Source organism: Pseudomonas sp. SDO52101_S400 (genome assembly GCF_054071635.1).
In genome coordinates, this window is record NZ_JBSVWF010000007.1 from 1 (window position 1) to 115,343 (window position 115,343).

Consider the following 115,343-nt stretch of genomic DNA (forward strand, 5'->3'; position numbering starts at 1 on the left):
GCGAATTCTACAGCGTTACACGCTGCTGTCAACACCTCTTTTTCTCCGCTTTCGACCGAGACGATCGAACCGTTGAAAGCGCCAGCAAAACCGGCATTCCCAACTCCTTCCAGGCTTCGATGATCTGAAGCAAGCCGCTGTCGAAAACTGCATAACTCGTTGAATCTCAAGGAGTTTTCCGTTTCAACTGCGCCGGAAGTGGGGCGAATTATAGGCCTCCAGAATCTGCCGTCAACCCCTAATTTCAACCTTACTCGGATTTCAGCGTAATCCGTGCAAAAGCCTTCTTGCCAGCCTGGCAAACATGAGTCGCACCCAGCACGCATATAAAGGAGCGATCAACAACCTCACCATCTACACGCACACCACCAGAAGCCAGCAGATCACGAGCAGCCGCCGAGTTCTTCACCAGGCCAGCCTTATTAAGGACGGCAGCAATCGGCATGTCTTCGGCAGCAGTCAGCTCGACTTCCGGCAAATCATCCGGCAACTCGCCATCCTTCATACGGTTACCCGCACCACGGTGAGCATTTGCAGCTGCCTCTTCACCATGAAAACGCGCAACAATTTCTTCAGCCAGCTTGATCTTGATATCGCGAGGATTGGCACCCGCCTCTACATCAGCACGGAAAGCATTGATCTCATCCATCGAACGGAAGCTGAGCAGCTCGAAGTAACGCCACATCAATGCATCCGGAATCGAAACCAGCTTGCTATACATGACACCCGGCGCTTCCTGGATACCGACGTAGTTGCCCAACGACTTGGACATCTTCTTCACACCATCCAACCCCTCGAGCAGCGGCATCGTCAGAATGCACTGAGCTTCCTGACCATAACCACGCTGCAGCTCGCGCCCCATCAGCAGGTTGAACTTCTGATCGGTACCACCCAGCTCAACATCCGCACGCAATGCAACCGAGTCATACCCCTGAACCAGCGGATAGAGGAACTCATGAATGGCGATTGGCTGATTGGTGGTGTAGCGCTTGTCGAAGTCATCACGCTCGAGCATACGAGCAACGGTGTATTGCGAAGTCAGACGAATAAAGTCTGCAGGCCCCATCTGATCCATCCAGGTGGAGTTGAACGCGACTTCTGTTTTCGCCGGATCAAGAATCTTGAAGACCTGAGTCTTGTAGGTCTCGGCGTTTTCCAGAACCTGCTCACGGGTCAGCGGCGGACGAGTTGCACTCTTGCCACTCGGATCACCGATCATCCCGGTGAAGTCACCAATCAGGAAGATCACCTGATGCCCCAGCTCCTGGAACTGACGCAGCTTATTAATAAGCACAGTGTGACCAAGGTGCAGATCCGGCGCCGTTGGATCGAAGCCGGCCTTGATTCGCAGCGGCTGGCCACGCTTGAGCTTTTCGATCAGCTCGGACTCGACCAACAATTCTTCCGCACCACGTTTAATCAGCGCTAGCTGCTCTTCAACCGACTTCATAACAGACCCGCAAGGCTCAGATTCAAAGGGAACCAACCATACAAGATCGCGCACCAATTACAAGTTTTGCCCGGCGCACGGACACCAATCCGCAGACGAGATGCCTGCGGACTTGCCTCAGCGATGATTTGGTTATATTTTATACAGTTATTTCATCTTCATCATGTCATTCATCTTTTCCAATTCATCTTTTCAAAGTCAAAACTACTTATGACCACTGAACCGTCTAAAGCGCCACCGCTTTACCCGAAGACTCACCTGCTTGCCGCAAGTGGGATTGCCGCCCTTCTCAGCCTGGCGCTCCTGGTATTTCCTTCCAGTGATGTTGAAGCCAAAAAGACAACCCTGAGCCTTGAACTGGAAAGTCCTGCCGAACAACTGACACAAGATCAAGACGCAGCTGACGCGGCTCAAGCCACAAATGAGCCAGTAGCTTCGCCCTTCGCGCAGATCGAAAACAGCGCAGAAGACGCACCTCAAACCGCCCAGGCCGCGCCAGCGCCAGCACCGGTTGCTCCTGAAAAGAAGGCTCCGGGCCACAGGGAAGTGATCGTCTCCAAGGGCGATACCCTTTCGACATTGTTCGAGAAGGTTGGCCTTCCCGCCGCTGCCGTGCACGAAGTTCTGGCCAGCGACAAACAGGCGAAGCAGTTCAGCCAGCTCAAACACGGCCAGAAACTCGAATTCGAACTCAACCCACAAGGTCAACTGACCAATCTGCACAGCAAGGTCAGCGACGTTGAAACCATCACCCTGACCAAGAACGACAAGGGTTACGTCTTCAACCGCGTAACCACAAAACCTACCGTTCGCACCGCCTATGTCCACGGCGTGATCAACAGCTCACTGTCACAGTCCGCCGCCCGCGCCGGCCTGTCCCATAGCCTGACCATGGATATGGCTAGCGTCTTCGGCTACGACGTCGACTTCGCCCAGGATATCCGCCAGGGTGACGAGTTCGACGTGATCTACGAACAGAAAGTGGTCAATGGAAAAGCCGTCGGTAATGGCCCGATCCTTTCCGCCCGGTTCACCAACCGCGGCAAGACCTACACCGCAGTGCGTTACACCAACAAGCAGGGCAACAGCAGCTACTACACCGCCGATGGCAACAGCATGCGCAAGGCGTTCATCCGCACGCCGGTGGACTTCGCCCGCATCAGCTCCAAGTTTTCCATGGGCCGCAAACACCCGATCCTCAACAAGATCCGCGCCCACAAAGGTGTCGACTACGCCGCCCCACGCGGCACGCCAATCAAGGCTGCCGGTGACGGCAAAGTATTGCTGGCCGGTCGTCGTGGCGGTTACGGCAACACGGTGATCATTCAGCACGGCAATACCTACCGCACGCTGTATGGCCATATGCAAGGTTTCGCCAAAGGCGTGAAAACCGGCGGTACCGTCAAGCAGGGCCAGGTGATCGGCTACATCGGCACCACCGGCCTGTCCACCGGCCCACACCTGCACTATGAGTTCCAGGTCAACGGCGTTCATGTCGATCCATTGGGCCAGAAACTGCCAATGGCCGATCCTATCGCCAAGTCCGAGCGAGCCCGCTTCCTGGCGCAGAGCCAGCCGCTGATGGCGCGCATGGATCAAGAGAAGGCCACCATGCTGGCTTCGAGCAAGCGTTAAGCAATGGCTCTCTATATCGGCGTGATGTCCGGGACCAGCCTCGACGGTCTGGACATCGCCCTGATCGAGCAGACTTCGGCGATCAATCTGATCGCCACGCACTACATTCCCATGCCTGACTCCCTGCGCGCCGAGCTGCTTGGCTTGTGCGCCAGCGGCCCCGACGAGATCGCCCGCTCGGCCATTGCCCAGCAGAACTGGGTGAGACTTGCAGCCGAAGGCATCCATACCCTGCTCGAGCAGCAACAGCTCAACCCGGGCGCCATTCGCGCGATCGGCAGCCACGGCCAGACCATTCGCCATGAGCCGGCACGCGGTTTCACCGTACAGATCGGCAACCCTGCCCTGCTGACCGAGCTGACCGGCATCACGGTCGTCAGCGACTTCCGCAGTCGCGATGTAGCCGCCGGCGGCCAAGGTGCCCCTCTGGTTCCAGCCTTCCATGAAGCGTTGTTCGAAGAGCGTACCGGTAACCGCGCAGTCCTGAATGTCGGCGGTTTCAGCAATCTCAGCCTGATTGAGCCGAACAAGCCTGTAGCCGGTTTCGACTGTGGGCCTGGGAATGTGCTGATGGATGCCTGGATTCACCAACAGCGTGGCGAAAACTATGATCGCAATGGCCAATGGGCAGCCAGCGGCAAGGTTGAGCCAATCCTGCTCAAGGCATTGCTGAGCGATACCTTCTTCTCGACCAAAGGCCCAAAGAGTACCGGTCGGGAAGTGTTCAACCTGCGCTGGCTTGAACAGCAACTGTCGCGTCTGCCGGATTTCGCTCCCGAAAACGTACAGGCAACGCTGCTCGAACTGACGGCACTGACCATCATCGAATCACTGCAAAGCGCTCAAACGAATACTGAAGAACTCCTGGTCTGCGGCGGCGGCGCCCACAACGCTACGCTGATGAAGCGCCTGGCCGACCTGCTGCCCAACACGAAAGTCGCCAGCACCGCGACCTATGGCGTCGACCCAGACTGGGTCGAAGCCATGGCCTTTGCCTGGCTGGCCCATTGCTGCCTGGAGGGCATCACCGCCAATCGCCCCAGCGTCACCGGTGCAAAAGGCTTGCGCGTACTCGGCGCCATCTACCCCAACTAAGACAAAACGCAGATAACAAAACGCCGCAGAACTGTGAAGTTCTGCGGCGTTTCATTGTGCACAGTGAAGCGAGATCAGATCGAGAACGAGGAGCCGCAACCACAAGTCGTGGTGGCATTCGGGTTCTTGATCACGAACCGCGAACCTTCCAGACCTTCCTGGTAGTCCACCTCGGCACCTGCGAGATACTGGAAGCTCATCGGGTCAACCACCAGACTGACGCCCTCGCGCTCGACGATGGTGTCGTCCTCGGCCACATCTTCATCGAAGGTGAAGCCGTATTGAAACCCTGAACAACCGCCGCCCGTAACGAATACGCGCAGCTTCAAGCGATCATTCCCCTCTTCATCGACCAGGCTCTTCACCTTGTGCGCGGCACCCTGGGTGAATTGCAAAGCCGTGGGGGTGAAGGATTCGACGCTCATGCTGACTTTCTCCCGGCGTTACGCCGCCATAATGCGTGATGACGCGCATTATCCGCTTGTCCTAGAAAATCGGTCAACTATTGTTACGGTATATCAATAAAAGCGATCAGCGACCCAGAATGCAAAAAGGCCCGTCAAACGGGCCTTTTTACCAAGCAAGATCAGTCGTTACGGCAGCATGCCAGCGTGGGACAGACCAAAGCGCTCATCCAGACCGAACAGAATGTTCATGTTCTGCACCGCCTGACCGGACGCGCCCTTGACCAGGTTGTCGATCACCGACAGCACCACCACCAGATCACCATCCTGCGGACGGTGAACGGCGATACGGCAGACATTGGCGCCACGCACGCTACGGGTTTCCGGATGGCTGCCGGCCGGCATCACGTCGACGAACGGTTCATTGGCATAACGCTTCTCGAACAGCGCCTGCAGATCGACCGAGCGATCAACCACGGTCGCATAGAGCGTGGAGTGAATGCCACGGATCATCGGCGTCAGGTGCGGCACGAAAGTCAGGCCAACATCCTTGCCCGCCGCACGACGCAGCCCCTGACGGATTTCCGGCAAATGACGGTGACCTTTCACCGCATAAGCCTTCATGCTTTCCGACGTCTCGGAGTACAGCGAGCCTACGGCAGCACCACGACCGGCACCGCTGACGCCGGACTTGCAGTCAGCGATCAGCAGCGAAGTATCGGCCAGACCTGCTTCAAGCAACGGCAGGAAACCCAGCTGCGTTGCGGTCGGATAGCAACCCGGCACCGCGATCAAGCGCGCTTTCTTGATTTGCTCACGGTTGACTTCCGGCAAGCCGTAAACCGCTTCGTCCAGAAGCTCCGGTGCACCGTGCGGCTGGCCGTACCACTTGGCCCATTCATCCGCGTCCTGCAGACGGAAGTCCGCCGACAGATCGATGACCTTGGTGCCCGCCGCCAGCAATTCACCAGCCAATGCGTGGGCAACGCCGTGCGGAGTGGCGAAGAACACCACGTCGCAGGCGCCCAGGGTCTTGATGTCCGGCACGCTGAATGCCAGACCGTCGTAATGGCCGCGCAGGTTCGGATACATATCAGCCACGGCCAGACCGGCCTCGGATCGGGAAGTGATCACAACCACTTCTGCCTGCGGATGCTGTGCCAACAGACGCAGCAGTTCGACACCTGTGTAACCCGTGCCGCCGACGATACCGACCTTGACCATAAACCTGCCCTCAACGAACCCACTGGAAAGCCGTCGATAATAGGGGCCGCGCGCCCCTGCGACAACCGTCAAGGTGACGTGCGGACGCTCAAGCCTCTACTATCCGGCCTACCGTGAATGAGGGAAAAACCAAAAATGCTCTATCTATGGATCAAAGCGCTTCATATCGTCAGCATCGTGTGCTGGTTTGCCGGCCTGTTCTACCTGCCGCGACTGTTCGTTTATCACGCGCAAAGTGAAGACACGATCAGCAAGGAACGCTTCAGCATCATGGAGCGCAAACTGTATCGCGGCATCATGGGTCCGGCGATGGTCGCCACGCTGATCTTCGGCGGCTGGCTGATTTACCTGAACCCGGGCATCTTCAGCACCGGTGGCTGGATCCACGCCAAACTGACCCTGGTCGTGCTGCTGATCGGTTATCACCACATGTGCGGGGCACAGGTAAAACGTTTCGCTCGTGGCGAGAACACCCGCAGCCATGTCTTTTATCGCTGGTTCAATGAAGTGCCGGTTCTGATATTGCTGGCTATCGTAATTCTGGTCGTGGTCAAGCCGTTCTAACTTCAACTGGTTCAACTTTCCGGGGTACTTCCGATGTCGCTGCCCACACTGCTCGAACAACGTCTGCGCTTGCCCGTAGTGGCCGCGCCGATGTTCCTGATTTCCAATCCAGAACTGGTGCTCGCGTGCTGTCGCAATGGCGTGGTGGGCAGCTTTCCGGCGCTCAACCAACGCGAGAGCAGCGGGTTCAAGGCCTGGCTGGAACAGATCGAAGCGGGACTGGCGACACTGGATAACCCGGCGCCTTATGCCGTGAACCTGATTGTTCACAAGAGCAATCCGCGTCTGGAGGCGGATCTGAACATTTGCGTCGAGCACAAGGTACCTATCGTCATCACCAGCCTCGGCGCGGTAAAAGAGCTGGTAGATGCGGTGCACCGCTACGGCGGTCTGGTATTCCACGATGTGACGACTCGCCGTCATGCGGAAAAAGCCGCCGAGGCTGGCGTCGATGGTTTGATCGCCGTGGCGGCCGGTGCCGGTGGACATGCCGGCACTTGGAGCCCATTCTCGCTGATCGCCGAGATTCGGCAGTTCTTCGACAAGACGCTGTTGCTCGCAGGATGTTTGAACCACGGCCATGAGATTCTCGCCGCGCAACTGCTCGGTGCGGATTTGGCCTACTTCGGTACGCGATTCATCGGTACGACTGAAAGCCATGCGCCCGACGCCTACAAGGAGATGCTCCTGACGGCCAAGGCAGCGGACATCATTCATACTCCTGCCGTGTCTGGAGTACCGGCCAGCTTCATGCGTCAAAGCCTGGAAGCCGCAGGTTTCGACATGGCTGCGCTGCAAGGCAAGGGTGAAGTGAACTTCGGCGACAAGCTCAAGCCAATCAATGATGAAGCCAAAGCCTGGAAAACCGTGTGGTCCGCTGGCCAGGGCGTAGGCGAAATCGAGGATCTGCCGAGCGTTGACCAACTGGTGGCGCGCCTCGATGCCGAGTATCGCCAAGCCCTGGAGCACGCAGCGCAACTTCCGAAACGCTGGCCGCGCTGAGAAAATTCCGGCCAGTCGCCCTCCGACTGGCCTTACACTTGGCGAGTGCAACACGTTTCAATTCAATTTCTTTCGCGACAAGGATGCCTCGGTCATGAGCGAACCGCGTTACAAGATCGTATTCGACGGAGCTCTACAGCCCGGCGTCGATATCACCACGGCCAAACTCAACCTGGCCGATCTGTTCAAAAGTGACGTGGCCGCCATTGAGCGCCTGTTCAATGGGCGCGCCGTTGCCCTCAAACGCGATCTGTCACACAGTGACGCCCAGGCTTATCTGCAAGCCTTGGGCAAGACAGGGATCGATGCCCGGATCGAGACGGAAACAGCCATTGAACTGAATCTGTCCGATGTACAGGAACACTCCGCCAGCCTCGCAGAACCTGATTCCCCCTATGCCCCACCCCGAGCCAGTGTCGGTGAACAACTGCCGGAATTCGCCGCCCTCAAGCCATTGAGCGTCGAAGGACGGATCGGACGCCTGCGCTACCTGGCATGGTCAATGGTACTGAGTCTGGTGACCCTGCCGATCATCGGCGTTTTCGCGCTGATCGGTCTGGGCCTGGTGAGCGCCGATTCGACCTCCGGCCTGATCATTGGCGGTATCTTCGCCTTCTTCCTGTTCCTGGCCTTCGCGATCGTCGGCATCCTGTTCAGCATTCAGCGTCTGCACGATATTGGCTGGTCAGGCTGGCTCTGGCTGCTGACCCTGGTACCGTTCGTGGGCAGCTTCTTCCCGCTGGTGATCATGGTCATGCCGGGCAATACCGGCGCCAATCGCTACGGCCCACCGCCACCACCGAACAGCACCGCCGTCAAAGTGCTGTGCTCGCTGTGGATCGTGTTTATCGGGCTGTTCTTCGTCGGCGGAATGCTGGGCGGGATCTCCGCAATCCAGCAGGAGTACGAAACCAGCCTCGAAAGCAGTTATGAAAGCGGCTCGGTGACCGCCGATGAAGTCGATGTCGAAGCCGAGCCCGTGCCGAATTCGGTGGACGATGCAGCCGAAGCCGCACCGGCCCCTGTAGACTCTGCGAAAGAATGAACAGCGCTCCCCGCCGTGACACCTGCGTCCACGGCGCGGAGCTGTTGCGATGGAGAACTGCATGACCCGTTACGCTCTGATCACTGGCGCCTCCAGCGGTATCGGCCTGGCCATGGCCGAAGCCCTGGCCCGCCGTGGCCGCAGCCTGATTCTGGTGGCCCGACAGCGTGATCAGCTGGAAAGCATTGCGATTGAACTGACCCAGCGCTTCGGCGTGGAGGTGCTGTTCCGTGCCTGCGACCTGGGTGAGCCGTTGCGCCTGTCCGGGTTCCTGCTGGAACTGGAAGAAGGTGACCGGCAGATCGATCTGCTGGTGAACTGCGCCGGTATCGGCACGTGCGGTCCGTTCCTGGCCCAGGACTGGATGACCGAGCAGGATCTGATCGAAGTGAACATCCTCGCCCTCACCCGCCTGTGCCACGCGATCGGCAACAGCATGGCCCTGCAGGGTGGCGGGCAGATTCTCAATGTGGCATCGGTGGCGGCATTCAATCCCGGTCCGTGGATGAGCACTTACTACGCCAGCAAAGCCTACGTTCTGCACTTTTCCGAAGCACTGCGGGTGGAACTGAAAAAGTGCGCCGTGAAAGTTTCGGTGCTCTGCCCAGGGCCGACGCGCACGGCGTTCTTTCGCACCGCGCAACTGAACAACGACAAACTCAACGCCAGCAAACTGCTGATGAGCCCCGAAGAGGTCGCGCTGTATACCGTGCGCGCGCTGGAGAAAAACCGCGCGATCATCATTCCCGGGCGCAGAAACCGCTGGTTCGCCTTTCTGCCACGACTGGGTTCGCGCTGGCTAAACCGCACCATCGTCGGCATGGTTAACAAAGCTTACTGCCCTCGCTGAATCGTCCTACGGTAAAACACTGGGCGGACTTATACCTCATGAGTACACTCAGGCCAGCTCACACAACGGAGAAAACAGCTGTGGATACTCTGTTCACCAAGATCATCAACCGGGAGATACCGGCGAAGATCATCTACGAGGACGACCAGGTTCTGGCGTTCCACGACATCGCCCCGCAGGCACCGGTGCATTTTCTGGTGATCCCGAAGAAACCGGTGCGCACCCTCAACGACCTGACCGAAGACGACAAGGCACTGGCCGGACACATCCTGTTCACTGCCCAGCGTCTGGCACTGGAACTGGGTTGCGAAGAAGGCTTCCGGGTGGTGATGAACTGTAATGAAAAGGGTGGGCAGACGGTCTACCACATTCATATGCACGTACTCGGTCAGCGTCAGATGAACTGGCCACCGGGCTGATCGACCTCAAGATCTGTGGGAGCGCCCTGCTCCCACATGACCCAGCGCAAACCTTCCCCGGCCGATTCGGTTAAACTGGCCGCCGAGATTCTTCCCGGAGGTCAGCATGACTACCCAACGTCACTATTCGCCAATTGACCGTCTTCTGCTGCAAGCCGATGCCGCGATGCGAACCCTGCTGCCCTTCAGCGGCCAGCCGTACCGCCCGTCGCCGGCCATCGTGCAGCCCGACGTGCAGATGAGCGACGAAGACACCCGCCACGTCGCCGGCCTGATGCGCATCAACCATACCGGCGAAGTCTGTGCCCAGGCGCTGTATCAGGGCCAGGCCCTGACCGCCAAGCTGCCGCAGGTGCGCGAGGCCATGGAGCATGCGGCCGAAGAGGAAATTGATCATCTGGTCTGGTGCGAACAGCGCATTCATCAGTTGGGCAGCCACACCAGCGTGCTCAATCCACTGTTCTATGGCATGTCGTTCGGGATCGGCGCAGTCGCCGGGCTGATCAGCGACAAAGTCAGCCTCGGCTTTGTCGCGGCGACCGAGCATCAGGTGTGCAAGCACTTGAACGAACATCTGGAACAACTGCCGGCCGAGGATGAGAAATCCCGGGCGATTCTGGAACAGATGCGTATAGATGAAGAACATCACGCGGAAAGCGCATTGGAAGCCGGCGGATTCCGCTTCCCGGCACCGGTGAAGTTCGGGATGAGTCTGCTGGCCAAAGTGATGACCAAGAGCACTTATCGAATCTGAAAAACGCCCATAAAAAAGGCGACTGCCGCAAAGCAGTCGCCTTTTTTGTGCCTGGACTTCTTAGCTCGGCATATTGCGTGCGTAGAAGATTTCCAGCATTTCGTGCTTCACACGCTCGGTCACCTGAGCGCGTTGCTCAGAGGACAGATTGCTGGTGGCATCGCCGAACAGGTAGTTATCCAGTTCGAAGTTCTTCAGCAGCATTTTGGTGTGGAACAGGTTTTCCTGGTACACGTTCACGTCGGTCATCTGGTACGCGTCGCGGGTGTCTTCGGAAAGGTAGTTCTGGATCGAGTTGATCTCGTGGTCGATGAAGTGCTTGTTGCCTTCAACGTCACGGGTGAAGCCGCGCACACGGTAATCCACGGTCACGATGTCCGAATCGAACTGGTGAATCAGGAAGTTGAGCGCTTTGAGCGGTGAAATGACTCCACAGGTCGAAACGTCGATGTCCACACGGAAAGTCGCAATACCGGCGTCCGGATGAATTTCCGGGTAGGTATGCACCGTGATATGACTCTTGTCGAGGTGGGCCAGGATGATTTCCGGCAGCGGACCCGGCGACTCTTCGATCTGGCTTTCGGTCGGGGTGACCGGTTCTTCCGAGATCAGAATCGTGACGCTGGCACCCTGAGGCTCATAGTTCTGACTGGCAATGTTCAGAATGTTGGCACCAATGATTTCGACAACTTCCGTGAGGATCTGCGTCAGGCGTTCCGCGTTGTACTCTTGATTGATGTACTCGACGTAAGCCTGCTGGTCTTGCGGGGTTTCCGCGTAGCAGATGTCATAGATGTTGAAGCTCAAGGTCTTTGTCAGGTTATTGAACCCGTGGAGCTTGAGTTTGCTTTTCACCGTTAAAAACTCTCTATGTATGCGGCCCGGCCGCGTGATCAAGCATGCCCGTCAAGTGCGAACAACGCACCTGCGTAGGACGGTTAACACCTCTTCGCGATGGCGATTTTGGTTATCTGTTCAGGCGGACGACCCGTCGTTTGACCGATCACTGCCCTGAAAAAAGTGGCGCATTATGCAGACGTCAGCGGGGGATCGCCAGAGTCTGCACTGCTTTTATGATAGTTGAATGTCGGCTCAGCCGAGTTCGACGATTTCATAGTCGTGGGTGATTGCCACGCCGGCCGCGCCGAGCATGATCGAGGCCGAGCAATACTTCTCCGCCGACAACTCGATGGCGCGTTTGACCTGGGCTTCTTTCAGGCCACGGCCCTTGACCACGAAGTGCATGTGGATCTTGGTGAATACCTTCGGATCTTCGGTCGCGCGCTCGGCTTCCAGGAACGCTTCGCAGCTTTCAACCGCCTGACGGGACTTCTTCAGAATGCTGACCACGTCGAAGTTGCTGCAACCGCCCACGCCCAGCAGGAGCATTTCCATCGGGCGAACACCCAGATTACGACCACCGGCGTCCGGCGGACCGTCCATGACCACGACATGACCGCTGCCGGATTCGCCGAGGAACATGGCTTCGCCAGCCCATTGGATGCGTGCCTTCATCGCCAAGACTCCACTGTAGAAAAAAGGGTCGCCAGCTTAGCACAGGGCCCCGGTTTGACTGCGAGCGGTGATCCTAGGACCGATGCCTCTACTGCGTAGGTAATTTCTCGAATTTTCGACGAAGTGTCTGGTAAGCTGGCGCCAATTCACTGGCGCCCAGTCAGTATTTGTAGCGATCGCCCCAGCGCCTCATATAAAAACCAAATATAACCGTGCAGTCTTTTCGGGATACAACCATGGTTGGTATTACCCCCACACCCAAAATCAAAAACCTCGACAAGCTGCTGATGCATTGCCAGCGGCGGCGCCATGCGGCCAAGAGCAACATCATCTGCGCCGGGGATCGCTCGGACACGCTGTACTTCATCATCCGCGGTTCGGTCACGATCCTGATCGAGGATGACGACGGCCGCGAGATGATCATCGCTTACCTGAATGCCGGGGACTTCTTCGGCGAGCTGGGCCTGTTCGAACAGGCCGGCCAGGAACAGGAGCGCAGCGCCTGGGTGCGGGCCAAGGTCGAGTGCGAAGTCGCGGAAATCAGCTACGCCAAATTCCGTGAGTTGTCGCAGCAGGATCCAGACATTCTTTACGTGCTCAGCGGACAAATCGCACAACGATTGCGCAACACCACGCGCAAGGTCGGCGATCTGGCGTTCTTCGACGTCACCGGCCGCGTAGCCCGCTGCCTGTTGGAGCTGTGCAAACAGCCTGATGCGATGACTCACCCGGACGGCATGCAGATCAAGGTAACCCGCCAGGAAATCGGGCGGATTGTCGGGTGCTCACGGGAGATGGTCGGCCGCGTGCTCAAGGACCTTGAGGAGCGCAACCTGGTGGATGTCAAAGGCAAGACCATGGTGGTCTTCGGCACACGCTGAGTTCGAAAGCTCAGCTCGCGTAGATCTGCGCCAGCATCAAACGAAAGAGCTCATCGAGTCGCGCCAGCGCATCCGGCGCCGGAAATTTTTCATGCAGCGCGATGTGGCTGGCAGCGCGTACCCGTTGCTCCAGGCCGCACGCCTCGTTGAAGCGGTTGACCGCCGCGACCATCGATTCGCGCTCGTCATCCAGCAACATCGCACCGTGCACCAATCCCACCGGGCGCTGACCGCCCTGACTCTGGCGCCAGCGCTGGGCGGTGCCAACCATCTTGCGACCGTCAAGGTTGACGTTGAAACGACCGTCGCAGAACGCGCCGTCGATTTCACCCAGCGAAGACGTGCCGCCCAACTCATCCAGCAACTGACAGATCGGATCACACAGACGCCGGTAACCGGTTTCGATGCGATTCAGATCGCCTTCGCTGCGAGGCGGTGCGTAAACCAGTGCAATGTTGAGGGTCGAAGCCGATTGCGGGACCGGTTCGCCGCCGGTTTCACGCAGCAATACCGGCCAACCGGCATCATCGGAGACTTTACAGGCGTGATCGAAGCCGGGGAGGCGGTTCAAGCGGCGGGGCATGACCAGAGCGTGATCGCTCGGCTGCCAGAACAGCAGACCGAATTCGGCATCACCGGCGCAGACCGAGGCCAGCAGATCCTGTTCGGCTTGCAGGCCGGCTTCGATGGGCAGGGAAACTGGAGTCATAAAGAAGTCCGTTAGACGATCAGTCTGTGGTGAATCTTATGGCCTCTTCGCGAGCAAGCCCGCTCCCACAGGAGAAATGCATTCCTAATATGGGAGCGGGCTTGCTCGAGAATGAGTCGACTCGGTCTGAATGAATCAGTCGAGGGTCGAACCGCTCACCGGAACACCACGCTCCGGGAAGAACAGACGTTGAAGCTCAATGCCCGGGCTTTCCGCACGCATGAACGCTTCGCCCACCAGGAACGCATAAACGTCGCTGATTTCCATCAGCTCTACGTCGGCACGGTTGAGGATCCCGCTCTCGGTGATCACCAGGCGATCGCGCGGAATGCGTGGCAACAAGTCGAGGGTGGTTTCCAGACTCACGTCGAAGGTGTGCAGGTTGCGGTTGTTGACCCCGACCAACGGCGTGTCGAGGGTTTTCAGTGCGCGCTCCAGCTCATCGCCGTCGTGGACTTCCACCAGCACATCAAGACCGACGCCTTTGGCCACCGAAGCCAGCTCGGCCATTTTCACGTCATCCAGTGCGGAAACGATCAGCAACACACAATCGGCGCCCAGGGCACGGGCTTCGACGATCTGGTACGGATCAATCATGAAGTCCTTGCGGATCACCGGCAGCGAGCACGCGGCACGAGCCTGTTGCAGGTAAGCATCGGCGCCCTGGAAGTAGTCGATGTCGGTCAGCACCGACAGGCAGGTCGCCCCGCCCTTCTCGTAGCTTTTGGCGATGTCGGCAGGAACGAAGTTCTCACGGATCACGCCTTTGCTCGGCGAAGCCTTCTTGATTTCGGCAATCACGGCCGGTTGTTTTTTCTTGGCCTGGGCCAGCAAGGCACGGGCAAAACCGCGGGGTGCATCGGCCGCCTTGGCCAGACTTTCCAGCTCGCTCAGGCTCACACGGGCGCTACGCTCGGCGACTTCCTGAACCTTGCGGGCCAGAATGTTTTCCAGAACCGTCGGTACACTCATCCCTCATTCTCCACTTTGAATACCGCGGTAAAGGCACCCAACTCCTCGAGTTTTTCCCGAGCAAGACCGGTGTGCAGAGCGTCGTGGGCAAGTGCCACGCCTTCTTTCAGACTTGTTGCAAGATCGGCGGCGTACAGCGCCGCACCGGCATTGAGCACGATCATTTCGGCAGCCTTCTGGCCGTTCTCGGTCTTGCGCTTGCCCAATGCATCGCGGATCAGCGCCAGCGAAGCTTCCGGGCCTTCGACCGACAGACCGTGCAGGCTCTGGCTCTTCATGCCCAGATCTTCCGGCTCGACCCAATATTCGGTGATCTCGTTGTTCTTCAGCTCGGCCACATAAGTCGGCGCGGCGAGACTGAATTCGTCCAGACCGTCCTTCGAATGCACCACCAGCACATGCTTGCTGCCCAGACGTTGCAAGACTTCGGCCAACGGCCGGCACAGCGCCTGAGTGAATACGCCGACTACCTGATGTTTGACGCCGGCCGGATTCGTAAGCGGGCCGAGCATGTTGAACAGGGTACGCAGGCCAAGATCGCGGCGCGGGCCGGCGGCGTACTTCATGGCTTTGTGATGAGTCTGGGCGAACATGAAACCGATGCCGACGTTGTCGATGCAACGCGCCACCTGAACCGGCGTCAGGTTGAGGTAGATCCCTGCTGCTTCGAGCAGGTCGGCGCTGCCGCTCTTGCCCGATACCGCACGGTTGCCATGCTTGGCCACGGTGCAGCCGGCGGCAGCAACGACAAAGGATGAAGCCGTGGATACGTTGAAAATGTTCGCGCCGTCCCCGCCGGTGCCGACCACATCGACCACGCCGTCGAGGGTCTTGAGTTCGACCTGGTCGGCCAACTCGCGCATTACCGATACCGCGCCGACGATTTCGTCGATGCTCTCGCTCTTCATGCGCATCGCCATCATGAACGCGCCGATCTGCGCGTCCGTGCATTGGCCGGTCATGATTTCGCGCATCACATCGCGCATTTCATCGGTGCTGAGGTCGAGGTGATCGACGATACGGCTCAGGGCTGTCTTGATATTCATGGAGAGTCCTTAGCGCGTGCCGCCGGTTTGTTTGAGGAAGTTGGCGAACAGTTCATGGCCCTGCTCGGTGAGGATCGATTCCGGGTGGAACTGTACACCCTCGATGTTCAGGGTCTTGTGACGCAGGCCCATGATTTCATCGACCGAGCCGTCATCGTGCTGAGTCCAAGCGGTGAGCTCCAGGCAATCGGGCAAGGTCTCGTGCTTGACGATCAGGGAATGATAGCGGGTGACGGTCAGCGGGCGATTCAGACCTTCAAATACGCCCTTGTCCTCGTGGAATACCGGGCTAGTCTTACCGTGCATCACCTGCCGGGCACGTACCACGTCACCGCCGAAGGCTTGGCCGATGGACTGATGGCCGAGGCAGACGCCGAGGATCGGCAGTTTGCCGGCAAAGTGCTTGATGGCTTCGATGGAGATACCGGCTTCGGTCGGTGTGCACGGACCGGGGGACACCACAATTCGCTCCGGGTTGAGCGCTTCGATTTCGGCGATGGTCAGCTCGTCGTTGCGCACGACCTTGACCTCGGCACCCAGCTCGCCGAGGTATTGCACAACGTTGTAAGTAAAGGAGTCGTAGTTGTCGATCATCAGCAACATGGCGTTTCGAACCTCTTGAATTCTGACTTGGAAACAGCCTTCGGATGACTTGCCAGGACGCTGCACGATGTCGGACGCGCAAGTGGCGACGGCAAAGCGGCATTTCAAACGGGCAAGGAAGGCAAAGCGATACAGATCCGGCGGAGCCGGCAGAAAAGATTCAGGCGCGCCAACGCCAGCGGGCGTGTGCCTTGATGACTTGATCCAGGAGTTTGCTGGTGATCAACACGGGGAAGGTCTCGTTCATACGTTCCCGCACAGTAACTTAGCTGGGCAGAGCGTGCAATATGGCCGGGCCTGACGGGGGGAAAACTATGGGAGGGCTGACGACCGATGGCAAAACGCCGGAAGTTTTTGGTACTGTCGTTTCGTTCCATACAACAATAAATAAACGGACTTGCTCATGATCAAACAGACGTTGTTTGTACCGCTCGCCGGATGCCTGCTCGCGATGGCCTGCGCCCAGGCGAATGCCGCACCCAACCCTTATTCGAACTTCGTAGTGTTCGGCGACAGCCTCAGTGATGCCGGGACGTTCTCCGACAGCGGCGGCCCGGCAGGATCGGTCAAACGGTTCACCAACCGCACCGGCCCGAACTACCAGGACGGCAGCGGAGAGTTCTACTCGCTGAACGCCACCCAATTGATCGGCGGCCGATTGGGTTTCACGCCGAACCAGACTGCCTCTTCCGACTCGGCGGTACGCGCCGGCCAGGGTTTGCCGGATGGCAACAACTGGGCCGTCGGCGGCTATCGCACCGACCAGATTCTCGATTCGATCACCACTACATCCGCCAGCGGTGAACGCACCCGTGCCGGTTACTTACCGTCGAACGGCTTTCGCGCCGACCCGAATGCGCTGTATTACCTGACCGGAGGGGGTAACGATTTCCTGCAGGGCCGCGTCACCAGTCTGCCTCAGGCCAATGCCGCCGCCGACCGCCTGGTCGACAGCGTGCGCACCCTGCAAGGAGCGGGCGCCCGCTACATCATGGTCTGGCTGCTGCCGGACATCGGCCTGACACCGGCTATCAACGGTTCGCCGCTGCAAAGCTTCACGTCGCAACTCAGCGCCCAGTTCAACACCGAGCTGGTGAGTCAACTGCAGACGGTCAATGCCAACGTCATTCCGCTGAACATTCCGGTGCTGCTCAAGGAGGCGTTTGCCAATCCGGCGCAGTTCGGTCTGGCCACCGATCAGAATCTGGTCGCCACCTGCTTCAGCGGTGATGGCTGCACCGAGAATGCCCGGTACGGGATCAACAGCGCCACACCGGATCCGACCAAGCTGATCTACAACGACTCGGTGCACCCGACCGAAGCCGGGCAACGCTTGATTGCCGACTACGCCTATTCGTTGCTGGCGGCCCCGTGGGAGCTGACCCTGCTGCCGGAAATGGCCCAGGGCACATTGCGCGCGCACCAGGACGAACTGCGCAATCAATGGCTGGCCGACTGGGAAAACTGGCAAGGCGTCGGTCAATGGCGAGCGATTGTCTCCGCCGGCGGCCAGCATCAGGACTTCGACGACCAGCACGCCGGGGCTAGTGCCGACGGCAATGGTTACAACCTGAACATCGGTGGCAGCTACCGCCTCGACGACGCCTGGCGTGTCGGTGTGGCGGCAGGTTTCTATCATCAGAAAATCGAAGCCGGCGACAACGACTCCGAGTACAAGCTCAACTCCTACATGGGCACCGCGTTCGCCCAGTACCAGCAAAACCGCTGGTGGGGTGACCTGGCCGTTACTGCGGGGCATCTGGACTACGACAGCCTGAAGCGCAAGTTCCAACTCGGGGTCAACGAACGTGGCGAGAAAGGCGACACCGACGGCTACGTCCTGGCCATCGGTGGCCGCGTCGGCTACGACATCGCGCCAGAGGCCAGCAGCCCATGGCACCTGTCGCCATTCGTCAGCGCGGACTTCGGCAAGGTGGAAGTCGATGGTTACTCGGAGAAAGGCGCGGACGCCACTGCGCTGACTTTCGATGACCAATCGCGCAACTCCCGCCGTCTCGGCCTCGGTATCCAGGGCAAATACCAGATCACCGCACAGACCCAGGTCTTCGGCGAATTCGCCCACGAGCGCGAGTACAACGACGACGCCCAGGATCTGACGATGAACCTCAACAGCCTGCCGAACAACCGCTACACCCTGGAAGGCTACACGCCGCAAACCAACCTGAACCGCCTGAACCTGGGCGTCAGCCACAACCTCACCAAGGAAGTGGCCCTTCGCGCCAGCTACAACATTCGCAAGGATGACGACTTTACCCAGCAAGGGGTCAATGTTGGCGTAAGTCTCGACTTCTGATCAGAAGGCAATAAAAAACGCGGCGCCCTCACAGGCGCCGCGTTTTTTTATGGCTGAATCATCAATCACTCAGTCCGGGGTTTGCTCGGCCAGCGCAACGGCACGGAACATTGCCCGACGTTTGTTGATGGTTTCTTCCCATTCCAGCGCCGGCACCGAGTCGGCGACGATTCCGCCACCGGCCTGCACGTGCAACTCGCCGTTCTTGATCACTGCAGTGCGGATCGCAATTGCCGTGTCCATGTTGCCGTTCCAGGCGAAGTAACCGACTGCGCCGCCATACACGCCACGCTTGACCGGTTCCAGCTCGTCGATGATTTCCATCGCGCGGATCTTCGGCGCCCCGGACAAGGTGCCCGCCGGCAGAATCGCCCGCAGTGCATCCATCGCCGTCAGGCCGGATTTCAGCTGGCCAGTAACGTTGGACACAATGTGCATCACGTTGGAATAACGCTCGATGACCATCTTCTCGGTGAGCTTCACCGAACCGATTTCCGAAACACGCCCGGTGTCGTTGCGACCGAGGTCGATCAGCATCAAGTGCTCGGCGATCTCTTTGTCGTCCGACAGCAGGTCTTCTTCCAGCGCCACGTCCGCCTCTTCGGTGGCACCGCGAGGACGGGTGCCGGCAATCGGGCGCACAGTGATCAGGTTGTCTTCGACCCGTACCAGCACCTCCGGAGAACTGCCGACGACGTGGAAATCGCCGAAGTTGAAGAAGTACATGTACGGCGTCGGGTTGAAGCAACGCAGCGCGCGGTACAGATCGATCGGCGCAGCCTTGAAGTCGATCGACATGCGCTGTGACGGCACGACCTGCATGCAGTCGCCGGCGAGGATGTATTCCTTGATGGTGTCGACGGCTTTTTCGTAGTCATCCTGAGTGAAGCTGGAACGGAACACCGGCTCGGCGGCCTGCTGCTTGCTGAAATCCAGGCCACGACGCGGGGTGATCGGCTGACGCAGTTTTTCCAGCAGTTGCTGCAACTGCGCCTGGCCCTGCTCGTAGGCATCGGCCTGCGCCGGGTCGGCCAGCACGATCGCGTGCATCTTGCCGGCGAGGTTGTCGAACACCACCACCGCATCGGAAACCATCAGCAGAATGTCCGGCACGCCCAGCGGATCCGGGTTCGGGCATTTGCCGAGGCGCTTCTCTACGTAGCGCACACAGTCGTAACCGAAGTAACCCACCAGGCCGCCATTGAAGCGTGGCAGACCAGCGATAGTCGGAACGTTGTAGCGGGCCTTGAAGGTTTCGACGAAGGCCAGCGGGTCTTCGACGTCATGGCTTTCGGTTTCGACGCCATCGACGGTGATGCTGACGTGATGATCATGCACCCGCAGCACGGTGCGGCACGGCAGGCCGATGATCGAGTAACGGCCCCATTTCTCGCCACCCTGCACCGATTCGAGCAGGTAGGAGTTGGGCTGGTCGGCCAGTTTCAGGTAGATCGACAGCGGGGTGTCGAAGTCGGCCAGGGTTTCGCAGGCCAGCGGGATGCGGTTGTAGCCGTCAGCGGCCAGACGCAGGAATTCTTCGCGGATCATAGGGTGCCTCGTGGTGTGAGGTGCAAATCAGTCAGGTGTGCAAACGCGCCGGCAGGCCGGCCAGGAACAAGTCAGGCGCGCCAACGCCAGCGGGCCAGGGCCTTGATGACTTTCATCCAGAGTTTGCGGGTGACCACCACGATGGCGTTTCCAGAAGGGGATTGAGAAGCGTCGGGCAACGTTATCTCAGCGGCCGTATCCAGGCAACCGGGAATTAGCTTGCGCAGATCGTCGATCACCAGTGCCGGGGATTCCTCGGCAATCGGCCGGCCATGGTTGTAGCCATAACTCAGCGCAACGCACTTGACCCCTGCCGCTTTCGCCGCCAGCACGTCGCTGCGCGAATCACCGACGAACAGCGACTGCGAGGCCGGAATGCCGGACATTTTCATGACGAAGAACAGTGCCGCCGGATCAGGCTTCTTCTGTGGCAGGGTATCGCCGCCGATGATCCACTTGAAGTAGCGGCCGATCTTCATCTGATCCAGCAGCGGCGCGACGAAGCGCTCCGGCTTGTTGGTGATCAGCGCCATGGCCACGCCCTGCTTGTGCAGCCATTTCAGGGTGTCGCGTACGCCGGGATAGACCACGGTCAGTTCATGGCTGGCGCCGTAGGCTTCCATGAACACCTCCAGCGCATGCTCGGCTTCGACGTCGTCCACGGAAGAATGATCAATGCCGCCTGCCAGCGCCCGACGCACCAGCACCGGCGCGCCATTGCCGACCCACTCGCGCACCGACTCGATACCGGCAGGCTTGCGCCCAAGGGAGAGCAGCATGTGATCCACAGCCGCCGCCAGGTCTGGTACCGAATCGATCAGCGTGCCATCCAGATCGAACATCACCAACCGCGGCAGTTGCCCCGGGAACAGCTGCTCAAATCCGCTCATGGGCGGGCCAGCGCCAGTTCGGAACGCATCTTGTCGATGACTTCCTGATAGTTCGGCGCATTGAAGATCGCCGAGCCGGCCACGAAGGTGTCGGCGCCGGCAGCGGCGATTTCACGGATGTTGTTGACGTTGACGCCGCCGTCGATTTCCAGACGGATGTCACGGCCCGAGGCATCGATGATCGCCCGCGCTTCACGCAGCTTGTCGAGGGTGCCAGGAATGAATTTCTGCCCGCCGAAACCCGGGTTGACGCTCATCAGCAAGACCATGTCGACCTTGTCGATCACGTACTTGAGCACGTCCAGCGGAGTCGCCGGGTTGAACACCAGGCCGGATTTGCAGCCGCCTTCACGGATCAGTTGCAGCGAACGATCGACGTGCAGCGTGGCTTCCGGGTGGAAGGTGATGTAGGTGGCGCCGGCCTCGATGAAGTCGCCGACGATGCGATCCACCGGGCTGACCATCAGGTGCGCGTCGATCGGCGCGGTCACGCCGTACTTGCGCAACGCGGCGCAGACCATCGGGCCGATGGTCAGGTTCGGTACGTAGTGGTTGTCCATGACATCGAAGTGGACGAAGTCGGCACCGGCGGCCAGAACATTGTCCACTTCCTCGCCCAGGCGGGCGAAGTCGGCGGAGAGAATCGACGGAGCAATAACGAAGGGCTGCATGACGCACCTTTTCTGAGCTAAATCACGATGGCGCGCATTGTATACCTCAAGTTTCCGCGCGCGCACCGTGACCGCGATGATTGGGTTGTGCCATGACCGATGACCGGCGGGTTCTCAGTACGCGGCCCGGTAGATCTTCTCGATGTCGGCGGCGCTGAGCTTGCGTGGGTTGTTGCGCATCAGGCGCTCGATGCCTGCCGCCTCCACGGCCATGGCCGGAATCGCGTCTTCGGGCACGCCGAAACTGCGCAGACCCTGCGGAATTTCCACCGCTGCGCACAGTTCGGTCATCGCCGTGACGGCGCTTTCCGCCGCCTCATTGAGACTCAGATGAGCGGTCTTCACCCCCATGGCTTCGGCGATATCCTGCATCCGTTCGACGCAGGCCATCTTGTTCCAGGTCATGACATACGGCAGCAACAGCGCATTACTGACGCCATGGGCAATGTTGAAACGCCCGCCCAGCGGATACGCCAGCGCATGCACCGCGCCGACCCCGGCATTGCCGAACGCCATGCCGGCCATCAGGCTGGCGGTGGCCATGTCTTCCCGGGCTTGCAGGTTGGACGGATTGGCGTAGGCCTTGGGCAACGAGCGGGCGATCAGCTTGATTGCGCCGATAGCCAGCGAATCGGTGATCGGCGAGGCATTCAGCGACAGATAGGACTCAATGGCATGCACCAGGGCATCGACGCCACTGGCGGCGGTGACGCTGCGTGGACAGGTCAGGGTCATCTGCGGACTCACCAGCGCCACGTCCGGCAACAGATAGTCGCTGACAATGCCCTTCTTCAATTGAGCGACCTTGTCCGAAAGAATGGCGACGTTGGTCACTTCAGAACCGGTGCCGGCCGTGGTCGGGATGGCGATCAGTGGCGGGCCTTTGCGCGGCACCTGATCGACGCCGAACAGATCTTCCAGCGCGCCGTGATAACCGGCATACGCGGCGACGCTCTTGGCGATGTCGATGGCACTGCCGCCACCGAGACCAATCAGCCCGTCATGCCCGCCCTCGCGGTAGACGCGCATGCAGTCCTCGACGATGGCGATTTCCGGATCCGGCAACACGCGATCGAAGATTTCGTACTCGCGCTCGCCGATCTGCGCCAGCGCCAACTGCACCGTGCCGGACTTGACCAGCGCGGCATCGGTGACGATCAGGGGGTTGTCGATGTCCAGCCGCGTGAGCTCGGCCGCCAGTTGCTCGATGGCCCCGGCGCCGGTGATCAGTTTGTGAGCGATCTTGAACGAGGAAAGACTCATCGTGCGCAGCCTCTTATAGATGTGGGAGCTGAGCACAAGCGTAGCTGGGGAATTGGGGTTGTCTGGTATTCAGGGTGTGAATGGTCTATCAAGAGCAAGAGCAAAAGAGCCCCTCACCCTAACCCTCTCCCGGAGGGAGAGGGAACTGACCGAGGTGAACTTTCGAGTTACGCCGACCTGAGCGATCACGTCGAACTCCGGTTTTGAAAAGCATGAAGATCGGCTCCCTTTCCCCCTCTCCCCTCTGGGGAGAGGGTTGGGGTGAGGGGTGGTTCTTGAGCCAAGCACTAAACCTGAGCAGTACGCAGTTTTTCACTCCGCCCGCGCAACCATTCCAACGTCAGCAACAGAATCACCGAGAAGGCAATCAGCAGAGTCGCAGCCGCCGCAATCGTCGGGCTCAGGTTCTCGCGAATCCCGCTGAACATCTGCCGTGGCAACGTCGCCTGCTCGGGACCTGCGAGAAACAGCGTCACCACCACTTCATCGAACGACGTCGCAAAGGCAAACAGCGCACCGGAAATCACCCCCGGCGCAATCAGCGGCAAGGTCACCCGGCGAAACGTGGTCAGTGGCGAAGCGCCGAGGCTGGCAGCCGCCCGCACCAGGTTGTGGTTAAACCCTTGCAGGGTCGCCGACACCGTGATGATCACGAACGGCACACCCAAAACCGCGTGCACCACGATCAGCGAGAAGAAACTGTTGCCCAGCCCCAACGGCGCGAAGAACAGATAACTCGCCACACCGATGATCACCACCGGCACCACCATCGGCGAAATCACCAGCGCCATCACCAGCGCCTTGCCGGGGAAGTCGCCACGGGTCAGGCCGATAGCCGCCAGCGTGCCGAACACCATCGCCAGCACCGTCGCCGCCGGGGCGACGATGATGCTGTTCTTCAGTGAGCGCATCCATTCCGCCGAGGCGAAGAAGTCCTGATACCAGTGCAGCGAAAAGCCCTGCAGCGGGTACACCAGGAAACTGCCCGAGTTGAACGACAGCGGCACGATCACCAGCACCGGCAGGATCAGGAACAACAGGATCAAGCCGCAGAGAATCCGCAAGCTGTAGAACCACACCCGCTCGACGGGCGACATATAAGGACTCAGCATTTCAAATTCCCCTTAGCTCAGGCGCAGGCGACTGGCGCCCACCAGCCAGCTGTAGATCAGATAAAGCACCACGGTCGCCAGCAGCAACAAGCCGCCGAGTGCAGTGGCCATGCCCCAGTTGATGCTGGTGTTGGTGTAGAACGCGACGAAGTAGCTGACCATCTGATCGTTCGGGCTGCCCAGCAGCGCCGGGGTGATGTAGTAGCCGATGGCGAGGATGAACACGAGCAGGCAACCGGCGCCGACACCGGCGTAGGTCTGCGGGAAGTACACCCGCCAGAAACTGGCGAACGGATGGCAACCCAGGGAAATCGCGGCACGCATATAGGTCGGCGAGATGCCTTTCATCACGCTGTAGATCGGCAGGATCATGAACGGCAGCAGAATGTGCACCATCGAGATGTAGACCCCGGTGCGGTTGAACACCAGCTCCAGCGGTTTATCGATGATCCCCATCGCCATCAACGCGCTGTTGATCAACCCGCCTGATTGCAGCAATACGATCCACGCGGCGACTCGCACCAGGATCGAAGTCCAGAACGGCAACAGCACCAGAATCATCAGCAGGTTGCTCTGACGCGACGGCAGGTTGGCCAGCAGGTACGCCAGCGGATAGGCCAGCACCAGGCAGATCACGGTGATGATCAGGCCCATCCAGAAAGTCCGGGCGAAGATGTCGAGGTAGATCGCCTGATCCGGGGTGGCCGGGGCCAGTTCGCCGAGGTCGTCGATGCGATGATCCACCGCCGCCAGCAGGTAGAACGGGGTGATGCTGCTGGTGTTGCGCTTCACGGCCTGCCAATAGGCCGGATCGCCCCAGCGTTCGTCGAGACCTTCCAGTGCTTCTTTATAAGAGGCCGGCTCGCTGGCGAATGGCAGCGAACGGGCGGTTTTGGTCAGCAGGCTGCGATAGCCGGCCAACTCCATGTTCAAGCGCTTGGACAGATCGCCCAATGTCTGGTTTTTGCGGGCTTCGGCGAGGTCTTCGCCGGCGGCTTTATAGACCGGTTCAGCGGGCAGTCCGCGACCGTCCCAACTGGCAATGGCTGCCACAGTGCGTGGCATGCCGCCGACCACTTCCGGGTTGCCGACACTTTTATAGAGCAGCGCCACGATCGGCACCAGGAACACCAGCAACAGAAACAGCACCAGCGGCGCGATCAGCGCCTGGGCCTTCCAGCGGTTGACCCGCTCGGCGTGCTTGAGCCGCTGCTTCAAGGTGGGGCTGTTGCCCTCGTTCAGGGGAACGGCGATAGCCATGACGTACTCCGCAAATCTTTGATCGTTACAGAGGTGGCGAACCACCTCGATCGATTGATGCATACAGATCCAAATGTGGGAGCGGGCTTGCTCGCGAAAGCGGCGTGTCAGTCGACATCGATGTTGAATGTACTGACGCTTTCGCGAGCAAGCCCGCTCCCACAGGAGGGCGAGCCCTCTGGTTACTTCGCAGCCCAGGAATTGAAGCGCTGTTCCAGTTGCTCGCCGTTGTCAGCCCAGAAGCTGACGTCGATCTGCACCTGGTTGGCGATGTTTTCCGGGGTGGTCGGCATGTCTTTCAGGATCGCCTTGTCCAGCAAAGGCACTGCCTGGGAGTTGGCCGGCCCGTAGGCGATGTTTTCCGAGTAGGTCTTCTGCTGTTGCGGCTGCACCGAGAACGCGATGAATTTCTTCGCCGCTTCAGCACGCGCCTTGTCCAGGCCTTTCGGGATGGCCCATGCGTCGAAGTCGTAGATGCCGCCGTTCCACACCACTTTAAGGTTGGATTCTTTCTGCACCGCAGCGATACGACCGTTGTAGGCCGAGCTCATGACCACGTCACCGGAAGCGAGGTATTGCGGCGGCTGGGCGCCGGCTTCCCACCACTGGATGTTCGGTTTCAGCTCATCCAGTTTCTTGAACGCGCGGTCCTGGCCGTTCTTGCTGGCCAGTTCCTTGTAGACGTCTTTCGGCGCAACGCCATCAGCCATCAAAGCGAATTCGAGGGTGTACTTGGCCCCTTTGCGCAGGCCGCGCTTGCCCGGGAATTTCTTGGTATCCCAGAAATCCGCCCAACTGGTCGGTGCGGTTTTCAACTTGTCGGCGTTATAGGCCAGCACGGTCGACCATACGAAGAAGCCCACGCCGCAAGGCTGGATCGCGCCTTTGACGTAGTCTTCGGTCTTGCCGAACAGCGCAGGATCAAGTTGCTCGAACATGTCTTCGTCGCAACCACGGGACAGTTCCGGCGATTCAACTTCCACCAGATCCCAGGACACGCTCTTGGTGTCGACCATGGCTTTGACCTTGGCCATTTCACCGTTGTACTCGCCGGCGACGATCTTGCCGTTGCCCGCTGCTTCCCACGGTGCGTAGAAGGCTTTGACTTGCGCCGCCTTGTTCGCCCCGCCAAACGACACCACGGTCAGATCCGGGCCGGCGGCCATTGCGCTTGCCGCACCCATCAGGCCCAGGGTCAGGGCTGTGAACTTCAGGGATCTCAACATTTATTGTTCTCTCCACGTGCAGGGTTGGTGTTGGTATTGCCGGGGCGCTTAGTGCGCCTCTAGAAGAGGATCAAGCGCGCGAACGTGCTCGACCTGCCAGCCAAGCGGAACCACGTCACCGACCGCGAGCGCTGGATCGAGCTCGGCAATCGGTTGTTTCACGAAGAAGTCGGTCTTGCCGCAGACTTCCAGGCGCACCCGGACGTGGTCGCCCAGATAGATGAATTCGGCCACCCGCCCGGAGAAGCGGTTGACGCATTGGTCGCTCGAACCGTTGAGGCTGACGCGCTCCGGACGGATCGACAGGGTGACGGGCTCGCCGGTCTGGCCGATGTTGACCGCCAGCGCCTCGACCTTTTCCCCACGCCCCAACTCCACCACGCAACGCTCGCCGTTCTGGCTGAGCAGGCGACCGTTGAGGCGGTTGTTCTCGCCGATGAAGTTGGCGACGAAGGTGTTTTTCGGTTCTTCGTAGAGGGTGCGCGGCGGGGCGATCTGCTGGATCTCACCTTGATGGAAAACGGCGACACGATCGGACATGGTCAGGGCTTCGCCCTGGTCGTGGGTCACATAGACCACGGTCACGCCGAGACGCTGGTGCAGGTGTTTGATTTCCATCTGCATGTGTTCGCGCAGCTGTTTGTCGAGGGCACCGAGGGGTTCGTCCATCAGCACCAGTTGCGGCTCGAACACCAGCGCGCGGGCCAGCGCCACACGCTGTTGCTGACCGCCGGACAGTTGCGCCGGATATCGCGATGCGAACGCGTCGAGCTGGACCATGCTCAGGACTTTCTTGACCTTGTCGCTGACGTCGCTCTTGTTCAGGCCACGCACGGTCAGCGGGAACGCCAGGTTTTCAGCCACGGTCATGTGCGGAAACAGCGCGTAGTTCTGGAACACCATGCCGATGTCACGCTTGTGCGGCGGCACGTTGTTGATCGCCCGCCCGGCCAGGAGGATTTCGCCGGCGGTCGGCGTTTCGAAACCGGCGAGCATCATCAGGCTGGTGGTCTTGCCGGAGCCGGACGGCCCGAGCAGGGTCAGGAACTCGCCCTTGCGGATGTCCAGGTTGAGGTCTTTGACGATCAGGTTCTCGCCGTCGTAGCTCTTCTGCACTCCACGAAAGCTGACCAGCACATCACTGGCCCCTGCGTTTGATTCGACCTGGCTCATACCCACACCTTTGTTATTGATGACTGCTGTGGGATTAAGCCTAGTGGCTGCTTGCAGTCACGCAAATCGGGGCGCAGGAGAGAATCGCCTCAGCCGGATGGAAGGCCGGGGGTAGGGATTGCCCTACAAGGATGGCGCTAATAGACAAAGCCGTGGCGAGTGGCAAGCTGCGAGCCGCAAGTCACTGCAAACGCGCCTGTCGCTATTGGATATGCGAATTACAGGAGCTTGTGTTCCATCGCGTACTTCACCAGCTCGGCGAGTGAGGTGATGTTGAGTTTCTGCATCAGCCGCGCCTTGTGGGTGCTGATGGTCTTGCTGCTCAAGGCCAGTTGCTGGGCGATGTCGTTGACGTTGGCGCCCTGTGCCAGGCGTTCGAAAACCGAGAACTCGCGCTCCGACAGCAACGAATGCAATGGTCGCGCATCGGTCAGGCCGACTTCGAAGACCATCCGGTCGGCCAGTTCCGGGTCGATGTAGCGCCCGCCCGCCGCGACTTTGCGGATCGCCGTCAGCAGCAGCGCCGGATCGCTGTCCTTGGTCGCATATCCGGCGGCGCCGACTTTCAGCGCCCGGGCGGCCATCTGCGCTTCGTCGTGCATCGACAGCACCAGAATCGCCGGCGGATTGCTCAGTGCGCGGATGCGTGGGATCGCTTCCAGGCCGTTGACCCCAGGCATGGAAATATCCAGCAGCACCACCTCGCACGGCACGTTGCGCAGGGTTTCGAGCAACTGCTCGCCATTGCTCGCCTCCCCCACCACTTGCAGATCCTTGGCCAGGCCGATCAATTGCTTGATGCCTTCGCGAACGATGGTGTGGTCTTCGGCTACCAGTACACGGATCACTTACTTCTCCTCATCCAGTGGCACCCGCACGCTCAGTGTGGTGCCCTCGCCCGGCGCGCTGTCGAGTGACAACTGACCGCCCATGATCAACACCCGCTCGCGCATCCCTACAAGTCCAAAGGATGTCGGCCTGCCGGCAGCGGCGACAAATCCTACGCCATCATCGCTGACTGTCAGACACAATTCGTCGCCTTCTAGCGCCAGCGTCAGTTCCACAGTATGCGCCTGGGCATGGCGCATGACGTTGGTCAGCGCCTCCTGAAGGATGCGGAACAGGCCGATGGCCTTGGCGTCGCTCAGCGGCGGCAGATTGTCCGGCACCTGCACCAGACACGGAATCTGCGTGCGCGCCTCGAAGCGCCGGGCCTGCCACTCGATCGCCGAGGCAATACCGGCATCGAGAATCGGCGGGCGCAAGGCCGTCGCCACATCGCGCACCAACTGGAACAGCTGGGCGATCAGGCGTTTCATGCTGTTCAGGCGTTCGTTCAGACCGGGATCGAGTTGCGCGTAGGCCAGTTCGCACATCGATGTCTCCAGTTTCAACACCGTCAACATCTGCCCCAGTTCATCGTGAACCTCGCGTGCGATGCGCGCCTTTTCCTCTTCTCGCACGCTTTCGAGATGCGCCGACAGCTCGCGCAGTTGTTCCCGCGATGCTGCCAGTTCCAGCTCAATGCGTTTGCTTTCGGTGATGTCCCAGACGATGCCGTCCCAGACGTAAGCGCCATCTTCCAGTTGCCGGGTGATGGCCTTGATTTCGGCCCAGCGCTGTTCGCCCTGTCGCGTAAGAATCCGCCCCTGCCACGACCAGTCGCTGTCGGTATCCAGCGCCCGGTCCTGAGTCTGGTGATACCCGGCCTTGTCGTCCGGGTGCACCAGGCTGCGCAAACCCATGTCGCGATGGGCGATGGCGGCCGGCGCGTAGCCGACCAGACTCTCGCTGCCTTCACTGATGTAAGCAAAGTCGATCTGCCCGGTCACCGGCGCCCGCTCCAGGCGGAACACCAGCCCCGGCACGTTGGCCGCGATGCCTTGCAGGCGCGCCTCGCTTTCCTGCAACGCGGCCAGGGCCCGCCGGCGTTCGGTGACGTCCGTGAGATAAACCACCAGATATTCACTATCGCGAAAGCGCAGAAAACTCAGCGACACATCCGCCGGCAAAACACTGCCATCGGCCCGCACACAACTGGTTTCAAAACTGAGCGGCCCCTCTTCGCTGGCCCGGGCGCGCTTCCACAAATTGAGCCAGCGATCCATATGCAGGCCGGGCTCAAAATCGATCAACGGTCGCTCGATCAATGCGCCCTGTGGATAACCGAGCATGTATTCCGCCGCGCGGTTGGCGTAGCGCACATGACTGTCCCAGTTGACCCAAAGGATGCCGACGGTGCTCTGGTCGATGGAAAACTGGGTCAGGCGCAGGGCTTCTTCGCTGGCTGCGCGCAGGGCGATATCTTCCCGGGCGGCGAGCAGGCGTTGCTCGAGGTTGTGTTGCTGGCGCCGCTGCCAGAAGACGATCGCCGCACAACTGATCAGCAACACGGCAAACAACAGGCTCAGGTTCTGCCAGAACCCCGGCGACTCCGAGAGCCGCGGGTATTTGGGTTGCAGCCATTGGGTGTGCAGGCGCTCCAGATCCTTCGCCGGGATCGCCCGCAAGGCGCTTTCGACGATCCCGGCCAGCTCCGGCCAGTCACGACGGCTGGCGACTCGCAACAGTTGCGGCAGACCGATGTCGCCGACCACCACCAGCCCGGCGAACTCCGGCTCCGTCGACAATCGTCCCAACTGCGCTTCATCCACCACCGCGTAAGCAGCCTGCTGACTCAACAACAACTGCAACGCCTGGCGTTCCAGCGGCACGCCTTGCAGATTCAGATGGGGATAGTTGCCCCGCAGGTAATCGGCGGTGACGCTGGGCATGCGCACGGCCACCCGGACCTGGCTGTCGAGTTTTTCCAGCTCGACCGAACTGCTGGTTTTCTGATCGCTGACCACCAGTTGCGGCACGCGCATGTAGGGATCGGAAAACTGCCAGAGACGCAGCGCGCCCGGCGTCTGGGTCAGGCCCGGGGCCATATCGATCTCGCCGTCCCGGGCGGCGGCTTCAAGCTGTTCAAGATCGGGGAAGTTGCGCCAGCTGAGTTCGATACCGAGGGCCTTGGCCATCCACTTCATCAATTCGACATTCGCCCCGGACAGCCGCTGCAAGCGCCGGTCGTATTGCGCGTACGGTGCCTGCAATACCAGACCAACGCGCAATTCATTGTGTTGGGCCAGCCACTGTTGCTGGCTCGTCGACAACTGCGCAACATGGCTCGGCGGCGCAGGCGCGGCCCACCCCATCAAGGGAAACGCCAGACAGCCGATAACCCACAGGCAGCAAAAACGCATCATTGAAATCTCATACACTGACAAATTCTGACCAACCCATTAGGCTGCCGGGATACTTTCTGGCCTGGAATAACCGATGCCCCCTGTCTCTCGCCTGGCAATGCCAGCATTGTGCCTGTCGCTGATCCTGCCTTGTGCGTTTTCCGTCGAAGCCGCCGATCCGGCGCCCGCCTCTGCTGCGGGAAAACCCGCCGAAGAAAAACCGGTCGAACGCCAGCCATTGCTTGAGCGTAGTCAGGAAGAAGCCTCAGCACTCGAACGCAAAGTCCCGGCCCAGGAACAACAACAGTTGCAGGCCGGCAGCGACACCTTCCTCGCCCTGTGGAAACCGGCCAACACAGCCGACCCCAAAGGTGTGGTGATCCTCATCCCCGGTGCCGGCGAAACCGCCGACTGGCCCCAGGTGATCGGCCCGCTGCGGCGTAAATTGCCGGACTTCGAGTGGAACAGCCTGAGTATCACCCTGCCCGACCTGCAAAGCGATGCCATCGCACCGCGTGTGATCGAAGCGCCCGCAGCGCCGAAAACCGCCGATGCAGGCAGCAAGGATTCGACCACTGCCGAACCGATCGAGCAAGCCGCCGGCGGTGAAGCGGATGTGGCTGACAAAGTCGTCGCCGAGACCAACGAAGAACAGGCAAAGGCCGACGCCGAGCGAATCTTCGCCCGCATCGACGCGGCGATTGCCTACGCCGAACAGCAAGGCGCGCACAGCATCGTGGTGCTGGGTCACGGCACCGGCGCCTATTGGGCCGCACGCTTCCTGAACGAAAAGCAGACGGCACAAGTGGAAAAACTGGTGATGGTCGCCGCACAAGTACCGCCCAAGGCCAAGCCTGAACTGGCTGAGCTGACGCCACTGCTGAAGCTGCCGACCGCCGATATCTTCTATATGGACAAGCCGCTGGATCGCAACGCCGCACTGGAGCGTCTGCAGGCCAGCAAGCGCTTGAAGACGTCAGCGTTCAGCCAGGTCGCGCTCAAGGCATTGCCCGACAACAAGGCCGAGCAGGAACAATTGTTCCGCCGGGTGCGCGGCTGGTTGAATCCGCAAACCCCGGACTGACCGACCGCACAAAAAAAGATCGCAGCCTGGGCTGCGATCTTTTTTTCGTCTAGCGGAAATCCCGCCGCTCGCGAATCAATGTGTAGGCATTGTGCAAGTCGCGAGTTCTTTCAGTTGCCTCGAGCACCTGGGCCGCCGTCGCACCGCTACCGGCCACCTTGTCCGGATGATGGCGACTGAGCAGGCGACGATAGGCACGTTTGATCTGTGCCGGTTCGCTGGTAGCCGACACGCCGAGCAAACGCATCGCGTCCTGATAACTCACTGCTGCGCTGACGATCGGGCGCTTGTTCGGCTCGTAATCCGCCGCCAGTGCCTGAATCTGATGAGTCGTCCAGCCCAGCCACTTGCCCCACTGCGCCAGCAATTCGCGCTCGCTGCTGCCGGCCCGGCCGTCGGCCCAGACCATCCGCCAGCAGGCGCGCAACACCCCTTCGGCGGCATGGGGCTGAGCACTGAGACGTCGCAGATAACCGCGCAAGCGATCCCCGCCGGACTTGCCGCGATTGAACGCGGCAATGGCCCGGCGTTGTGCCGGCTCACTCATATCCAGCGCGCGCATCTCCTGACGCGCCTGCTGGATATGCCCGTCGGTGACCCGCCCGTCGCTCTTGGCCAGACGCCCGAGCAAGACGAACAACAACTCGTCGTTGCGCAGCATCGGCTGGCCGCCGAGTTTTTCCCGCAAATGCCCCCAACTCTGTAAATGCAGGCGTCGATCCAGCGCCTGCCCCAACAATGCCCCAAGCATGGCCCCCGGAATGCTGGCGATAGCAAAACCCGCTCCGGCTCCAATCAGAGTCCCTGGCCACAACATATCAGCGACTCGCTTCTATCAAGGTTTCGGCTTCAGCCAGACGCTCGTGCGTACCGACATCGACCCAGTGGCCTTTGAGTCGCTCACCGCTCACCTGCCCGTGCGCCATGGCTTTGCGCAGCAACGGTGCCAGTTTGAAAGCGCCGTCCGTGCAGCCATCGAACAATTGCGGGTGCAGCACAGCGATGCCGCTGTAAGTCAGGGTCGCCATCTCCGGTTGGCCGTCCTGTACCTGATCGCCGACCAGGCAGAAGTCACCCGTCGGGTGATGGGCCGGATTGTCCGCCAGCACCAGATGCGCCAGTCCGTTGATCGGCTGGTGCAGCACGCTGAAGTCGTAATCCGTCCAGATGTCACCGTTGACCACCAGGAACGCTTCATCACCGAGCAGCGGCAAGGCGCGGAAGATGCCGCCACCGGTCTCCAGCGGCTCGCCTTCGGGCGAGTAACGGATACTCAGGCCGAATTGCGAGCCGTCACCCAGATAATCTTCGATCTGCTGACCGAGCCAGGCATGGTTGATCACAATCTCGCTGAAGCCCGCCGCCGCCAGGGCACGCAGGTGGTACTCGATCAATGGGACGCCAGCGGCGCGCACCAGCGGTTTAGGGGTGGTCAGGGTCAACGGGCGCATGCGCTCGCCTTTGCCGGCCGCCAGAATCATTGCCTTCATGCAGTCGCTCCGCCACGCAGGCTGGCCAGCAGCGCTTGCAGTTGTGCCAACTCGGGACGGCGTGCGATCACCGCATCTATATAAGAGAAGAAGCGCGGCACATCGCCGAGATAACGTGGCTTGCCATCGCGGTGACAGATGCGGGCGAAGATCCCGATGACTTTCAGGTGACGCTGAACGCCCATCAGGTCACTGGCGCGCAAGAAGTCTTCGAAATCCGTTTGCACGGGAATATTCAATGCTGACGCCTGCTGCCAATAATTTTCCAGCCAGCCGCGCACTCGCTCTTCAGGCCAGCTGAGGAACGCATCCTTGAACAGGCACGTCACGTCGTAGGTCACCGGGCCGTACACCGCGTCCTGGAAATCCAGCACGCCGGGGTTCGGTTCGCTGAGCATCAGGTTGCGTGGCATGTAGTCGCGGTGCACCAGCACTTTGGGTTGCGCCAGCGCGCTATCGATCAGCAGATCGCTGACCTGTTGCCATTGCTGCTGTTGCGTGGCGTCAAATTCGATGCCCAGCTCGCGCTTCACGTACCACTCGGGGAACAGCTCCAGCTCGCGACGCAGCAGCGCAACGTCGTAACTCGGCAGCGGCGCCACCATCGGCAACTGCTGAAAAGCCAGCAGCACTTGCAAGGCATCGCTGAATAAAGCGTCGGCATTTTCGCTGTCGATCACGTCCAGATAGGTCTTGTTGCCCAGGTCATTGAGCAAAAGAAATCCGCGATCGAGGTCCTCGGCATAAATTTTCGGCACGTTAATTCCGGATTTCGCCAGCAAAAAGGCAATATCCACGAACGGTTTGCAGTTTTCCTGAGGCGGCGGTGCGTCCATCACGACGAAACTGCGACCCGCGCCTTCCCAGCGGAAATAACGGCGGAAACTCGCGTCACTGCTGGCCGCGGTCAACGTGGCCGGGGGTACGGCACCCCAGCCCTGATCAGTGAAAAGGGTTGCCAACTGCTCATCGAGCCAAACTTTCAGGTGTTGCAAGCGTACATCTTGGTCAGGCATTGCAAGGGTCTCCGACGGCGCTAGCCGTCAAGCGGGTCATGCTTTATTATCCAGCATCTTTTTCAGACCATCGAGAGGCGTGCGGCCCACACCGCGGGCAGATGGCACGCAGGAAGCCCGGACTAATAAGATGGCATTGAAATCCCCCGCGTTTCGTAAAAAATTTCCGTTGTTGGTAACCGGCAGTCTGCTGGCTATGCAACCTCTGGCCAGTTCATTCGTTGTCGCCGCCGAGCAGTATGACTGCGCCGTCTCGGCTACGGGCGGCTGGGCCTGTTCGCCGAAGACGCCGGCGGCTGCATTGCCACCGCGTCCTGTGCATGACGGCAGTGCCGTCAGCGCTGCCGGCGAAGCACCGGCCGAGAACGGCACCGTTTCGGACTCAGGTTCCAAACCCGTGCTGGTTACCGAAGCCAAAGGCCGCGGCCTGAAATCCCGCAGCGAAGACTACAGTCACCTCGACTGGGTTCCGCGCGAGAAGCTCACCGCCGCCCAATTGGCCGAGACCGGTCCTTACTGCTCTGGTTCCTATATCGAACCAATTCGTCCTGGCATGAATGACAAGACGAATAAAAGTGACGCCCCGACCTTCATCGGCGCGAAAGCTTCGCGCTATAACACCGAAGATCAGGTCGGCACGCTGGCCGGTGACGTGGTTCTGCGTCAGGGCAGCATGCAGGTCGAGTCCCAGGAAGCGAGCCTCTATCAGGCCGAGAGCCGCGCCGAACTCAAGGGCGACGTGCGCATCCGCGACAATGGCGCGCTGATCGTCGGCGACCACGCCGATGTGCAACTCGACACCGGTGAAGCGAAAGTCGACAACGCCGAATACGTGATGCACAAGTCGCGCATCCGCGGTAACGCGCTATACGCCAAGCGTGCCGAGAACGCGATCATCCGCTTAAAGGACGGCACGTACACCACGTGCGAACCGAACAGCAACGCCTGGCAGCTCAAGGGCAACAACATTACCCTGAACCCTGCCACCGGCTTCGGTACCGCGACCAACGTGACACTGCGGGTCAAGGACATTCCGATCCTGTACACCCCGTACATCTACTTCCCGATCGACGACCGTCGTCAGTCGGGCTTCCTGCCGCCGACCATCGGCACCGGCAGCGACACCGGCTTCATGCTGGTCACCCCGTACTACTTCAACCTGGCACCGAACTACGATGCCACGTTGTACCCGCGCTACATGAGCAAGCGCGGTCTGTTGATGGAAGGCGAATTCCGCTACCTGACCAAGTCCAGCGAAGGTCAGTTCGGTGCTGCTTACCTCAACGACGAGGACACTGATCGCAGCAAGCAGAGCGACTACGAGAAAAACCGTTACATGTACAACTGGCAGCACAAGGGCGGTCTCGACTCCCGCGTGCTCACCCAGGTCGACTACACCAAGATCAGCGATCCGTACTACTTCCAGGATCTGACCACCGACCAGATCGGTGTGAAGAGCCAGGACTACGTGAATCAGCAGGGCTCGGTCACCTATCGTGGCGACAGCTACACGGCGCGTCTGAACGCCCAGGCGTATCAACTGGCGACCGTTTCGAACCTCACGCCGTACGACCGTCTGCCGCAGATCACCTTCAATGGTCAGCTGCCGTATCACCCGGAAGGCCTGGACTTCGATTACGAAACCGAGATCGTGCGGTTTGATCGTGATCTGCAGAATGGCAACTTCACGAACGAAGACGGTACTGTCGAACGTCGCCTGGACAACAACATCACTGGTCTGGCCCGTGCCAACGGCGACCGGCTCAACCTGAAACCAGGCGTCAGCCTGCCGATGAACTGGACCTATGGCTTCCTCAAGCCATCGCTCAAGTACCAGTACACCCAGTACCAGCTGGATCTGGACGGTACCGGTAAATCGCAAATTGCGGCAATGACGCCAGAAAACCAGAACCTCAACGGCAAGTTCAGCAGCAACCAGAACCGTGGCGTTCCGATCGCGAGCATCGACGGCGGGCTGTACTTCGACCGCGACACGTCCTACTTTGGCAAGAACTACCGTCAGACCCTGGAACCACGCCTGTTCTATCTTTATGTGCCCGAGAAAGACCAGTCTGATATCCCGGTGTTCGACACCAGCGAATACACCTTCAACTACGCCTCTCTGTTCCGTGACAACCGCTTCTCCGGTTCCGACCGTGTAGGCGACGAGAACAAGCTTTCGTTGGGTGTGACCAGCCGCTGGATCGAAGACGATGGTTTCGAACGTCAACGTATCAGTGTCGGTCAGGCCTTGTACTTCAAGGATCGCGAAGTCCAACTGCCAGGTATCGATCCGAAAACCCGCGACGATGCGCATTCGAACGTTTCGCCATACGCGCTGGAATACGAATACCGCTGGAACCGCGACTGGCGCACCACTGCCGACTACAACTGGGATCCGGACAGCCGCAGCCCGCGTTCCGGCAGCGCAATGTTCCACTACCAGCCTGAAGACAACCCGAACAAGGTGGTCAACGTCGGTTATCGCTATCGCAACGACCAGGTTCGTTACGACCAGAACACCGGTAAATGGTCGGTGGGCGGTGGTGACTACGGCACCCCGGGCCAGCCTGGTTATGTGAAGGACTACTACAAGATCCAGCAGCATGACTTCTCGGTCATCTGGCCGATCGTTCCACAATGGAGCGCCATCAGCCGCTGGCAGTACGACTACAACCGCAACCGCACGCTGGAAGCCTTCGGTGGTTTCGAATACGACAACTGCTGCTGGAAACTGCGCCTGATCAACCGTTACTGGGTCAGCTATGACGAGTTCAGTCAGAATGCCCCGGAAAACGAAAAAGGCGACCACGGCCTCTTCCTCCAAATTGTTCTGAAGGGACTCGGCGGCCTCACCGGCGCCAAGACTGAGAGCTTCCTCGACAAAGGCATCCAAGGTTATCGTCAACGTGAAGACCAAGCTTTCTGATTGTCTGCGCCCGCTGATGCTGGGCGCGCTGTTCCTGGGTACCGCGGCCAACGCCGCGGTGCAATCCATCGATAAAGTGGTGGCCATCGTCGACAACGACGTGGTCATGCAGAGCCAGCTGGATCAACGCGTCCACGAAGTTCAGCAAACCATCGCCAAGCGTGGTGGCGGCTTGCCGCCTCCGGGCGTGCTGGATCAACAGGTGCTTGAGCGTCTGATCGTCGAAAACCTGCAACTGCAGATCGGCGAACGTTCCGGCATCCGCATCACCGATGAAGAACTGAACCAGGCTGTCGGCACCATTGCCCAGCGCAACAACATGACTGTCGATCAATTCCGCGCAGCCCTGGCTCACGACGGCCTGAGTTACGAAGGCGCCCGTGAACAGATCCGCAAGGAAATGGTCATCAGCCGTGTGCGTCAGCGCCGTGTTGCAGAACGCATTCAGGTATCGGAGCAGGAAGTGAAGAACTTCCTCGCTTCTGACCTGGGCAAGATGCAACTGTCCGAAGAACTGCACCTAGCCAACATCCTGATCCCGACCCCGGAAAGCGCCAACTCTGAAGCGATTCAGAGCGCCGCACGCCAGGCGATGGAGGTTTACCAGCAACTCAAGCAGGGCGCTGATTTCGGTCAACTGGCCGTTGCCAAGTCGGGCAGCGACAACGCCCTCGAAGGCGGTGACATGGGCTGGCGTAAAGCCGCTCAATTGCCACCACCGTTTGACCGCGAGTTGAGCAGCATGGCTGTCGGCGACATCACTCAGCCAGCACGCACACCAGGTGGTTTCATCATCCTGAAGCTGCTGGAAAAACGCGGCGGCGAAAGCCAGATGCGCGACGAAGTGCATGTGCGCCACATCCTGGTCAAGCCAAGTCCGGTCCGTGACGAAGCGAAGACCAAGGAGCTGGTTCAGTCGCTGTATAACCGCATTCAAGCCGGCGAAGATTTTGCTGAACTGGCCAAGAAGTACTCGGAAGACCCAGGCTCTGCCCTCAACGGCGGTGACCTGAACTGGATCGACCCGAACGCGCTGGTACCGGAATTCCGCGCCGTGATGGCCAAGTCCCCGCAGGGTCAGCTGTCCAAGCCATTCCAGACCCAGTACGGCTGGCACGTTCTGGAAGTCCTTGGCCGTCGCGCCACTGACAGCACTGAACAGGCCCGTGAGCAGCAAGCTTTGACCGTACTGCGTAACCGCAAATACGATGAAGAGCTGCAAACCTGGCTGCGTCAGATCCGTGACGAAGCGTACGTAGAGATCAAACTCCCTGGTGCAGACCAGGCAGCGCAGTGAAACCCAAGCGTTTCGCGCTGACACCCGGCGAACCAGCCGGCATCGGTCCTGACCTGTGCCTGCTGCTCGCCTCGCAAGCCCAGCCACATCCCCTGATTGCCATCACCAGCCGCGACCTGCTCCAAGAGCGGGCCGCGCAGCTGGGGCTGGCCGTCAGTCTGCTGTCCGTGTCGCCCGGTCAATGGCCGGACGTTCCGGCGCCCGCCAACAGCCTTTATGTCTGGGACACACCGCTCAGCGCCCCCGTGGTCGCCGGGCAACTGGACAAGGCCAACGCCGCATTCGTCCTTGAAACCCTGACCCGCGCCGGCAATGGCTGCCTTAACGGCGACTTCGCCGGGATGATTACCGCCCCGGTGCACAAGGGCGTGATCAACGAATCGGGCATCGCCTTTTCCGGCCACACCGAATTTCTTGCCGACCTGACCCACACCCCCCAGGTGGTGATGATGCTCGCTACCGGCGGTTTGCGCGTGGCACTGGTCACCACTCACCTGCCCCTTCGCGAGATCGCCGATGCGATCACGCCGGAGCGGCTGGAACGGGTCACGCGGATTCTGCACGCCGACCTGCAAGACAAATTCGGCATCGCCCGACCGCGCATCCTGGTCTGCGGGCTCAACCCGCACGCCGGTGAAGGCGGACACCTGGGCCATGAAGAAATCGACATCATCGAACCCACCCTGGAGCGCCTGCGCGGCGAGGGCATGGACCTTCGTGGCCCGCTGCCTGCCGACACTCTGTTTACCCCCAAATATCTGGAGCACTGCGACGCAGTGCTGGCGATGTACCACGACCAGGGCCTGCCCGTGCTCAAGTACAAAGGCTTCGGCGCAGCGGTCAACGTGACCCTGGGCCTGCCGATCATCCGCACCTCCGTCGACCACGGCACCGCCCTGGATCTGGCAGGCAGCGGCAAGATCGACACCGGCAGCCTGCAGGTCGCCCTGGAAACCGCCTACCAGATGGCCGAGACCCGTTTATGACCGAGCAATACCAACACAAGGCGCGCAAACGCTTTGGCCAGAACTTCCTGCACGATGCCGGCGTCATCGACCGCATCCTGCGCTCCATCAGCGCCAAGCCTGACGACCGGATGCTGGAAATCGGCCCTGGCCAGGGCGCACTGACCGCCGGCCTGCTGAACAGCGGCGCACAGCTCGACGTGGTGGAACTGGACAAGGATCTGATCCCGATCCTCAACCAGCAGTTCGCCGGCAAGAGCAACTTCAACCTGCATCAGGGCGATGCGCTGAAGTTCGACTTCAACACTCTGAACGCTGCGCCGAACAGCCTGCGCGTGGTCGGCAACCTGCCGTACAACATTTCCACACCGCTGATTTTCCACCTGCTGAACAACGCCGGCATCATCCGCGACATGCACTTCATGCTGCAGAAGGAAGTGGTCGAGCGTCTGGCCGCAGGCCCGGGTGGTGGTGACTGGGGCCGTCTGTCGATCATGGTTCAGTACCATTGCCGGGTCGAGCATCTGTTCAACGTCGGCCCGGGTGCATTCAACCCGCCGCCGAAGGTCGATTCAGCCATCGTGCGCCTGGTGCCACACGCGGTTCTGCCGCACCCGGCCAAGGACCATCGCCTGCTGGAACGCGTCGTACGCGAAGCCTTCAACCAGCGCCGCAAGACCTTGCGCAACACCCTCAAGCAATTGCTGAGCAACGCTGAAATCGAAGCCGCCGGCGTCGATGGCAGCCTGCGTCCCGAGCAGCTTGATCTGGCGGCATTCGTACGCCTGGCCGACAAGCTCGCCGAACAGCCCGCGCCAACACCCGCTGCCGACTGACAGGCAATCATAACGTTCGGGCAGGACGCCGCTCTGGTCTCCTGCCCGATACTTGCCTAGACTCAACCCATCGGCGACACCCCGCGTTCCGCTTTGTCCTTAAGGCCTTTTGCATGTCTGATCCTCGTTATCAGGTCGATGTCAGTGTCGTAACTCACTATCTGGCAGACCAATCGCAACCCGAGCACGACCGCTTTGCCTTCGCCTACACCATCACCGTGCAGAACAATGGCGAGCAGCCAGCCCGACTGATCTCGCGTCATTGGGTGATCACCGATGGCGACGGGCATGTCGAAGAAGTGCGCGGCGCCGGCGTAGTCGGCCAACAGCCCTTGATCGACGCGGGGCAAAGCCACACCTACAGCAGCGGCACGGTCATGACCACCAAGGTCGGCACCATGCAGGGCAGCTATGAAATGGTCGCCAGCGACGGCAAGCATTTCGACGCAATCATCAAACCCTTCCGCCTCGCCGTTCCCGGAGCCCTGCACTGATGGCGACGTATGCCGTCGGCGACCTGCAAGGTTGCCTCGAACCGCTCAAGTGCCTGCTCAAACAGGTCGCGTTCGACCCGGCCGTGGATCGGTTGTGGCTGGTGGGTGACCTGGTCAACCGTGGCCCGCAGTCGCTGGAAACCCTGCGCTTCCTTTACGGCATGCGTGAATCGCTGGTCTGTGTACTCGGCAATCACGATCTGCACCTGCTGGCGGCGGCAAAAAATATCGAGCGGATGAAAAAGTCCGACACGCTGCGCGAGATTCTCGCAGCGCCGGACTGCGCCGAACTGATGGAATGGCTGCGCCAGCAGAAGCTCATGCACTACGACGAGCAACGCGAAGTCGCCATGGTGCACGCCGGCATCGCGCCGCAATGGTCGCTGCGCAAGGCGATGAAATACGCCGAGGAAGTCGAAACCGCATTGCGCGACGACAACCTGTTCCCGGCCTTCCTCGACGGCATGTATGGCAACGAGCCGGCGAAGTGGGACAGCGAGCTGAAAGGCGTCACCCGCCTTCGGGTCATCACCAACTATTTCACGCGCATGCGCTTTTGCACTGCTGAGGGCAAGCTCGACCTCAAGAGCAAAGAAGGCCTCGACACGGCACCACCGGGCTACAAGCCCTGGTTCCAGCACAAGGAGCGCAAGACCCGTGGCCTGCGGATCATTTTCGGCCACTGGGCGGCGCTGGAAGGCAATGTCCATGAACCGGGCATTTCAGCCCTCGACACCGGTTGCGTGTGGGGCGGCAGCCTGACCCTGATGAACGTCGACAGCTTTGAACGGCTGTCATGCAAATGCGACGAACACGGCGGCGTCCTGCCCCCGGTCGCGCCATTGATCACCGAATCCTCGCCAGTCAGCGCTGCGCGTTAGACTGCGTTTTCAGCCGAGCCACAGGAACCCGCCATGAGCGAATTCAAACGTATCCCCCCGGAACAGGCCCAGGCCCTGCGCGAGCAAGGTGCCGTGGTGGTCGACGTCCGTGACCCAGCCACATTCGCGGCGCTGCACATCAGCGGCTCGAAGCATCTGGACAATCATTCCCTGCACGCCTTCATCCAGGGGGCCGACCTCGATGCTCCGACTGTTGTGGTCTGTTATCACGGCAACTCGAGCCAGGGTGCCGCGGCGTATCTCGTCAGTCAGGGCTTCTCCGACGTCTACAGCATGGACGGCGGCTTCGAGCTGTGGCGTACGACTTTTCCTTCGGAAACCGCGCAAGGCACTTCCGAATAATTTTTTTGTAACGTGCAAGCCCCGGCTCCCGTGGGCTCGCGCGGTGGCAGACGAACGGTCTGCCACAACTAATTACGTATCTCGCCTTTACCTCCTGAATTCCCAACTATCCTTAAGCCCAGGCCATCCAAAACAGGGGAGAGCCGGTACACCGGCGCACGGGTCATCGGGAGTGACTTTCGCGGTTGTCGATCGCGGAGGGGTTCTGGGGGGTAAACAACAGCTGCCTTAGCGGCTGCTTGCCAGCATCGACTGAGTGATCCGGCGTCGGCTCCACGTATCGAGCGAGGTGACGTCATGAGTATCTTTAGCCACTTCCAACAACGCTTCGAGTCCACACGCCAGGAAGAACTCTCGCTGCAAGAGTACCTGGAGCTGTGCAAAAAAGACCGTAGCGCCTACGCGTCCGCTGCCGAACGTCTGTTAATGGCCATCGGCGAACCGGAACTGCTCGACACCTCGACCAACTCGAGGTTGTCGCGAATCTTCTCCAACAAGGTGATCCGCCGCTATCCGGCCTTTGAAGACTTCCACGGGATGGAAGAATGCATCGACCAGATCGTGTCGTATTTCCGCCACGCCGCCCAGGGCCTTGAGGAGAAGAAACAGATCCTCTATCTGCTCGGCCCCGTCGGCGGTGGTAAATCGTCCCTGGCCGAGAAGCTGAAACAGCTCATGGAAAGGGTGCCTTTCTATGCCATCAAGGGTTCTCCGGTCTTCGAATCCCCCCTGGGTCTGTTCAACGCCACCGAAGATGGCGCGATCCTCGAAGAAGACTTTGGCATTCCCCGGCGCTACCTGAACACCATCATGTCGCCATGGGCCACCAAACGCCTGGCCGAATTCGGCGGCGACATTAGCCAGTTCCGCGTGGTCAAACTCTATCCGTCGATCCTCAACCAGATTGCCGTGGCCAAGACCGAACCTGGTGACGAGAACAACCAGGACATCTCGGCGCTGGTCGGCAAGGTCGACATCCGCAAACTCGAGGAGTACCCGCAGAACGACGCCGATGCCTACAGCTACTCGGGCGCGCTGTGCCGCGCCAACCAGGGCTTGATGGAATTCGTCGAAATGTTCAAGGCACCGATCAAGGTGCTGCACCCGTTGCTGACCGCCACCCAGGAAGGCAACTACAACAGTACCGAAGGTCTGGGGGCAATTCCGTTCACCGGGATCCTGCTGGCCCACTCCAACGAGTCGGAGTGGCACACCTTCCGCAACAACAAGAACAACGAAGCCTTCATCGACCGGATCTACATCGTCAAAGTGCCGTACTGCCTGCGGGTCAGCGACGAAGTGAAGATCTACGACAAACTGCTGTTCAACAGCTCCCTGGCCAAGGCCCATTGCGCGCCGGACACCCTGAAGATGCTGGCGCAGTTCACCGTGCTGTCACGCTTGAAGGAGCCGGAAAACTCCAACATCTACTCCAAGATGCGGGTGTACGACGGCGAAAACCTCAAGGACACCGATCCGAAGGCCAAGTCGATTCAGGAATACCGCGACTCTGCGGGCGTCGACGAAGGCATGAACGGCCTGTCGACCCGCTTTGCGTTCAAGATCCTGTCCAAGGTTTTCAACTTCGACCCGCATGAAATCGCCGCCAACCCGGTACACCTGCTCTATGTGCTGGAACAGCAAATCGAACAGGAACAGTTCCAGGCCGAAACCCGCGAGCGCTATCTGCGCTACCTGAAGGAATACCTGGCGCCGCGTTATATCGAATTCATCGGCAAGGAGATCCAGACCGCTTACCTCGAGTCTTACAGCGAGTACGGCCAGAACATCTTCGACCGCTACGTGCTGTATGCGGACTTCTGGATTCAGGATCAGGAATACCGCGATCCGGAAACCGGCGAGATCCTCAACCGCGTCGCCCTCAACGAGGAGCTGGAAAAAATCGAGAAACCGGCCGGCATCAGCAATCCGAAGGATTTCCGCAACGAAATCGTCAACTTCGTACTGCGCGCCCGGGCCAACAACAACGGCAAGAACCCGACCTGGCTCAGCTACGAAAAACTGCGGGTGGTCATCGAGAAGAAAATGTTCTCGAACACCGAGGACCTGCTGCCGGTCATCAGCTTCAATGCCAAGGCCAGCAAAGAGGATCAGCAGAAACACAACGACTTCGTTACACGAATGGTCGAACGCGGCTACACCGACAAACAGGTACGACTGCTCTCCGAGTGGTATCTGCGGGTCAGAAAATCACAGTAAACCGCGGCCGGTCAGACCGGTTGTCGTCAGCCCGAGGCTTGTGTACGCATTTTCTGCTACACAGGCCTCTGGAAGGTGTTCGAAAGGCGGTAGCGAGGTTCAGGCAGCACCCAAAGCGCTTGGGGGAGTGTGTGCGTCCCTTGGCATTCGGTTCAACGCTGCATGACCGCTCGCCCCTTTGCAGGACAGCTTCTAAGGAGCAGTCATGAGCTATGTGATCGACCGACGTCTCAATGGCAAGAACAAGAGCACGGTGAACCGTCAGCGCTTCCTGCGGCGTTACCGTGACCACATCAAGAAGGCTGTCGAAGAGGCGGTCAGCCGGCGCTCCATTACCGACATGGAGCACGGCGAGCAGATCAGTATTCCCGGTCGCGACATCGACGAACCGGTGCTTCACCACGGCCGTGGCGGCAAGCAGACCGTGGTTCATCCCGGCAACAAGGAGTTCACCGCTGGCGAACATATTGCCCGCCCACCGGGAGGCGGCGGCGGTCGCGGACCGGGCAAGGCCGGCAACTCCGGCGAAGGCATGGATGAATTCGTCTTCCAGATCACCCAGGAAGAATTCCTCGAGTTCATGTTCGAAGACCTCGAACTGCCAAACCTGGTAAAACGCAACCTTAGCGGCACTGACACCTTCAAGACGGTCCGCGCCGGGATCAGCAACGAGGGCAATCCGTCCCGGATCAACATCATTCGCACACTGCGCTCGGCCCACGCACGGCGAATCGCGCTGTCCGGCAGCAGCCGCGCCAAACTGCGCGAAGCAAAGGAAGAACTGGCGCGCCTGAAACGCGAAGAACCGGACAACTTCGGTGACATCCAGGATCTCGAAGCCGAAATCGAGAAACTCAGTGCGCGCATCCATCGGGTGCCGTTCCTCGACACCTTCGACCTCAAGTACAACCTGCTGATCAAACAACCGAACCCCAGCTCGAAAGCCGTGATGTTCTGCCTGATGGACGTCTCCGGCTCCATGACCCAGGCGACCAAGGACATCGCCAAACGCTTTTTCATCCTGCTGTACCTGTTTCTCAAGCGGAACTACGACAAGATCGACGTCGTGTTCATCCGCCACCACACCAGCGCCCGGGAAGTGGACGAAGAAGAGTTTTTCTATTCGCGGGAAACCGGCGGCACCATCGTCTCCAGCGCACTTAAACTGATGCAGGAGATCATGGCCGAGCGCTACCCGAGCAACGAATGGAACATCTACGCCGCCCAGGCTTCCGACGGCGACAACTGGAACGACGATTCGCCGATCTGCCGCGACATCCTGATCAACCAGATCATGCCGTTTGTGCAGTACTACACTTACGTAGAGATCACCCCGCGCGAACATCAGGCCCTGTGGTACGAGTACGAACGCATCGCCGAAGCCTTTTCTGACACTTTTGCCCAGCAGCAGCTGGTCTCGGCCGGAGATATCTATCCGGTCTTCCGTGAACTCTTCCAGCGCAGGTTAGTGACATGACCGCCAAAGAGCAGAAGCGCCAACCCATTTCCACAGGCTCCGAATGGACATTCGAGCTGATCCAGACCTATGACCGCGAAATCGCCCGGATCGCGGCCGGGTACGCTCTTGATACCTATCCCAACCAGATTGAAGTGATCACCGCCGAGCAGATGATGGATGCCTACGCGTCGGTCGGCATGCCGCTGGGCTATCACCACTGGTCCTACGGCAAACACTTCCTCAGCACCGAGAAGTCCTATAGCCGCGGGCAGATGGGGCTGGCCTACGAGATCGTGATCAACTCCGATCCGTGCATCGCCTACCTGATGGAAGAAAACACCATCTGCATGCAGGCGCTGGTGGTGGCCCATGCCTGCTACGGCCACAACAGCTTCTTCAAGGGTAACTACCTGTTCCGCACCTGGACCGATGCCAGCTCGATCATCGACTACCTGGTGTTCGCCAAGCAGTACATCATGCAGTGCGAAGAGCGCCATGGCATCGACGCGGTCGAGGACCTGCTCGATTCCTGCCACGCCTTGATGAACTACGGCGTCGATCGCTACAAACGCCCTTATCCGATTTCCGCCGAGGAGGAGCGGCGCCGGCAGAAGGACCGCGAAGAGCATCTGCAGAAGCAGATCAACGACCTGTGGCGAACCATCCCCAAAGGCGCGGACAAATACAGCGACAAGGACAATGCACGCTTCCCGGCCGAGCCTCAGGAAAACATCCTGTATTTCATCGAGAAACACGCGCCGCTGCTGGAACCCTGGCAACGCGAGATCGTGCGGATCGTGCGCAAGATCGCCCAGTATTTCTATCCACAGCGCCAGACCCAGGTGATGAACGAGGGCTGGGCGACATTCTGGCATTACACGCTGATGAACGACCTGTACGACGAAGGGCTGGTCACCGACGGCTTCATGATGGAATTCCTCACGTCCCACACCAGCGTGGTGTTCCAGCCAGGTTTCGACAGCCCCTACTACAACGGCATCAACCCGTACGCACTGGGTTTTGCCATGTACCGCGACATCCGGCGCATGTGCGAAGAGCCGACGGAAGAAGACCGCCGCTGGTTCCCTGAAATAGCCGGCACTGACTGGTTGTCGACCATCAAGTTCGCCATGAGCAGCTTCAAGGATGAGAGTTTCATCCTGCAGTACCTCTCGCCCAAGGTGATCCGCGACCTGAAACTGTTCAGCATCCTCGATGACGACCAGAAGGACGATCTGCTGGTGCCCGCCATTCATGACGAGGGCGGCTACCGGATCATCCGCGAGACCCTGGCCGCACAGTACAACCTCGGCAACCGTGAACCGAACGTGCAGATCTATAGCATCGACCGGCGCGGCGACCGCTCACTGACCCTGCGTCACCAGCAGCACGACCGTAAACCGCTGGGTGATTCCACCGAAGAGGTACTCAAGCATCTGCACCGGTTATGGGGTTTCGACATTCATCTGGAAACCCTGCAGGGCGACCAGATCATGAAAACCCACCATGTACCGCCGCGCAACGAACACGGCGAAGGGGATTACGGTCGGCTCGATCTGGCCGTCATTCATCTTTGATCCCGTTCTGGCCTCCGAAAGTCCGGCGCAAGGGTTATCCTGTCGGGCCAACGGAGGTTTTTTATGCAGATTTACAAGGTCGGCGGCGCAGTACGTGATCGCCTGCTGGGCAAACCGGTCACCGATATCGATTGGGTGGTGGTCGGCGCCACCGCAGAAGAAATGCTCGCCAAAGGGTTTCGCCCGGTAGGCGCGGATTTCCCTGTGTTTCTTCACCCCAAAAGCGGCGAGGAATACGCCCTCGCCCGCACCGAACGCAAGAGCGGTCGCGGTTATGGCGGATTTACCTTTCACGCCAGTCCCGAGGTCACGCTCGAAGAAGACCTGATCCGCCGCGACCTTACGATCAACGCCATGGCTGAGGACGATCAGCAAAACCTGACGGATCCCTATCATGGCCAGCGCGATCTCGAAGATCGCATCCTTCGTCACGTTTCACCCGCGTTCGCCGAAGATCCTCTACGAGTCTTGCGCGTTGCCCGCTTTGCGGCCCGCTATGCAGAGCTTGGTTTCAAGGTTGCACCGGAGACGCTGGAATTGATGCGTCAGCTCAGCGAATCCGGCGAACTGGAGGCCCTGACGGCCGAACGCAGCTGGAAAGAGATTTCCCGTGCCCTGATGGAAAATCAGCCGCAGGTGTTCATTCAGGTATTGCGCGATTGCGGCGCTCTGAAAGTGCTGATGCCGGAGGTCGATGCTCTGTTCGGCGTACCGCAACCCGAAGTCCATCACCCGGAAATCGACAGCGGCATTCACACGCTGAGCGTGCTAGAGCAAGCCGCCCTGCACCAGCAACCATTGACGGTGCGCTGGGCCTGCCTGCTGCACGACCTCGGCAAAGGACTGACTCCGCAGGATGAATGGCCACGGCACATCGCCCATGAGCACAAAGGCCTGAAGCTGATCAAAGCCGTCAACGAACGCTTCAAGGCACCGAAGGATTGTCAGGAACTGGCCTTGCTGGTCGGCCAGTACCACACTCACAGCCATCGTGCGCTGGAGCTGAAGGCGTCAACCTTGCTGGAATTGCTGCAGAGCTTTGATGTTTATCGCCGACCACAACGCTTCGAGGAATTCATTGTGGCGTGCGAGATGGACGCTCGAGGACGCAAGGGACTGGAGCAGCGCAGTTATCCACAGGCAGATTACCTGCGCGGCGCAGCCAGCGCTGCCCGGTGCGTTGCGGTACAACCGCTACTGGAGAAGGGTTACAAGGGCCCTGAACTGGGCGAAGCGCTCAAGCGCGAACGGCTCAAGGCGTTGAAGGCTTACAAGGAATCAGCTTCTTTTTGAGAACACCTGACGCCATCGCGAGGCTGCTCGCGATGGCGTCAGTCAGCTCAATAGATCTGGAGGCGTAAGCTGAATGCCGTGCCATTCAAACCCGACCGGTGCCAACACCTGATCGATTTGCGCTTCGTCCCACAACGCGGCAAAGCTTTTTCCCACGCCTGGATGTACACGATCCGGTGCAATCAGCGACAGCGGCCACAGCACAAAAGCATTTTTCAGAATTTCGGCCCGGGGCAGGATCAGCCCGTCGAAATTGCCTGCCAGCTCGCCGTACAGCAAAACGTCGATATCCAGCGGCAACCCCTTGCGATCCGGGGCGTAGCGACCGTTATCCGCCTCGATGAATTTCAGTCGGCGATCCAGCTCCATCAACGGCAGATCGGTAAACGCCGAGACCACGAAGTTGTAGAAAGGCCCGCTCTTGATCCCCACCGGCTGACTTTCGAACACCGCCGAACAGCGGATATCCACCAGAAAACCGGCCAGGGCATCCAGACCTGCGCGCAAATGGGTTTCGCGCTCGATATTGCTACCGAGCCCGAGATAGACCTGAGTCAGCGACATCCGCGCTCGATCTCCACGCCCACACCACCCTTGGCAGCCGGGACCGCGCCAGGCTTGGTCAGCTTCAGACGCACCCAGGTGATCTTGAATTCGGCCATCAGCACTTCGACCAGACGCTCGGCGAATGTCTCGACCAGTTGGAACTGTGCCTGCTCGGCAAAGGCCTGAATCCGTGTGGAAACACTGGCGTAATCGAGTGCCAGGGTCAGGTCGTCACCGGCAGCAGCCGGGCGATTGTCCCAGGCGAAGCTCAGATCAAGTCGCAGACACTGTCGGATGCCGCGCTCCCAGTCGTAGGCACCGATTACGGTGTCGACTTCCAGGCCCTCGATAAACACTCTGTCCAAGCACTTTTCTCCGCTGCACGACAAGGGCGCAATGCGCCGTTAGAATCAGGGCGTCCTCGCCCGGAATAGTTAGCATGTTTTGGTTACTGGCGATCCTCGCCTACCTGCTCGGCTCGCTGTCCTTCGCCATTTTGCTCAGCCGCCTGACCGGAAATCCGGATCCGCGAATGAGTGGCTCGGGTAATGCCGGTGCCACCAACATGCTGCGCCTGGCCGGTCGCAAACTGGCGATCCTGACCCTGCTGGGTGATCTGTGCAAAGGCCTGCTGCCGGTGCTGATCGCGTCGACAGCGGGTCTTTCGCTGCAGGATCAGGCCTGGATCGGCGTCTGCGCCGTGATCGGTCACCTGTTCCCGCTGTACTTCCGCTTTCGCGGCGGCAAGGGAGTTGCCACGGCGGCCGGTATGCTGCTGGGCCTGTATCCACCTGCCGCGCTGCTGGCCGTGTGCGCCTGGCTGCTGACGTTCTATCTGACCCGCACCAGCTCGCTGGCAGCGCTGATCGCCACGCCCCTGACACTGCCGTTGCTGGCCTGGCAGGAGCCGGAGGCATTGCTGCCAATGAGCACGCTTACACTGCTGATCGTCTGGCGCCACCGGGGCAATCTACGCGACCTGTTTGCCGGGCGCGAACGGCATTTTTAAATACCGCACGTGAGCGCCGCTCATCACAACGCCGACAACTGCTCCATCGGCCAGCGCGCCTGGACGCTGATCGCCAGGCTTTCCTGCTGGCCGGCCTGCAAACGCTGACAACCGGCAAACGCAATCATCGCGCCATTGTCGGTGCAGAATTCGGGACGGGCATAGAACACATCGCCCTTCATGTCGCCGAGCATTTTCTCCAGCGATACACGCAATGCCTTGTTGGCGCTGACGCCGCCAGCGATCACCAGACGCTTCATGCCGGCCTGCTTCAACGCACGCTTGCACTTGATGGTCAAAGTCTCCACCACGGCCTGCTGGAACGCCAGCGCGATGTCGCAACGGGCTTGCTCGCTGTCGTCCCCGGCGCTGACGCATTGCTGCCAGGTATTGAGAGCGAAGGTCTTCAAGCCGCTGAAGCTGAAATCCAGCCCCGGACGATCGCACATCGGACGCGGGAAAGTGAAACGTCCTGCGACGCCCTTCTCTGCCAGCTTGGCGATTTCCGGACCACCCGGATAATTGAGGCCCATCATCTTCGCGGTCTTGTCGAAAGCTTCGCCTGCCGCGTCATCGAGCGTTTCGCCCAGCAGGCTGTATTGGCCGATGCCATCGACCTGAACCAGCTGCGTATGACCACCGGAGACCAACAAAGCGACGAACGGAAACTCCGGCGGTTTTGGCTCCAGCATCGGCGCCAGCAAGTGGCCTTCCATGTGGTGCACACCAAGCGCCGGAATGCCCCAGGCAAACGCCAGCGCCTGGGCGCATGAAGCACCTACCAACAACGCACCGACAAGGCCGGGACCTGCGGTGTAGGCAATAGCGTCGATCTCGGTCGGCACGCAGTCGGCCTCGGCCAACACCTGACGAATCAAGGGCAGCATGCGCTTGACGTGATCGCGCGAGGCCAGCTCCGGCACCACACCGCCGTAGACGCGGTGCAGGTCGATCTGACTGAACAACGCGTCGGCCAGCAGACCGCGTTCGCTGTCGTATAACGCGACGCCGGTTTCGTCGCAGGAGGTTTCTAATCCCAGTACTAGCATGGGTTTGCGCCTTGTTTAGGCTGAATTCGAAGGCGCGCATAATAGTCGCCGATGGATGCCCCGACCAGCGGTTTTCGATCAGAGGCTTTGCATTCCGAGCGTTGAGGGGTTAACATCCGCAACCCTTAAAAACCGACGTCTTCAAGTGCTCTTTTGCCGCGAGGATGTTGACCCCGGTAATGAATGAAGGTAGCTCTGGATGCCAGCCGTCAAAGTTAAAGAGAACGAACCCTTCGACGTAGCTCTGCGTCGTTTCAAGCGCTCCTGCGAAAAAGCCGGTGTACTGGCTGAAGTTCGTAGCCGCGAATTTTACGAGAAGCCAACTTCTGAGCGTAAGCGCAAGGCAGCAGCCGCTGTTAAGCGTCACGCCAAGAAAGTTCAGCGCGAACAGCGCCGCGCCGTTCGTCTGTACTAATACACAGACGATCGTAGCAAGCTTCTGCCAAGCCCGGCCCTCAGCCGGGCTTATGGCATTTGCGTAAAACGCTTGATGCTTCACCGTCGAAGCCGCACACGCGACCGAGACAAATCCGCTTCACCGCGTCAGGCCTGGCTCTTTTGCCAGCGGTGCACGTCTTTTCTGACGAGCCTTTCAAGGCTACTGACGAGCACACCCACTGATTCCTCTTACGACGATCAGCCCAAGGCACCTGCTTGCGTGCCCGTTTCATGAGCTATCCGAGGCCAGCATACCGGCCGTCAGCGGATTCAGCGCAACACTTTCAAATAGTCGAAGACTGATGAGTACTAACGTCAGTGGATTTTCGGCAGATACACTTCCCGACAGCGAATACGTCAACGACACTGGTCGAGCCGCACTTTTCTTGCGCGCCTCACACCATTATCGTCCGGCCGCCCTTCGCATCGGACCTATTACAGCGCAGACGAGAACGCCATGGCCGGGCTGATTCCCCAGAGCTTCATTGACGACCTGCTGAACCGCACCGACATCGTCGACGTGGTCAGCTCGCGCGTGCAACTGAAGAAGGCCGGCAAAAACTACACCGCCTGCTGTCCGTTTCACAAAGAGAAGACCCCATCGTTCAGCGTGAGCCCCGACAAGCAGTTCTATTACTGCTTCGGTTGCGGCGCCGGCGGCAACGCACTGGGTTTTCTCATGGATCACGACAACCTGGACTTCCCCCAAGCTGTCGAGGACCTGGCCAAGGCTGCGGGCATGGAAGTCCCGCGCGAAGAGGGCGGCCGTTCGCACAAACCGCGACAGCCGACTGATTCGCCGCTTTATCCTCTATTGACCGCTGCCGCCGACTTTTACCGCCAGGCGCTCAAGAGCCACCCGGCGCGCAAGGCCGCCGTGGACTACCTCAAGGGCCGCGGCCTGACCGGCGAGATTGCCCGAGACTTCGGCCTGGGTTTTGCCCCGCCGGGCTGGGACAATCTGTTCAAGCACCTGAGCAGCGACACCCTGCAACAGAAGGCCATGATCGACGCCGGCCTGCTGATCGAAAACGCCGAAACCGGCAAACGCTATGATCGTTTCCGTGATCGCGTGATGTTCCCGATCCGCGATACCCGTGGGCGCATCATTGCCTTTGGTGGCCGAGTCCTCGGCGACGACAAGCCGAAATACCTGAACTCACCGGAAACCCCGGTATTCCATAAAGGCCAGGAACTCTACGGCCTTTATGAAGCACGCAAGAACAACCGCAACCTCGACGAAATCATCGTCGTCGAGGGCTACATGGACGTCATCGCCCTGGCCCAGCAAGGCCTGCGCAATGCCGTCGCGACGCTGGGTACAGCCACCAGCGAAGAACACCTGAAACGTCTTTTTCGCGTAGTGCCGAACGTATTGTTCTGCTTTGACGGTGACCAGGCCGGCCGCAACGCCGCATGGCGCGCGCTGGAAGCCACGCTGAGCAGCCTGCAGGACGGTCGCCGCGCGCGATTCCTGTTTCTGCCCGAAGGCGAAGACCCGGACACCTTGATCCGCGCCGAAGGCACTGACGCTTTCCGGGCACGAATCAATCAGCACGCACAACCACTGGCAGACTACTTCTTCCAGCAACTGACCGAAGAGGCCGACCCCCGCTCGCTCGAAGGCAAGGCGCACATGGCCACCCTCGCCGCGCCGTTGATCGACAAGGTGCCGGGCGCCAATCTGCGGATTCTGATGCGCCAGCGCCTGACCGAAATCACCGGCCTGAGCAGCGAAACCGTCAGCCAACTGGCCCAAAATGCACCACAGGAAGCACCGCCAGCCTACGATCCTGGCATCGATTACGACGCAATACCTGACTACAGCGACTACCATCAGCCGCAGGCACAGGCACAGGACATGTATGTGCCGCAGCAGGAATGGACGCCGAAGAAACCCGGCGCCAGCGGCAAGAAATGGGACAAGAAACCCTGGGACAAAAATGGCAAGCGTGGTGGTGATCGCGATCAGCCGCGTGCCCCGCGAGTACCGGCCGCCGTCGAAACACCGATCATGGCCGCCCTGCGCACAGTGATCCACCACCCGCAGCTGGCCCTGAAAGTCGAGACCGCCAGTCATTTCGCGGACGAAGACAATACCAACACCCAGCTTCTGGTGGCCTCGCTGGAAGCCGTACAAAAGAATCCTCAGCTAAACTCTTTTCAGTTGATCTCGCGATGGCACGGCACCGAGCAGGGTCGATTGCTGACCCGCCTTGCAGAAAAGGAGTGGCTGATCAACGGAGAAAACCTTGAACAACAGTTTTTCGACACCATAACTAGCTTGTCAGCCCGCCAGCGCGAGCGAAAGCTGGAACAACTTTCCAGGAAATCACGTCAAAGCGATTTGAGCGCCGAAGAAAAATCTTTGCTGCTCGAGTTGCTTAAAAGGGATGTTCCTGCATCAAACCCGACCTCAACTGGCGCGTGAGGTCATAGCTCAGGTATAATCCTCGGCTTGTTTTTTGCCCGCCAAGACCTTCAGTGGATAGGGTGTTATGTCCGGAAAAGCGCAACAGCAGTCTCGTATTATTGAGTTGATCAAACTGGGTCGTGAGCAGAAGTATCTGACTTACGCCGAGGTCAACGACCACCTGCCCGAGGATATTTCAGATCCTGAGCAGGTGGAAGACATCATCCGCATGATTAACGACATGGGGATCCCCGTACACGAGAGTGCTCCGGATGCGGACGCCCTTATGTTGGCCGACGCCGATACCGACGAGGCCGCTGCGGAAGAAGCAGCCGCTGCGTTGGCAGCGGTGGAGACCGATATCGGTCGCACCACTGACCCAGTGCGCATGTACATGCGTGAAATGGGTACGGTCGAGCTTCTGACTCGTGAAGGCGAAATCGAAATCGCCAAGCGTATCGAAGAGGGCATCCGTGAGGTGATGAGCGCGATCGCGCACTTCCCGGGCACGGTTGACCACATTCTCTCCGAGTACACGCGGGTCACAACCGAAGGCGGTCGCCTGTCCGACGTTCTGAGCGGTTACATCGACCCGGACGATGGCATTACGCCGCCGGCCGCCGAAGTGCCACCGCCAATCGATGCGAAAGCGGCGAAAGCCGACGACGATACCGACGACGATGACGCCGAAGCTTCCGATGACGAAGAAGAAGCCGAAAGCGGTCCGGATCCGGTCATCGCTGCCCAGCGTTTCGGCGCCGTGGCTGACCAGATGGAAATCACCCGCAAGGCGCTGAAAAAGCACGGTCGCCACAACAAGGCAGCCGTTGCCGAGTTGCTGGCCCTGGCCGAGCTGTTCATGCCGATCAAACTGGTGCCGAAGCAATTCGAAGCCCTGGTCGAGCGTGTTCGCAGCGCCCTGGATCGCCTGCGTCAGCAAGAGCGCGCGATCATGCAATTGTGCGTACGTGATGCACGTATGCCGCGTGCCGACTTCCTGCGCCAGTTCCCGGGCAACGAAGTCGACGAAAGCTGGTCTGACGCCCTGGCCAAAGGCAAGAGCAAGTACGCCGAAGCCATTGCCCGTGTGCAACCGGATATCATCCGTTGCCAGCAAAAGCTGACCGCGCTGGAAACCGAAACCGGTTTGACCATCGCCGAGATCAAGGACATCAACCGTCGCATGTCGATCGGTGAGGCGAAAGCCCGCCGCGCGAAGAAAGAGATGGTTGAAGCGAACTTGCGTCTGGTGATCTCCATCGCCAAGAAGTACACCAACCGCGGCCTGCAATTCCTCGATCTGATCCAGGAAGGCAACATCGGCTTGATGAAAGCGGTGGACAAGTTCGAATACCGTCGTGGTTACAAGTTCTCGACTTATGCCACCTGGTGGATCCGTCAGGCGATCACTCGCTCGATCGCCGACCAGGCCCGCACCATTCGTATTCCGGTGCACATGATCGAGACGATCAACAAGCTCAACCGTATTTCCCGCCAGATGTTGCAGGAAATGGGTCGCGAACCGACCCCGGAAGAGCTGGGTGAGCGCATGGAGATGCCTGAGGACAAGATCCGCAAGGTATTGAAGATCGCCAAAGAGCCGATCTCCATGGAAACCCCGATCGGTGATGACGAAGACTCCCATCTGGGTGACTTCATCGAAGACTCGACCATGCAGTCGCCAATCGATGTCGCCACTGTCGAGAGCCTGAAAGAAGCGACTCGCGAAGTACTGTCCGGCCTTACTGCCCGTGAAGCCAAGGTACTGCGCATGCGTTTCGGTATCGACATGAACACCGACCACACGCTCGAAGAAGTTGGCAAACAGTTTGACGTGACCCGCGAGCGGATCCGTCAGATCGAAGCCAAGGCGCTGCGCAAGCTGCGCCATCCGACGCGAAGCGAGCATCTGCGCTCCTTCCTCGACGAGTGACACCAGAACCCCCGGCCCAGGCCGGGGGTTTTGTTTTTAGAGCAGATTAATTACCTCGCATCGCCCTTCCCCCGCGCACAGCCCGTCTACACTCGAAACATTCCCCCGAGCCATAACGAGACCGTTATGCCCAGACTGGCGTCCGTGCTTTTTTTGCTGTCACTGATGATCTGGACCGCAACGGCTGACGCGCTGACTCTGACCGATGAAGAACGTAGCTGGCTGGCGGCTCACCCGGACTTGCGCCTGGGTGTCGATGCGTCGTGGCCACCTTTCGAATTTCGGGATGACCAGAACCGTTATCAGGGACTGGCGGCGGACTATATCGACGTGATCCGTCAGCGTCTGACGATCAAACTCACTCCAATCGAACCGTCGAGCTGGACAGAGGTGCTTGCACAGGTGAAAAGCGGCAAGATCGATCTGCTTCCAGGCATCATGTCCACACCGGAGCGCCAAAATTACCTGTCCTTCACCCGCCCCTACCTCGACTTTCCGATCGTCATCCTCGCCCACGTCGGCGGCCCGCAACCACGCAAGATCGAGGATCTGTACGGTCTAAAGATCGCCGTCGTCGAGAACTACGCACCGCACGAATTGCTGCGTACCCACCATCCCGACCTGAATCTGGTCGCCATGCCGAATGTCAGCTCGGCCCTGCAGGCCCTGGCCACCGACGAAGTAGACGCAGTAGTCGGTGATCTGGCCTCCAGCGTCTGGAGCCTTCGCCAACTCAAACTCGACGGACTGTATGTCAGCGGCGAAACCCCGTATCGCTATCAACTGGCAATGGGGGTGCCTCGGGACAACAAAATGCTGGTGAGCATCCTGGATAAAGTCCTGGCCGACATGTCCCCGGAAGAAATCAGCAGCATCCAGGAACACTGGGTAGGTAACGTCCTCGATCATCGGACATTCTGGTCGGATCTTCTGGTCTACGGTCTGCCTGGCCTGTTGCTGCTGGTGATCATCCTGGCAGTGGTGATCCGCATCAATCGCCGCTTGAGCTCGGAAATCGCCAGGCGGATCGACCTCGAACAGGAACTGCGCAGCAGCGAATACCACTATCGCGGACTCGTGGAGAGCCTGTCGGCCATTGCCTGGGAAGCGCGAATCAGCGATTTCACCTATAGCTACGTTTCTCCCCATGCCGAGGATCTGCTCGGCTATCCACTGTCGCACTGGCTGATTCCGGGCTTCTGGCGCAACATCATCCACCCGGCAGACCTGACACGCGCGCAAAGTTTCTGCGATCACGAAGTGCTCGCCGGGCGCGATCACAGCCTCGATTACCGGGTCATCACCGCTGACGGTCGTTGCTTGTGGGTGCGCGACATTGTCAGCCTGATAGAGCACGGCCACGAGCCGGTCATGCGTGGCCTGATGATCGACATCAGCGAAACCAAGCGCACCGAAGAAGCACTGCGCCTGTCGGAGCAGAAATTCGCCTCAGTGTTCCAGCAATGCCCGGACATCCTGGTGATTGCACGGCTGTCAGACGGCTGTCTGCTGGAGGTCAACGAAGCCTTTGAAGAGCAGATCGGACTGAAAGCCGAAGAAGTCATCGGCCAGACCGCCACCGAACTCAATATCTGGGGCATTCCCGGTGTCGGGCCGGGTCTGCTTCAGCGCCTGCAGGCCGGCAGCATTCGCAACCTGGAGATGCCCTTTCGTCGCAACAATGGGCAGGTGTTCACCGGGCTGATTTCCGCCGAACCGTTCGAACTCGACACGACACCGGCACTGGTCGTAGTGGTGCGCGATATTTCCCAGCTCAAGGAAACCCAGCAACAACTGCAAACCTCCGAAGAGAAGTTCGCCAAGGCCTTCCACGCCTCACCGGATGGCCTGCTGCTGTCGCGCCAAAGCGATGGCCTGCTGCTGGAAGTCAACGAAGGCTTCAGCCGAATCACCGGTTTCAACAGCGCCATGTCGGTGGATCGTTCGGCGCTGGACCTTGGAATCTGGGTCAACCTCAACGAACGCAAACAGATGCTAGATCTGCTGCACCGTGATGGTTTCGTCCGCGATTTCACCTGCCATATTCGCCGCAGCGACGGACAGATACGCCTCTGCGAAGTGTCCAGCCGTCCACTGCCGATCGGCGACGAAGACTGCATGCTGACCATCGCCCGGGACATCACCGAGCGCCACCTGATGCAGGAAAAACTTCAACAGGCCGCAACCGTATTCGAGAGCACAGCTGAAGGCGTACTGATTACCGACACTCAACAGCACATCAGTGCAGTGAACCGCGCGTTCACCGAAATAACCGGCTACAGCGAAAGCGAGGCGCTCGGCCATACCCCGCGCCTGCTGGCTTCCGGGCTGCACGACAGCGCGTTTTACGCGGCGATGTGGCATCAGTTGACCGACGAAGGCCACTGGCAAGGGGAGATTTCCAACCGGCGCAAGAATGGCGAGTTGTACCCCAGCTGGCTGACCATCAGCGCCGTGCGCAATCGCGACAGGTTCATCACCCACTTCGTCGCGGTATTCGCCGACATTTCCAGCCTCAAGCACGCCCAGGCCAAGCTCGACTATCAGGCCCATCATGACCCGCTGACCGGCCTGCCAAACCGCACGCTGTTTGAAAGCCGCCTGCTGACGGCATTGAACGGCCAGCAGGAAAACGGTGGTCTGGGTGCGGTGTTGTTCCTCGACCTCGACCGCTTCAAGCACATCAACGACAGCCTCGGACACCCGGTTGGCGACCTGCTGCTCAAGGGCATCGCCGTACGCCTCAAAGAGCAACTGCGCGATATCGATACCGTGGCGCGGCTGGGGGGCGACGAATTCATCATCCTGCTGCCCGGCCTGCAACAGGCCGGTGATGCCGACAACATTGCCACCAAACTGCTGAACTGCTTCGGCGCACCGTTCCAGGCGGGCGAGCACGAGTTTTTCATCAGCGCCAGCATCGGCACCAGCCTCTATCCCCGTGACGGCTGCGACGTCGCCACCCTGATCAAGAATGCCGATGCGGCGATGTACCGATCCAAGGCCAAGGGCCGCAACCGTGTCGAAAGCTACACCCGCGACCTCACCGCCCAGGCCAGCGAACGGGTGGCGCTGGAACATGAACTGCGCCGGGCCATCGAGCGCGAAGAGCTGTACCTCTACTACCAGCCGAAAATCAGCCTCGACGATCACAGCCTGGTCGGTGCCGAAGCCCTGATCCGCTGGCGTCACCCGACCTTTGGCGAAGTGCCGCCGGAGCATTTCATACCGCTGGCGGAAGAGAACGGCATGATTCTGCAAATCGGCGACTGGGTACTCGAAACGGCCTGCCGACAAATGTTCGAATGGGGCCAGATCTACGAGTCCCTCGGCCCGCTCTCGGTCAACCTCGCCGGCGCACAATTGCGTCAGCCGAATCTGCTGGGACGCATCGAGCAACTGCTCAAGGACAACCGCCTCAGGCCGGATTTACTGCAACTGGAAATTACCGAAAACTTCATCATGAGCCAGGCTGAAGAGGCGCTGGCTGTGCTGCACCAGCTCAAACACCTCGGCGTGCAACTGGCCATCGACGACTTCGGCACCGGTTATTCCTCGCTGAGCTACCTCAAGCGCCTGCCGCTGGACATCCTCAAGATCGATCAGTCTTTCGTCCGCGGCCTGCCCGACGATCCGCACGACGCGGCGATTGTCCGCGCCATCATCGCCCTGGGCCGCAGCATGCAATTCACCGTGATCGCCGAAGGCGTGGAAACCCAGGCCCAACAACAATTCCTCGCCACCGAAGGCTGTGAACAGATCCAGGGCTACATCGTCAGCCTGCCGCTGCCCCCCGAGGAATTCGCCGCAACGTTTCTTCGTATAGCCGTATCAGATTTTTCGGATAGCACAGCCGAGAAACCGTCGCTATAATCCGCGGCCTACTGAGGGCCTATAGCTCAGTTGGTTAGAGCAGAGGACTCATAATCCTTTGGTCCACGGTTCAAGTCCGTGTGGGCCCACCAAACATGAAAAAGCCGCGCATATGTGCGGCTTTTTTTCGCCTTTCGTTTGGCGATTTCGGTCGTTACAAGCGCAATATTCGGAAGACTACCGCAAGGTCTGTAGGTAATTTCCCAAGCGGTGTTTTCACTCAGTTTTCAGCCTTGTCGGCCTTTTCTCCGAGCGAGTAATCTCCGGGCGCCGCTGTTCGCCAAGGATTACTTTCATGCTCGTGAATGCTGCGCCACTGATAAAAGAATCAGGTGGCCAACAAACATGGATCGACTTAGCTTTGCCCGACCTGCGAACACTGGCCAGGGAGCTTCGCTCGGCCGCAATTGATGAAGTGAAAAGGGCAGACGATGCGCAAGGAGCCCTCAGGATTCTCCTGGCTCACTTCGGATTCATCGATGAGGCGTTGCTCGCAGTCACCATCCTCACCCCGATCGGAAACGTTGCGGTCATGAGGGACAAACTCGCCCACATCGTCGAAAAACGCGCTGACTCACGAGAGCGCTACGTTCGGCATGCGATTGATACGCTGACGGGACCGTTTGAAATATGGAGAGTGCTGTACGACAACGGCGGATACCGCATGGCCTTCATCAATGCCTACGAGGCAAAGAATGACATGCTCGTGGTGGTAGATGTCAGGCACGGACATGTCCTGTGGAACTTCATGCATGCCCCGGCAAGAGCGATGAACAAGCACCGCCAGGGCGAACTTCTCTACAAGAGATACGTTCTTCAGGACAAACAAAAAGGGGAGCCTGTTGGCTCCCCTCGAATATTTGAATCCTGATATTGGCATCCTCAGGAAATGGGATGAAGAGGTCTCACCTTACACCGATGTTGCAGCATCGCTGAGGTACCTACGTCTGCTGAAGCCCTGCAAGGCAGCAGATTTCGCGCTCTTGAGGCCATTTTTGATAAAGGAAGCAGGCAAGTCAAATTATTTGTCTGTTCTTTTGTATCAGTAAAATCCCCCGATCCGGTGACTGCCTAATCCCCCGCCGCTCTATCAGCGCTCACAAGCGCCCCGCCTGGCGAGCCTGTAACATGCGACCCCATTGATCCGTACTGCTGGAGCCTGCCCTTGCCCGACATCCGCCCACCCGCGCTCGATGAAATCGACCGCCAACTGATCGCTGCCCTGCAAATCAATGCCCGCGAGAGCGTGGCAATGCTGGCCAGGCAGTTGGGGATCGCCCGCACCACCGTGACTTCGCGACTGGCACGGCTGGAAAAGGCCAAGGTCATCACCGGTTATGGCGTGCGGCTGGGTCAGCGCGTAGTGGACGGCGGATTGCAGGCTTACGTCGGGATCAAGGTGCAGCCGCGCTCCGGCAAAGAGGTGTTGCGGCGGTTGAGTGCGATGGCGCAGGTGCAGCAATTGTGCGCGGTGAGTGGCGAATTTGATTACGTGGCGTGGCTGCGGACGGACTCACCGGAACAGCTCGATCAGCTTCTCGATCAGATCGGCAGCGTAGACGGTGTAGAGAAGACCACGACGTCGATCATCCTCAGCAGCAAGATCGATCGCGGGCATCCAGTTTGATCTTCGCACTCGTCATATTGCAGCACTAACACTCAAAGCGACGACACATTGCGTCTTATTAACGTGTTCTACGCTCCCTAGAATGGCTGGCATCTTTTCCTATACTCAGACGCGCATCCAGCGTCGGGTCGCCAGCAAGGTCAGCCATGAACAAGAACAATCGCCATCCTGCAGACGGTAAGAAACCGATCACCATTTTCGGCCCGGACTTTCCTTTCGCCTTCGACGACTGGATCGAACACCCGGCCGGGCTGGGCAGCATTCCCGAGCACAACCACGGTGCCGAAGTGGCAATTGTCGGTGCCGGCATTGCGGGTCTGGTGGCGGCTTACGAGCTGATGAAGCTCGGTCTGAAACCCGTAGTGTACGAGGCCTCGAAGCTTGGCGGTCGCCTGCGCTCCCAAGCGTTCAACGGCACCGATGGTATTGTTGCCGAGCTCGGCGGCATGCGCTTCCCGGTATCGTCCACCGCGTTCTATCACTACGTCGACAAGCTCGGCCTGGAAACCAAGCCCTTCCCCAACCCGCTGACGCCGGCCTCCGGCAGCACCGTGATCGACCTGGAAGGCAAAACCCATTACGCACAGAGCCTGAAGGATCTTCCTGCACTGTTCCAGGAAGTGGCTGACGCCTGGGCCGACGCTCTGGAGGCCGGCTCGCAGTTCGCCGATATCCAGCAAGCAATCCGCGACCGCGACGTGCCACGCCTCAAAGAACTGTGGAACACCCTCGTGCCTCTGTGGGACGACCGCACGTTCTACGACTTCGTCGCCACGTCGAAAGCCTTCGCCAAACTGTCGTTCCATCACCGCGAGGTGTTCGGCCAGGTTGGTTTCGGCACCGGCGGCTGGGACTCGGACTTCCCCAACTCGATGCTGGAAATCTTCCGTGTGGTGATGACCAACTGCGACGATCACCAGCATCTGGTGGTCGGCGGTGTGGAACAAGTGCCGCAAGGCATCTGGCGTCATGCACCGGAACGCTGCGTACACTGGCCGCAAGGCACCAGCCTCAAGTCGTTGCACCATGGCGCCCCGCGCTCCGGGGTGAAGAAAATCGCCCACGCGCCTGACGGACGTTTCGCCGTCACCGACAACAACGGCGACACCCGCGAATACGCCGCCGTACTGACCACTTGCCAGAGCTGGCTGCTGACCACCCAGATCGAATGCGACGAAAGCCTGTTCTCGCAAAAGATGTGGATGGCCCTGGACCGCACTCGCTACATGCAATCGTCGAAGACCTTCGTGATGGTCGACCGCCCGTTCTGGAAGGACAAGGACCCGGAAACCGGCCGCGACCTGATGAGCATGACCCTCACTGATCGCCTGACCCGTGGCACTTACCTGTTCGACAACGGCGACGACAAGCCGGGCGTGATCTGCCTGTCGTACTCGTGGATGAGCGATGCGCTAAAAATGCTCCCGCACCCGGTAGAAAAACGCGTGAAACTGGCGCTGGATGCCTTGAAGAAGATCTACCCGAAAGTCGACATCGCTGCGCGGATCATCGGCGATCCGATCACCGTGTCGTGGGAAGCCGACCCGCATTTCCTCGGTGCGTTCAAGGGCGCCCTGCCCGGCCACTATCGCTACAACCAGCGCATGTACGCGCACTTCATGCAGGACGACATGCCGCCGGAGCAGCGCGGAATTTTCATCGCCGGCGACGACGTTTCGTGGACGCCGGCCTGGGTGGAAGGCGCGGTGCAAACGTCGCTCAACGCGGTGTGGGGAATCATGAAGCACTTTGGCGGGTCCACCCATAAAGAGAACCCCGGCCCGGGTGATGTGTTCAACGACATCGGCCCGATCGCCCTGCCCGAGTAAGAGGAATCCCTGATGCGTGTAGCCCTTTACCAATGCCCACCGCTGCCACTGGAACCTGCCGCTAACCTTCAGCGCCTGCAACAACTGGCGATGGAGGCCAAAGGAGCCGACCTGCTGGTGGTGCCGGAGATGTTCCTGACCGGCTACAACATCGGCAAGGAGGCGGTCGCGACATTGGCCGAGGTCTACAACGGTGAATGGGCCCAGCAAGTCGGACGGATCGCCAAGGCTGCCGGCCTGGCGATCCTTTATGGTTACCCGGAGCGCACCGCCGAAGGACAGATCTACAACGCTGTGCAGTTGATCGATTCGAGCGGCGAGCGCCTGTGCAATTACCGCAAGACGCATCTGTTCGGCGATCTGGATCGTTCGATGTTCAGCCCCGGCGATGGCGAGTTTCCCATCGTCGAGCTCAACGGCTGGAAGCTCGGTTTCCTGATCTGCTACGACCTGGAATTCCCGGAAAACGCCCGGCGCCTGGCCCTTGAGGGCGCCGAGCTGATTCTGGTGCCGACCGCGAACATGATTCCTTTCGATTTCATTGCCGACGTTTCGGTGCGCTCCCGCGCTTTCGAAAACCAGTGCTACGTGGCTTACGCCAACTACTGCGGCCACGAAGGCGATATCCATTACTGCGGGCAAAGCAGCATTGCCGCGCCGGATGGCAGCCGTATCGCCCAGGCCGGATTGGATGAAGCCTTGATCGTCGGTGAGCTGGATCGCCAGTTGATGGTCGACTCCCGCAGCGCCAATCGCTACTTCAACGACCGTCGTCCCGAACTTTACGACGCGCTCAACAAGCGCTAATCCGCTAGCATTGGCACTTCACTGTTCTGGAAGTGCCCATGCCTGCGCCGACTCACCCCCGCCCCCATACCGAAACCCTGGCTAACGGCTTGCGCGTGACCCTGCGTCACGCTCCCGGCCTGAAGCGCAGTGCTGCCGCCTTACGGGTGGCTGCCGGTAGCCATGACGTACCGTTGGCGTGGCCTGGGCTGGCACATTTCCTTGAGCATTTGCTGTTTCTTGGCACTGAGTGTTTTCCAGTGAGCCAAGGCCTGATGGCCTATGTGCAGGGTCACGGCGGCCAGGTAAATGCCAGCACTCGCGAGCGCACCACCGATTTCTTCTTTGAGTTGCCGCCAACGTCCTTCAGCGGTGGGCTGGAGCGTCTGTCAGACATGCTCGCCCATCCACGTATGAATCCGGACGATCAGTTGCGGGAACGGGAAGTGCTGCAGGCAGAGTTTGTCGCGTGGTCGCAAGATGCTGCGGCTCAGCAAAAAGAGGCGCTGTTTGAGGGATTGTCGGCAGCGCATCCGTTGCGCGGCTTTCATGCCGGAAACCGCGACAGCCTGCCGGTAGAACAAACGGATTTTCAGCAGGCAATGAAAGAATTCCATCAGCAGTTTTATCGAACCGGGCAGATGACTCTGAGTCTGGTCGGGCCACAGAGCATTGAAGAGCTGCGAACACTGGCCGAACAGTTTGCCGCCGCGCTGCCGGCTGGGGATAAAACTGCACAGGCAGCTCCCGTTCGCTTGATGGACAACCCACAGACAAGTTATCAACAGGTCGGTGATCGACGCAGCAATCTGCTGTTTGCTTTGGAAGACTTGCCGGAGTCGTCGGCCGAAGCACTGGCGTTTCTCTGTCACTGGTTGAACAGCGCCAAACCCGGCGGGTTACTCGCCCATTTACAACAGCAAAGTCTCGCGAATGGCTTGCAGGCCTGCGTGCAATACCAGTTTTCCGGGCAAGCCTTGCTGCATCTTGAGTTCGCCACGCCCAGCGGGTCGCTCGACGTCATTCGCGAGCAATGGTTGGATTGGCTGAGTTTCTTCGCGGCACAGCAGGATTGGCCGGTATTGCGTGAGGAATATGCGGCGCAGCTTAAGCGTCAGCAGCAAGCCAGCGGCGCACTGCAACGGGCGCGGCTCGATAGCGAGCAACTCGAAAGCGGCTTGTCCGAATCGGCCGTTGCGGCGCTCAAAGCGATTCTCGGCAAAATCGGTACTGTGGATAACTTCAGCCGCCACTGGCACCTGCCCGCCGCCAACCCGTTTTTGCGTACTGCCGAACCACTGGCCAACGCCGGCCTGATCCGTGGCCAGACCAGCGCCCACCGTGGCCTGCGCACGTTTGCTCAGGATCGCTCGCGCAGCCGTCGTGAACGCTCGCCGATGCAATTCAGCCAGGCGCTGCCGGATAACAGTGACGAAGGTGCGGTGTATGTGCGCTGGCAGATGGAAGCGGCGGCTACGGCCGAGCTGCAAGCAAAGCTGCAATGCAGTCTGCGGGACGTGTCTGACGACGCGCGTCAGGCCGGGGTCGAGTTGTCGTTCAGCACCACGGGGAATCAGTGGCTGTTGAAGGTGACCGGTCTGCAGGACGCACTACCCGGCGTCCTGGAGCATGCGCTGAAATATCTGACGCAAGTTGACGCCGATTCCGCGACAAACGAGCCGGAAGTGCCGTCGATGCCGATCCGCCAATTGCTCAAGGCATGGCCCGAGCACTGTCTTCTAGAGGTCGCGCAATCCGACGACGCCAATCAGCTGTGGACAACTTCCCGTTGGGATGGCCTGGCCCTGGGTCTCGATGCCCAGACCCAATCGGCAATGGGTCTGGCCCTGAGTCGCATTCCAGGCAAGCCAGACAACGAATTACCAACCCGGTCGGCAATCCACACACAATACCGATGGAGTCAGATCGTCACCGCCTCCAGCGAGCACGCATTGCTGCTGTTCTGCCCGACCGCAAGCCCGAACATAGCCGAAGAAGCCGCGTGGCGTTTTCTCGCGCACCTGTGCCACACGCCGTTCTATCAGCGGCTACGGGGCGAGTTGCAGCTGGGATACGCGGTGTTCAGTGCCTTCAGACAAGTGCACGGCCAGAGTGGATGGCAGTTCGGCGTGCAATCGCCGACAGTCACTCCTGAGCAGCTGCTAGGCCACATTCAAGCGTTTATCGAAGGCATTCCCGTGCTGATCGAGAAAATCGATGACGCCCTGTTTGTCGAGCAGCGCCAGATCCTCGCCGCGCATCTGGATGCCGATGCCCTGCCCGGCAAAGACGCTGCCGAACTTCTTTGGCAGGCAAAACTGGCGGGCCACTCGTCGGATTACCTGGATCAACTGAGCAAGGCCATCGGTCAGCTGGATCGCCCGGCATTGCAAGCCGCCGCACAGCGCCTGATCCGCGCCGAAGGCGGCTGGCACTGTCTGTCCACCAGCCCTGCGCCGGGCGCGCCATGGCAAGCGGCAAATTGATCATTACCGGGGCTGCAAGGAGCTTTCTCAAAGATTCACGGGCAAACCCCCTGAAATTTTGAGTAACATAGCCACCTAACTATTTGGAACATCCCTGCGCTGCCGTGGACTATACCTATGGATAGCGCTATCTCACCCACCTGAAGAAGGAATCACCCGATGGCTTGGACCAAACCTGCTTACACCGACCTGCGCATCGGCTTCGAAGTCACCATGTACTTCGCCAGCCGCTGAGTCCTGCCTCAAGCAGAACACTGCAGTGCAACGCCTCGGCTCGCCGGGGCGTTTTATTTTCAGCGTTGAAATGATGGAGCGTTCATGTTCGTCCAGATTCTGGGTTCGGCCGCCGGTGGCGGTTTTCCGCAGTGGAACTGCAACTGCGTCAATTGTGCCGGTTTTCGCGACGGCAGCCTGAATGCCCAGGCCCGTACCCAATCGTCCATCGCGATTTCCGATGACGGCGTGAACTGGGTGCTGTGCAACGCCTCGCCGGACATCCGCGCGCAGCTTCAGAGCTTCGCCCCGATGCAACCGGGCCGAGCCCTGCGTGACACCGGCATCAGCGCGATCATCCTGATGGACAGCCAGATCGACCACACCACCGGCCTGCTCAGCCTGCGCGAAGGCTGCCCGCATCAGGTCTGGTGCACGGACATGGTCCACGAAGACCTGAGCACCGGTTTCCCGCTGTTCACCATGCTCAAGCACTGGAACGGCGGCCTGGACTGGAATCGCATCGAACTCGACCAGAGCTTCACCGTCACCGCGTGCCCGAACCTGCGCTTCACCCCACTGCCGTTGCGCAGCGCCGCACCGCCCTACTCGCCGCACCGTTTCGACCCGCATCCGGGCGACAACATCGGCCTGATCGTCGAAGACCTCAGCACTGGCGGCAAACTGTTCTACGCCCCGGGCCTGGGCAAGGTCGACGCGCCGCTGCTGGAAATCATGGCGGGCAGCGACTGCGTGCTGGTGGACGGGACAATGTGGGACGACGATGAAATGCAGCGCCGTGGTGTCGGCACCCGCACCGGTCGCGAAATGGGCCACCTGGCCCAGAACGGCCCCGGCGGCATGCTCGAAGTGCTGGAACAGCTTCCCGAGCAGCGCAAGGTGCTTATCCACATCAACAACACCAACCCGATTCTCGACGAAGACTCCCCGGAGCGCGCGGAACTGGCTCGGCGCAATGTTGAAGTGGCGTATGACGGCATGAGCATTGTCCTGTAACGAATGGCCCGGAGAACCGCAATGACCGACACCCCGCTGTCCCCCGCCGAATTCGAAGCGGCCCTGCGCGCCAAGGGCGCCTATTACCACATCCATCACCCGTATCACGTGGCGATGTATGAAGGCCGGGCCACCCGCGAGCAGATCCAGGGCTGGGTCGCCAACCGCTTCTACTATCAGGTGAACATCCCCCTGAAAGACGCGGCGATCCTCGCCAACTGCCCGGATCGCGAGATCCGCCGCGAATGGATTCAGCGCCTGCTCGACCACGACGGCGCCCCCGGCGAAGACGGCGGCATCGAAGCCTGGCTGCGTCTCGGCCAGGCCGTTGGTCTCGATCCGGATCAATTGCGCTCCCAGGAACTGGTGCTGCCCGGCGTGCGTTTCGCCGTGGATGCTTACGTCAACTTCGCCCGCCGCGCCAGTTGGCAGGAAGCCGCCAGCAGCTCGCTGACCGAGCTGTTCGCGCCGCAGATCCACCAGTCGCGGCTCGACAGCTGGCCGCAGCATTACCCGTGGATCGACCCGGCCGGCTACGAGTATTTCCGCACCCGCCTCGGCCAGGCCCGGCGCGATGTCGAGCATGGTCTGGCGATTACGCTGGAGCACTACAAGACCCGCGAAGGTCAGGAACGCATGCTGGAAATTCTCCAGTTCAAACTGGACATTCTTTGGAGCATGCTCGATGCCATGAGCATGGCTTACGAACTGAACCGCCCGCCGTATCACAGCGTCACCGATCAACGGGTCTGGCATAAAGGAATCGCCTTATGAGTTTCGACCGCAGCAAGACCCCGACCTGGCGCCCCGGCTACCGTTTCCAGTACGAACCCGCACAGAAAGGCCACGTGCTGCTGTACCCGGAAGGCATGATCAAACTCAATGAAAGTGCCGCGCTGATCGGCGGCCTGATCGACGGTGAACGGGATGTCGCGGCGATCATCGCCGAACTCGACAGACAGTTCCCCGGCGTGCCCGAGCTCGGTGACGACATCGAGCAATTCATGGAGGTTGCCCGTGCGCAGCACTGGATCGAACTTGCCTGAGTCATCGGTGCAAGTCCCGGCCAAACCGGAAGTCGGTCTGCCGCTGTGGCTGCTCGCCGAGCTGACTTACCGCTGCCCGCTGCAATGCCCGTACTGCTCCAATCCGCTGGATTTCGCCGAGCAGGGCAAGGAGCTGAGCACCGAGCAGTGGATAAAGGTGTTTCGCGAAGCGCGGGAGATGGGCGCGGCGCAACTGGGCTTTTCCGGGGGCGAACCGCTGGTGCGTCAGGACCTCGCCGAGCTGATCCGTGAAGCGCGCCAGTTGGGTTTTTACACCAACCTGATCACCTCGGGCATCGGTCTGACCGAACAGAAGATCAGCGACTTCAAGAAGGCCGGGCTCGACCACATCCAGATCAGTTTCCAGGCCAGCGACGAGCAAGTGAACAACCTGCTCGCTGGCTCGAAAAAGGCCTTCGCGCAGAAACTGGAAATGGCTCGCGCCGTGAAGGCCCACGGCTATCCGATGGTGCTGAACTTCGTCACCCATCGGCACAACATCGACAAGATCGACCGCATCATCGAGCTGTGCATTGCGCTGGAGGCCGACTTCGTCGAACTCGCCACCTGCCAGTTCTACGGCTGGGCGCAGCTCAATCGTGTCGGCCTGTTGCCGACCAAGGAGCAACTGGTTCGCGCCGAACGTATCACCAACGAATACCGGGCAAAGCTGGAAGCCGAAGGACATCCGTGCAAATTGATTTTCGTCACCCCGGACTATTACGAAGAGCGCCCGAAAGCCTGCATGAACGGCTGGGGCAGTCTGTTTCTGACAGTCACACCGGACGGCACCGCCCTGCCCTGTCATGGCGCCCGACAGCTGCCGGTACAATTTCCCAATGTGCGCGACCACAGCATGCAGCACATCTGGTACGACTCGTTCGGCTTCAACCGCTTTCGCGGTTATGACTGGATGCCCGAGCCGTGCCGCTACTGCGACGAAAAAGAGCAAGACTTCGGCGGCTGCCGTTGCCAGGCGTTCATGCTCACCGGCGATGCCAGCAATGCGGACCCGGTGTGCAGCAAGTCCGAACATCACGGCGTGATCCTCAAGGCCCGCGAAGAAGCCGAGCACGCCACCCAGACCATCGAACAACTGGCCTTTCGCAATGAACGAAACTCGCGCCTCATCGCCAAAGGCTGAGCCTTTCAGCGCCACCGCTGCGGTTGCTGCCGGCGTGGATTTCGCCGAATTGCAGCTCGGCACCAACGGTTTGTACTGGAATGAATACCGCCCTGCAGACGCCGCATGCCGGATCTGGCACTGGCGCGAAGGCGCGGCGAAATGTCTGACGCCTGCGGGTTTCAGCGTTCGCAGCCGGGTGTACGAATATGGCGGTGGGGCGTTTTGTCTGACGCCTGACGGGATTGTTTTCGTCAACGAGGCGGATCAACAGCTGTATCGCCAGACGTTGGATGGAGAGCCCGAGGTTCTGACGTCGGGCGAGTGCCGATATGGCGATCTGCATTTTGCCAACGGGCAGGTGCTGGCCGTTGAAGAGAGCGGTGATAGCCACCGGCTGGTGGCTATCGATCTCGGGAACGGCGCCCGTCATATGCTGGTGGAAGGCGCGGACTTTTACGCGGCCCCGATCATCAGCCCGGACGGTCAGCGCTTGGCGTGGATCGAGTGGAGCCACCCACATCAGCCGTGGACGTCCACGCGTTTGATGATCGCCGAGCGCTCGGACAACGGGTTTTCTGCCCCACGTTGCGTGGCCGGTGAAACGCTTGAAGAGTCGATCCAGCAACCGCGCTTCGATGTCGATGGCCGACTGGGTTGCCTGACCGACCGTGGTGGGTATTGGCAGCCGTGGATTGAGTCGGCAAACGGCTTGCAACCGTTAGCCAGCGCCGAAGCCGATCACGCGCCGGCTCCATGGCAACTTGGCGGCTGCACCTGGCTGCCTAACGGTGAAGGCTTTTTGGCGAGTTGGAGCGAGGGCGGTTTCGGTCGTCTGGCGCTGAATGGCGAAGACTTCACCGGCGATTACAGTCGCTTTCGTCATTTGGCTGTCGATGATCAGTTCATTTACTGCATCGCCGCTTCACCGATCAGCCCTTCTGCGGTGCTCGCAATTGATCGTGAATCGCGTGAAGCGAAGGTGCTGGCCGGCGGCGTTGCGCCGCTACCCGCCGAGCGCATCAGCCGACCGCAAACCCTGCGCTATCCCAGCGGTTCAGGTGAAGCGCACGGCTTCTTTTATCCGGCCACGAATGGCGATGTGAAGCCGCCGTTGGTGGTGTTCATTCACGGCGGCCCGACGTCGGCGTGTTACCCGATGCTCGACCCGCGCATCCAGTACTGGACGCAACGCGGTTTCGCCGTCGCCGATCTCAACTACCGTGGCAGCAGCGGCTATGGCCGGGACTATCGGCAGGCGTTGCATCTGAGTTGGGGGGCTGTGGATGTCGAAGATGCCTGCGCAGTGGTGGCCTATCTGGCCGAATGCGGCATGATCGACGGCGAGCGTGCATTCATCCGTGGCGGCAGCGCCGGTGGTTACACGACGCTGTGCGCATTGGCGTTCCATCAAGTGTTCCGCGCCGGTGCCAGCCTGTACGGCGTCAGTGATCCGATAGCCTTGGGCCGCGCGACACACAAATTCGAAGGCGATTACCTGGACTGGCTGATCGGCGATCCCGAGCTAGATGCCGAACGCTATGCGGCCCGCACTCCATTGCTCCACGCCAGCAATATTCGCGTGCCGGTGATTTTCTTTCAGGGTGAACTGGATGCCGTGGTCGTGCCGCAACAGACCCGCGACATGGTCGCGGCCCTGGAGCAAAACGGAATTGAGGTCGAAGCGCACTACTACGCCGACGAACGTCACGGCTTCCGCCGGGCCGCCAACCAGGCCCATGCGCTGGAGCAGGAATGGCGGTTCTACCGGCGAGTGATGGGTTTGACGGACTGAGACTCAGCGCTTGGCGATGATGTACACCGCATGCACGATCCCCGGGATGTAACCGCACAGCGTCAACAGAATGTTCAGCCAGAACGCGCCGCCGAACCCGACCTGCAGAAACACACCCAGTGGCGGCAACAGAATGGCGATGATGATTCGAATGAAATCCATGGGGCAGCTCCTGATTGGGGGTTGGCTCGACTGAGCCATACAAGCTAATCGACCTGTGCCGTTTGTCAGGGTTCAGTGCAAACCGCAATCACGCCATTTGCTTGCCATTAGCCGGCCACAAAAAAACGCCCCACGCCAAAAGAATCAGGCGTGGGGCGTGCGTTATACCGCGAGACGGTTCTTTAATTCGGGTGGGAAACTTCAGTTCAGACGGCAATCCCTTTGCGGCATTGCAGTTGTGCGGTGCGTACCCGGGAGAAGGCGCGGGCCAGGCGCAGGAGCATTTCGTCGATGTTGGCCTTGCTGACGGTGAGCGCCGGGGTGAAGCGCAGGCAGTTGGCTTGTGGGGCGTTGAGCAGCAAGCCTTCATGAAGCGCGGCTTTGACGACAGCCTCGGCGGAGTCTTCCGACAGGGTCAGTCCCCGGAACAGCCCTTGTCCGCGCAACTCGCCATGCTCGTAACGATGGGCCAGACGGACGAGCCCCTCGCGCAAATGCTCGCCGTTGTCCCGGACCTGTTCGAGGAATGCACGATCCTGCACGCTGTCGAGTACCACCAGGCCAGCGGCGGTCATCAGCGCGTTGCCATGATGAGTACCGCCCAGTTCGCCGGAGTCGAAACAGCAGGCCTTGCCTCGCGCCAGCAACGCAGCCAGTGGCACGCCACCGCCGAGGCCCTTGCCGAGTACGACGATATCGGCGCGCACGCCGTAGGACTGTTCGGCGAGCAACGTGCCGCAACGACCGATGCCGGTCTGCACTTCGTCGAGGATCAGCAGAATCCCCAGCTCACGGCACAGACGCTCGACACCCTTGAGGTAATGATCGGTCGCGGGAATCACACCGGCATCGCTCTGGATCGGCTCAAGCATGATCGCGACGGTCTGCGCGTCGACTGCGGCATGCAGCGCCGGCAGATCATTGAACGGCACCAGATCAAAGCCCGGCAGCAGCGGAGCGAAGCGGTTTTGCAGGTTCGAACTGTCCGACGCCGAGATCGTCGCCAGACTACGTCCGTGACAGCCTTGTCTGGCAACAATGATCCGCGAGGCACCGCCGCGATGCAGTTGGCCCCATTTGCGCGCCAGTTTGATTGCGGCTTCACAGGCTTCGCTGCCACTGTTGAGCAGGTACGCCTGATCGCTGGAAGTGCTGGCACACAGGCGCTCGGCGAGATTGAGCATGCCGCGATTGTGCAGATTGAAGCCGGGATTGATCAGGGCCTGGGCCTGATTGGCTATGGCTTTGACCAGTGCCGAAGGGCTGTGGCCGAGGCTGTTGGCGCCGCCGGCCTGGGAGAAGTCCAGATAGGCGCGGTCATTGCTGTCCCACAGCCAGGAACCCTGGCCGCGAACGAATACCTGTTGCGGACGTTCGACGCTGGGCATCAGGCGCTCGGCATTCAGGCCGTCATTGGCTCCCGTTTCTCCGGTTTCAAAAGCCAGGTCATCGAGGCTTGGGGTCTGACGCCGCAGGCTGAACAGGTTCATTGCAAAAAGCCTCGCAGGAGGTTTTTTGAACTGCCTATGTAATCGTTATCGAAACAATCGCTGGTCATTGCCCTTTCCGGCCCTGTAAGCCCCGTGGATGCGGTTAGACTAGGCTCAGACACGGCCGCCGGCCATTTCGATTTCCCAGCATTTTCGATAAGTGTTACTTATGGATTTCAAACAACTGCGTTATTTCGTCGCGGTCTACGAAGAAGGTCATGTCGGACGCGCCGCCGAGCGTCTGTCGATCTCCCAGCCGGCGCTGTCCCAGCAGATCCGCCATCTGGAACAGAACCTCGACGTCACCCTGTTCGAACGCAGCAGTAAGCGCCTGCTGCCGACCCTCGCCGCTCATACGCTGTATAACCACGCGCTGCCACTGCTCGACGGGATGCAACGCGCGCGTGAGGCATTGGGCAACTTCAAAGGGCAGGCACTGCGTACGCTGGCGATTGGTGTACTGCAAACCGTGCACACCAGTCTTGTGCCGCAAATGCTTGAACGGGTACGCAAGGCCCAACCGCACTTGGTGGTGCAGATTTATGAACTCACGGGACTGGAGATCGAGCGACGTCTGCTCAATGGCTCGCTGGACATCGGCATCAGTTATCTGCCGCCACGCCAGCCGGGGTTGCACGGCGTGATGCTGTACGAAGATGAACTGACGCTGGTCATCCCGGCGGATCATCCGCTGCGTGAATTCAAGAAAGTCTCGATGAGCCAGGCTGCCGAATTGCCGATGTTGCTGCTGGGCGAAGAATTCCAGATCCGCCAGATCTGGCAGGCCCAACTGGCCAGCCTTGGACGCCGCCCGCAAGTGCAGGCGGAACTGAACAACATGGTAGGGATTCTCGACAGCCTGCCGCACACACGTCTGGCGACGGTGTTGCCCGGTCGTTCGCAAAAGGAGTACGACGATCAGGATCTGCTGTGGAAACCGCTGAGTGAGCCGCGTGTGCCGTTGAAGGTCGGGCTGGTGTGTCGCGATGTGCAGCGCCAACAGGCGCCATTGGCCTTGCTGCGAACGTTGCTGGAGGAAGTGATGCAGCGCGAAGACAAGCCGCTGAAAGGTGCGCCGCCACTGGACGCGCTGAGCTGAAAACTTTTCTGCGGGCATAAGAAAACCCCGCCGAAGCGGGGCTTTGCAGACTGTTTCCCTGACATCCATTTCACTCCGCCACCCTGGCAGAATCCTACGTGTCCGTGTTGTTGCTTTGCGCTTCCTGCGCGACGTCCATGAAATGTAGATTAGCTCTGGATCCAATCTGCGCATATGGGAGAACAGCAGCACGTCATGTAAGAGATCGCTTACATGACGTTACATCATCAGAACTGCGCAGCGTCCAGCAGGAACAGCGACTCGCTGCCAGCCTTGACCGATGCGCTCAACGAGTGAATCCGCGGCAGCAGACGGGCGAAATAGAAACGCGCCGTACCGAGCTTGCTCGCGTAGAAATCGTCCTGCGCTTCTTTGCCCAGCGATGCCTTGGCCATCAGGGCCCACATGTAGGCGTAGGAAACGTAGCCAAACACTTGCAGATACTCGACCGACGCCGCGCCGATTTCGTTCGGGTTGGCTTTCGCCCGGTCCAGCAGCCACGAGGTCAGCTCGTCGAGGGTATCGACGGCGTCATTCAGCGGCTTGGTGAACTCGCCGAGGTCGGCACTGGCGGTTGCGGTGAAATGGCGGATCTCGTCGGCGAACAGTTTGTAGAAAGCGCCGCCGCTGCCGACGATCTTGCGACCCACCAGGTCCAGCGCCTGAATGCCGTTGGTGCCTTCGTAGATCTGGGTGATGCGCACATCGCGCACCAGTTGCTCCTGGCCCCACTCACGGATGTAGCCGTGGCCGCCGAAGATCTGCTGGCCGTGGACGGTGGTTTCCAGACCCAGATCGGTCAGGAACGCCTTGGCCACTGGCGTCAGCAAGGCAACCAGATCTTCCGCACGCTTGCGGGTGGCGGCGTCTTCGCTGAATTTGGCGGTGTCGAGTTGCATCGCCACGTAGGTGGAGAACGCACGGCCGCCTTCGTTCGAGGCTTTCATGGTCAGCAACATGCGACGCACGTCCGGGTGGACGATGATCGGGTCGGCAACCTTGTCCTTGTTCTGCGCGCCGGTCGGCGAACGGCTTTGCAGACGATCGCGGGCGTATTCGATGGCGTTCTGGTACGAGCGCTCGCCGGTGGCCAAGCCCTGGATACCGACGCCCAGACGCTCGTAGTTCATCATGGTGAACATCGCGGCCAGGCCCTTGTTCGGCTCGCCGACCAGGTAACCCACGGCTTCATCGAAGTTCATCACGCAGGTGGCCGAAGCCTGGATGCCCATCTTGTGTTCGATCGAACCACAGTTCGCCGGGTTGCGCGCGCCCAGGCTGCCATCGGCATTGACCATGAACTTCGGCACCAGGAACAGCGAAATGCCTTTCGGCCCCGCCGGTGCGTCCGGCAGCTTGGCCAGCACCAGGTGGATAATGTTTTCGGTCAGGTCGTGCTCACCGCCGGTGATGAAGATCTTGGTGCCGCTGACCTTGTAGGAACCGTCCGCCTGAGGTTCGGCCTTGGTGCGAATGATGCCCAGGTCGGTGCCAGCATGCGGCTCGGTCAGGCACATGGAGCCGGCCCAGATCCCGGCGTACATGTTCGGCAGGTACGCGGCTTTCAGCTCTTCGCTGGCGTGGGCGTTGATCGACAGGCAGGCGCCGGCAGTCAGCATCGGATACAGACCGAAGGACAGGCTGGCGGAGTTGACCATTTCTTCGACCTGAGCCGACACGGCTTTCGGCATGCCCATGCCGCCGTATTCCGGATCACCGCCAACACCGACCCAGCCTCCTTCGGCATAAGTCTGATAGGCCTGTGGGAAACCGGCCGGCGTGGTGACGGCACCGTCGGCCCAGTGACAGCCTTCTTCGTCGGCGGCACGGCTCAGGGGCGCGATGCTTTTGCTGGTGACCTTGCCGGCCTCTTCGAGGATAGCCTCAACGGTTTCTGCGTCGACAGTCTCGGCCAGTGCCGGCAGTTCGGCCCAGAGTTTGGCGACTTCGAACACTTCATTGAGGACGAAGCGCATATCGCGCAGCGGCGCTTTGTAGTCAGCCATGGCAAACCTCGCAAAGATCAAAACAGGTGATTCGTGGAAGGGTGTTTTCGTTGAGTCGGAGTGTAACCCAACAACTTTTGCGACACATAGGGTCAGGCAGTGACTGTTTTGTTATTTTTAGTCACCAGCAAGCAGCCATAAAGAAGCCCGCAATCAGCGGGCTCTTTTGTTTAACAGTGACGTGTTACAGCGAGAACAGCTGCGCCGGCAGTTTCATCAGGCAATCACTGCCCGCTTCGATCGCCGAACGATGCGCCGCGGTGCGCGGCAACAGACGTTTGAAGTAAAACTCGCACGTCGCCAGTTTGCCTTGGCAGAAATCGCCATCACCCTCGCCCGACTCCAGCTGCGCCTGAGCGACCAGCGCCATGCGCAGCCACAGGTAGCCAAGGACGATGTAACCGCTGTACATCAAGTAATCCACCGACGCGGCGCCAACTTCATCCGGGTTCTTCATCGCGGCCATGCCGACCTGCATGGTCAGTTCGCCCCACTGTTGATTGAGAGCATCAAGCTGCGCCACGAACCCGCCCAGTTGCGCATGCCCGGCGTTGGCCGCGCAGAATTTGTGGACGATTTTGGTGAAGTTGCGTAGCAGTTTGCCTTGGCTGCCAAGCACTTTGCGCCCCAGCAGATCCAGCGCCTGAATGCCGTTGGTGCCCTCGTAGATCGGTGCGATACGGCAATCGCGAACCAGCTGCTCCATGCCCCACTCGCGGATAAAACCGTGGCCGCCGAACACCTGCATGCCGTGGTTGGTCACCTCCAGACCGGTGTCGGTCATGAACGCCTTGCAGATCGGGGTCAGGAACGCCAACAGGTCTTCGGCCTCCTGGCGCGCTTCGGCATCCGGGCTCAGGTGCGCGACATCAAGCATTTGCGCGGTGAAATAGGTCAGCGCGCGGTTGCCCTCGTTGAAGGCTTTCATGGTCAGCAGCATGCGCCGCACGTCCGGGTGGACGATGATCGGGTCCGCCGGTTTGTCCGGGGCTTTGGCGCCGGTCAGGGCGCGCATCTGCAGGCGGTCGTTGGCGTATTTGATTGCGCCCTGGAAACTCGCCTCGCCCAGACACAGGCCCTGCATCCCGGTGCCGAGGCGCGCGTGGTTCATCATGGTGAACATGCAATTCAGGCCTTTGTTCGGCTCGCCGATCAGGAAGCCTTTGGCGTCATCGAAGTTCAGCACGCAGGTGGCCGAGGCTTTGATGCCCATCTTGTGTTCGATCGAACCGCAGGAAACGCCGTTGCGTTCCCCCGCCTCACCGACTGTATCCGGCAGGAATTTCGGCACGATGAACAGCGAAATACCCTTGGTCCCGGCCGGTGCGTCCGGGAGTTTGGCCAACACCAGATGAATGATGTTGTCGCTCATGTCGTGTTCGCCGGCGGAGATGAAAATCTTGCTGCCGGTGACCGCATAACTGCCGTCGGCCTGAGGCACGGCGCGGGTCTTGATGATGCCCAGGTCGGTGCCGCAATGGGCTTCGGTCAGGCACATGGTGCCGGTCCACTGGCCTGCGGTGAGTTTGCGCAGATAGGTGTTTTTCTGTTCTTCGGTGCCGTGGGCGTGGATCGCCGACATGGCGCCGTGGGTCAGCCCCGGGTACATGCCCCAGGAGGTGTTGCTGGAGGCGACCATTTCGCTGATCACCAGCCCCAGCGAACTCGGCAGGCCCTGGCCGCCGTAAGCCGGATCCGCCGCCAGACCGTGCCAGCCACCTTCCACGTATTGGGCGAAGGCTTGCTTGAAGCCAGCAGGCGTTGTCACCACGCCGTTGTCGAAGTGGCAGCCCTCTTCGTCGCCGCTGCGATTGAGCGGTGCCAGAACGTTCTCACAGAATTTCGCGCCCTCGTCGAGGATCGCATTGATCATGTCCGGGCTGGCGTCGTGGGCGCCGAGGGCCGCGTACTGGGTGTGGAAGTCGAAGACGTGGTCGATCAGAAAGCGCATGTCGCGCAGGGGAGCTTTGTACTCGGGCATGGTGGCTTCTCCGTCAGCAGATTTCTCCAACCTACTGCCGGCCACCGTGCCCCACAATCACTGTCCAGACGCTGAATGCGCCGTCATCACTCAACCTGCGGCGTTGTCCATGCGTACCGCGCCACGACGGTTCTGACCGAACGCCATCACGCAGTTTCGCCCCGCCCCCTTGGCGGCGTAGAGCGCCTCGTCGGCGGATTTGAGAACCTGCTCCGGGTTGCGCTGCTCCACTCGCTCAGCGACACCGATGCTGACAGTGACCGACACACTGGACGCACCGGAACCACTGCGCCGCTGACGCCCTTGCTGGTCGTCCTGCGGGCGGTTTTCCTGATTGCGCAACTGGATGTTGTAGGACGCGATCGACTCGCGGATGACTTCTAGGTGCGGCATGCACTCTTCAAGGGTCTTGCCCGCAAACACCAGGGCAAATTCCTCGCCACCGTAGCGATACGCCCTGCCGCCGCCGCTGATTTTGGACAGTTTGCTGGCGACCAGTCGCAGGACCTGGTCACCCACGTCGTGACCGTGGGTGTCGTTGAATTTCTTGAAGTGATCGACGTCGCTCATCGCCAGCACATAGTTGCGACCCAGACGCTGCATACGCTCGTTGAGTGCGCGACGGCCCGGCAGACCGGTGAGCTCGTCACGGAAGGCCATTTGATACGCCTCGTGCGCCACCGCAGCGGCAATCATCAGCATCACCTGGCTGCACATGATGTTCAGGGTGAACGGCAGGATGAAGGTTTTCGGCAGCATCCAGAACACCCCGAGCAACCCCACCAGTTGCGCCGCGTGCAGCGGTCGCGGGTTGCGCCAGTACTGCCAGGCCAGCAACAGGAACGCCGAGAGGAACACCGGATAGGACATCTGGATCAGGCTCATCCACGCGCCGTGCAAGGCCGGCCAGCGAATCTCCGAGAGCCACATCAGCAACGCCTGCGGGTAACTTTGCTCAAGCCCCAGTGCAACGCTGCCAAAGGCCAGCAGCACGGCGAAGCGCGCCACCATGTCCTGAAACAGGTGCGTGCGTTCCTGCCACGCGGCGAACAGTCCGAACAACAAGGGCAACAGCAGGCAGACCAGATGGAACACCACAGCCGCGTCTTCGCGCACTTTGCCGTTGTCACGGTAATAGTCGGTCTGGGTGTCGAGCAGGAAGTAGGCGATGTACACCGTGACCATCAGAAACAGTTCGCGCTGGCGTCGGTAAACCGCGCAATACGACCCGCCCAGCAACAGCACCAGAGTTGGCAACACGTTGAACAGCGAGGTGAAGAACACGTTGAGGTCTTTGACGTACGCAGCCGCCAACCCCGCAAGCAACAACAGCAGTGATGGTATGAAATGACTGAAACGTACAGCGGAAGAACGCGGCAAGGGTAAAGCTCCGACCGTCTTGGCAAAGAGATGGCATTGTGCCTGCAATGTGGCCAGTTAAGCACACACAATGTGATCCAGATCACAGGCTGTCTCTTTAACGGCCGAATCCCTCGGTTTCTGAGCCTTCAATCAAGGTTTTTTCCTTGGCGACCATGAAACTTTCGTCATGGCCATCATTCGTGATGGCCATGACGGTCATTTCTACTCAGAGATCGTTGTAGAACGGTTGTAACGGACCCTCCGCCGCCGGCCGACCTTCAGCGCCGTAAGGCTTGAGATTGAGCGATGCATCCGTCGCCTGACGAGTCGTGACCTTCGGACTGGCCGGACGCTGGGTCACGGCGTTTTCATCGCCGATGTGGCCCTGCGGGATGACCAGCGACGGGTGATCGAAAGGCGCCCGCTCCCAGGCAACACGCGGATCGGTCAGGCCGACCTCCATGAATTTCACCAGGGCGTCGATTTCCTCAGGTGTCAGGTTCAGCGCCGTCATGTCCGGATCGAGATTGGAGGTGTTGTGCTGATTCACCGCCGGGTGCTCGAATCCGCTGGTGTTGTTGGCATCCTCGCCGCGCCGGTCGCCGCCACGGTTGTAGAACTCCATGACCTGCTTGAGCGTGGCGCGACTGCCGTTGTGGAAGTACGGGCCGGTCAGGGCGATGTTGCGCAGGGTCGGGGTCTTGAATGCGCCGTCAACTGAATCGCGGAACCCGACATTCGGTTTGAGCGTGGCATCGCACGGAATCGCCGCACTCAGCGGTGCTTCAAAGGTGCACACGTCGACATCCAGCGGATCGACCGATTTTCCGCCCTGCAACACCGTGTTGTACTGACGGGTGAACGACCACGGATTGCCCCAGGCATCCGCACCGCCGAGGGCCAGATCTTCCGAAGTCGGCCTGACGCCGGTGTTGTAGAAGCCGTTGTCATAGAGCGTGGTCAGGTTGTCGGCCATCACCATCCGTTCGATGCGTTCACGCGGATGCATCAACAAGCGGCTGGCGGCGTTGGTCAGCTCCGCACCGCCGTGGCAATTGACGCATTTGCCCTTGCCGAGGAACAGGTTCATCCCCTCGACCTGCTGTGCGTTCATGGCGGTGTGGTCGCCTTGCAGATAGGCATCGATCGGCGCCTGATCGGACACCAGCGTGGCCTCATACATCTGGATCGCCAAGCCGAAGAACAGCGGGAAGTTGGCTTCCATCTGGGTGTACGGCGCGCCGCCAACCAACACGTTTTGCGTTGCGTTCCACAACCGGGGCTGGAAGGCATTCTTGATCAGTTCGCGATAGGTCGGACGCCGTGCACCGGACACTGGCCCCAGCACCGAATCGCTGGACGAAATCCGTTGCTGCTTGAGCATCAGCGTGTCGAGCATCCGCCGGCCGATGTCGGCAAAGGTGCGGCCACCGCAGGACATTTCCACCGGGCTGCCGGGCGGGCCGACGGCTTGCGAGGCGGCAGACGCATCGTTGAGCGCCAGCCTGACTTTCGTGGCGACCGTGCTGCGTTCGCTGGTCACGTAGATCCCCGCATCCGGGTCGCGATTGCCGAACGGCGAAAACCCGTTGAACACGTTGTTGGCCCGACCGTCCCAGAAGTTGCGCACGTTGAACGCAGCGTTGATCACCGAAGGCGCGTTGCGACCGGTGCTGCGCCGGACGTTGATGCCGCCGACCTGAAACAGGCCGTCCGGCTGCTGGGTGCATTTGTCGAAGCGCGGCTGATTGGGTTTGACGAAGTTGGCGTCGAACACGCCTTGGGAACCGACTACGTCGTCAGTCGAGTAAACGATCGGCGAGTTACGCTCCAGTGGATTGCTCAGCACGTGGGTCGGAAAGTCGGTTTTCTTCAGCGTGTAGTTCGGGCCACCCTTGCCGCCGGACAACGTTGAGTAAGTCGCCACGTCGCCGGGAATGTCGGAAGCCACAAACGGTTTGTTGAAAATCGACGCGACGTTGGCGTTGGTGTTGGCCTGGCCGGGGTTGAGCTGGTTGGTGATGCGATGATCGACGCCCGCATGGTAGTGGCAGGATGCGCATGCAGTTGCGCCGTCACTGCCGATCTCCATGTCCCAGAACAACGCCTTGCCCAGCAGGATCGCAGCAGAGCGGTTGAGCACGTAGTCGGTCATCAGGTCGACCTTGCGTCCGCCTTCGGTCCCGGAGGGATCGGGAGGAACCATCCCGCGCAAAGATTGCAACGACGGGACCTCCGGCACCGGGGGGGGGACTTCGGCGGGGTCGGCGGCCCAAGCGCTTTGGACTGAAAGCGCGACGGGTAACCAGAAGGTCAAACGAGCGAGTCGACTGATGTTCATAGGCTTCACCCTGACTGTTGTTGTTAAGTGCCGGGCGTCTTGCTTCTTTGAGCAGGCAGTTCTGGTTAGCACCGGTAAATCGGGCAGTGCAATTAATTGGCCACTCTTCTGGAAACATCTTGAATCAATAAGCACAGGGGCTTGGCTGAGCAAAGCCGTCATCAGTGATGGGGAATCAGCCCCGGGATTGGGGAAATCCGGGCACAAAAAAACCGCTGCCCCCGAAGGAGCAGCGGTTTCTGGAACGACCGCGTGAAGGCTTAGTAGCCCAGCGAGAAGTTCTCTTCCTTCATGTCCATCAGGTTGTTGGCGCCTGACAACATGGTTGCCACGTGCGTACGGGTACGCGGCAGGATGCGCTGGAAGTAGAAGCGCGCGGTTTGCAGCTTGGCGGTGTAGAAGGCCTCGTCGGTGGTGCCGGCAGCCAGTTTTTCAGCAGCCAGACGCGCCATGTCAGCCCAGAAGTAGGCCAGGCAGGCGTAACCGGAGTACATCAGGTAGTCCACGGAGGCCGCGCCGACTTCTTCGCGATCTTTCATGGCAGCCATACCGACCTTCATGGTCAGCTCGCCCCACTCTTTGTTCAGTGCAGCCAACGGAGCGACGAACTCTTTGACGGCTTCGTTGCCTTCGTTGTTCTGGCAGAACTTGTGGACGATCTTGGTGAAGCCTTTGAGAGCCTCGCCTTGGGTCATCAGCACTTTACGGCCCAGCAGGTCGAGTGCCTGGATGCCGGTGGTGCCTTCGTACAGCATCGAAATGCGGCTGTCGCGAACGTTCTGCTCCATGCCCCACTCGGCGATGAAGCCGTGGCCACCATAGATCTGTACGCCGTGGTTGGCGGATTCGAAACCGACTTCAGTCATGAACGCTTTGGCGATTGGAGTCATGAAGGCCAGCAGTGCGTCGGCTTTCTTCTTCTCTTCTTCGTCCACGCCGTATTTGACGATGTCGACCTGTTTGGCGGTGAAGTACACCATCGCACGGTTGCCTTCGGCGAATGCCTTCATGGTCAACAGCATGCGGCGTACGTCTGGGTGCACGATGATCGGGTCAGCGGCTTTTTCCGGCGCTTTCGGGCCAGTCAGGGAGCGCATTTGCAGACGATCGCGAGCGTATTTCAGGCCGCCCTGGAAGCCGATTTCAGCGTGGGCCAGACCTTGCAGCGCGGTACCCAGACGTGCGGTGTTCATGAAGGTGAACATGCAGTTCAGGCCTTTGTTCGCCGGGCCGATCAGGAAACCGGTCGCACCGTCGAAGTTCATCACGCAAGTGGCGTTGCCGTGGATACCCATCTTGTGTTCCAGCGAGCCGCAGCTCACAGCGTTGCGTGCACCGACGGTGCCATCGGCATTCGGCAGGAACTTCGGAACGATGAACAGGGAAATGCCTTTGGTGCCAGCCGGTGCGTCCGGCAGGCGTGCCAGCACGATGTGGACGATGTTGTCGGCCATGTCGTGCTCACCGGCCGAGATGAAGATCTTGGTGCCGGAGACTTTGTAGGAACCATCAGCCTGAGGTTCGGCCTTGGTGCGCAGCATGCCCAGGTCGGTGCCGCAGTGTGGCTCGGTCAGGCACATGGTGCCGGTCCATTCGCCGGAGACCAGTTTGGTCAGATAGGCTTCTTGCTGCTCTGGCGTGCCGTGCTCGGAAATGGTGTTCATCGCGCCGTGCGACAGGCCCGGGTACATGCCCCACGACCAGTTGGCTTCGCCGACCATCTCGCTTACCGCCAGACCCAGCGACTCAGGCAGGCCTTGACCGCCATGCTCGACGTCATGGGCCAGACTTGGCCAGCCGCCTTCGACGAATTGCTTGTAGGCCTCCTTGAAGCCGGTCGGGGTTTTCACGCCGGACTCGCTCCAGGTGCAACCTTCGATGTCGCCCACGCGGTTCAGCGGTGCCAGCACCTGCTCACAAAACTTGGCGCCCTCTTCGAGAATGGCGTCAACCATGTCCGGCGTTGCGTCTGCGCACGCTGGAAGGCTCTGATAGTGCGCCTCGTAGCCGAGCAGTTCGTCACGAACGAAGCGAATATCACGCAAGGGGGCCTTGTAGTCAGGCATAGCGATAAACCTCTGCTGATGTAACCGGGAATGAACGACCGCATTGATTTGTTGTGACGGTCAAACAGTTGTTTGAAACATACGTTTACGCCGAAATCTTGTCAAGCATCGTTCTTTTGCCATTCGTCATCACATTTTCTGAAGCGCGGACACAGCACCGCGACATGCGCCCGACCGAGCCATGTGCAATGAAAAAAGATTAGTTGAGGAAGAAGGACTTACAACGAAAAACGCCGCGAACAGTCGCGGCGTCTGGTAAAGCGGAGATCAGAAAATCAGGCGAACGTATCGATGATTGTACCGAGCATTTCATCGGAGGCCTTGGCGACTTTCGTGCCCAGTTCCACTTGAAACTTGCCCTGGGCCATCTCGGCCATGGCGCTGCCCGGATCCATTTGCTGGCTGCGATCCACGCCGCGCAGACGATCGATCTGGGCTTCGGAAGACTGACTGGTGACCGAACGCTCAATGGTGTTGTTGGCGATCTGGCTGGCAGCCTGATCGACGCGGTTCTGCCCGGTCTGAATGGTGCTCAGACCTGCATAAAAAGCTGTGTTTCCGGAGATTTCCATGGGAGCTCTCATCCTTGGGAAGGATCAATGGCTGCCATTGAACCAGAGGCGCCAGAAAAACACCCGTCAAAAACACTAATGGCACAGTGCCTTGTCATAGCCAAAATCAGTCGAGCAGATCCAGTTGCAAATGATCGGCGACCGCCTCGGCGCTGACCGCCTTGAGTTTCGGCACCCGCCCCAGGCAAGGCGCCGGAATCCGCTCGGCCAGCGTCGCCAGGTTCTCTTCCAGCCGCGAGGTCTTCGGATCAATGATGTTTGCCACCCAACCGGCCAGTTGCAGCCCGTCCCGGGCAATCGCCTCGGCCGTCAACAATGCATGGCTGATGCAGCCCAGACGCACGCCCACCACCAGAATCACCGGCAGATTCAGCGCAATCGCCAGGTCCGACAGATTGTCCTGATCCGCCAACGGCACCCGCCAGCCACCCGCGCCTTCTATCAACGTGAAGTCGGCGTTCATGGCCAGAATCTCGCGCATCGGCGCCAGCAACGATTGCACGGTCAGCGCCACGCCAGCCTCTCGTGCCGCCAGATGCGGCGCGATCGCCGGCTCGAACGCCACCGGATTGACCTGTTGATACGTCAGCGGCAACGAGCACTCGGCCTGCAACGCCAGCGCATCCGAATTGCGCAGACCTCTGGGCGTCACGACACAACCGGACGCCACCGGCTTGCCCGCCGCCGTACTCAACCCTGCCGATCTGGCGGCATGCAGCAACCCGGCGGCGACAGTCGTCTTGCCGACGTCAGTGTCGGTTCCGGTGATGAAATAGGCTGCGCTCATAAGGGTTTCTCCAACACGGCGTAGACCACCTGATAAGTCGCCGGCAAGCCCTGCGGCTGACGGAACTGCTCGTAGGCTTCGACCAGCCCCAGAATCCGTGCCCGACCGGTCAATCCACCCGGCCGACCGGGGTTCAGGTTATGCGCACCCAACGCCTTGAGTTCATGGGTCAGGCTGCGCACATCCGGGTAATGCAGCACATGCGGCCGGTTCTCCAGACAAACACTGCGCAAACCACTGGCCGCGCACAATTGCTCGTACCGGGCGAACTCGCGGAAGCGGTTGACGTGCACCAGGCCATCGACCTGACGCCAGCTGTCGCGCAATTCGTACAGCGTCCCTGCACAAAGACTAGCAAACGCAAAAATCCCCCCCGGTTTCAGCACCCGGAAGGCTTCGCTGAGTACCGCTTCGAAGTCCGCACACCACTGCACGGCGAGGCTGGAGAAGATCAGATCGCAGGTCGAATTCTGCAACGGCAGACGCTCGGCATCGCCAGCAATAAAGTGTGCGGCCCCACCCAACGGCCGGGCGTGATTGAGCATGCCCTCGGCGATGTCCAGCGCCAGCCCTTCCTTACCCGCAAAACGCTCGGCCAGCGCCCGAGTGAAATAACCCGTGCCACAGCCGAGATCCAGCCAGCGCGGCGGCAGAAAATCCACCGGCAGATGCTTCAACAACTGCGTACCAACATCACGCTGCAACTCGGCGACGCTGTCGTAGCTGGCCGCTGCGCGAGAAAATGACGCCGCGACCTGGCGCTTGTCAGGCAAGCCACCGGGCAGCGCCGCAAGAGACAAATCAGTCATCACCGCACTCACTTAAAAATGCCTGGATCGCACCGGCCACACCGTGAGGGTCTTCCAGAAGAAACGCATGGCTGGCCTGCTCGATCAGCCCGACCTCGACATCCGCCAGCAACGCGAACAACTCGCCCGCGGCTTCCGCCGGCACCAGCCCGTCCAGCCCACCAAACAGATGCAATTGCGGGCCTCGAAACACCTGCAAGGCATTGCGCGTATCGATCTGCGCCAGCAACTCCAAGCCAGCCATCATTGCCGCTGGCGAGGTATTCGGCGCACCGCCCAGCAACAGCCGCGACAGGCCGCGAGAGTCCTGCGCACCCTGAGCACACAACAGTGAAAACCGCTTGAGCGTCTGGCGTGGGTCAGCACTGCAACCGGCCAGAAACGCATCGAAGGTTTCCCCCGGCATCGCGCTCGGCCATTGCTCATGGGCAACAAAAGAAGGATTGCTCGCCAACGTCAGCAAGCCGCAGCAATGTTCGCCACGCCGCGCCGCCAGCTCCGAAGCCAACATACCGCCCAGGGACCAGCCACCCAGCCAGACATCCTGGGGAATGCGCTCATCGAGTTCGTCGAGCCAGTCCGCAGGATCGCTGGATTCCAGCTCTGGCAATGGTTCGATTTCCACCGTCAGGTGTTCGTCGAGTCCGCGCAGAGCCGCCGCCAGCGGCTCCAGCGGGGAAACCCCCAGGCCCCAACCGGGGAGCAGAATCAGTCGATCACGCATGGCTTGGCTCCGACTTGAGTTGGGCAAAGCAATCGGCCAGTCCTTCTAACAATAGTTGTACCTGCGCTTCACTGTGAGCGGCGGTCAGCGTGACCCGCAGCCGTGCACTGCCGGCAGGCACGGTCGGTGGACGGATCGCGGTGACCATCAGCCCGCGCTCGCGCAGCATCTGCGACAAACGCACGGCGCGACCGGCGTCGCCAATCATGATCGGCTGGATCGGCGTGAAGCTGTCCATCAGCTCCAGGCCGATCTGTTCGGCGCCGTGGCGGAACTGGCGGATCAACGTCTGCAGATGCTCGCGACGCCAGTGTTCGCTACGCAGCAACTCGAGACTCTTCAATGTTGCACAGGCCAGCGCCGGCGGCTGGCTGGTGGTGTAGATGTACGGGCGGGCGAACTGGATCAGGCTTTCGATCAACTCTTCACTGCCGGCCACGAACGCGCCAGCCGTGCCGAACGCTTTGCCGAGCGTGCCGACCAGCACCGGAACGTCTTCCTTGCTTAAACCGAAATGCTCGACGATGCCGCCACCGTTCGCGCCCAGCGGGCCGAAACCGTGGGCGTCATCGACCATCAGCCACGCGCCTTTGGCCTTGGTTTCCCGGGCCAGCGCCGGCAGGTCGGCGAGATCGCCGTCCATGCTGAACACGCCGTCGGTGACCACCAGTGTATTGCCGGTGGCCTTCTCCAGACGCTTGGCGAGACTGTCGGCGTCGTTATGCAGATAGCGATTGAACCGCGCGCCGGACAACAATCCGGCATCCAGCAACGAAGCATGATTGAGCCGGTCTTCCAGCACCGTGTCGCCCTGCCCGACCAGCGCCGTGACCGCACCGAGGTTGGCCATGTAGCCGGTGGTGAACAACAGCGCACGCGGCCGTCCGGTGAGGTCGGCCAGGGCTTCTTCCAGCGCGTGATGTGGGCCGCTATGGCCGATCACCAGATGCGACGCACCGCCGCCAACGCCCCAGCGCTCGGCGCCGGTGCGCCAGGCTTCGATCACTTGCGGGTGATTGGCCAGGCCCAGGTAATCATTGTTGCAGAACGCCAGCAACGGCTGACCGTCGACCACCACTTGCGGCCCTTGTGGGCTTTCAAGCAGCGGGCGCTGGCGATAGAGATTTTCGGCACGACGGGCAGCAAGGCGTGCGGCGAGATCGAAAGACATGCAAGCCTCACGGGTGGCAAATGAATCAGCAGGCGCTACCCGAGGCAGCGCCTGAGAGAACGGGCGATCAGACCGCCGCGTTGTAGAACTGCTCGCTGCTCTTCTGCTCCACCAGCGCCTGCTCGATGGCGGCCTGGTGCACTTCGTCGGCATGTTCTTCGCGGGCTTCCGGCTGAATGCCCAGACGCGCGAACAGTTGCATGTCCTTGTCAGCCTGCGGGTTGGCAGTGGTCAGCAGTTTGTCGCCGTAGAAAATCGAGTTGGCGCCGGCGAAGAACGCCAGGGCCTGCATCTGCTCGTTCATCGCTTCGCGGCCGGCGGACAGTCGCACGTGGGATTGCGGCATGAGAATCCGCGCCACGGCGAGCATGCGGATGAAATCGAACGGATCGACGTCATCGGCGTTTTCCAACGGCGTGCCGGCAACTTTCACCAGCATGTTGATCGGCACCGACTCCGGATGCTCCGGCAGGTTGGCCAGTTGTATCAGCAGGTTCGCGCGGTCATCGAGAGACTCGCCCATGCCGAGGATGCCGCCGGAGCAGATCTTCATCCCCGACTCACGCACGTAGGCCAGAGTCTGCAGACGCTCGCTGTAAGTGCGGGTGGTGATGATGCTGCCGTAGAACTCCGGCGAGGTGTCGAGGTTGTGGTTGTAGTAGTCCAGCCCGGCCTTGGCCAGCGCTTCGGTCTGGTCCTGATCGAGACGACCGAGGGTCATGCAGGTTTCCAGGCCCATGGCCTTCACGCCTTCGACCATTTTCAACACGTAAGGCATGTCCTTGGCCGACGGGTGCTTCCACGCCGCGCCCATGCAGAAACGGGTCGAGCCGATGGCCTTGGCGCGGGCAGCCTCTTCGAGGACTTTCTGCACTTCCATCAGCTTTTCTTTTTCCAGACCGGTGTTGTAGTGACCGGACTGCGGACAGTATTTGCAATCTTCCGGGCAGGCGCCGGTCTTGATCGACAGCAGAGTGGAAACCTGGACGCGGTTGGCGTCGAAATGCGCGCGGTGCACCGTCTGCGCCTGGAACAGCAAGTCGTTGAACGGCTGAACGAAGAGTGCTTTGACTTCGGCCAAAGACCAGTCGTGACGCAGGGTGGCAGTGGTGCTGGCGCTCATGGGCGATTCCTTGGTTATGCTTGGCTTGCGCCTGGGGAAACGGAATACCCACAGGCACGACACGGATGTTCGGCATATTTAAGGAAGAGCCATGCACTGTCAACCATATCAAGATAGAACGGTTTACATCTGGTTAAATAATAACCACACCTGTTTGGTTTGCGATGAGCCGGCGGAAACCGAAACACCCCTCTGCGTAGCCTGCGAAACCGATTTGCCCTGGCTTGGCGATCAATGCATGACTTGCGCATTGCCGCTGCCGGCCGCAGGCCTGACGTGCGGCGGCTGCCTCAAGGACCCGCCCGCCTTCGAACACGTCGTGGTGCCCTGGTCCTACGGCTTCCCGGTGGACAGCCTGATCACCCGCTTCAAGCACAACGCGAAATGGCCGTTTGGCCGCCTGCTCGGCGAAGTTCTCGGGCAGTTCCTGCAACATCGCTTCGACGAAGGCCTGCCACGCCCGGACGCCTTGTTACCGGTGCCATTGGCGAACAAGCGTCTGCGCCAGCGTGGATTCAATCAGGCCGCAATGCTGGCGCGGTGGCTCGGCAAACAACTGGATCTGCCCTGTGAAGAAAATGTCCTGCGCCGAATTCAGGACACCAGCGCCCAGCAGGTACTCGACGCCAGGGCGCGCAAACTCAATCTGCGCAACGCCTTCGAACGGGTGCCGGACGCTGATGTACGAGGCCGGCACTTGGCCTTGGTCGATGATGTGCTGACCACCGGCGCCACCGCCCAGGCATTGGCCCGGCTGCTGGTGGACGCGGGCGCCGCGCGGGTCGACGTCTACTGCCTGGCCCGAACACCGAAACCTGGCGACGCGGCTTGACTCACACACGCCAAGCGGCCAACTTCCTCCACCATCAACCCAGCACAAAGCACCCGACATGTCCTTGCCTTCCCTGTTGTCCCAGCACATCGTCCGCCGCCCGCAGCGCATCGCCCTGCTGCAACACATTGCCGAACAGGGCTCGATCACCCGCGCCGCCAAAAGCGCGGGCCTGAGTTACAAGGCGGCGTGGGATGCCATCGATGAGCTGAACAATCTTGCGCAGAAACCCTTGGTCGAGCGGGCGGTGGGCGGCAAGGGCGGCGGTGGCGCCAAACTGTCCAGCGAAGGCGAGCGGGTGCTGCGTCTTTATCAGAAGCTGCAAGCCTTGCAGGCGCAGGTGCTGGAAGCCGCCGAAGACGCCAGCGACCTGGATCTGCTCGGGCGTTTGATGCTCCGGACCAGCGCCCGCAATCAGTTGCACGGCAAAGTCGTGGCAATCGAGGGTCAGGGTCGCAACGACCGGATCCGCCTGGAACTGGCCGAAGGCCTGTGCATCGACGCACAGATCACCCACGACAGTACTGTGCATCTGGAGCTTCAAGCAGGCACCGAAGTAGTGGCGCTGATCAAGGCCGGATGGCTCGAACTGTTGGGCCGCGGGCAGACTGCAACATCCGGTCACAATCTTCTCGAGGGCACCATCGAGGCGATTCTCGATGCCGAGGACGGGCCGAGCGAAGTGCGCATTGCCCTGCCCAATGGCCAGATACTCTGCGCTCTGGCTGAGCCACTGCACCTGCGCACCAACGGCCTGACCCTCGAACAACCGGTGCAAGTGCAGTTCTCGCCGTCCAATGTGCTGATAGGCACACCGCTCTAGCCCGGTTCCCTGCAACAAAAGCGTCATCGCCTCTCATTAAGGTGGCTGCCAAAACCAAGCAGGGAGCCTGATGTGAGCCTATTAGAAGAAAACCAATCCACTGACCTGGAAAAAATGGTCGGCCTGAGCCGTCGCGGTTTCATCGGTGCCGGTGCGTTGTGCGGCGCGGCGATGTTCCTCGGCGGCAGCCTGTTGAGCCGCAGTGCACTGGCCACGGGTGTCAGCGCCGGCAACAGCCGTCTGCTCGGCTTCGACAGCATTCCGGCCGCCACCACCGACGTCATCAGCCTGCCCAAGGGCTACAAGTCGTCGGTGCTGATCAGTTGGGGCCAGCCCCTGCACAAGAACGGCCCGGCCTTTGACCCGAGCGGCAACGGCACCGCGGCTGCACAGGAAGTGCAGTTCGGCGACAACAACGACGGCATGAGCCTCTTCGCCTTCCCGGACGACAAAAATCGCGCCCTGATGGCGATCAACAACGAATACACCAACTACCGCTACCTCTACCCCCATGGCGGCCAGCCGCAATCGGCGGAAGACGTGCGCAAGGCACTGGCCTGCGAAGGCGTGTCGGTGATTGAAGTGGCGCGCAAGAATGGCCAGTGGCAGTTCGTTCAGGGCTCGCGCTACAACCGCCGCATCCACGGCAACTCACCGCTGCGTATCAGCGGCCCGGCCGCCGGCCACGCGCTGCTGAAAACCAGCGCCGACCCACACGGCAAGAAAGTCCTCGGCACCTTCCAGAACTGTGCCAACGGCAAGACGCCGTGGGGCACTTACCTGACCTGCGAAGAGAACTTCACCGACTGCTTCGGCAGCAGCAACGCCCAGCAGCAGTTCGACCCGGCGCAGAAACGCTACGGCGTGTCGGCCGCCAGCCGCGAGATCAACTGGCACCCGTTCGATCCGCGTTTCGACATGGCGAAGAACCCGAACGAACTCAACCGTCACGGGTGGGTGGTGGAAATCGACCCGTTCGACCCGCAATCGACGCCGGTCAAACGCACCGCGCTCGGTCGCTTCAAACATGAAAACGCTGCCCTGGCCGAGACCGACGACGGTCGTGCCGTGGTGTATATGGGCGACGACGAACGCGGCGAGTTCATCTACAAGTTCGTCAGCCGCGACCGCATCAACCACCGCAACGCCAAAGCCAACCGCGACATCCTCGATCACGGCACTTTGTACGTGGCGAAATTCGACGCGGGCGACGGCAACCCCGACCACCCGAAAGGCCAGGGCCAGTGGATAGAACTGACTCACGGCAAGAACGGCATCGATGCCAGCAGTGGTTTCGCCGATCAGGCCGAAGTGCTGATTCATGCACGTCTGGCGGCCAGTGTGGTCGGTGCCACGCGTATGGACCGTCCGGAATGGATCGTGGTCAGCCCCAAAGACGGCCAGGTTTATTGCACCCTCACCAACAACGCCAAGCGCGGCGAAGACGGACAACCGGTGGGCGGCCCGAACCCGCGCGAGAAGAACGTCTACGGGCAGATCCTGCGCTGGCGCACCGACCGCGACGATCACGGCTCCAAAACCTTCGCCTGGGATCTGTTCGTGGTGGCCGGCAACCCGAGCGTGCACGCCGGCACGCCGAAGGGCGGTTCGTCGAATATCACCCCGCAAAACATGTTCAACAGCCCGGACGGCCTGGGTTTCGACAAGGCTGGCCGACTGTGGATTCTCACCGATGGTGATTCGAGCAACGCCGGTGACTTTGCCGGAATGGGCAACAACCAGATGCTCTGCGCCGATCCCAAGACTGGCGAAATTCGCCGGTTCATGGTCGGGCCGATCGGTTGCGAAGTCACCGGGATCAGTTTCTCGCCGGATCAGAAAACCCTGTTCGTCGGGATTCAGCATCCGGGCGAGAACGGCGGCTCGACCTTCCCCGAGCATTTGCCGAACGGCAAGCCGCGCTCTTCGGTGATGGCGATTACCCGTGAGGATGGCGGGATCGTCGGCGCCTGATACGGCAGCGGTCAGGTCGTTCCCGCGTTCTGCGCGGGAACGATCCCCTCAAGACACCCTGTCTGCGCTACCATGCTGGGCCGGACGCGGCAGCCTGCTGCGCGCAGGAGTCAGCATGGCCCACCCGTTTGAAACCCTCACCCCAGACCTCGTGCTCGATGCCGTCGAAAGCATCGGCTTTCTGAGCGACGCGCGCATTCTGGCGCTCAACAGTTACGAAAACCGCGTCTATCAGGTCGGCATCGAAGACTCCGAGCCGCTGATCGCCAAGTTCTATCGCCCGCAGCGCTGGACCAACGAGGCCATTCTCGAAGAACACCAGTTCACCTTCGAACTGGCCGACGTCGAGATCCCGGTGGTGGCGCCACTTATCCACAACGGCCAGACCCTGCACGAACACGCCGGTTTCCGCTTCACCCTGTTTCCCCGTCGCGGTGGCCGAGCGCCGGAGCCAGGCAATCTCGATCAGTTGTATCGCCTCGGCCAGTTGCTGGGGCGCATGCACGCGGTCGGCGGAACCAAACCGTTCGAACACCGCGAAGCGTTGGCTGTGAAGAACTTCGGCCATGCGTCGCTTGCCACTTTGCTGGAAGGCAACTTCATTCCGAAAAGCCTGTTGCCGGCTTATGAGTCGGTCGCCCGTGACCTGCTCAAACGCGTGGAAGACGTCTATGCCGCCACGCCGCACCAGAACATCCGCATGCACGGCGACTGTCACCCCGGCAACATGATGTGCCGCGACGAAATGTTCCACATCGTCGACCTCGACGACTGCCGCATGGGCCCGGCGGTGCAGGACATCTGGATGATGCTCGCCGGCGACCGTCAGGAATGTCTCGGACAACTGTCGGAATTGATGGATGGCTACAACGAATTCCACGATTTCAACCCGCGCGAACTGGCGTTGATCGAACCGCTGCGCGCCCTGCGCCTGATGCACTACAGCGCCTGGCTGGCCCGACGCTGGGATGATCCGGCGTTCCCTCACAGTTTTCCGTGGTTCGGCACGGAGCGGTATTGGGGCGATCAGGTACTGGCGTTGCGTGAACAACTGGCGGCGTTGAATGAAGAGCCGTTGAAGCTTTTCTGACACGACACGTCTATACAACTGCCCGTACAATCGCTGCTTTGTTAGTTGCCTAAGCAAGGATTCTGCATGCAAGCCGCCAACCCGCGTCGCGGGTACATTCTGGGCCTGAGTGCCTACATCATCTGGGGACTGTTCCCGCTCTACTTCAAAGCCATCGCCGAAGTACCGGCGGTAGAAATCATCATCCACCGGGTGTTGTGGTCGGCGCTGTTCGGCGCGCTGCTGCTGATGGTCTGGAAGCATCCGGGCTGGTGGCAGGAGTTGCGCGACAACCCGAAACGCCTGGCGATTCTCGCACTCAGTGGCACCTTGATCGCGGCCAACTGGCTGACTTATGTCTGGTCGGTGAACAATGGCCGGATGCTGGAAGCGAGCCTCGGTTATTACATCAACCCGTTGGTGAACGTGCTGCTGGGTATGCTGATCCTCGGCGAACGCCTGCGCCGCATGCAGTGGCTGGCGGTCGGTCTGGCGGCGGTCGGCGTTGCGCAGCAGGTGTGGCAGGTCGGTAGTCTGCCGTGGGTGTCGCTGGTGCTGGCGCTGACCTTCGGTTTCTACGGCTTGATCCGCAAGCAGGCGCCGGTCAAGGCACTGCCAGGGCTGGTGGTGGAAACCTGGATGCTGGTGCCGATCGCCATTGCATGGTTGCTGTTCAATCCGACTGCAACCAGCGCACAGGCCGCGTTCTGGACCACCTCCGAAGCCTGGTGGCTGGTCGCTGCAGGTCCGGTGACGCTGGTGCCATTGGTATGCTTCAACGCGGCCACTCGGCATTTGCCCTACACCACGATCGGATTCCTGCAATACCTGGCGCCAACGCTGGTGCTGTTGCAGGCGGTGCTGCTGTTCGGTGAGCAGCTGTCGTCCAGCACGCTGATCGCGTTCATGTTTATCTGGGCCGGTCTTGCGGTGTACAGCGTCGATGCCTGGCTGAGCCTGCGCCGCCGCAGCTGATCAAAAAACGCACAAATCTCCACAGGCCACGGTTCTCGTGGCCTGTATCGTTCCTTCCCAAGCTTATCCACAGCGTGATCCCCGCCGTTTGTGCGCAAGTCACTGAATGCTGGCGGTTTTTTGATCAATCCACGCCAAGCCACGGCGGGCTTGGCCTGGCGGTCAGTCTCTACAGGTTATCCACAGGCAGGTGCACGTTAAAACTGGATAACCCGATCCGTCTTCACACGTCGGTGCGCAGTACCAAATCCACCATCAAGTCATCAGCCAGAGTTTCCAGGCGCGATTGCAGCACATCCAGCGACAGGGTCAGCGGCACCGCCAGAATGGCTTCGGCGTGGAACAGCGGCTCGCTGCTCATCGGCGCCGGCCGTACTTCGGTCACCAGCCGTTCGAGGTTCACGCCCTGCTCGCTCAGCAGCCGGGTGATGTCGCGCACGATGCCCGGACGATCATTGCCCACCAGTTCCATGGCGATCGGCTTCCAGGTGCAGGCCTGTTCGATACCGCTTTCGGCGACCAGCACACGAATGCCATGGGCCGACAAAGCTTGTAGGGCATCGACTAATTCGTCGTAAGCCTCCGCTGGCACAGCGACCCGCAGAATCCCGGCGAACTGCCCGGACATCCGCGACATGCGGCTTTCCAGCCAGTTGCCGCCGTGTTCGGCGATACATTGGGCGATGCGCTCGACCTGCCCGGGCTTGTCCGGAGCAAAGACAGTCAGTACGAGATGATTCATGGCGCAGCCCTCTTGTCATGACTCTTGTTATAGAAAAGCAAGTATAGGCAAGCGTTCGACGGACGCCTCAGACGCTCGAAATCACGAATCGTGTACAACTTTTTATATTTAACTGGAACAATCCATTGGTTTTTTGAGAACATCCCGTTCCGCGCCGTGACCGCAATGCGTCATGGGGTCGCAGAACGACGTAATTAGTCTGATTTTCACAACCGCAACTCATCATGTAGTATGCCGCAGCGCGCACTACATAACGTTGGTTCGATGTCTGCCCAAGGCACGTTCGCAACCCTGAAAGCCCTGTCAGCAAGGCCCCCAAGCCGTTGATTGGTCCCAGCCCAGCCGCCAGCGATGGCATGTACTGGTCGAGGGGTTTGTGGTTTAAATGGCCAGAGGCTTCATTGTTAAATTGAAGAGCTGAAAAGCGAAATAGCTGAGCAGAGTGAGGCAAGCAATGACTGAACACGTTCAAGTCGGTGGCCTGCAGGTCGCCAAAGTCCTGTTCGACTTCGTGAACAACGAAGCCATTCCCGGTACCGGCCTCACCGCCGAAAAATTCTGGGAAGGTGCCGACAAGGTCATTCACGACCTGGCGCCGAAGAACAAAGCCCTACTCGCCAAACGCGATGACTTCCAGGCTCGTATCGATGGCTGGCACCAGAGCCGTGCCGGTCAGCCACACGACGCCGTGGCCTATAAAGCCTTCCTGCAAGAGATCGGTTATCTGCTGCCAGAAGCGGCTGATTTCCAGGCAACGACGCAAAACGTCGATGACGAAATCGCCCGTACCGCCGGCCCGCAACTCGTGGTTCCGGTGATGAACGCCCGCTTCGCCCTCAATGCCTCGAACGCCCGCTGGGGTTCGCTGTACGACGCCCTGTACGGCACCGACGCCATCAGCGAAGCCGGTGGTGCGGAAAAAGGCAAAGGCTACAACAAGGTGCGTGGCGACAAAGTCATCGCCTTCGCCCGTGCGTTCCTAGACGAAGCGGCGCCACTGGCAGCCGGCTCCCACGTCGATTCCACCGGCTACAAGATTGCTGACGGCAAACTGGTCGTTACCCTCAAGGGCGGCAGCACCAGCGGCCTGCGCAACGACGCACAGCTGATCGGCTTCCAGGGCGATGCCAATGCGCCGATCGCGATCCTGCTGAAGAACAACGGTCTGCATTTCGAAATCCAGATCGACGCCAGCACTCCGGTTGGCCAGACCGACGCCGCCGGCGTCAAAGACATCCTGATGGAAGCGGCACTGACCACCATCATGGACTGCGAAGACTCCGTGGCTGCCGTCGATGCCGACGACAAGGTTGTGATTTACCGCAACTGGCTCGGCCTGATGAAGGGCGATCTGGCGGAGTCCGTGTCCAAGGGCGGCCAGACCTTCACTCGCACCATGAACCCGGATCGCACCTATACCAAGGTCGACGGCAGTGAACTGACCCTGCACGGCCGCTCGCTGTTGTTCGTACGTAACGTCGGTCACCTGATGACCATCGACGCGATCCTCGACAAGCATGGCAACGAAGTGCCGGAAGGCATCCTCGACGGCCTGGTGACGTGCCTGGCGGCGATGCACAACCTGAGCGGCAACACTTCGCGCAAGAACACCCGCACCGGTTCCGTGTACATCGTCAAACCGAAGATGCATGGCCCGGAAGAAGCGGCGTTCACCAACGAACTGTTCGGTCGCATCGAAGACGTGCTGGGCCTCAAGCGCAACACCCTGAAAGTCGGGATCATGGACGAGGAGCGCCGCACCACGGTCAACCTCAAGGCCTGCATCCAGGCGGCCAGCGAGCGCGTGGTGTTCATCAACACCGGTTTCCTCGACCGCACCGGCGACGAAATCCACACCTCCATGGAAGCCGGCCCGATGGTGCGCAAGGCTGACATGAAGGCCGAAAAATGGATCGGCGCCTACGAAAACTGGAACGTCGATATCGGTCTGAGCACCGGCCTGCAAGGCCGTGCGCAAATCGGTAAAGGCATGTGGGCGATGCCCGACCTGATGGCGGCGATGCTGGAGCAGAAAATCGCTCACCCGCTGGCCGGCGCCAACACCGCCTGGGTGCCATCGCCGACCGCCGCTGCGCTGCACGCGCTGCACTATCACAAGGTCGACGTGTTCGCCCGTCAGGCCGAGTTGGCCAAACGCGCCCGCGCTTCGGTCGATGACATCCTGACCATCCCGCTGGCGGTCAACCCGAACTGGACGCCGGAGCAGATCAAGAACGAACTGGACAACAACGCCCAGGGCATTCTCGGTTACGTAGTGCGCTGGATCGACCAGGGCGTCGGTTGCTCGAAAGTGCCGGACATCAATGATGTCGGCCTGATGGAAGACCGTGCGACGCTGCGTATCTCCAGCCAGCACATCGCCAACTGGCTGCGCCACGGCATCGTGACCGAAGCGCAAGTGATGGAAAGCCTCAAGCGCATGGCGCCGGTGGTTGACCGTCAGAACGCCAACGACCCGTTGTACCGTCCGCTGGCACCGAACTTCGACAGCAACATCGCTTTCCAGGCGGCGGTCGAACTCGTGATCGAAGGCACCAAGCAGCCGAACGGCTACACCGAGCCGGTACTGCACCGTCGTCGCCGCGAGTTCAAGGCTGCCAACGGCCTGTAAACCTGCTCTGATGCCGGACATGAAAAAGCCCTGATCTTTTGATCAGGGCTTTTTTGTTCGTGATGTATGTCTGAGTTTTGAGTAGGGCTTGAGATCCATCCCCCCTCACCCCAGCCCTCTCCCCCCAAAGGGGGCGAGGGGGAAAGGGAGCAGATCGGGGGCTTTTCAGATTTTGAGTTCAGCTCAATATTTCAGGTCGGTGAAACTCGCACAAACCCCGCAGTCAGTCCCCTCTCCCTCCGGGCGGTCCGACGCTTCGGGAGGGTTAGGGTGAGGGGGCTTTGGCGTCAGGCTCAATCCCCAACTCATGTTTGACCAGCCCCAGCAACTTCGCCGTATCAATCGGCTTAAGCAGAAAGTCCACCACGCTCAAATGCATCGCCGCAATCGCATCCTTCACGTCGGCATCGCCAGAAACAATGATGATCGGCATCGCCGCCCGCACCGATTCGCGTACCTGGCGAATCAGTTCCAGACCATCGACATGGCCCATCCGCAGATCCGTGATCACCAGCCCGATTGAAGGTTTTTCCTCGATCATCTTGAGCGCGGATTCACCGCTGGCTGCGGTCATGCAACGAATGCCGTCCAACCCGAGAATCTCCGACAACAGCTCCCGGGCGTCCTTGTCGTCATCGACGATCAATACACGCTGCGGTGGCAAATCGGGTTCGAGCATTACAGCGCTGAGCGCTTCCCGCTCGGCGTCGCTCAAAATATCGTGGTCGGACATGGCGTTCTCTACGTTTTCAAATCGATCCCCTGGCACAGTGGTCAGACATCGCTGGGCAGAGCTTCAATGTGCACTTCGTCGGATTTTTTTCCAAGGGGCGAACCGGATAATTTCTGACTGATTGCGTAGGGTATTTCCGAAAATCACCCAACGGCACGCCAAACCTAGACTTACGTCCAATGGGCACCCCGCGCGATGGGGTCGACCATGGCTGCAACGATCCGACAACAACAATTCGAAAAAGACTGCGGTAATGGTTATGAGTAAAGCGGACGCCTTCACCCAGGCAGGGAAAACCGCGGTGTTGCAGAACATTCAGGGCACATTGCAATTCCTCCAGCGCTTCCCCCCTTTCAATCAGATGGAACACGCCCACCTGGCCTACCTGGTGGAGCAATGTCAGCTGCGCTTCTACGGTCAGGGCGAAAGCATCATCAAACCCGCCGACGGGCCGGTCGAACACTTCTACATCGTCAAGCAGGGCCGGGTGGTCGGCGAGCGACCGCACACGGCCAAGGGCGGCACCGAAACCACGTTTGAAATCACCACCGGCGAGTGTTTCCCCCTGGCCGCGCTGCTCGGTGAACGGGCGACCCGCACCGAACATCTGGCAGGCGAAGACACGTTTTGCCTGCAACTGAACAAACTGGCGTTCATCAAGCTGTTCGCCCTCTCCAACACCTTCCGCGATTTCGCCCTGCGCGGAGTCAGCAGCCTGCTGGATCAGGTCAACCAGCAGGTCCAGCAGAAAGCCGTGGAAACCCTCGGCACCCAATATTCGCTGAACACCCGCCTGGGCGAATTGGCCATGCGCCATCCAGTCACCTGCAGCCCGGCCACACCGCTGCGCGAAGCGGTGAAGCTGATGCATGAGCAACAGGTCGGCAGCATCGTCGCAGTGGATGAGCACAAGACGCCGTTGGGGATTTTCACCCTGCGTGACCTAAGGCATGTGGTGGCGGAAGGTGTCGGCGACTTCAATGAACCGATCGAACGCCACATGACGCCCTCGCCGTTCTATCTGTCGCCGGATCACAGCGCCTTCGACGCGGCGATCGCGATGACCGAGCGGCACATCGCCCACGTCTGTCTGGTCAAGGATCAACGTTTGTGCGGCGTGGTCTCCGAGCGCGATCTGTTCTCGCTGCAACGGGTCGATCTGGTGCACCTGGCGCGTACCATCCGCAGTGCCCAGCGGGTTGAGCAACTGGTGACCCTGCGTGGCGAGATCGGCCAACTGGTGGAGCGCATGTTGGCTCACGGTGCGTCCTCGACCCAGATCACCCACATCATTACCTTGCTCAATGATCACACCGTGTGCCGGGTGATCGAACTGACCCTCGCCGAGAAAGGCGACCCCGGCGTGCCGTTCAGTTGGCTGTGCTTCGGCAGCGAAGGCCGGCGTGAGCAGACCCTGCACACCGATCAGGACAACGGCATTTTGTTCGATGCGCGGGATGCGGCCCATGCGGCGGAGATTCGCGGCAAGTTGCTGCCCATCGCCCAGCAGATCAATAACAGCCTGGCGCAATGCGGCTTCACCCTGTGCAAGGGCAACGTCATGGCCGGCAATCCGCAGTTGTGCCTGTCCCGCGCTGAATGGTCCCGGCGTTTTGCCGCGTTCATCCGCGAGGCGACGCCGGAAAACCTGCTGGGCTCAAGCATCTATTTCGATCTGCGGGTGGTCTGGGGCGATGAACAAGGTTGCGAGCAACTGCGTCGGGGGATTCTCGAACAGGTCGGCGACAATCGGTTGTTCCAGCGGATGATGGCCGAAAACGCCTTGCGAAACCGTCCGCCGGTGGGCCGTTTCCGTGAATTTGTGCTGACGAAAAAGAACGGCGAAAAAGCCACGCTGGACCTGAAAATCCAGGGCCTGACGCCATTTGTCGACGGAGCCCGACTGCTGGCTCTGGCCAACGGCATCGACGCCAACAATACCCTCGAACGTTTCCGCCAATTGGTAAATAAAGAAGTCATCGACCGACTGGATGGCGCCGCGTACGAAGAGGCTTACCACTTCATTCAGCAGACGCGCATGCAACAGCATCAACTCCAGACCCGGGAAAACCTGCCGTATTCGAACCGGGTCGATCCCGACAGCCTCAATCATCTGGACCGGCGCATCCTGCGTGAATCCCTGCGCCAGGCCCAGCGCCTGCAAAGCAGTCTGACCCTGCGGTATCAGCTATGAGCCTGTTCTCGTGGCTGCGTCCGGCCAGCCCGGTTCTGCCGGATGATCTGCGACAACGCCTGGCAAAACTGCCGGCGATCGGCGAGTTGAGCGAGTGCAGTCTGCGCGAACAGCGCTGGGTGGTGCTCGACCTGGAAACCACCGGGCTCAACCTTAACAAGGATCGGGTGCTGTCGATTGGCGCGGTGGTGATCGACGACGGTGCTATCGATTTCAGCCAGCAGTTCGAACGCACCCTGCAATGTCGCGAACTCAAACTCAGCCCCAGCGTGTTGATCCACGGGCTGGGGCCGAATGCGATTGCTGCCGGCAGCGAGCCGGCAGAAGCATTGCTCGAACTGCTGGAGTTCATTGGCGAAAGTCCGGTGCTGGCGTTTCATGCACCGTTCGATCAGCACATGCTGGGCCGGGCGGTGAAAGAACATTTGGGACACAAGCTGCAGCAAGTGTTTCTGGATGTCGCCGACATTGCACCGCTGGTGTGCCCGCAGGCGCACATCCGCGAGGCAGGGCTGGACGAGTGGATCGACTGGTTCAAGCTCGAAGTATTCGAGCGCCACCACGCCAGCGCCGACGCACTGGCTACGGCGGAGCTGGCGTTGATCCTGTTCAGCCGGGCGCGTCAGCAGCAGATTCACAGCCCATTGAATTTGCAGCAACGCCTGAGCCAGTGGAAGCGTCGTCAGCAGACGCATTCGTTCTGAGCCCCGGGTTGTCGCCCGACAACCCGACCGGTGGCCAATTGCTAACCATTCCCACCTCTGCCACAATCGCGAACAATTCTCGTTGGTTAACATTTCCCAGTCGGTGTTTTCGTGTCGTCAGCCCAAAGCCCTCACAGTGAGCTCGTCGGTGCGTTGTATCGCGACCATCGCGGCTGGCTGCTGGGCTGGCTACGCCGCAATGTGACCTGTCCGCAACGTGCCGAAGACCTGAGTCAGGACACCTTCGTCCGTCTGCTTGGTCGCGAGGAACTGCTGACGCCCCGCGAACCCCGTGCCTTTCTGGTGGCGATCGCCAAGGGTCTGCTGTTCGACTACTTCCGCCGCGCCGCCCTGGAACAGGCCTATCTCGCCGAACTGATGCTGATTCCCGAAGGCGAGCAGCCGTCGGTCGAAGAGCAGCAACTGATTCTCGAAGACCTCAAAGCCATCGACCGAATGCTCGGCCAACTGTCGACCAAGGCCCGCGCCGCATTCCTTTATAACCGTCTCGACGGCCTGACCCATGCCGAGATCGCCGACAAACTCGGCGTGTCGGTGCCGCGCGTGCGCCAGTACCTGGCCCAGGGCATCCGCCAGTGCTACATCGCCCTGTACGGTGAGCCGACATGAATCCGGCCAGTTCCCGACCGGTGCCGGCTCATGTGTTGGACGCGGCGATTGCCTGGCAATTGACCCTCGATTCCAGCACGCCACTGGAGCGCGAAGAATTCGCCAAATGGCACGCCGCCAACGAAGAACACGCCCGGGCCTGGCGCCAGCTGGGCATGCTCGACCAGCGTTTCAGCCTGGCCAACGGCCCGGCCCGCACCGCGTTGCTGCAATCGCGCGAAGGCATCCGTCGCCGAGTGCGCAAGCTCGGCAGTGGTCTGGCCAGCGTTGTCGTGGTAGTCGGTCTGTCGCTGCTTGCTGCAGAACACTATCTGCCGCTGGATTACTGGTTCGCCGATCAGCGCACGGCCACCGGTGAACAACGCACCGTACGGCTGGCGGACGGCACCGTGGTCAATCTCAACACCCACAGCGCGGTGGATGTGCGATTCGATGACAAGCAACGGCTGATCGTGTTGCAGGAAGGCGAAATCCTCATCGAGACCGGTCATGGCGATGCGCGACCGTTCATCGTCGAAACCCGCGAAGGCCACATGCGTGCGCTGGGCACGCGGTTTCTGGTCAAGCGCGAAGAACAGGGCACGCGCCTGAGCGTGTTGCAGTCGGCCGTCGCGGCGCACCCGCAATCCGATCCGCAGGAACAGATCCTGCGTGAAGGCCAGCAGGTGCTGATCCGCAACAACGGGCTGGACGCAGTCGTCGCGCTCAACCCCGGCGCCGATGCCTGGACGCGCGGCATGCTGGTGGTGGACAACGCCCGCCTGGAAGATCTGGTGAATGAACTCGGTCGCTACCGTCGCGGGCATCTGGGTATTACCCGGGAAGTCGCTGACTTGCGCATCACCGGCAGCTTTCCGCTGCACGATACCGACAAGGCACTGAGCGCCCTGCTGCCGACCCTGCCGGTGCAGATCGAGCAGCACACGCCGTGGTGGGTCACCGTGGCCAAGGCTGATCCGAAGCCCTGATCTTCTGCCATGACGCAGGCCATTTCGCGTTAATGGAAATTATTTTCCTCCAGCCCTATCACTTTTCGATTCTCGTTCGGCACACAGGCAATTGAGAAATATTTCCATTCAGGAGCCGCCGTATGTCCCGTTCGCTAGACACCTTGTTGCGCCCCAGTTTGCTGGCGGTCGCCATTGCCCTCTGCACCCCGCTGGCCAGCAGCCAACTGATCGCCGCTGAACAGGCGTCGAGCGTACGCGCCTACAACCTGCCGGCCGCGCCGCTGTCCACCACCCTGAACCAGATCGCCAGCCAGGGCGGCCTCACGCTGTCGCTGAATCCGTCGCTGGCGGCGGGCAAGACCTCGGCACCGGTCAACGGCCAATATGACGCCGCAGGTGCACTGAGCGCTGCCCTGCGTGGCACCGGCCTGCAACTGGAGCAGAGCAGCACCGGCACTTACACCCTGATCCCCGTGCCGGAAGGTGTAATGGCCCTGCCGGAGACTTCGGTGATCGGTGTGGAAAACACTGAAAGCGCCTGGGGCCCGGTCGAAGGCTATACCGCCACCCGTACCGCCGCCGGCACCAAGACCGACACCGCGCTGGTCGAAGCGCCGCGTTCGATCTCCGTCGCCACCCGCCAGCAGATGGACGACCGCAGCGTGCACAGCCTCGATGACGCCGTGCGCTACATGCCGGGCATCACCGCCAGCAGCTACGGCAGCGACACCCGCGCCGACTGGCTGCGCGTGCGTGGCTTCGAACCGACTCAATTCCTCGACGGCCTGCCGCTGCCAAAAGGCGTGTACGCCAACCCGAAACAGGAAACCTGGAACCTCGACCGCCTCGCCCTGCTGCGCGGCCCGGCCTCGTCGGTTTACGGCCAGACCCCGCCGGGCGGCCTGCTGGACATGGTCAGCCGCCGCCCAAGCGATGTGCAGAGCAGCGAAATCCAGTTGCAGTACGGCAGCGACAACCACCGTCAGATCAACTTCGCCAGCACCGGCAAGATCGACGACGCCGGGCAGTTTCTCTACGGCCTCAGCGGCGTGGTACGCGACAGTGGCACGCAGGTCGATCACGTCGACAACAAGCGCTACAACATCGCGCCGAGCCTGACCTGGAACATCGACGACGACACCAAATTCACCCTGCTGACCCAGTTCACTCGCGACGATACCGGCATCACCAGCCAGTTCCTGCCGGTGCAGGGCACCAAGATCGACATGCCGTTCGGCAAGGTTTCCCACCACAAGAATCTCGGCGATCCGGACTGGGAATACTACGACCGCACCTACTACGCGCTCGGTTATGCCTTCGAACATCGCCTGAACGATGTGTGGCAGTTCAAGCAGAACCTGCGTTACACCAAGTCGGATCTGTCGTTCCAGAGCCTGACCCCGGGTTCGTACCCGTACACCCAGGTGGACAACGCTGGGAACGTCGGGCGCACCAGCACCAGTGTCGAAGAGGACATCAGCCAGTTCGCCGTCGACAACAACTTCCAGGCCGACTTCGCCACCGGCGACATCCGCCACACCCTGCTGCTGGGTCTGGATCACCAGCGCAGCAACACCAACTACACCTCGATCTTCGGTGACGGTCTGACCACCAACGTGCTCAACCCGATCTACGGTCAACCGATCGTGCGTCCGGCGCGCTCCACTGCGTTCTACGACTACGACCAGAAGACCTACCAGACCGGTCTGTACGTACAGGATCAGATGGCCCTCGACCAATGGCGCCTGACCCTCGGTGGCCGTGAAGACTGGGTGCACACCGGTACGAAATTCATCAACAAGGCCGACGCCACAAACACCGACCGCGACAAGGCCTTCAGCGGCAACGCGGCACTGAGTTATGTGTTCGACTCGGGCTTCGTGCCGTACATTTCCTACGCCGAATCCTTCCAGCCCACCAGTGGCGCCGACGCGTCCTCCACTGAATCGCTCAAGCCGACCGAAGGCAAGCAGTGGGAACTGGGCATCAAGTACCAGCCGCCAGGCAGTAAGACCCTGCTGTCCGCCGCCGTGTATGACCTGACCCAGAAAAACGTCTCGGTAAGCTCCTTCGTCAACGGCGTATCGATCACCAGCCAGACCGGCGAAGTGAAAGTCAAAGGCCTGGAGCTGGAAGCCACCTCCGATGTCACCGAAAACCTGAAAGTCATCGCCGCCTACACCCTGGCCAAGTCCGAAGTGCAGAACGGCGTCGACAAAGGTAATCGCCTGCAACTGATGCCGAACCAACAAGCCTCGCTGTGGACCGATTACACCTGGCACAGCGGCATGCTCGACGGCTTCGGCATTGGTGGCGGCGTGCGCTATACCGGCAACACCTACGGCGACAAGGCCAACACCTGGCTGGGCAAGGCGGACGCCTACACCGTGTTCGATGCCAGCGTGCATTACGACCTCGGTCGCCTGGACAACAGCTTGAAGGGCGCATCGCTGGCCCTCAACGCCACCAACCTGTTCGACAAGGACTACATTTCCACCTGCGACAGCTTCTATTGCTACTACGGCGACCAGCGCAGCGTCGTCGCCAGCGCCACCTACAAGTGGTAAGCGCCTGAGCTGAAACAGGTCCTGCAACCAGGCCGTCCCTCGTGGACGGCTTTGGTGTTTTTGAAGGTCATGAAATGAAAAGTAAAACAATCCGTCGCTGGTCGTTCATCCACACCTGGACCAGCCTGATCTGCACCGTGTTTTTGCTGCTGTTGGCCCTGACCGGCCTGCCGCTGATTTTCCATCACGAGATCGAGCACCTGCTCGGTGACGCCCCGGTGGTGCGCGAGATGCCGGCCGACACGCCGCGCCTGAATCTGGCGCAACTGGTGCAGGCTGCCGAAGCTCATCGTCCCGGCGAAGTCGTGCAGTACTTCGGTTTCGAAGACGACGAGCCGAACACCGTGCTGACGATCATGGCGAAGACCGCCGGCACCGAGCCGAATTCCTCGCACACCTTCATGCTCGACGCACGCACCGGCGAAGCCCTGGAAACCCCGTCGGCCAATGGTGGCCTGATGCTGTTCATTCTGCGCCTGCACGTCGACATGTTTGCCGGTCTGCCGGGCAAGTTGCTGCTGGCGTTCATGGGTGTGCTGTTCGTGGTCGCGATCGTGTCCGGGACAGTGTTGTACCTGCCGTTCATGCGCCGTCTGGAGTTCGGCACCGTGCGCCGGGACAAATCCACCCGCCTGCGCTGGCTCGATCTGCACAACCTGATCGGCGTGGTGACCCTGACCTGGGCGCTGGTGGTCGGTGTCACCGGCGTGATCAGCGCCTGTGCGGATCTGATCATCGCGGCCTGGCGCAACGACTCCCTCAACGCCATGATCGCGCCCTACCGCGATGCCCCGCCGCTGACCCACCTTGCCCCGGCCACCCGACTGCTGGATATCGCCGGCGAAGTCGCACCTGACATGAAACCGGACTTCATCGCCTTCCCCGGCACCCGCTTCTCCAGCGAGCATCATTACTCGGTGTTCATGAAGGGCGGCACCCACCTGACTTCGCACTTGCTGACACCGGTGCTGATCGACGCCAGCAACCTCCAGGTCACGGCAGTCGCTGAACGACCGTGGTACATGGACGCCATGGGCATGTCGCAGCCACTGCACTTTGGCGACTACGGCGGCATGCCGATGAAAATCCTTTGGGCCACCCTTGATGTGCTGACCATCATCGTGCTCGGCAGCGGCGTGTACTTGTGGGTGGTGCGGCGCAAAGCAGCGAAAACAGCGCCGGAAACAGCGGAGGCTTCTGTATGAAACCGCGCCAGTCGAATTTCTGGAAAGTCTTCAGCACACCGCTGGTGATTGCGCTGCTCAGTGCGGCGGGGTTGTTCGCCGCGCTGCTGGGCGACGGAATCTGGGATGGCTTGAGCTGGATCGGTCTGGGTGTGCCAGCGGCACTCGCCTTGCGCGGTCTGTTGCAACGGCACTGAATGGCTTGAGCCTGACGGGTAACGCGCTATGCTGCCCGTTCATTGCCCTTGACCGAGACCCTGCCGATGTCCGCTCCCAGCATGACCCTGTTCCACAACACCCTGTCCCCGTTCGTGCGCAAAGTCATGGTGCTGTTGCACGAGACCGGCCAGCAGGATCGCGTTGCCTTGCAGGATTGCGTCCTGACGCCGGTCAGTCCCAACGCGGCGCTCAACGAAGACAACCCGCTGGGCAAGATCCCGGCCCTGCGCCTGGCCGATGGCAATGTCATCCATGACAGCCGGGTGATCCTCGACTACCTCGACCACCAGCACGTCGGCAACCCGCTGATCCCTCGCGACGGCTCGGCCCGGTGGCGGCGCCTGACCCTGGCCTCGATGGCCGACGGGATCATGGACGCCTCGGTAATGGTGCGTTACGAGCAAGTGCTGCGCGCCCCGGAAAAGCACTGGGACGAGTGGCTCGAGGCCCAGCGCGACAAGATCCGTCGCACCCTGGCGCTGCTGGAGCACGAAGCCATCGCCGAACTGACCTGCCATTTCGACGTGGCTTCGATCAGCGTGGCCTGTGCGCTGGGTTATCTGGATCTGCGCTTCCCGGATCTGGGCTGGCGTGAAGCCAACCCGCAACTGGCCAACTGGTACTTTGAAGTGAGCCAGCGACCGTCGATGATTGCGACGATGCCGAAGGTTTGACGCACCGGGCGGGAGGCAACGACGCAAAGATCAGCGTCATCAACACCTCCGCCTCCCGCTGCTCCTCACGCAACCCCACGAACCGGCTCATTGCACCGCTCCGAGATCAAACTCCAGCGGCTTGGCCGGTTTCTGCCCGACGCCGTACCAGTCCAGGTTACGGGTCAGCACCATGAACACACCCAGCAGGCCGAACAACAGCAGCGAGCCCATCAGCAGCGCGTAATCCTCGGCGCTGAGCAAGCCGTAGAGCAAGCCATACAACGCCGCCAGCCCCACCGAAAAACTCAAGCCGTGGCGCACGCTGCGCAGCACGTGGCAGACATAAAAACCGATCAGCAACACACAACCACTGGCCGATAGCAGATACGCCAGGGCAAACCCGATGTGTTCCGACAGCGACAGCAACAACAGGTAGAAGAACGCCAGCGCCACACCCACCAGCGCGTATTGCACCGGGTGCACCGCCAGGCTTTTCAGCACCTCGAACAGGAAGAAACCGGCGAACGTCAGGACAATGAACAACAGCGCATACTTGATCGCCCGGTCACTCTTCAGGTACTGATCCACCGGATCAATGAAGCTCACCCCGAAGCTGCGGCCGTTGAACGCCTCGCAATCGTTACCCGAGACGCAACGGTTCATGGCCTCTTGCAGGTTGGTGGAGAAAAACGAGGTCTGCCAATCGGCGGTGAAGCCCTGATCGGTGACTTCTCGCTTGGCCGGCAGGAAGTTGCCGATGAAGCTCGGGTGCGGCCAGTTGGCGGCCAGGTTCACGCGGCTGGTCTTGCCCACCGGCAGCACCTGCAACGAGCCGGTGCCTTGCAAACGCAGGTCGAAACCGAAGGCCAGTTCCGAGGCCTGGCTGGTATCGAGTGCCGGCAGCGTTGCCCGAACGCCTTCGCCGAGCCAGCCCACTTGCGTGCCGGGCACAAAGTCCAGGCGTTGCGAACCGAGCTCCAGTTTCAGGGCATTTTCGATCCCGCGAATGTCGCTGATGCCGATCGCCAGGAACGGCGCATCAAACTTGTAATCGACGAAGTCTTCCTTGATCCCCAACTGCGCCGGCAGCGAAAAGTGCCCACTGATACGGTTGTCGGCGTGGAACAGCCGCGCCTCGTAGATGCCTCGGGCTCGCAGTTCGGTCTGCACCTGGCCGTCGAGTTCGAAGCGCTCCGGCAGGAAGTACAGGCGTCCGCGCTCCTCGCCGATTTCCTGGTAACGCTCGTCAGTCTTTTCCCTGGTTTTCCAGGTACGCACCACTTTGCGGTACGGCACCACCATCACCGGACCGCTGAGCTGCTGGCTGTAGCTGGAACTGCGGGCGATGTCCTCGAGCACGCCGTCGCGCAGTTGCTGGCGATCGTCGATAACGCCGTCGATCATCAGCAGCGGCACCAGTAACAACAGGATCAGCAGGGCAATCGCCCCCAGTTTGAATGTCAGGTTTTTGTTCATGGCCACGCCCCTTGTTTGAATGAGGCGAGTCTGCAAGTGCTGTGTGGTTTTGTTATGGAGGTTGTGTGGGCTTTACGTGGAAATACCTGTAAAAAGCTGTTTCCCGGGGCCAACGAGCAGATTTGCCCGGCACCGGCGGACAGGCTTGGCATAAAGGACTATTTGATTGCGAAACAACTCATTCGATCTGATCAGGCACGTTGCCGCGTTATTGGTACTGGTCAGTCATCACTTCGCCCTCACGGGTTCGGAAGGTCCGGGAATTACCGGCTACAACTCGCTGGGCGGGGTCGCGGTCATCGCCTTCTTCTCGATTTCCGGCCTGCTGATCACCCTCAGCTTTCTCAATGCCAACAGCTTCACCGACTACCTGAGCAAGCGCGCCGCCCGGATCTTCCCGGCACTGATCGTCTGCGCCTTCATGATGACCTTTGTGGCCGGTTCGGTGTTCGCCGATGGCTATGTAACGGACTCCGCCGCCCTGATCGATTTCCTGCGCATCTCATTGTTCGGCCGGGCAAACATCGAGGAAATCACTGAAGCCTTTATCTTCAGCGAGTCTTTCAATGGCAGCCTCTGGACGCTGAAAATCGAATTCGCCTTTTATCTGCTGGTAGCGGTCGTGCTGGGCCTGTGCCGCCGGGCCGCGACGGCCGGTGCGTTGCTCGTGACGTTCTGCATTGCGACCTATGTACTGGGCAATGGACCGGCCACGGCACTGACACAGAAACTGGCGTTGTATGGCTGTGCCGGTATCGCTTTTTTTGCCGGGTCGCTCGTGGCTTTCTACAAGCAATACCTGGGCGCCAGGCACCGATTGGTCATCACGCTGGCGACCTGTCTCGGTCTGATTCCGCTGGCAGCGGGCACGCCGCTGTCCGGGGTGGTCGTCACGCTGTGCATCTGCCTGGCCACATTGAGTCTGGGTCTGCTGTATGTCGATCACACTATCCGGGGCCGGTTCGATCTGTCTTACGGCATCTATCTGTATGCGTTTCCGGTACAGCAGTTGGTGATCAACAAGACCTCGCTGACGTTCGTGCCGTCCATGATCGTGTCGGCGCTGATCGTGATCGTACTGGCCATCGCGTCCTGGCAGTGGGTCGAGCGACCGGTGCTGCAATGGGCCCACCGCCGAAGCAAGGCCCGAATCAACGAGGCGGCAACACCTTCCTGAGCGAGAGGGGTCATTGGAATGATCACGGCAGGTGCAGTTGCACCTGTACCCCTCCTTCACGGTTCTCGATGCGCAGAGAACCGCCGTGCAGCTTGACCACCTCTTCGACGAAGTTCAGCCCAAGCCCCGTGCTTTTGCGTCCACTGTCCGGACGCGGCAATGAATAGAAACGTTCGGTCAGACGCGCCAGCGCGTAATCGGGAATCGGCGCGGCTTCGTTGAACAGCCGGAACTCGACCTGCTCGCCAATCCGCTCGGCTTCAAATCGCAGCAGCCCCCGTGGCGGCGTGAAGTCCAGTGCGTTATCCAACAGATTGCCCAAGGCCTGACGCAGCAGAAACGGCTCGCCGTTCAGCGACAGCTGCGCCGGGATGGCGCACTCGATTCGCAACTGTTTACCTTCAATGCGTGCGGCCTGTGCCTGCAACACTTCATCGACCAGCGCAGCGAGCGGCACAGCGATGCGCTCCTCAAGCGCCTGACGCTGTTCCACCTGGGCCAGATCGAGCAACCGCTCGATCAGTTGCTGCATGCGTGCACTTTCGCTGTCGATGTTGCCGACGAAACGCTGCCGTTGCGCCAGCGGCATTTCGCTTTGCAACAACTCGGCGGCGCCGCGGATCGCCGCCAGCGGGCTCTTCAATTCATGGGTCAAGGTGTGGACGTAGCGCTCGACATAGGCCTTGCCTTCGAGCTGGGTGCGCATCTGTTCCACGGCACTCGCCAGTTGTTCCAGCTCGCCGCCACGGTAATGCGGCACTTCCACCCGACGCCCCTCGCTCACGGCCTCGGCATAGCGGGTCAAACGGTGCAGTGCCCGGCTCAGCCACCACGACAACAGCGCACCGAACAGCAGACCCAGAATGATCAGTCCGGCGCCATAACCCAGCAAGCGGCGCTCGGTACGGTCGACATAGGGTTGCAACGAGCTGTTGGGTTTGGCCACGGTGACCACGCCGATGATCTGGCCAGCGTCGCGGATCGGCGCACCGACGTGCATGACCGAGGAGTTCGGATCATTCGGATCGCTGCGGCTGGAGCGCGCGCCGTATTCGCCGCGCAGAGTCAGGTAAACGTCGTTCCAGCGCGAGTAGTCCTGGCCGACCGCGAGGCCACTGGAATCCAGCACCACGATGCCCTTGGCGTCGGTGACGTAGATGCGGTGGTTGACCTGGTTTTTCGGCAGGCCCCAGATCGTCGCTTTCGGCTGGCGCTCGCCGTAGGCACGAAGCAATTCAGGCCAGCGATTCTGGCTGAGGGTGCCTGCCTTGAAATCATCCTTGAGGATTTCCGCCATCAGGTTGGCCGTGTCGACCAGGGTTTCCTCGGTGGACTGACGCACACCGGGGCGGATTTCCTCCATCACGGTGTTGAGCACGAAATAACCGGTGAGGCCGATAAACAGCACGTACACCAGGAAAATCCGCAGCCCCAGTGACATCAGCTGTGCCCCGGGCTGTAGCTGTAGCCCAGGCCACGATGGGTCTGGATCGGCTCGGCCTCGGCACGTATCAGGCGCAACTTGGCGCGCACGCTCTTGATATGACTGTCGATGCTGCGCTCGTAGCCGGCATCCGCCGCCACACCCAGCGCATCGAGCAGTTGCTCGCGGCTGAACACCCGCTCCGGTTGTTCGAGCAGGCATTGCAGCAGACGGAATTCGTGACGGGTCAGGCTCAAGGCCTGGCCGCGATAACTGATTTGCACGCGCTCTGGATCGATGCGGAACACCCCCGACCACGCCTCGGCCGGCGGACGCGGAGCCATGCGTTTGAGAATCGCCCGGACCCGCGCTGCCACTTCCCTAGGGCTGAAGGGTTTGACCACGTAGTCGTCGGCGCCGATTTCCAGGCCCACCACGCGATCGATCTCGGCATCCCGGGCGCTGAGAAACAGCACCGGCACTTCGCTGAACCGGCGCAGTTGCTTGCAGGTTTCGAAACCGCTGATGTCCGGCAGACCGATGTCGAGGATGATCAGGTCGGCCGGTGTCCTGCGCTGATGCTCAAGCGCCGCCGCGCCGAGGCTCAGCCAGGTCGTGGTGAACCCCTCGCCCTGCAAGGCAAAAATCAGCGTGTCGGCAATCGCCGCTTCGTCTTCGACAATCAGGATATGAGGCATGGCGTCCGAGCCTGTGGGTTAAGTGCGCGAACGGTGCCCCAAGCCTGACGTTACGTCAATGAGACCACTTAGCAGTCCGGCTTGTCGGCGGTAAAACGACGCGCCGGGTTTACCGCTGCACCGAACTCACGCAAGGCCTTGGCGCCGATCAGCAGCGGATAGTTGAAATGGCTGCGGTCGGTCAGGTTGACCTCAACGGTACGCTTGACGTTGCCCAGGCACAGTTCCAGATCGACTACCGGACGCTTGGCGACTTCCGTGGTGTCGCGATCCTCGTCGTCTTCGTCGGAACGGCTCTTGATCTTGCTGATCCGCGCGATCTTGTGTTCGAACACTTTGTTGCTGGCGTCCTTGGTGGCGAGGCGGAAACGCACCCAGTCTTCGCCGTCGCGAGTAAACGTCTCGATGTCCTTGGCCGACAGCGAGGCGGTCAGTGCGCCGGTGTCCATTTTCGCCTTGAGCACTTCACCGCCGATTTCCGGCAGCGCGATGTATTCATAGCGTCCGTAAAGGGTTGGCTCGGCTGCCAGGACCGGCAGCGCAACAAGGGAAAGCAAAGCAAGGAGGGATTTCACGTAAGGGGCTTCCTTGAGAAATGGGGGCGTCAGACGCGAGATTTTAGACCGCTGTTCGCTTGATCGTTCCCGCAAGGCTAACGCGCCAAAGGTGAAACATTCGTAACCCTCGATTTGGCCTGTCGCCCGAAGCCACTTATCATGGCGCGCCCATCCGCTTTCATAGAGTTGCTTATGCGCCGCCTGCTCACCGGCTGTCTCGTCACCCTGCTGCTGTTGTCCAACACCCTGGTGCTGTTTGGCCCGCTGATGGTGTTCGCCCTGCTCAAGCTGATCCTGCCGGGGCGCTTTCGCGACTACGCCTCGTGGGCGGTGATGTGGATCGCCGAGACCTGGGCGGAAATCGACAAACTGATCTTCCGCCTGTGCATCCCGACGCAATGGGACATTCGTGGCGGCGATGACCTGCGTGGTGACACGTCGTATCTGGTGATCAGCAACCATCAGTCCTGGGTCGATATCCCGGCGCTGATCCAGACCCTCAACCGGCGCACGCCGTTCTTCAAGTTCTTCCTCAAGAGAGAGCTGATCTGGGTACCGTTCCTGGGCCTGGCCTGGTGGGCGCTGGATTACCCGTTCATGAAGCGCTACACCAAGGCGTTCCTGGCGAAGCACCCGGAACTGGCCGGCAAGGACCTGGAAATCACCAAAGCCGCGTGCGAGCTGTTCAAGCGTCAGCCGGTGACGGTGGTCAATTATCTGGAAGGCACTCGCTATACCGCGGCCAAAAGCACGCAGCAACAGTCACCGTTCAGCCACCTGCTCAAGCCCAAGGCGGGCGGCGTGGCCTTTGTGCTGGCGGCGATGGGTGAACAGCTGGACGCGATTCTCGATGTGACCGTGGTCTATCCACAGCCGAAGATTCCGGGTTTCTGGGACCTGATCAGCGGCAACGTGCCACGCGTGATCATCGACATCCACACCCGTGAACTGGACCCGGCGCTGTGGCAGGGCGACTACGAAAACGATCCGGTGTTTCGCGAAAAGGTCCAGGGCTGGGTCAACCAGCTCTGGACCGAGAAAGACCAGCGCATTGCCGAACTGCGCGGCGAGCGCCGTTGAATCAACTGCCGGCGCCGGTGCCCCAGATGCTGCCCAGGCTTTGCAGCAGCGAACCACCGACACCCTGCTGACCGAGGTATTGCAGCAGGATCGGGGCAAACTGGCCGACCATGCCGCTGTCCATGCCCAACGCACCGAAGGCGTTGTTCAAGTCATTGGTGTCCTTGACGTTGCCCAGCGCATTTTCCAGCCCGGCGGACTTGCCGGACGAGCCGAGCAAGCCGCTCAACGCCGCCAGATTACCGCCGCCACCGGAGAGTTTGTCGATCCCCGGCACCTCCTTGGCCAACTGCGAATAGTCCGTGTTGCTGAGCTGGTTTTTCGCCAGCCCCAGCATCGCGCTGGTGCCGCCGACCGCTTGTTGCGGAGTGACGTTCAGCGCGCTCAGGGCACTCAACAGACCGGCGGTTTCCGAG

General features: G+C 60.4%; 100 protein-coding genes and 1 tRNA gene (1 of these 101 running past the window's edge). 56 read left to right on the plus strand and 45 right to left on the minus strand.

The annotated features are described in order from the left end of the window. Positions 1 to 250: 250 nt before the first annotated feature. The gene (gene tyrS, locus ACW9HX_RS04910; RefSeq protein WP_457379710.1) at positions 251 to 1,450 is read right to left on the minus strand and encodes a tyrosine--tRNA ligase; all 1,200 of its coding nucleotides are present in this window, start codon (positions 1,448 to 1,450) and stop codon (positions 251 to 253) included. A gap of 210 nt (positions 1,451 to 1,660) precedes the next feature. Here tyrS and ACW9HX_RS04915 point away from each other — a divergent pair, with 210 nt between their 5' ends. Continuing rightward, positions 1,661 to 3,085: a peptidoglycan DD-metalloendopeptidase family protein gene (locus tag ACW9HX_RS04915; RefSeq protein WP_457379711.1), complete on the plus strand. Its 1,425-nt coding sequence runs from the start codon at positions 1,661 to 1,663 to the stop codon at positions 3,083 to 3,085. A 3-nt stretch (positions 3,086 to 3,088) separates the two neighbouring features. Then, positions 3,089 to 4,180, plus strand: coding sequence for an anhydro-N-acetylmuramic acid kinase (locus ACW9HX_RS04920; RefSeq protein WP_457379712.1), 1,092 nt, complete (start codon positions 3,089 to 3,091; stop codon positions 4,178 to 4,180). Positions 4,181 to 4,254: 74 nt separating this feature from the next. Here ACW9HX_RS04920 and erpA read toward each other — a convergent pair whose 3' ends face one another. Together erpA and argC are read right to left on the minus strand one after the other, a co-directional pair. Beyond that, a complete protein-coding gene (gene erpA, locus ACW9HX_RS04925) occupies positions 4,255 to 4,605 on the minus strand; it encodes an iron-sulfur cluster insertion protein ErpA (protein ID WP_003228776.1) in 351 nt (116 codons plus the stop codon). Positions 4,606 to 4,773: 168 nt separating this feature from the next. After that, complete coding sequence (argC, locus tag ACW9HX_RS04930) at positions 4,774 to 5,808, minus strand: N-acetyl-gamma-glutamyl-phosphate reductase (protein WP_457379713.1); 1,035 nt, start codon at positions 5,806 to 5,808, stop codon at positions 4,774 to 4,776. A gap of 135 nt (positions 5,809 to 5,943) precedes the next feature. Here argC and hemJ point away from each other — a divergent pair, with 135 nt between their 5' ends. From hemJ to coq7, 6 genes are all read left to right on the plus strand, one after another. Beyond that, positions 5,944 to 6,372 carry a protoporphyrinogen oxidase HemJ gene (hemJ, locus tag ACW9HX_RS04935; RefSeq protein WP_457379714.1) on the plus strand — a complete coding sequence of 143 codons (429 nt, stop codon included), beginning with the start codon at positions 5,944 to 5,946 and terminating at the stop codon, positions 6,370 to 6,372. Between the two features lie 33 nt (positions 6,373 to 6,405). Further along, positions 6,406 to 7,374, plus strand: coding sequence for an NAD(P)H-dependent flavin oxidoreductase (locus tag ACW9HX_RS04940; RefSeq protein WP_457379715.1), 969 nt, complete (start codon positions 6,406 to 6,408; stop codon positions 7,372 to 7,374). 94 nt (positions 7,375 to 7,468) lie between these two features. Then, on the plus strand, positions 7,469 to 8,419 hold the full coding sequence (locus ACW9HX_RS04945; protein WP_457379716.1) for a DUF805 domain-containing protein: 951 nt from the start codon (positions 7,469 to 7,471) through the stop codon (positions 8,417 to 8,419). A 61-nt stretch (positions 8,420 to 8,480) separates the two neighbouring features. Then, positions 8,481 to 9,269, plus strand: coding sequence for an SDR family NAD(P)-dependent oxidoreductase (locus ACW9HX_RS04950; protein ID WP_007956321.1), 789 nt, complete (start codon positions 8,481 to 8,483; stop codon positions 9,267 to 9,269). An 80-nt stretch (positions 9,270 to 9,349) separates the two neighbouring features. After that, complete coding sequence (locus tag ACW9HX_RS04955) at positions 9,350 to 9,688, plus strand: histidine triad nucleotide-binding protein (RefSeq protein WP_003228789.1); 339 nt, start codon at positions 9,350 to 9,352, stop codon at positions 9,686 to 9,688. Positions 9,689 to 9,794: 106 nt separating this feature from the next. Continuing rightward, positions 9,795 to 10,442 (plus strand): 2-polyprenyl-3-methyl-6-methoxy-1,4-benzoquinone monooxygenase, encoded by a 648-nt coding sequence (coq7, locus tag ACW9HX_RS04960; RefSeq protein WP_007956317.1) that lies wholly within the window; start codon positions 9,795 to 9,797, stop codon positions 10,440 to 10,442. Positions 10,443 to 10,502: 60 nt separating this feature from the next. On the opposite strand, the gene speD is transcribed toward coq7, so the two are convergent. Both speD and ACW9HX_RS04970 read right to left on the minus strand, forming a co-directional pair. Continuing rightward, positions 10,503 to 11,297, minus strand: coding sequence for an adenosylmethionine decarboxylase (gene speD / locus ACW9HX_RS04965; protein WP_007956315.1), 795 nt, complete (start codon positions 11,295 to 11,297; stop codon positions 10,503 to 10,505). 237 nt (positions 11,298 to 11,534) lie between these two features. Further along, positions 11,535 to 11,957 carry an OsmC family protein gene (locus ACW9HX_RS04970; protein WP_003228794.1) on the minus strand — a complete coding sequence of 141 codons (423 nt, stop codon included), beginning with the start codon at positions 11,955 to 11,957 and terminating at the stop codon, positions 11,535 to 11,537. 236 nt (positions 11,958 to 12,193) lie between these two features. On the opposite strand from ACW9HX_RS04970, the gene crp reads away from it, so the two are divergent. After that, a complete protein-coding gene (crp, locus tag ACW9HX_RS04975) occupies positions 12,194 to 12,838 on the plus strand; it encodes a cAMP-activated global transcriptional regulator CRP (protein ID WP_085709238.1) in 645 nt (214 codons plus the stop codon). Positions 12,839 to 12,848: 10 nt separating this feature from the next. Here crp and ACW9HX_RS04980 read toward each other — a convergent pair whose 3' ends face one another. The 4 genes from ACW9HX_RS04980 to ACW9HX_RS04995 all read right to left on the minus strand — a co-directional run bounded on the left by ACW9HX_RS04980 (position 12,849) and on the right by ACW9HX_RS04995 (position 16,168). Next, positions 12,849 to 13,547, minus strand: coding sequence for a lipoate--protein ligase family protein (locus ACW9HX_RS04980; protein WP_457379717.1), 699 nt, complete (start codon positions 13,545 to 13,547; stop codon positions 12,849 to 12,851). Between the two features lie 135 nt (positions 13,548 to 13,682). Beyond that, entirely contained in the window at positions 13,683 to 14,519 is an 837-nt protein-coding gene (gene trpC / locus ACW9HX_RS04985) for an indole-3-glycerol phosphate synthase TrpC (protein WP_096817929.1), read from the minus strand. Continuing rightward, positions 14,516 to 15,565 (minus strand): anthranilate phosphoribosyltransferase, encoded by a 1,050-nt coding sequence (gene trpD / locus ACW9HX_RS04990; protein ID WP_127647769.1) that lies wholly within the window; start codon positions 15,563 to 15,565, stop codon positions 14,516 to 14,518. Before trpD ends, trpC begins: the two co-directional genes overlap by 4 nt. A 9-nt stretch (positions 15,566 to 15,574) precedes the next feature. Next, a complete protein-coding gene (locus tag ACW9HX_RS04995) occupies positions 15,575 to 16,168 on the minus strand; it encodes an aminodeoxychorismate/anthranilate synthase component II (protein ID WP_457379718.1) in 594 nt (197 codons plus the stop codon). Positions 16,169 to 16,571: 403 nt separating this feature from the next. On the opposite strand from ACW9HX_RS04995, the gene estP reads away from it, so the two are divergent. After that, entirely contained in the window at positions 16,572 to 18,482 is a 1,911-nt protein-coding gene (estP, locus tag ACW9HX_RS05000; RefSeq protein WP_457379719.1) for an esterase EstP, read from the plus strand. A gap of 69 nt (positions 18,483 to 18,551) precedes the next feature. Here estP and trpE read toward each other — a convergent pair whose 3' ends face one another. The 10 genes from trpE to ACW9HX_RS05050 all read right to left on the minus strand — a co-directional run bounded on the left by trpE (position 18,552) and on the right by ACW9HX_RS05050 (position 30,873). Then, positions 18,552 to 20,030 (minus strand): anthranilate synthase component I, encoded by a 1,479-nt coding sequence (trpE, locus tag ACW9HX_RS05005; protein ID WP_457379720.1) that lies wholly within the window; start codon positions 20,028 to 20,030, stop codon positions 18,552 to 18,554. 71 nt (positions 20,031 to 20,101) lie between these two features. Next, positions 20,102 to 20,920, minus strand: coding sequence for a phosphoglycolate phosphatase (locus ACW9HX_RS05010; RefSeq protein ID WP_457379721.1), 819 nt, complete (start codon positions 20,918 to 20,920; stop codon positions 20,102 to 20,104). Further along, positions 20,917 to 21,591, minus strand: coding sequence for a ribulose-phosphate 3-epimerase (rpe, locus tag ACW9HX_RS05015; protein ID WP_007918813.1), 675 nt, complete (start codon positions 21,589 to 21,591; stop codon positions 20,917 to 20,919). Before rpe ends, ACW9HX_RS05010 begins: the two co-directional genes overlap by 4 nt. 114 nt (positions 21,592 to 21,705) lie before the next feature. Next, positions 21,706 to 22,854, minus strand: coding sequence for an iron-containing alcohol dehydrogenase (locus ACW9HX_RS05020; RefSeq protein WP_457379722.1), 1,149 nt, complete (start codon positions 22,852 to 22,854; stop codon positions 21,706 to 21,708). Positions 22,855 to 23,141: 287 nt separating this feature from the next. After that, on the minus strand, positions 23,142 to 23,966 hold the full coding sequence (locus ACW9HX_RS05025) for an ABC transporter permease (RefSeq protein ID WP_096817915.1): 825 nt from the start codon (positions 23,964 to 23,966) through the stop codon (positions 23,142 to 23,144). A gap of 12 nt (positions 23,967 to 23,978) precedes the next feature. Continuing rightward, positions 23,979 to 25,226: an ABC transporter permease gene (locus ACW9HX_RS05030; protein ID WP_085709229.1), complete on the minus strand. Its 1,248-nt coding sequence runs from the start codon at positions 25,224 to 25,226 to the stop codon at positions 23,979 to 23,981. Between the two features lie 182 nt (positions 25,227 to 25,408). Continuing rightward, positions 25,409 to 26,452 carry an ABC transporter substrate-binding protein gene (locus tag ACW9HX_RS05035; protein ID WP_457379723.1) on the minus strand — a complete coding sequence of 348 codons (1,044 nt, stop codon included), beginning with the start codon at positions 26,450 to 26,452 and terminating at the stop codon, positions 25,409 to 25,411. Positions 26,453 to 26,500: 48 nt separating this feature from the next. Next, positions 26,501 to 27,625 (minus strand): ABC transporter ATP-binding protein, encoded by a 1,125-nt coding sequence (locus ACW9HX_RS05040; protein WP_007959931.1) that lies wholly within the window; start codon positions 27,623 to 27,625, stop codon positions 26,501 to 26,503. Between the two features lie 218 nt (positions 27,626 to 27,843). Further along, positions 27,844 to 28,473: a response regulator gene (locus tag ACW9HX_RS05045; RefSeq protein WP_457379724.1), complete on the minus strand. Its 630-nt coding sequence runs from the start codon at positions 28,471 to 28,473 to the stop codon at positions 27,844 to 27,846. Further along, complete coding sequence (locus tag ACW9HX_RS05050) at positions 28,474 to 30,873, minus strand: PAS domain-containing sensor histidine kinase (RefSeq protein ID WP_457379725.1); 2,400 nt, start codon at positions 30,871 to 30,873, stop codon at positions 28,474 to 28,476. 73 nt (positions 30,874 to 30,946) lie between these two features. Between ACW9HX_RS05050 and ACW9HX_RS05055 the strand changes: the two genes are divergently transcribed. Next, a complete protein-coding gene (locus tag ACW9HX_RS05055; protein ID WP_457379726.1) occupies positions 30,947 to 31,936 on the plus strand; it encodes an alpha/beta hydrolase family protein in 990 nt (329 codons plus the stop codon). Between the two features lie 49 nt (positions 31,937 to 31,985). On the opposite strand, the gene ACW9HX_RS05060 is transcribed toward ACW9HX_RS05055, so the two are convergent. Genes ACW9HX_RS05060 through ACW9HX_RS05070 form a run of 3 tightly spaced genes read right to left on the minus strand, consistent with a single transcriptional unit; the run spans position 31,986 to position 34,442 of the window. Further along, positions 31,986 to 32,753, minus strand: a complete 768-nt coding sequence (locus ACW9HX_RS05060) for a TerB family tellurite resistance protein (protein ID WP_457379727.1) — start codon at positions 32,751 to 32,753, stop codon at positions 31,986 to 31,988. Position 32,754: 1 nt separating this feature from the next. Next, positions 32,755 to 33,426: an N-acetylmuramate alpha-1-phosphate uridylyltransferase MurU gene (gene murU, locus ACW9HX_RS05065; RefSeq protein ID WP_457379728.1), complete on the minus strand. Its 672-nt coding sequence runs from the start codon at positions 33,424 to 33,426 to the stop codon at positions 32,755 to 32,757. Continuing rightward, complete coding sequence (locus tag ACW9HX_RS05070) at positions 33,423 to 34,442, minus strand: aminoglycoside phosphotransferase family protein (protein WP_457379729.1); 1,020 nt, start codon at positions 34,440 to 34,442, stop codon at positions 33,423 to 33,425. Before ACW9HX_RS05070 ends, murU begins: the two co-directional genes overlap by 4 nt. A 130-nt stretch (positions 34,443 to 34,572) precedes the next feature. Here ACW9HX_RS05070 and ACW9HX_RS05075 point away from each other — a divergent pair, with 130 nt between their 5' ends. The 11 genes from ACW9HX_RS05075 (at position 34,573) to ACW9HX_RS05125 (ending at position 48,756) form a co-directional block, all read left to right on the plus strand. Then, positions 34,573 to 37,371 (plus strand): LPS-assembly protein LptD, encoded by a 2,799-nt coding sequence (locus ACW9HX_RS05075; protein WP_457379730.1) that lies wholly within the window; start codon positions 34,573 to 34,575, stop codon positions 37,369 to 37,371. After that, positions 37,352 to 38,668 (plus strand): peptidylprolyl isomerase SurA, encoded by a 1,317-nt coding sequence (surA, locus tag ACW9HX_RS05080; RefSeq protein WP_457379731.1) that lies wholly within the window; start codon positions 37,352 to 37,354, stop codon positions 38,666 to 38,668. Before ACW9HX_RS05075 ends, surA begins: the two co-directional genes overlap by 20 nt. Continuing rightward, positions 38,665 to 39,654, plus strand: a complete 990-nt coding sequence (gene pdxA, locus ACW9HX_RS05085) for a 4-hydroxythreonine-4-phosphate dehydrogenase PdxA (RefSeq protein ID WP_457379732.1) — start codon at positions 38,665 to 38,667, stop codon at positions 39,652 to 39,654. The genes surA and pdxA overlap by 4 nt, the downstream gene beginning before the upstream one ends. Continuing rightward, positions 39,651 to 40,469, plus strand: a complete 819-nt coding sequence (rsmA, locus tag ACW9HX_RS05090) for a 16S rRNA (adenine(1518)-N(6)/adenine(1519)-N(6))-dimethyltransferase RsmA (protein ID WP_096817896.1) — start codon at positions 39,651 to 39,653, stop codon at positions 40,467 to 40,469. Before pdxA ends, rsmA begins: the two co-directional genes overlap by 4 nt. Positions 40,470 to 40,582: 113 nt before the next feature. Next, on the plus strand, positions 40,583 to 40,963 hold the full coding sequence (gene apaG, locus ACW9HX_RS05095) for a Co2+/Mg2+ efflux protein ApaG (RefSeq protein ID WP_457379733.1): 381 nt from the start codon (positions 40,583 to 40,585) through the stop codon (positions 40,961 to 40,963). Continuing rightward, positions 40,963 to 41,844 carry a symmetrical bis(5'-nucleosyl)-tetraphosphatase gene (locus tag ACW9HX_RS05100; RefSeq protein ID WP_457379734.1) on the plus strand — a complete coding sequence of 294 codons (882 nt, stop codon included), beginning with the start codon at positions 40,963 to 40,965 and terminating at the stop codon, positions 41,842 to 41,844. Before apaG ends, ACW9HX_RS05100 begins: the two co-directional genes overlap by 1 nt. 33 nt (positions 41,845 to 41,877) lie before the next feature. Continuing rightward, the gene (glpE, locus tag ACW9HX_RS05105; RefSeq protein WP_007959911.1) at positions 41,878 to 42,207 is read left to right on the plus strand and encodes a thiosulfate sulfurtransferase GlpE; all 330 of its coding nucleotides are present in this window, start codon (positions 41,878 to 41,880) and stop codon (positions 42,205 to 42,207) included. Positions 42,208 to 42,504: 297 nt separating this feature from the next. Next, on the plus strand, positions 42,505 to 44,427 hold the full coding sequence (locus ACW9HX_RS05110) for a PrkA family serine protein kinase (RefSeq protein WP_096817891.1): 1,923 nt from the start codon (positions 42,505 to 42,507) through the stop codon (positions 44,425 to 44,427). A gap of 205 nt (positions 44,428 to 44,632) precedes the next feature. Then, the gene (locus ACW9HX_RS05115) at positions 44,633 to 45,904 is read left to right on the plus strand and encodes a YeaH/YhbH family protein (RefSeq protein WP_201136428.1); all 1,272 of its coding nucleotides are present in this window, start codon (positions 44,633 to 44,635) and stop codon (positions 45,902 to 45,904) included. Further along, positions 45,901 to 47,463: a SpoVR family protein gene (locus ACW9HX_RS05120; protein WP_457379735.1), complete on the plus strand. Its 1,563-nt coding sequence runs from the start codon at positions 45,901 to 45,903 to the stop codon at positions 47,461 to 47,463. The genes ACW9HX_RS05115 and ACW9HX_RS05120 overlap by 4 nt, the downstream gene beginning before the upstream one ends. A 63-nt stretch (positions 47,464 to 47,526) precedes the next feature. Next, the gene (locus ACW9HX_RS05125) at positions 47,527 to 48,756 is read left to right on the plus strand and encodes a multifunctional CCA addition/repair protein (protein ID WP_457379736.1); all 1,230 of its coding nucleotides are present in this window, start codon (positions 47,527 to 47,529) and stop codon (positions 48,754 to 48,756) included. 42 nt (positions 48,757 to 48,798) lie between these two features. On the opposite strand, the gene folK is transcribed toward ACW9HX_RS05125, so the two are convergent. Further along, on the minus strand, positions 48,799 to 49,320 hold the full coding sequence (folK, locus tag ACW9HX_RS05130) for a 2-amino-4-hydroxy-6-hydroxymethyldihydropteridine diphosphokinase (protein ID WP_457379737.1): 522 nt from the start codon (positions 49,318 to 49,320) through the stop codon (positions 48,799 to 48,801). Next, the gene (gene folB / locus ACW9HX_RS05135; RefSeq protein ID WP_016772885.1) at positions 49,311 to 49,667 is read right to left on the minus strand and encodes a dihydroneopterin aldolase; all 357 of its coding nucleotides are present in this window, start codon (positions 49,665 to 49,667) and stop codon (positions 49,311 to 49,313) included. Before folB ends, folK begins: the two co-directional genes overlap by 10 nt. 74 nt (positions 49,668 to 49,741) lie before the next feature. Between folB and plsY the strand changes: the two genes are divergently transcribed. Further along, entirely contained in the window at positions 49,742 to 50,311 is a 570-nt protein-coding gene (gene plsY / locus ACW9HX_RS05140) for a glycerol-3-phosphate 1-O-acyltransferase PlsY (RefSeq protein WP_457379738.1), read from the plus strand. 23 nt (positions 50,312 to 50,334) lie between these two features. Here plsY and tsaD read toward each other — a convergent pair whose 3' ends face one another. Beyond that, complete coding sequence (gene tsaD, locus ACW9HX_RS05145; protein WP_039768071.1) at positions 50,335 to 51,360, minus strand: tRNA (adenosine(37)-N6)-threonylcarbamoyltransferase complex transferase subunit TsaD; 1,026 nt, start codon at positions 51,358 to 51,360, stop codon at positions 50,335 to 50,337. A 199-nt stretch (positions 51,361 to 51,559) separates the two neighbouring features. Between tsaD and rpsU the strand changes: the two genes are divergently transcribed. From rpsU to ACW9HX_RS05225, 16 genes are all read left to right on the plus strand, one after another. Continuing rightward, on the plus strand, positions 51,560 to 51,775 hold the full coding sequence (rpsU, locus tag ACW9HX_RS05150; RefSeq protein WP_002551877.1) for a 30S ribosomal protein S21: 216 nt from the start codon (positions 51,560 to 51,562) through the stop codon (positions 51,773 to 51,775). A gap of 480 nt (positions 51,776 to 52,255) precedes the next feature. After that, positions 52,256 to 54,229 (plus strand): DNA primase, encoded by a 1,974-nt coding sequence (dnaG, locus tag ACW9HX_RS05155; protein WP_457379739.1) that lies wholly within the window; start codon positions 52,256 to 52,258, stop codon positions 54,227 to 54,229. A 67-nt stretch (positions 54,230 to 54,296) separates the two neighbouring features. Next, on the plus strand, positions 54,297 to 56,144 hold the full coding sequence (gene rpoD, locus ACW9HX_RS05160) for an RNA polymerase sigma factor RpoD (RefSeq protein WP_457379740.1): 1,848 nt from the start codon (positions 54,297 to 54,299) through the stop codon (positions 56,142 to 56,144). Positions 56,145 to 56,270: 126 nt separating this feature from the next. Next, positions 56,271 to 60,017 carry a bifunctional diguanylate cyclase/phosphodiesterase gene (locus ACW9HX_RS05165; RefSeq protein WP_457379741.1) on the plus strand — a complete coding sequence of 1,249 codons (3,747 nt, stop codon included), beginning with the start codon at positions 56,271 to 56,273 and terminating at the stop codon, positions 60,015 to 60,017. Positions 60,018 to 60,032: 15 nt separating this feature from the next. Further along, positions 60,033 to 60,109: transfer RNA gene (locus tag ACW9HX_RS05170), tRNA-Ile, on the plus strand. Between the two features lie 203 nt (positions 60,110 to 60,312). Next, a complete protein-coding gene (locus ACW9HX_RS05175; RefSeq protein WP_457379742.1) occupies positions 60,313 to 60,888 on the plus strand; it encodes a PBECR2 nuclease fold domain-containing protein in 576 nt (191 codons plus the stop codon). 294 nt (positions 60,889 to 61,182) lie between these two features. Next, the gene (locus ACW9HX_RS05180) at positions 61,183 to 61,644 is read left to right on the plus strand and encodes an Lrp/AsnC family transcriptional regulator (protein WP_457379743.1); all 462 of its coding nucleotides are present in this window, start codon (positions 61,183 to 61,185) and stop codon (positions 61,642 to 61,644) included. Positions 61,645 to 61,790: 146 nt separating this feature from the next. Continuing rightward, a complete protein-coding gene (locus ACW9HX_RS05185) occupies positions 61,791 to 63,473 on the plus strand; it encodes a flavin monoamine oxidase family protein (protein ID WP_457379744.1) in 1,683 nt (560 codons plus the stop codon). A gap of 12 nt (positions 63,474 to 63,485) precedes the next feature. Then, a complete protein-coding gene (locus ACW9HX_RS05190) occupies positions 63,486 to 64,280 on the plus strand; it encodes a carbon-nitrogen hydrolase family protein (protein ID WP_457379745.1) in 795 nt (264 codons plus the stop codon). Between the two features lie 38 nt (positions 64,281 to 64,318). Beyond that, entirely contained in the window at positions 64,319 to 66,745 is a 2,427-nt protein-coding gene (gene pqqF, locus ACW9HX_RS05195; protein ID WP_457379746.1) for a pyrroloquinoline quinone biosynthesis protein PqqF, read from the plus strand. Positions 66,746 to 66,904: 159 nt separating this feature from the next. Beyond that, positions 66,905 to 66,979: a pyrroloquinoline quinone precursor peptide PqqA gene (gene pqqA / locus ACW9HX_RS05200; protein WP_003444522.1), complete on the plus strand. Its 75-nt coding sequence runs from the start codon at positions 66,905 to 66,907 to the stop codon at positions 66,977 to 66,979. A gap of 84 nt (positions 66,980 to 67,063) precedes the next feature. Further along, positions 67,064 to 67,975: a pyrroloquinoline quinone biosynthesis protein PqqB gene (gene pqqB, locus ACW9HX_RS05205; RefSeq protein ID WP_457379747.1), complete on the plus strand. Its 912-nt coding sequence runs from the start codon at positions 67,064 to 67,066 to the stop codon at positions 67,973 to 67,975. A gap of 21 nt (positions 67,976 to 67,996) precedes the next feature. Next, positions 67,997 to 68,749 carry a pyrroloquinoline-quinone synthase PqqC gene (gene pqqC, locus ACW9HX_RS05210; protein ID WP_011336228.1) on the plus strand — a complete coding sequence of 251 codons (753 nt, stop codon included), beginning with the start codon at positions 67,997 to 67,999 and terminating at the stop codon, positions 68,747 to 68,749. Further along, a complete protein-coding gene (gene pqqD, locus ACW9HX_RS05215; protein WP_007959876.1) occupies positions 68,746 to 69,021 on the plus strand; it encodes a pyrroloquinoline quinone biosynthesis peptide chaperone PqqD in 276 nt (91 codons plus the stop codon). Before pqqC ends, pqqD begins: the two co-directional genes overlap by 4 nt. Next, positions 68,993 to 70,165 carry a pyrroloquinoline quinone biosynthesis protein PqqE gene (gene pqqE / locus ACW9HX_RS05220; protein WP_457379748.1) on the plus strand — a complete coding sequence of 391 codons (1,173 nt, stop codon included), beginning with the start codon at positions 68,993 to 68,995 and terminating at the stop codon, positions 70,163 to 70,165. The genes pqqD and pqqE overlap by 29 nt, the downstream gene beginning before the upstream one ends. Beyond that, the gene (locus ACW9HX_RS05225; RefSeq protein ID WP_457379749.1) at positions 70,131 to 71,939 is read left to right on the plus strand and encodes a S9 family peptidase; all 1,809 of its coding nucleotides are present in this window, start codon (positions 70,131 to 70,133) and stop codon (positions 71,937 to 71,939) included. The genes pqqE and ACW9HX_RS05225 overlap by 35 nt, the downstream gene beginning before the upstream one ends. 3 nt (positions 71,940 to 71,942) lie before the next feature. Here ACW9HX_RS05225 and ACW9HX_RS05230 read toward each other — a convergent pair whose 3' ends face one another. Both ACW9HX_RS05230 and ACW9HX_RS05235 read right to left on the minus strand, forming a co-directional pair. Further along, positions 71,943 to 72,101, minus strand: a complete 159-nt coding sequence (locus ACW9HX_RS05230; protein ID WP_003228885.1) for a YqaE/Pmp3 family membrane protein — start codon at positions 72,099 to 72,101, stop codon at positions 71,943 to 71,945. A gap of 206 nt (positions 72,102 to 72,307) precedes the next feature. After that, positions 72,308 to 73,591: an aspartate aminotransferase family protein gene (locus ACW9HX_RS05235; protein ID WP_457379750.1), complete on the minus strand. Its 1,284-nt coding sequence runs from the start codon at positions 73,589 to 73,591 to the stop codon at positions 72,308 to 72,310. 169 nt (positions 73,592 to 73,760) lie between these two features. Here ACW9HX_RS05235 and ACW9HX_RS05240 point away from each other — a divergent pair, with 169 nt between their 5' ends. Further along, complete coding sequence (locus ACW9HX_RS05240) at positions 73,761 to 74,690, plus strand: LysR family transcriptional regulator (RefSeq protein ID WP_064380308.1); 930 nt, start codon at positions 73,761 to 73,763, stop codon at positions 74,688 to 74,690. Between the two features lie 227 nt (positions 74,691 to 74,917). Here the strand turns inward: ACW9HX_RS05240 and ACW9HX_RS05245 are convergent, their stop codons facing one another. The 11 genes from ACW9HX_RS05245 to bioB form a co-directional block, all read right to left on the minus strand. After that, positions 74,918 to 76,696, minus strand: a complete 1,779-nt coding sequence (locus tag ACW9HX_RS05245; protein ID WP_457379751.1) for an acyl-CoA dehydrogenase C-terminal domain-containing protein — start codon at positions 76,694 to 76,696, stop codon at positions 74,918 to 74,920. A 184-nt stretch (positions 76,697 to 76,880) separates the two neighbouring features. Next, on the minus strand, positions 76,881 to 78,677 hold the full coding sequence (locus ACW9HX_RS05250; RefSeq protein WP_457379752.1) for an acyl-CoA dehydrogenase C-terminal domain-containing protein: 1,797 nt from the start codon (positions 78,675 to 78,677) through the stop codon (positions 76,881 to 76,883). Between the two features lie 90 nt (positions 78,678 to 78,767). After that, positions 78,768 to 80,057 carry a GGDEF domain-containing protein gene (locus ACW9HX_RS05255; RefSeq protein ID WP_457379753.1) on the minus strand — a complete coding sequence of 430 codons (1,290 nt, stop codon included), beginning with the start codon at positions 80,055 to 80,057 and terminating at the stop codon, positions 78,768 to 78,770. Positions 80,058 to 80,265: 208 nt separating this feature from the next. Next, positions 80,266 to 82,380: a cytochrome-c peroxidase gene (locus ACW9HX_RS05260; RefSeq protein ID WP_457379754.1), complete on the minus strand. Its 2,115-nt coding sequence runs from the start codon at positions 82,378 to 82,380 to the stop codon at positions 80,266 to 80,268. A gap of 260 nt (positions 82,381 to 82,640) precedes the next feature. Next, positions 82,641 to 84,446, minus strand: coding sequence for a phenylacyl-CoA dehydrogenase (locus ACW9HX_RS05265; RefSeq protein ID WP_457379755.1), 1,806 nt, complete (start codon positions 84,444 to 84,446; stop codon positions 82,641 to 82,643). A 275-nt stretch (positions 84,447 to 84,721) separates the two neighbouring features. Then, positions 84,722 to 85,018 carry a hypothetical protein gene (locus tag ACW9HX_RS05270; RefSeq protein WP_011336239.1) on the minus strand — a complete coding sequence of 99 codons (297 nt, stop codon included), beginning with the start codon at positions 85,016 to 85,018 and terminating at the stop codon, positions 84,722 to 84,724. 106 nt (positions 85,019 to 85,124) lie between these two features. Further along, positions 85,125 to 85,805 carry a dethiobiotin synthase gene (gene bioD, locus ACW9HX_RS05275; protein WP_096817848.1) on the minus strand — a complete coding sequence of 227 codons (681 nt, stop codon included), beginning with the start codon at positions 85,803 to 85,805 and terminating at the stop codon, positions 85,125 to 85,127. Then, on the minus strand, positions 85,802 to 86,614 hold the full coding sequence (gene bioC, locus ACW9HX_RS05280; protein WP_457379756.1) for a malonyl-ACP O-methyltransferase BioC: 813 nt from the start codon (positions 86,612 to 86,614) through the stop codon (positions 85,802 to 85,804). Before bioC ends, bioD begins: the two co-directional genes overlap by 4 nt. Then, positions 86,607 to 87,338 (minus strand): alpha/beta fold hydrolase, encoded by a 732-nt coding sequence (locus ACW9HX_RS05285; RefSeq protein WP_457379757.1) that lies wholly within the window; start codon positions 87,336 to 87,338, stop codon positions 86,607 to 86,609. The genes bioC and ACW9HX_RS05285 overlap by 8 nt, the downstream gene beginning before the upstream one ends. Beyond that, positions 87,331 to 88,509 carry an 8-amino-7-oxononanoate synthase gene (gene bioF, locus ACW9HX_RS05290; protein ID WP_457379758.1) on the minus strand — a complete coding sequence of 393 codons (1,179 nt, stop codon included), beginning with the start codon at positions 88,507 to 88,509 and terminating at the stop codon, positions 87,331 to 87,333. The genes ACW9HX_RS05285 and bioF overlap by 8 nt, the downstream gene beginning before the upstream one ends. A 67-nt stretch (positions 88,510 to 88,576) precedes the next feature. Beyond that, complete coding sequence (bioB, locus tag ACW9HX_RS05295; RefSeq protein WP_457379759.1) at positions 88,577 to 89,632, minus strand: biotin synthase BioB; 1,056 nt, start codon at positions 89,630 to 89,632, stop codon at positions 88,577 to 88,579. A gap of 91 nt (positions 89,633 to 89,723) precedes the next feature. On the opposite strand from bioB, the gene ACW9HX_RS05300 reads away from it, so the two are divergent. The 5 genes from ACW9HX_RS05300 to rarD all read left to right on the plus strand — a co-directional run bounded on the left by ACW9HX_RS05300 (position 89,724) and on the right by rarD (position 95,305). Beyond that, entirely contained in the window at positions 89,724 to 90,464 is a 741-nt protein-coding gene (locus ACW9HX_RS05300) for a double zinc ribbon domain-containing protein (RefSeq protein ID WP_457379760.1), read from the plus strand. Between the two features lie 58 nt (positions 90,465 to 90,522). Next, on the plus strand, positions 90,523 to 91,287 hold the full coding sequence (locus tag ACW9HX_RS05305) for a TOBE domain-containing protein (protein ID WP_457379761.1): 765 nt from the start codon (positions 90,523 to 90,525) through the stop codon (positions 91,285 to 91,287). 72 nt (positions 91,288 to 91,359) lie between these two features. Beyond that, a complete protein-coding gene (locus ACW9HX_RS05310) occupies positions 91,360 to 93,261 on the plus strand; it encodes a PhoX family protein (RefSeq protein ID WP_457379762.1) in 1,902 nt (633 codons plus the stop codon). A 115-nt stretch (positions 93,262 to 93,376) separates the two neighbouring features. After that, a complete protein-coding gene (locus ACW9HX_RS05315; RefSeq protein WP_457379763.1) occupies positions 93,377 to 94,351 on the plus strand; it encodes a serine/threonine protein kinase in 975 nt (324 codons plus the stop codon). Positions 94,352 to 94,417: 66 nt separating this feature from the next. Beyond that, the gene (gene rarD / locus ACW9HX_RS05320; RefSeq protein WP_457379764.1) at positions 94,418 to 95,305 is read left to right on the plus strand and encodes an EamA family transporter RarD; all 888 of its coding nucleotides are present in this window, start codon (positions 94,418 to 94,420) and stop codon (positions 95,303 to 95,305) included. Between the two features lie 223 nt (positions 95,306 to 95,528). Here the strand turns inward: rarD and ACW9HX_RS05325 are convergent, their stop codons facing one another. Then, on the minus strand, positions 95,529 to 96,047 hold the full coding sequence (locus ACW9HX_RS05325; protein WP_457379765.1) for a glycine cleavage system protein R: 519 nt from the start codon (positions 96,045 to 96,047) through the stop codon (positions 95,529 to 95,531). A 454-nt stretch (positions 96,048 to 96,501) separates the two neighbouring features. On the opposite strand from ACW9HX_RS05325, the gene ACW9HX_RS05330 reads away from it, so the two are divergent. After that, the gene (locus ACW9HX_RS05330) at positions 96,502 to 98,679 is read left to right on the plus strand and encodes a malate synthase G (RefSeq protein ID WP_457379766.1); all 2,178 of its coding nucleotides are present in this window, start codon (positions 96,502 to 96,504) and stop codon (positions 98,677 to 98,679) included. A 265-nt stretch (positions 98,680 to 98,944) separates the two neighbouring features. On the opposite strand, the gene ACW9HX_RS05335 is transcribed toward ACW9HX_RS05330, so the two are convergent. Continuing rightward, entirely contained in the window at positions 98,945 to 99,412 is a 468-nt protein-coding gene (locus ACW9HX_RS05335) for a response regulator (RefSeq protein ID WP_457379767.1), read from the minus strand. A 253-nt stretch (positions 99,413 to 99,665) separates the two neighbouring features. On the opposite strand from ACW9HX_RS05335, the gene ACW9HX_RS05340 reads away from it, so the two are divergent. From ACW9HX_RS05340 to ACW9HX_RS05375, 8 genes are all read left to right on the plus strand, one after another. After that, positions 99,666 to 101,606, plus strand: coding sequence for a putative nucleotidyltransferase substrate binding domain-containing protein (locus ACW9HX_RS05340; RefSeq protein WP_457379768.1), 1,941 nt, complete (start codon positions 99,666 to 99,668; stop codon positions 101,604 to 101,606). Continuing rightward, the gene (locus ACW9HX_RS05345) at positions 101,603 to 102,310 is read left to right on the plus strand and encodes a 3'-5' exonuclease (protein ID WP_457379769.1); all 708 of its coding nucleotides are present in this window, start codon (positions 101,603 to 101,605) and stop codon (positions 102,308 to 102,310) included. Before ACW9HX_RS05340 ends, ACW9HX_RS05345 begins: the two co-directional genes overlap by 4 nt. A gap of 111 nt (positions 102,311 to 102,421) precedes the next feature. Next, entirely contained in the window at positions 102,422 to 102,940 is a 519-nt protein-coding gene (locus ACW9HX_RS05350) for an RNA polymerase sigma factor (protein WP_457379770.1), read from the plus strand. Continuing rightward, the gene (locus ACW9HX_RS05355; protein ID WP_457379771.1) at positions 102,937 to 103,908 is read left to right on the plus strand and encodes a FecR domain-containing protein; all 972 of its coding nucleotides are present in this window, start codon (positions 102,937 to 102,939) and stop codon (positions 103,906 to 103,908) included. The genes ACW9HX_RS05350 and ACW9HX_RS05355 overlap by 4 nt, the downstream gene beginning before the upstream one ends. Before the next feature lie 122 nt (positions 103,909 to 104,030). Continuing rightward, entirely contained in the window at positions 104,031 to 106,457 is a 2,427-nt protein-coding gene (locus ACW9HX_RS05360; protein ID WP_457379772.1) for a TonB-dependent siderophore receptor, read from the plus strand. Between the two features lie 74 nt (positions 106,458 to 106,531). After that, positions 106,532 to 107,662, plus strand: a complete 1,131-nt coding sequence (locus tag ACW9HX_RS05365) for a PepSY-associated TM helix domain-containing protein (protein WP_457379773.1) — start codon at positions 106,532 to 106,534, stop codon at positions 107,660 to 107,662. Beyond that, the gene (locus tag ACW9HX_RS05370; protein WP_096817815.1) at positions 107,659 to 107,838 is read left to right on the plus strand and encodes a hypothetical protein; all 180 of its coding nucleotides are present in this window, start codon (positions 107,659 to 107,661) and stop codon (positions 107,836 to 107,838) included. Before ACW9HX_RS05365 ends, ACW9HX_RS05370 begins: the two co-directional genes overlap by 4 nt. 66 nt (positions 107,839 to 107,904) lie before the next feature. Next, positions 107,905 to 108,534, plus strand: coding sequence for a glutathione S-transferase (locus ACW9HX_RS05375; RefSeq protein ID WP_457379774.1), 630 nt, complete (start codon positions 107,905 to 107,907; stop codon positions 108,532 to 108,534). An 87-nt stretch (positions 108,535 to 108,621) separates the two neighbouring features. On the opposite strand, the gene creD is transcribed toward ACW9HX_RS05375, so the two are convergent. After that, a complete protein-coding gene (gene creD, locus ACW9HX_RS05380; protein ID WP_457379775.1) occupies positions 108,622 to 109,992 on the minus strand; it encodes a cell envelope integrity protein CreD in 1,371 nt (456 codons plus the stop codon). Positions 109,993 to 110,158: 166 nt separating this feature from the next. Between creD and ACW9HX_RS05385 the strand changes: the two genes are divergently transcribed. After that, positions 110,159 to 111,169, plus strand: coding sequence for an acyltransferase family protein (locus ACW9HX_RS05385; RefSeq protein ID WP_457379776.1), 1,011 nt, complete (start codon positions 110,159 to 110,161; stop codon positions 111,167 to 111,169). A 22-nt stretch (positions 111,170 to 111,191) separates the two neighbouring features. On the opposite strand, the gene creC is transcribed toward ACW9HX_RS05385, so the two are convergent. The 3 genes from creC to rloA2 form a co-directional block, all read right to left on the minus strand. Further along, positions 111,192 to 112,610 carry a two-component system sensor histidine kinase CreC gene (gene creC, locus ACW9HX_RS05390; protein WP_457379777.1) on the minus strand — a complete coding sequence of 473 codons (1,419 nt, stop codon included), beginning with the start codon at positions 112,608 to 112,610 and terminating at the stop codon, positions 111,192 to 111,194. After that, on the minus strand, positions 112,610 to 113,290 hold the full coding sequence (gene creB, locus ACW9HX_RS05395) for a two-component system response regulator CreB (RefSeq protein ID WP_457379778.1): 681 nt from the start codon (positions 113,288 to 113,290) through the stop codon (positions 112,610 to 112,612). Before creB ends, creC begins: the two co-directional genes overlap by 1 nt. A 68-nt stretch (positions 113,291 to 113,358) precedes the next feature. Beyond that, on the minus strand, positions 113,359 to 113,865 hold the full coding sequence (gene rloA2 / locus ACW9HX_RS05400) for a retropepsin-like aspartic peptidase RloA2 (RefSeq protein WP_457379779.1): 507 nt from the start codon (positions 113,863 to 113,865) through the stop codon (positions 113,359 to 113,361). A 174-nt stretch (positions 113,866 to 114,039) separates the two neighbouring features. Between rloA2 and ACW9HX_RS05405 the strand changes: the two genes are divergently transcribed. After that, positions 114,040 to 114,927 (plus strand): acyltransferase, encoded by an 888-nt coding sequence (locus ACW9HX_RS05405; RefSeq protein ID WP_457379780.1) that lies wholly within the window; start codon positions 114,040 to 114,042, stop codon positions 114,925 to 114,927. Between the two features lies 1 nt (position 114,928). Here ACW9HX_RS05405 and ACW9HX_RS05410 read toward each other — a convergent pair whose 3' ends face one another. Then, positions 114,929 to 115,343, minus strand: partial view of a DUF2780 domain-containing protein gene (locus ACW9HX_RS05410; RefSeq protein ID WP_457379781.1) — the 3' portion only. Its footprint extends 143 nt past the window's final position; only the last 415 of its 558 coding nucleotides appear in the window; its start codon lies off the right edge, out of view; it ends in the stop codon at positions 114,929 to 114,931.

What these genes read in the sequence shown, in the direction of transcription:
- tyrS (WP_457379710.1), bottom strand. Translation starts at nt 1,450, where the DNA reads ATGAAGTCGGTTGAAGAGCAGCTAGCGCTGATTAAACGTGGTGCGGAA.
- ACW9HX_RS04915 (WP_457379711.1), top strand. Translation starts at nt 1,661, where the DNA reads ATGACCACTGAACCGTCTAAAGCGCCACCGCTTTACCCGAAGACTCAC.
- ACW9HX_RS04920 (WP_457379712.1), top strand. Translation starts at nt 3,089, where the DNA reads ATGGCTCTCTATATCGGCGTGATGTCCGGGACCAGCCTCGACGGTCTG.
- erpA (WP_003228776.1), bottom strand. Translation starts at nt 4,605, where the DNA reads ATGAGCGTCGAATCCTTCACCCCCACGGCTTTGCAATTCACCCAGGGT.
- argC (WP_457379713.1), bottom strand. Translation starts at nt 5,808, where the DNA reads ATGGTCAAGGTCGGTATCGTCGGCGGCACGGGTTACACAGGTGTCGAA.
- hemJ (WP_457379714.1), top strand. Translation starts at nt 5,944, where the DNA reads ATGCTCTATCTATGGATCAAAGCGCTTCATATCGTCAGCATCGTGTGC.
- ACW9HX_RS04940 (WP_457379715.1), top strand. Translation starts at nt 6,406, where the DNA reads ATGTCGCTGCCCACACTGCTCGAACAACGTCTGCGCTTGCCCGTAGTG.
- ACW9HX_RS04945 (WP_457379716.1), top strand. Translation starts at nt 7,469, where the DNA reads ATGAGCGAACCGCGTTACAAGATCGTATTCGACGGAGCTCTACAGCCC.
- ACW9HX_RS04950 (WP_007956321.1), top strand. Translation starts at nt 8,481, where the DNA reads ATGACCCGTTACGCTCTGATCACTGGCGCCTCCAGCGGTATCGGCCTG.
- coq7 (WP_007956317.1), top strand. Translation starts at nt 9,795, where the DNA reads ATGACTACCCAACGTCACTATTCGCCAATTGACCGTCTTCTGCTGCAA.
- ACW9HX_RS04970 (WP_003228794.1), bottom strand. Translation starts at nt 11,957, where the DNA reads ATGAAGGCACGCATCCAATGGGCTGGCGAAGCCATGTTCCTCGGCGAA.
- crp (WP_085709238.1), top strand. Translation starts at nt 12,194, where the DNA reads ATGGTTGGTATTACCCCCACACCCAAAATCAAAAACCTCGACAAGCTG.
- ACW9HX_RS04980 (WP_457379717.1), bottom strand. Translation starts at nt 13,547, where the DNA reads ATGACTCCAGTTTCCCTGCCCATCGAAGCCGGCCTGCAAGCCGAACAG.
- trpC (WP_096817929.1), bottom strand. Translation starts at nt 14,519, where the DNA reads ATGAGTGTACCGACGGTTCTGGAAAACATTCTGGCCCGCAAGGTTCAG.
- trpD (WP_127647769.1), bottom strand. Translation starts at nt 15,565, where the DNA reads ATGAATATCAAGACAGCCCTGAGCCGTATCGTCGATCACCTCGACCTC.
- ACW9HX_RS04995 (WP_457379718.1), bottom strand. Translation starts at nt 16,168, where the DNA reads ATGTTGCTGATGATCGACAACTACGACTCCTTTACTTACAACGTTGTG.
- estP (WP_457379719.1), top strand. Translation starts at nt 16,572, where the DNA reads ATGATCAAACAGACGTTGTTTGTACCGCTCGCCGGATGCCTGCTCGCG.
- trpE (WP_457379720.1), bottom strand. Translation starts at nt 20,030, where the DNA reads ATGATCCGCGAAGAATTCCTGCGTCTGGCCGCTGACGGCTACAACCGC.
- ACW9HX_RS05010 (WP_457379721.1), bottom strand. Translation starts at nt 20,920, where the DNA reads ATGAGCGGATTTGAGCAGCTGTTCCCGGGGCAACTGCCGCGGTTGGTG.
- rpe (WP_007918813.1), bottom strand. Translation starts at nt 21,591, where the DNA reads ATGCAGCCCTTCGTTATTGCTCCGTCGATTCTCTCCGCCGACTTCGCC.
- ACW9HX_RS05020 (WP_457379722.1), bottom strand. Translation starts at nt 22,854, where the DNA reads ATGAGTCTTTCCTCGTTCAAGATCGCTCACAAACTGATCACCGGCGCC.
- ACW9HX_RS05025 (WP_096817915.1), bottom strand. Translation starts at nt 23,966, where the DNA reads ATGCTGAGTCCTTATATGTCGCCCGTCGAGCGGGTGTGGTTCTACAGC.
- ACW9HX_RS05030 (WP_085709229.1), bottom strand. Translation starts at nt 25,226, where the DNA reads ATGGCTATCGCCGTTCCCCTGAACGAGGGCAACAGCCCCACCTTGAAG.
- ACW9HX_RS05035 (WP_457379723.1), bottom strand. Translation starts at nt 26,452, where the DNA reads ATGTTGAGATCCCTGAAGTTCACAGCCCTGACCCTGGGCCTGATGGGT.
- ACW9HX_RS05040 (WP_007959931.1), bottom strand. Translation starts at nt 27,625, where the DNA reads ATGAGCCAGGTCGAATCAAACGCAGGGGCCAGTGATGTGCTGGTCAGC.
- ACW9HX_RS05050 (WP_457379725.1), bottom strand. Translation starts at nt 30,873, where the DNA reads ATGATGCGTTTTTGCTGCCTGTGGGTTATCGGCTGTCTGGCGTTTCCC.
- ACW9HX_RS05055 (WP_457379726.1), top strand. Translation starts at nt 30,947, where the DNA reads ATGCCCCCTGTCTCTCGCCTGGCAATGCCAGCATTGTGCCTGTCGCTG.
- ACW9HX_RS05060 (WP_457379727.1), bottom strand. Translation starts at nt 32,753, where the DNA reads ATGTTGTGGCCAGGGACTCTGATTGGAGCCGGAGCGGGTTTTGCTATC.
- murU (WP_457379728.1), bottom strand. Translation starts at nt 33,426, where the DNA reads ATGAAGGCAATGATTCTGGCGGCCGGCAAAGGCGAGCGCATGCGCCCG.
- ACW9HX_RS05070 (WP_457379729.1), bottom strand. Translation starts at nt 34,442, where the DNA reads ATGCCTGACCAAGATGTACGCTTGCAACACCTGAAAGTTTGGCTCGAT.
- ACW9HX_RS05075 (WP_457379730.1), top strand. Translation starts at nt 34,573, where the DNA reads ATGGCATTGAAATCCCCCGCGTTTCGTAAAAAATTTCCGTTGTTGGTA.
- rsmA (WP_096817896.1), top strand. Translation starts at nt 39,651, where the DNA reads ATGACCGAGCAATACCAACACAAGGCGCGCAAACGCTTTGGCCAGAAC.
- apaG (WP_457379733.1), top strand. Translation starts at nt 40,583, where the DNA reads ATGTCTGATCCTCGTTATCAGGTCGATGTCAGTGTCGTAACTCACTAT.
- ACW9HX_RS05100 (WP_457379734.1), top strand. Translation starts at nt 40,963, where the DNA reads ATGGCGACGTATGCCGTCGGCGACCTGCAAGGTTGCCTCGAACCGCTC.
- glpE (WP_007959911.1), top strand. Translation starts at nt 41,878, where the DNA reads ATGAGCGAATTCAAACGTATCCCCCCGGAACAGGCCCAGGCCCTGCGC.
- ACW9HX_RS05110 (WP_096817891.1), top strand. Translation starts at nt 42,505, where the DNA reads ATGAGTATCTTTAGCCACTTCCAACAACGCTTCGAGTCCACACGCCAG.
- ACW9HX_RS05115 (WP_201136428.1), top strand. Translation starts at nt 44,633, where the DNA reads ATGAGCTATGTGATCGACCGACGTCTCAATGGCAAGAACAAGAGCACG.
- ACW9HX_RS05120 (WP_457379735.1), top strand. Translation starts at nt 45,901, where the DNA reads ATGACCGCCAAAGAGCAGAAGCGCCAACCCATTTCCACAGGCTCCGAA.
- ACW9HX_RS05125 (WP_457379736.1), top strand. Translation starts at nt 47,527, where the DNA reads ATGCAGATTTACAAGGTCGGCGGCGCAGTACGTGATCGCCTGCTGGGC.
- folK (WP_457379737.1), bottom strand. Translation starts at nt 49,320, where the DNA reads ATGTCGCTGACTCAGGTCTATCTCGGGCTCGGTAGCAATATCGAGCGC.
- plsY (WP_457379738.1), top strand. Translation starts at nt 49,742, where the DNA reads ATGTTTTGGTTACTGGCGATCCTCGCCTACCTGCTCGGCTCGCTGTCC.
- tsaD (WP_039768071.1), bottom strand. Translation starts at nt 51,360, where the DNA reads ATGCTAGTACTGGGATTAGAAACCTCCTGCGACGAAACCGGCGTCGCG.
- rpsU (WP_002551877.1), top strand. Translation starts at nt 51,560, where the DNA reads ATGCCAGCCGTCAAAGTTAAAGAGAACGAACCCTTCGACGTAGCTCTG.
- dnaG (WP_457379739.1), top strand. Translation starts at nt 52,256, where the DNA reads ATGGCCGGGCTGATTCCCCAGAGCTTCATTGACGACCTGCTGAACCGC.
- rpoD (WP_457379740.1), top strand. Translation starts at nt 54,297, where the DNA reads ATGTCCGGAAAAGCGCAACAGCAGTCTCGTATTATTGAGTTGATCAAA.
- ACW9HX_RS05165 (WP_457379741.1), top strand. Translation starts at nt 56,271, where the DNA reads ATGCCCAGACTGGCGTCCGTGCTTTTTTTGCTGTCACTGATGATCTGG.
- ACW9HX_RS05175 (WP_457379742.1), top strand. Translation starts at nt 60,313, where the DNA reads ATGCTCGTGAATGCTGCGCCACTGATAAAAGAATCAGGTGGCCAACAA.
- ACW9HX_RS05185 (WP_457379744.1), top strand. Translation starts at nt 61,791, where the DNA reads ATGAACAAGAACAATCGCCATCCTGCAGACGGTAAGAAACCGATCACC.
- ACW9HX_RS05190 (WP_457379745.1), top strand. Translation starts at nt 63,486, where the DNA reads ATGCGTGTAGCCCTTTACCAATGCCCACCGCTGCCACTGGAACCTGCC.
- pqqF (WP_457379746.1), top strand. Translation starts at nt 64,319, where the DNA reads ATGCCTGCGCCGACTCACCCCCGCCCCCATACCGAAACCCTGGCTAAC.
- pqqB (WP_457379747.1), top strand. Translation starts at nt 67,064, where the DNA reads ATGTTCGTCCAGATTCTGGGTTCGGCCGCCGGTGGCGGTTTTCCGCAG.
- pqqC (WP_011336228.1), top strand. Translation starts at nt 67,997, where the DNA reads ATGACCGACACCCCGCTGTCCCCCGCCGAATTCGAAGCGGCCCTGCGC.
- pqqD (WP_007959876.1), top strand. Translation starts at nt 68,746, where the DNA reads ATGAGTTTCGACCGCAGCAAGACCCCGACCTGGCGCCCCGGCTACCGT.
- ACW9HX_RS05225 (WP_457379749.1), top strand. Translation starts at nt 70,131, where the DNA reads ATGAACGAAACTCGCGCCTCATCGCCAAAGGCTGAGCCTTTCAGCGCC.
- ACW9HX_RS05230 (WP_003228885.1), bottom strand. Translation starts at nt 72,101, where the DNA reads ATGGATTTCATTCGAATCATCATCGCCATTCTGTTGCCGCCACTGGGT.
- ACW9HX_RS05235 (WP_457379750.1), bottom strand. Translation starts at nt 73,591, where the DNA reads ATGAACCTGTTCAGCCTGCGGCGTCAGACCCCAAGCCTCGATGACCTG.
- ACW9HX_RS05240 (WP_064380308.1), top strand. Translation starts at nt 73,761, where the DNA reads ATGGATTTCAAACAACTGCGTTATTTCGTCGCGGTCTACGAAGAAGGT.
- ACW9HX_RS05245 (WP_457379751.1), bottom strand. Translation starts at nt 76,696, where the DNA reads ATGGCTGACTACAAAGCGCCGCTGCGCGATATGCGCTTCGTCCTCAAT.
- ACW9HX_RS05250 (WP_457379752.1), bottom strand. Translation starts at nt 78,677, where the DNA reads ATGCCCGAGTACAAAGCTCCCCTGCGCGACATGCGCTTTCTGATCGAC.
- ACW9HX_RS05260 (WP_457379754.1), bottom strand. Translation starts at nt 82,380, where the DNA reads ATGAACATCAGTCGACTCGCTCGTTTGACCTTCTGGTTACCCGTCGCG.
- ACW9HX_RS05265 (WP_457379755.1), bottom strand. Translation starts at nt 84,446, where the DNA reads ATGCCTGACTACAAGGCCCCCTTGCGTGATATTCGCTTCGTTCGTGAC.
- ACW9HX_RS05270 (WP_011336239.1), bottom strand. Translation starts at nt 85,018, where the DNA reads ATGGAAATCTCCGGAAACACAGCTTTTTATGCAGGTCTGAGCACCATT.
- bioD (WP_096817848.1), bottom strand. Translation starts at nt 85,805, where the DNA reads ATGAGCGCAGCCTATTTCATCACCGGAACCGACACTGACGTCGGCAAG.
- bioC (WP_457379756.1), bottom strand. Translation starts at nt 86,614, where the DNA reads ATGACTGATTTGTCTCTTGCGGCGCTGCCCGGTGGCTTGCCTGACAAG.
- ACW9HX_RS05285 (WP_457379757.1), bottom strand. Translation starts at nt 87,338, where the DNA reads ATGCGTGATCGACTGATTCTGCTCCCCGGTTGGGGCCTGGGGGTTTCC.
- bioF (WP_457379758.1), bottom strand. Translation starts at nt 88,509, where the DNA reads ATGTCTTTCGATCTCGCCGCACGCCTTGCTGCCCGTCGTGCCGAAAAT.
- bioB (WP_457379759.1), bottom strand. Translation starts at nt 89,632, where the DNA reads ATGAGCGCCAGCACCACTGCCACCCTGCGTCACGACTGGTCTTTGGCC.
- ACW9HX_RS05300 (WP_457379760.1), top strand. Translation starts at nt 89,724, where the DNA reads ATGCACTGTCAACCATATCAAGATAGAACGGTTTACATCTGGTTAAAT.
- ACW9HX_RS05305 (WP_457379761.1), top strand. Translation starts at nt 90,523, where the DNA reads ATGTCCTTGCCTTCCCTGTTGTCCCAGCACATCGTCCGCCGCCCGCAG.
- ACW9HX_RS05315 (WP_457379763.1), top strand. Translation starts at nt 93,377, where the DNA reads ATGGCCCACCCGTTTGAAACCCTCACCCCAGACCTCGTGCTCGATGCC.
- rarD (WP_457379764.1), top strand. Translation starts at nt 94,418, where the DNA reads ATGCAAGCCGCCAACCCGCGTCGCGGGTACATTCTGGGCCTGAGTGCC.
- ACW9HX_RS05325 (WP_457379765.1), bottom strand. Translation starts at nt 96,047, where the DNA reads ATGAATCATCTCGTACTGACTGTCTTTGCTCCGGACAAGCCCGGGCAG.
- ACW9HX_RS05330 (WP_457379766.1), top strand. Translation starts at nt 96,502, where the DNA reads ATGACTGAACACGTTCAAGTCGGTGGCCTGCAGGTCGCCAAAGTCCTG.
- ACW9HX_RS05335 (WP_457379767.1), bottom strand. Translation starts at nt 99,412, where the DNA reads ATGTCCGACCACGATATTTTGAGCGACGCCGAGCGGGAAGCGCTCAGC.
- ACW9HX_RS05340 (WP_457379768.1), top strand. Translation starts at nt 99,666, where the DNA reads ATGGTTATGAGTAAAGCGGACGCCTTCACCCAGGCAGGGAAAACCGCG.
- ACW9HX_RS05345 (WP_457379769.1), top strand. Translation starts at nt 101,603, where the DNA reads ATGAGCCTGTTCTCGTGGCTGCGTCCGGCCAGCCCGGTTCTGCCGGAT.
- ACW9HX_RS05355 (WP_457379771.1), top strand. Translation starts at nt 102,937, where the DNA reads ATGAATCCGGCCAGTTCCCGACCGGTGCCGGCTCATGTGTTGGACGCG.
- ACW9HX_RS05360 (WP_457379772.1), top strand. Translation starts at nt 104,031, where the DNA reads ATGTCCCGTTCGCTAGACACCTTGTTGCGCCCCAGTTTGCTGGCGGTC.
- ACW9HX_RS05365 (WP_457379773.1), top strand. Translation starts at nt 106,532, where the DNA reads ATGAAAAGTAAAACAATCCGTCGCTGGTCGTTCATCCACACCTGGACC.
- ACW9HX_RS05370 (WP_096817815.1), top strand. Translation starts at nt 107,659, where the DNA reads ATGAAACCGCGCCAGTCGAATTTCTGGAAAGTCTTCAGCACACCGCTG.
- ACW9HX_RS05375 (WP_457379774.1), top strand. Translation starts at nt 107,905, where the DNA reads ATGTCCGCTCCCAGCATGACCCTGTTCCACAACACCCTGTCCCCGTTC.
- creD (WP_457379775.1), bottom strand. Translation starts at nt 109,992, where the DNA reads ATGAACAAAAACCTGACATTCAAACTGGGGGCGATTGCCCTGCTGATC.
- creC (WP_457379777.1), bottom strand. Translation starts at nt 112,610, where the DNA reads ATGTCACTGGGGCTGCGGATTTTCCTGGTGTACGTGCTGTTTATCGGC.
- creB (WP_457379778.1), bottom strand. Translation starts at nt 113,290, where the DNA reads ATGCCTCATATCCTGATTGTCGAAGACGAAGCGGCGATTGCCGACACG.
- ACW9HX_RS05405 (WP_457379780.1), top strand. Translation starts at nt 114,040, where the DNA reads ATGCGCCGCCTGCTCACCGGCTGTCTCGTCACCCTGCTGCTGTTGTCC.